This is a genomic window from Streptomyces sp. NPDC049687, from assembly GCF_044465285.1.
Taxonomy (GTDB): domain Bacteria; phylum Actinomycetota; class Actinomycetes; order Streptomycetales; family Streptomycetaceae; genus Streptomyces.
The window spans coordinates 390,492-504,679 of sequence record NZ_JBITLN010000005.1 but is presented as its reverse complement, the minus strand read 5'-3'; the positions used below and the strand labels follow the sequence as shown (position 1 = coordinate 504,679).

Here is a 114,188-nt window from a genome sequence, read left to right as displayed (position 1 = left end):
GACCGTCCCGTTCCACTCCGGTGTGCAACCGCTGCCGTCGGAGATGACGAACGCCAGGTTGTACGCCGCCGGCGAGCCCGCGGAGTCGTTGTCGGAGGCTTCCGTCGCGCTGACGTACGGCGCGTAGGCCGTGGTGGAGGAAGCGGCGGCCTCCGCGGCCGTCGCCGAGGGGGACGACGAGCTCCGTCGGGACGGCCCGGGTGCTGCGTCCGCACTGCCGTCGGACCCCGCGGAGCACCCCGCCGTGGCCAGGGCAAACAAGCAACTGAGCCCCGCCAGCGGCTTCAGGAAACTCCTCATCGCGCATGCACCCGCTCTCGTGATTTCTGTCTCAGGGGAAAATAGGAGTACGTATTCCAGGTGAAAATTTCTCACATGAAGCCGCACAAATTTTGAACAGTGAACGTACAGGGAGGTCATGGACAGGCCACTGTAAAAACGGACAATCACCCCCTCAAGAGGGGCATTCAACCCTGCATCACGAGGGGTGCTTCCCGCAGGCTTTCTGGGAAACTCTCAGGAAGGAGACAGATTAAGGAGTTTCTCATGGGTCTCTCACATGAGTTTCCGGGTTTCTGACACATAAAGACTCCCTAATGTCCGGGGAATGCATTCCGAGTCTTCCGAGCCTGCCGTCGATAGTCGTGACGCCGTTCGCGGTCGCCGTCGCAAACGCGGCGGCAACGCCGCCGATGGGCCCGTGTTCGTGGACAACTCAGGACGCAGGTCCAAGCTGCTGCGCCGGGTCGGCATCCTCCTCGGCGTCGGCTGCCTCGCCTACGCCGCCGTCCTGGGCGCCGCCTTCATGGGCTGGGGCAGCTCCCTCACACCCTCCTCGCTCCTGCCCTTCGGCGGCCAGGGCTACCAGAACCGTCAGGGGCCCGGGGGCGGCATCCGCCCCGACGGGGGCCTCGGCAACCAGGTGGGCGCGCCGGGCGGCACCGGCCCCTCCGGGCTGCGCACGGGCACCGCCTCGCCGTCCGCCACCGCCTCCGCCAACTGACGGGACCGCACCACCACCATGACCACGACGACTCCCTCGCGCGGGCGCCGCCGCGCCCCCACCCGGATGAAGCGGGCGGCGGGAAAGGCCGCGGCGCTGCAGAAACCGCGCGTCATCCTCGCCCTGCTGCTCCTGCTCGCGCTGACCAGCGTGATGCTGCTCGACGGCTATCTGCGCGCCGAGGTCGGCGGCGACCAGCGCGTGCGCACCGGCGCCGGCTCCAGCAAGGTCCCCGACGACGTCCTCGACGGCGGGCCGATCCTCACCTTCCGGGGCGGCCGGGCCACCACGGTCTCCGTGCCGGACAAGACGATCGCGCTCACCTTCGACGACGGTCCGAACCCGACCTGGACGCCGAAGGTCCTCGAGATCCTCCAGGAGTACGACGTGCCCGGCACGTTCTTCCTGGTGGGCTCGATGGTCTCGCGCTACCCGGCCATCGTGCAGGACATGGTCGAGCAGGGGAACGAGGTGGGCATCCACACGTTCACCCACGTCGACCTCTCCTACCAGAGCGATTCCCGCGTCGCCCGCGAGATGCAGCAGACCCAGCTCGCGCTCGCGGGCGCGGCCGGCATCACGACCACGCTCTTCCGGGCCCCGTACTCCTCCAAGACGGACGCCATCGACAACTACAGCTGGCCCGTCTACCAGGAGCTCGGCTCGGACGGCTACACCAGCGTCTTCGTCGACACCGACAGCGACGACTGGAAGAAGCCGGGCGTCTCGAAGATCATCAAGTGGGCCACGCCGGAGGACGGCAAGGGCGCGTCGGTGCTCTTCCACGACGCGGGAGGCGAGAGGTCGCAGACCATCAAGGCGCTGCCGCGGTACATCGAGAAGATGAAGGCGGCGGGGTACAGCTTCACCACCGTCAGCGGTGTGCTGCGGGAGCAGAACGCCGGCCAGAACGCGGGCGGGCAGCAGCGGGCGGCCGGTGCGGCCGGTTACGGGGAGGCCGGCTCCGGTGTCACCGGCGAGCAGCCGGAAGGCGTACGGAACGGTGAGGCAGGCACCACCGGCACGGGAGCGGCTGCCGCGCGCAACCCCCTCCAGGCCGCCCATCGCGAGGCCACCGGGGTGACCCTCTACGAGGGCAAGGCCCTCATCGCGGCGGTCGCGCTCGCCGAGTGGACGGTTCCCACGCTGTCGGTGGGGCTGATGGTCGTGGGCGTGGCGGTCATGGGCCGCTTCGGGATGATGCTCGTCCTCGCCCGCCGCCACCACAGACTGCGCAACAAGCGCCGTTTCGGCTGGGGGCCGACCGTCACCCGCCCGGTGAGCGTGATCGTCCCGGCGTACAACGAGAAGGAGTGCATCGCCAACACGCTGCGGTCGCTGGCGCGGAGCACCCATCCCATCGAGATCATCGTGGTCGACGACGGGTCGACGGACGGCACGTCCGAGATCTCGCGCGAGGCGGCGATGTCCCTCGGCATGACGAACGTCCGGGTCATCCGGCAGGAGAACGCGGGCAAGCCGGCCGCCCTCAACAACGGCGTCCGCAACGCCAGTTACGACATCGTCATCATGATGGACGGTGACACCGTCTTCGAGCCCGACGCCGTGCACCAGTTGGTGCAGCCCTTCGCCGATCCGGAGGTCGGCGCGGTCGCGGGCAACGCCAAGGTCGGCAACCGCAACACCGTCATCGGCGCCTGGCAGCACATCGAGTACGTGATGGGCTTCAACCTCGACCGCCGGATGTACGACCTGCTGCGCTGCATGCCGACGATCCCGGGTGCGATCGGCGCGTTCCGCCGGGACGCCGTGCTGGAGGTCGGCGGCATGAGCGAGGACACCCTCGCCGAGGACACCGACATCACGATCGCCATGCACCGCGCGGGCCGGCGGGTCGTCTACCAGGAGCACGCCAAGGCCTGGACGGAGGCGCCGGGCTCCCTGAAGCAGCTGTGGTCCCAGCGGTACCGCTGGTCCTACGGCACCATGCAGGCGCTCTGGAAACACCGCAAGTCATTGACGGACAAGGGCCCTTCGGGCCGCTTCGGCCGCGTCGGCATGCCGCTGGTCGTCCTCTTCCAGATCATCACGCCGGTCTTCGCCCCGCTCATCGACGTCTTCACCCTCTACTCGATGATCTTCATCGACTTCCAGGCGGCCCTGCTGGCCTGGCTCGCGGTGCTGGGCGTGCAACTGGGCTGCGCGGCGTACGCGTTCCGCCTGGACGGCGAGCGGTACCGCTACCTGTGGATGATGCCGCTGCAGCAACTGGCCTACCGCCAGATGATGTACCTCGTCCTCATCCACTCCTGCGTCACCGCCCTGACCGGCGGCCGCCTGAGGTGGCAGAAGCTGAAGCGAACGGGCGAGGTCGGGACACCGGCGGGGGTGAGCTGATGGGGTCGCACCGAAGGGGCGGGCAGGCACGGGGGGCCGCGGCGGACTCCGCCGACGGGGCGGTGTTGACCGCGGCCACCGCTGTGGGAAGTCGTGCCGCGGGGCGACGGGGGTCCCTCCGCTCGGGCGAAGCCGAGCGCGGGGGAGAGTGGGCACAGCCGGCGGCACCGGGCACCGAGGTGACAGGGGTCCGGGAGTCCGGCCCACCCGCACCCGCGAGGGACCGCTACTTCGACACCCTCCGCGCCCTCGCCCTCGTCCGCGTCGTCACCTACCACACCTTCGGCTGGGCCTGGGCAGGCATGGTCTTCCCCTCCATGGGCATCATGTTCGGCCTCGCCGGCACCCTCATGGCCAAGTCCCTGGAGCGCCCGGCACCGAAGGTGGTCAAGAGCCGCCTCCGCCGCCTCCTGCCCCCCTTCTGGTTCTGGGGCGTCTTCGTGGTCCTGGCGATGCTGATCCACGGCTGGATGCCGAACTGGGAGATCGTCTACTGGGTCGTCCCGCTGGGCGACCCCCCGGGCAACGCCTGGGGCGAGCAGGCCTGGGAGATCCTCTGGTACCTGCGCACGTACCTCTGGTTCGTCCTGCTCTCCCCCGTCCTGCTCCGTGTGTTCCGCCTGGCCCCCCTCCCGGTCCTCGCCCTCTCCCTCACGCCGATCCTGGTCCTGAACTTCGTCTGGTCGGGCCCGGACAACCGGCTGGGCACCGTGCTGTGGGACCTGTCGACGTACCTCTTCTGCTGGATGCTGGGTTTCGCCCACCGCGACGGCGTTCTGGAGCGGATGAAGCCGGCCGCGGTCGCCGTGGCCTCCCTCGCGGCGATCGGCTGCGGCGGCTGGTACGCCTTCTCCCACCAGGCCGACTTCGGCACCTACGACCTGGACGAGAACCCCGTCGCGCAGGCCTTCTGGTCGGCCGGCTTCGTGCTGCCGCTGATGTGGGCGAAGGCGTACTTCCGGATCGACTTCGCCCGGCTGACCCGTCTGCGCCGTACGAACCGGCTCGTCACCGTCTTCAACGCGCGCGCGGTCACGATCTACCTCTGGCACCAGATCGCCCTGATTCTCGCGGTCCCCCTCATCGACCAGTTCTGGAACGTGCCCGCGTTCGAGACGTACCTGCCGCTGGAGAGCCAGTGGTTCATGTTCGGGGTGGCCTGGGTGCTGATCGCGGTCTTCGTCCTGCTGTGCGGGTGGGTGGAGGACGTGGCGGCGAAGAAGAAGCCGGCACTTCTGCCCTGAGGGCGTGCTGTAAGAATGTCGAGGTGACCCGCGCTTCCCTGAACAAGCAGCCCCACGAAGTCGCCTCGATGTTCGACCGCGTGGCGGAACGGTACGACCTCACGAACGACGTGCTGTCGCTCGGCCAGGACCGGAGGTGGCGCAAGGAGGTCGCGAAGGCGGTCGACGCCCGCCCGGCGCAGAAGGTCCTGGACCTCGCCGCGGGCACGGCCACCTCCTCCCTGCCCTTCGCGCGGACCGGCGCGTACGTCGTCCCCTGCGACTTCTCCCTCGGCATGCTCCAGGTCGGCAAGAAGAAGCACACCTGGCTGCCGTTCACGGCCGGGGACGCGACGCGGCTGCCGTTCAAGGACGACACCTTCGACGCCGTCACCATCTCCTTCGGCCTGCGCAATGTGCAGGACTTCGACGCCGCGCTGCGCGAGATGCACCGGGTGACCAAGCCCGGCGGGAGGGTCGTGATCTGCGAGTTCTCCCACCCGACGTGGGCGCCCTTCCGCACCGTCTACACCGAGTACCTGATGCGCGCCCTGCCCCCGGTCGCCCGCGCGGTCTCCTCGAACCCGGACGCCTACGTCTACCTCGCCGAGTCCATCCGCGCCTGGCCCGACCAGCCCGCGCTGGCCGAGCGGCTGCGCAAGGCCGGCTGGTCCAGGGTCGCCTGGCGCAACCTGACGGGCGGCGTGGTGACCCTGCACCGGGGCTTCAAGGAGAGCTGAGGCTCTCAGGGGCCGCCGGGCGCCTCAGGGGCATTGGGTGCCCGAGCCGTCGGCACGGGACTCATCTGCTGATCGCCTCGAAGGGATCCCGGGCCTGGTCAAGCTCGCGCTGCAGCCCGCCTCCCCCCGGTCTCGGCACGCGTGGCTCCCGTACGCCCGCACCGCCACCGCCCTCGCCCTCGGCGAAGTCGAACCACACGGTCACGACGGCCCCGCGTGGCACCTCGGCTCCGGGCGGTGGGTACTGCCGTACGACGTAGTCGACGACGGCGCGATGGAAGTCGGGCCGGTCCGGTGCGGCCAGCAGCACACCTCGCGCCATGGCCGCCTCGCGCGCGTCCACGGCCATCAGGCCGACGAACCGAGGTACGCGCACTTCGGGTGTTTTGGGTGGTATGAGCACAGATGTCACCCCCAGCGGTACTGGAAGGGTAACCGCACGCGGGTGCCGTTCGGAAGCGCTGAGTATCTTTCCGTGGCTTTTGACTACTCCGCGTTAGCGATGTCGTGGCGCCGGGATGTCACCGGGGCTGGAGGTCGAGCCGGTAGCAGTGCCCCTTCCGCTTCGACTCCGGAGTGGTGAAGACCTCCGCGAGCCGCATCCCCAGGCGCCGTGTGACGGCGATGGAGCGCGCGTTGCCCGCGTCGACCATGGCCACCACCCCCGGCACCCCGGCCGCCCGCACCCGCTCCAGGGTCATCTGCGCGGCCGCCGTCACATACCCCTGCCCCCAGTGCTCCCGCCCCAGCCGCCACCCGATCTCGATCTCGCCCTTGGGCCCCCAGTCCCGCGGCCACGGCTGGGCGCCGGTGAACCCGATGACCCGGTCGTCGCGGTCGAGCATGGTCCACAGGCAGAAGCCGTGCTCGGCGTCGTGCCGGCGCTGGCGTGCGGTGAGCTCCTCGTAGAAGGAGAGCTCGGCGGACCGGCCGCCGTGGAACTCCATGACGTCCGGGTGGTCGAAGACCCGGTGCCAGGCGACCGCGTCCTCGTCCGAGGGGACACGCAGCCGTACTACGGGGAGAGCTCGGTTCACGGGGCAGCCCTTCAGCCGGGTGATCAATTCTGCTGAATAGACTGCCCGTGTCCAGTGCCGGTCGGCACGTAGATTCCGAACTTGGGGAGATCCCGCCGTGACCGTCGAGACCGAGCCCCACTCCGAGCCCTCCTCCGAGTCGTTCTCCCAGAACAGCGCCGATGTCATCGTCGTCGGCGCGGGGCCGGCCGGCTCCACGACCGCCTACTACCTCGCCAAGGCGGGACTCGACGTACTCCTGCTGGAGAAGACCGAGTTCCCGCGCGAGAAGGTCTGCGGCGACGGCCTCACCCCCCGCGCCACCAAGCAGCTCGTGGCCATGGGCATCGACATCTCCGAAGAGGCCGGCTGGCTGAGGAACAAGGGGCTCAGGATCATCGGCGGCGGAGTGCGGCTGCAGCTGGACTGGCCGGATCTCGCCTCCTTCCCCGACTACGGCCTGGTCCGCAAGCGCGACGACTTCGACGAGCAACTGGCCCGCCAGGCCCAGAAGGCGGGCGCCCGCCTCTACGAGCGCTGCAACGTCGGCGCCCCGATCGTCGACGACCGCACCGGCCGTATCACCGGTGTGCACGCCAAGCTGGGCGAGGAGAAGCGGGAAGTCACCTTCCACGCCCCGCTGGTGGTGGCCGCCGACGGCAACTCCACCCGGCTCTCCCTGGCGATGGGCCTGCACCGCCGTGAGGACCGCCCGATGGGTGTGGCGGTCCGCACGTACTTCACCTCCCCGCGCCACGAAGACGACTACCTGGAGTCCTGGCTGGAGCTGTGGGACCGCCGGGGGCCCGAGGACCGGCTGCTGCCGGGCTACGGCTGGATCTTCGGCATGGGCGACGGGACGTCGAACGTCGGCCTGGGCGTGCTGAACACCTCCGACTCCTTCAAGGAGCTCGACTGGCGCGAGGTCCTCAAGGCCTGGTGCGCGTCCATGCCGGAGGACTGGGGCTACACCCCCGAAAACATGACCGGCCCGATCCGCGGCGCCGCCCTGCCCATGGCCTTCAACCGCAAGCCCCACTACACCAAGGGCCTGTTGCTGGTCGGCGACGCGGGCGGCCTGGTCAACCCCTTCAACGGCGAGGGCATCGCCTACGCCATGGAGTCCGGGCAGATCGCCGCCGACGTCATCGTGCAGGCCCACGCCCGCGCCACCCCCGCCCAGCGCGAACTCGCCCTGCGGCGCTACCCGCAGATTCTCGCCGACACCTACGGCGGCTACTACACGCTCGGCCGCGCCTTCGTGAAGCTCATCGGCAACCCGAAGGTCATGAAGATCGCCGCCCAGCGCGGTCTGACGCACCCGCTGCTGATGAAGTTCACGCTCAAGATGCTCGCGAACCTGACCGACCCCACCGGCGGCGACGCGATGGACCGCATCATCAACGGCCTGAGCAAGGTGGCACCGAAGGCCTGAGGCAGCGCGAAGGGCCGCTGCCCCCGAGCGGCTGCGGCCCTTGCGCGTGAGAGGTGCGGGGTGCTGTCAGAGCACCCGCACCGCGCCGCTCGGCGGGTCGTACGAAAGAGGCTTCTCGGCCACACCGGTGGACGGGTTCTGCGCGCCGACGAACATGCCGTCACCGACGTAGACCGCCACGTGGTAGGCGCTGCCCGCCCCGCCCCAGTAGAGGATGTCGCCCGGCCGCAGGTTGCTCAGCGAGACCTGGGTGCCCTGGGTCGACTGGTCCTGGGAGACGCGCGGCAGGTCGACGCCGACCTGCTTGAAGGCGGCCTGCACGAGGCCGGAGCAGTCCCAGGAGCTGGGTCCGGTGCCGCCGGAGACATAGGCGTCGCCGATCTGCGCCTTCACGAAGGCGATGACGGCAGCGGCCGAACCGGTCGCGGTCGACGTGCTGGTGGAGCTGCTGCCCGCCGACGTGGCGAGCGTGGTCCGCTCGGCGCTGCGCGAGGCGGCCTCCGCGGCGGCCTTACGGGCCTCCTCGGCCTTCTTCTTCGCCTCGGCCTTCTTGGCGGCGGCGAGGTCCTTCTTGGCCTCCTTGGCCGCGGCGGCGGCGGCCGCGTCGCGCTCGGCCTCGAGCTGGTAGTTGGCGGCGGCCTGCTGCGTGGCCTCCGCGGACTGCGCCACCTGGGCGGCCAGGTCACCCGTGAACACGGGCAGTTCGAGCGTCTGGGTCACCGGCTCGGCGGCGTTGGCCGAACCGGCCGCCGTGGCGACGGCCAGCGTGCCGAGTACACCACTGGCGACTCCGGCCCGCATCGCGATCGTCGACGCGCTGCGGCGGGGTTTCCGGTGGCTGCGTATGTGAGCGGTGTGGGACATGAGTCCAACCGGTATCAGGGGCTCCTCCATACCTTCAAGAAACGTGTGCTGCGCCACATTTGTTCAACGGAACCCTCGAACGCCCTTCACTCCATTCTTTATTGACGCCGTAACGGACATTGTGGACAAGGGTGATCGGGCCTGTGATCATGGGCTTTCGCTGTTACGCCCGAATTGCCCTCCGCCTACCATCGGTGGGGATCGTTGGCCAAGCCCGGTTCTCAGAGGTCTCTCATTGATGTGGCGGAGGTCACGGAACGGTCACCGATACGGCCGCGTCACGCGCGTAGATCGACTTCACTCCGGCCCCGCGCGCCGCTCGAGAACGCGTGCACGCGTCCACACCCGACTTCCGACCCCTCTCCGGGGTGTGAACGCGGCCCCTCTATCAAGGCGCGGCGTCCATCGCCAATTTGCATGCACGGGAAGCCTCTTGATATAGAGACGCCCGCTGCGGCCTGCGGCGACGACCGCAAATGTCACTTCTGGTGATCACTCTGACGCTTCCAGTGTGAAGATCACCGCCGATATGACTTCATGATCGTTCATCAGGTGGTGGAGATCACAAAGCTTGTGTAATACCCCGTGTCGCAGATCACAGAGCGGCAGGCATAAGATGCGAGGCAGTTGGGCTTGTGACCTGCTTCACATGTTCGCGATCTTCGCCGGAACAGGCGGGGTTCGTGGGGCCGGTGGGGCTGATGTGAGTCCGATGCCATCGCCAGCAGTCAGTGCCGACTGAGAGGAGCGAGGAGCGGTGAACGCGTATGCGCCCATCCTCGTACTGGGAGCCCTCGGGGCAGGCTTTGCGATCTTCTCCGTGGTCATGGCCACGTTGATCGGGCCAAAGCGGTACAACCGCGCGAAGCTCGAGGCCTACGAGTGCGGTATCGAGCCGACCCCCACGCCGGCCGGCGGCGGGCGCTTCCCCATCAAGTACTACCTGACGGCGATGCTCTTCATCGTCTTCGACATCGAGATCGTCTTCCTCTACCCCTGGGCCGTCACCTTCGACGCCCTGGGTGTCTTCGGGCTCGTGGAGATGCTGCTCTTCGTGCTCACCGTCTTCGTCGCGTACGCGTACGTATGGCGGCGCGGCGGCCTGGAATGGGACTGAGGGGCCTTTAAGTCATGGGACTCGAAGAAAAGCTGCCGAGCGGTTTCCTGCTGACCACCGTCGAGCAGGCCGCGGGCTGGGTGCGCAAGGCGTCCGTCTTCCCCGCCACGTTCGGCCTCGCCTGCTGTGCCATCGAGATGATGACCACCGGCGCCGGCCGCTACGACCTGGCCCGCTTCGGCATGGAGGTCTTCCGCGGTTCCCCGCGCCAGGCCGACCTCATGATCGTCGCCGGCCGGGTGAGCCAGAAGATGGCGCCGGTGCTCAGGCAGGTCTACGACCAGATGCCGAACCCGAAGTGGGTCATCTCCATGGGCGTGTGCGCGTCCTCGGGCGGCATGTTCAACAACTACGCGATCGTCCAGGGTGTCGATCACATCGTCCCCGTCGACATCTATCTGCCCGGCTGTCCGCCGCGTCCCGAGATGCTGATGGACGCGATCCTCAAGCTCCATCACAAGATCCAGAACTCCAAGCTGGGCGTGAACGCCGAGGAGGCGGCCCGCGAGGCGGAGGAAGCGGCGCTCAAGGCCCTGCCCACGATCGAGATGAAGGGGCTGCTGCGGTGAGCGACGCGAACGGCACCAACGGCGCGGGCGGCGCCAAGGGCGTGAACGGTTCCGCGAACGGCGTGAACGGTTCCGCGAACGGGGCGAACCCCGAGAAGGACCTCTCCGCCTCCAACCTCCCCGGCCGGCGCGGGGAGGGTGGTGAGGAGGTCCGCGTCCAGCGCGGCATGTTCGGCGCCAACAACGGCGGCGACACCTCCGGCTACGGCGGCCTGGTCCGCTCCGTCCGCCTGCCGGGCCCGGCGGCCCGGCCCTACGGCGGCTGGTTCGACGAGGTCGCCGACGAACTGGAAGGCGCGCTGGAGGAGCAGGGTCTCCTCCCGGAGAACGCGATCGAGAAGACGGTCGTCGACCGCGGCGAACTCACCTTCCACATCGAGCGCGCCCACCTGCCCCGCGTCGCCCGCACCCTGCGCGACGACCCGGCCCTGCGCTTCGAGCTCTGCATGGGCGTGAGCGGAGTCCACTTCCCGAACGACAAGGGCCGCGAACTGCACGCCGTCTACCACCTGCGCTCGATCACCCACAACCGGCAGATCCGCCTCGAGGTCAGCGCCCCGGACGCCGAGCCGCACATCCCGTCCCTGGTCGCGGTGTATCCGACCAACGACTGGCACGAGCGCGAGACCTACGACTTCTTCGGGATCGTCTTCGACGGTCACCCGGCCCTGACGCGGATCATGATGCCGGACGACTGGCAGGGCCATCCGCAGCGCAAGGACTATCCCCTCGGCGGCATCCCCGTCGAGTACAAGGGCGCCCAGATCCCGGCTCCGGACCAGCGGAGGTCGTACTCGTGAGCAACACGCAGTCAGCAGCCGCAGCCGCTTCGGCGCGCGAGACCACCGAGGGCACCGTATACACGGTCACCGGTGGCGACTGGGACGAGGTCGTCCAGTCCGCGGCCCGCGCCGACGACGAGCGCATCGTCGTCAACATGGGCCCTCAGCACCCCTCCACCCACGGAGTGCTGCGCCTCATCCTGGAGATCGAGGGCGAGACGGTCACCGAGGCCCGCTGCGGCATCGGCTACCTCCACACCGGCATCGAGAAGAACCTCGAGTTCCGCACGTGGACCCAGGGCACCACGTTCGTGACGCGCATGGATTACCTGACGTCCTTCTTCAACGAGACCGCCTACTGTCTCGCCGTCGAGAAGCTCCTCGGCATCGAGGACCAGATCCCCGAGCGAGCCAAGATCATCCGGGTGCTCCTGATGGAGCTGAACCGGATGTCCTCCCACCTGGTGTGCATCGCCACCGGCGGCATGGAGCTCGGCGCCACCACGATCATGATCTACGGTTTCCGCGACCGGGAGATGATCCTCGACATCTACGAGCTCATCACGGGCCTCAGGATGAACCACGCGTACATCCGTCCCGGCGGACTCGCCCAGGACCTGCCGCCCGGCGCGGTGGACCAGATCCGCGAGTTCGTCAAGAAGATGAAGAAGAACCTCCCCGAGTACGACAAGCTCGCCACCGGGAACCCCATCTTCAAGGCCCGTATGCAGGACATCGGCTACCTCGACCTGGCCGGCTGCATGGCCCTCGGCGCCACCGGCCCGATCCTGCGCTCCACCGGCCTCCCGCACGACCTGCGCAAGGCCCAGCCGTACTGCGACTACGAGACGTACGACTTCGACGTCCCGACCGCCGACTCCTGCGACGCCTACGGCCGCTTCCTCGTCCGCCTGGAGGAGATGCGCCAGTCGCTGAGGATCGTCGAGCAGTGCCTGGACCGGCTGCAGCCCGGGCCGGTGATGGTCGGCGACAAGAAGATCGCCTGGCCGGCCCAGCTCGCCCTGGGCCCGGACGGCCTCGGCAACTCCCTCGACCACATCAAGAAGATCATGGGCACCTCCATGGAGGCCCTGATCCACCACTTCAAGCTGGTCACCGAGGGCTTCCGCGTCCCGCCGGGACAGGCGTACGCGGCGGTCGAGTCACCCAAGGGCGAACTCGGGGTGCACGCCGTTTCCGACGGAGGCACCCGACCCTACCGGGTCCACTTCCGGGACCCGTCCTTCACCAACCTGCAGGCCATGGCGGCGATGTGCGAGGGCGGCCAGGTCGCCGACGTCATCGTCGCCGTCGCGTCCATCGACCCCGTGATGGGAGGCGTCGACCGGTGACCACCTCATCTTCCGAGCGGGGCGTCAGCCTGGGCATGCCCGAACTGCCCGCGCCCGCCTACCCGGACGACGTCCGGACCCGGCTGGAGGCGGACGCGCGCGAGATCATCGCCCGCTACCCCGACTCCCGGTCCGCGCTCCTGCCGTTGCTGCATCTCGTGCAGTCGGAGGAGGGACACGTCACGCGCACCGGGATGCGGTTCTGCGCGGACGTACTGGGCCTGACCACGGCCGAGGTCACCGCGGTCGCCACCTTCTACACCATGTACCGCCGCCGGCCGAGCGGTGACTACCAGGTGGGCGTCTGCACCAACACCCTCTGCGCGGTGATGGGCGGTGACGCGATCTTCGAGTCGCTGCAGGAGTACCTCGGCGTCGGCAACGGCGAGACCACCGACGACGGAAAGATCACCCTGGAGCACATCGAGTGCAACGCGGCCTGCGACTTCGCGCCGGTCGTGATGGTCAACTGGGAGTTCTTCGACAACCAGACCGTGCGCAGCGCGAAGCGCCTGGTGGACGACCTGAGGACCGGACGCCCGGTGTCGCCCACGCGCGGGGCGCCGCTGTGCACCTTCAAGGAGACCGCCCGGATCCTGGCGGGCTTCCCCGACGGGCGGGACGGCGCCGTCGAGGCGAGCGGCAGCGCGGGACCGGCGTCCCTCGTCGGCCTCCGCCTGGCCAGGGGAGAGACCGCACCCGCTCGCGTGGTCCACCCGCGCGACGGCAGGCCGCACGACGAACCGCAGGACAGGGCGCCGAGCGACGCGACACCGCACGAGCCGTCGCCGGCCGAGCACCTCAGTTCCCATGACGCGCCGCAGGACACATCGGCCTCCGACCCGGCCCACCCGGCCGGGCCCGCCGCCGAGGAGGGGGAGTGATGACCTTGGCACCCGAGCTGAAAGGCAACAGCCCCGAGAAGCTGCTCGCACCCGTGCTGTCGGCCTTCTGGGACGAGGAGAGGTCCTGGTCGCTGGACGTCTACCGAAGGCACGAGGGGTACGAGGGACTCCGCAAGGCGCTCGCCATGTCCCCGGACGAAGTGATCGCGTACGTCAAGGACTCCGGTCTGCGCGGGCGCGGCGGCGCGGGATTCCCGACGGGAATGAAATGGCAGTTCATTCCCCAAGGTGATGGAAAGCCGCACTATCTAGTTGTCAACGCCGACGAATCGGAGCCGGGTACCTGCAAGGACATCCCGCTCCTCTTCGCGAACCCGCACAGCCTCATCGAGGGCATTGTGATCGCGTGTTATGCCATCAGGTCGTCGCATGCCTTCATCTATCTGCGTGGTGAAGTGGTCCCCGTTCTGCGGCGGTTGCACGAGGCCGTGCGCGAGGCCTACGCGGCGGGCTACCTCGGCGAGAACGTCCTGGGCAGCGGACTGGACCTCGAACTCACCGTGCACGCCGGCGCCGGCGCGTACATCTGCGGTGAGGAGACCGCGCTGCTGGACTCGCTCGAAGGCCGCCGTGGTCAACCGCGGCTGCGTCCCCCTTTCCCTGCTGTCGCAGGCCTCTACGCCTGCCCGACTGTGGTGAATAACGTCGAGTCGATCGCGTCAGTTCCCGCGATCCTGAAAAACGGGAAAGAATGGTTCAGGTCGATGGGCAGCGAGAAGTCCCCGGGCTTCACGCTCTACTCGCTCAGCGGCCATGTCGCCGGCCCCGGCCAGTACGAGGCCCCGCTCGGCATCACCCTCCGTCAGCTCCTCGAGATGAGCGGCGGCATGCGACCGGGCCACCGCCTCAAGTTCTGGACGCCGGGCGGCTCCTCGACCCCGATGTTCACCGACGAGCACCTCGACGTCCCTCTTGACTACGAAGGAGTGGGCGCCGCGGGTTCCATGCTCGGCACGAAAGCTCTCCAGTGCTTCGACGAGACGACCTGTGTCGTACGCGCCGTCACCCGCTGGACCGAGTTCTACGCCCACGAGTCCTGCGGCAAGTGCACACCCTGCCGCGAAGGGACGTACTGGCTCGTACAGCTGCTGCGCGACATCGAGGCCGGCAAGGGGGCCATGTCCGACCTCGACAAGCTGAACGACATCGCCGACAACATCAACGGCAAGTCGTTCTGCGCCCTCGGCGACGGCGCCGCCTCGCCGATCTTCTCCTCGCTCAAGTACTTCCGCGAGGAGTACGAGGAGCACATCACCGGCCGGGGCTGCCCCTTCGACCCGGCGAAGTCGACGGCCTGGGCCGACCGCCCGGAGGTGAACGCATGACCGTGACCACCAGCGCTCCCGCGGGAGGGGGAGAGGCGGCGGTCCCGCCGGAGGATCTCGTGACGCTGACCATCGACGGCGCGGAGATCAGCGTGCCCAAGGGCACGCTGGTCATCCGGGCCGCCGAGCAGCTCGGCATCGAGATCCCCCGCTTCTGCGACCACCCCCTCCTCGACCCGGCCGGCGCCTGCCGCCAGTGCATCGTCGAGGTCGAGGGCCAGCGCAAGCCGATGGCGTCCTGCACGATCACGTGCACGGACGGGATGGTGGTGAAGACGCACCTCACCTCGCCGGCCGCCGAGAAGGCCCAGCACGGTGTGATGGAGCTGCTCCTCATCAACCACCCACTGGACTGCCCGGTCTGCGACAAGGGCGGCGAGTGCCCCCTGCAGAACCAGGCGATGTCGCACGGCAACGCGGAGTCCCGCTTCGAGGGCCGCAAACGGACGTACGAGAAGCCCGTCCCGATCTCCACACAGGTGCTGCTGGACCGTGAGCGGTGCGTGCTGTGCGCCCGCTGCACCCGGTTCTCCAACCAGGTCGCGGGCGACCCGATGATCGAGCTGATCGAGCGGGGCGCGCTGCAGCAGGTCGGCACCGGTGAGGGCGATCCGTTCGAGTCGTACTTCTCCGGCAACACCATCCAGATCTGCCCGGTCGGCGCGCTGACCTCGGCGGCGTACCGATTCCGCTCCCGCCCCTTCGACCTGGTCTCCTCCCCTTCGGTGTGCGAGCACTGCTCCGGCGGCTGCGCCACCCGCACCGACCACCGGCGCGGCAAGGTCATGCGACGCCTGGCGGCCAACGACCCCGAGGTCAACGAGGAGTGGATCTGCGACAAGGGGCGGTTCGCGTTCCGGTACGCGCAGCAGCGCGACCGGCTCGAGACGCCCCTGGTGCGCAACGCGGAGGGCGACCTGGAACCCGCGTCCTGGCCGGAGGCGTTGCAGATCGCCGCACAGGGCCTGCTGGCCTCGCGCGGCCGGACCGGCGTCCTGACCGGCGGCAGGCTCACCATCGAGGACGCGTACGCCTACAGCAAGTTCGCGCGCGTGGCGCTCGACACCAACGACATCGACTTCCGCGCGCGCCCGCACAGCGGCGAGGAGGCCGACTTCCTGGCGGCCCGGGTGGCCGGCCGCGGCCGTGACCTCGACGGTACGGGCGTCACGTACACCTCTCTGGAGAAGGCGCCCGCCGTCCTGCTGGTCGGCTTCGAGTCCGAGGAGGAGGCGCCGGGCGTCTTCCTGAGGCTGCGCAAGGCCTGGCGCAAGCGCGGACAGAAGGTGTTCTCGCTGGCCACGCACGCCACCCGCGGTCTGGAGAAGGCGGGCGGCACGCTGTTGCCCGCCGCTCCCGGCACCGAGACCGAGTGGCTGGACGCGCTCGCCGGCGGAGTCGGCCTGGACGAGGCGGGCGGCAGGGCCGCCGAGGCGCTGCGCACCGAGGGCGCGGTGATCGTCGTAGGAGAGCGGCTGGCGGGTGTGGCCGGAGGCCTCACCGCGGCCGCACGGGCCGCCAACGCCACCGGGGCCTCGCTGGTGTGGATTCCGCGCCGGGCGGGGGAGCGGGGCGCGATCGAGGTGGGCGCGCTGCCGTCGCTGCTGCCGGGCGGGCGCCCGGCCACCGACCCGCGCGCGCGGGAGGAGGTCGCCGCCGCCTGGGGGGTCGCCGAACTCCCACACCGCTACGGCCGGGACGCCGGACAGATCGTCGAGGCCGCCGCGGCCGGCGAACTGCAGGCGCTGCTCGTCGCGGGCGTGGAGGTCGCCGACCTGCCCGACCCGGCACGCGCGCGTGAGGCGCTGGCCGAGGCCGGCTTCGTGGTCTCTCTGGAGCTGCGGCCCAGCGAGGTCACGCGGCTCGCGGACGTCGTCCTGCCCGTCGCTGCGGTCGCCGAGAAAGCGGGAGCCTTCCTGAACTGGGAAGGCCGGGTCCGCTTCTTCGAGGCCGCGCTCAAGCCCGACCAGATGACCCGAGGCCTCGCGCCGTCCGACGCGCGCGTGCTGCAGATGGTCGCCGACGCCATGGACATCCATCTGGGCCTGCCGGACCTGCGCACCGTCCGCGCGGAGCTGGACCGGCTTGGTGCCTGGGACGGCCCGCGGGGCACCGAACCCCGGGAGACGCCGGGCGTGCTGCCGAGGCCTGCCGCAGGGGAGGCCGTGCTCGCCGGGCACCGGCTCTTGCTCGACCAGGGCGTCCTGCAGGAGGGCGACGAGGCGCTCGCCGGGACACGGCACGCGGCACGCGCGCGCCTGTCGGCGGCCACCGCCGCCGAAGCGGGCGTCGAGGACGGCGAGGTCCTCGCCGTGACCGGCGCCCGGGGAGTGGTCGAACTGCCGCTCCAGATCACCGAGATGCCCGACCGGGTGGTCTGGCTCCCGCTGAACTCCACCGGCGGGGGCGTCGCCTCCGACTCCGGGGCCACGCCCGGCTCCCTCGTCCGCATCGGCCCGCCGACGGCCGCCGCCGAAGCCCCCAAGGAGGTGGAGGCATGAGCCCGTACCTCGCCGCTGAAGACCTCTCGATGTTCGGCCGCGACCCCTGGTGGCTGGTCCTCGTCAAGGCGATCTTCTGCTTCGCCTTCCTGATGGTGACCGTGCTGTTCTCCATCGTCTGGGAGCGCAAGGTCGTCGCCTGGATGCAGTTGCGCATCGGCCCCAACCGGCACGGCCCCTGGGGCATGCTCCAGTCGCTCGCCGACGGCATCAAGCTGATGCTGAAGGAAGACGTCATCGTCAAACGCGCCGACAAGGTGGTGTACGTTCTCGCGCCGATCGTCGCGGCCGTCCCCGCCTTCATGGCGATCGCGGTGATCCCCTTCGGCCCGGCCGACAACGAGATCTCCATCTTCGGCACCCGCACCACGATGCAGCTCACCGACCTGCCGATCGCGATGCTCTACATCCTCGCGGTCGCCTCGGTCGGCATCTACGGCATCGTCCTCGCGGGCTGGAGTTCCGGATCCACGTATCCGCTGCTGGGCGGCCTGCGCTCGTGCGCGCAGATGATCTCCTACGAGATCGCCATGGGCGCCGCGTTCGCCTCGGTGTTCCTCTACTCGGGATCGATGTCGACGTCGACGATCGTCGAGCAGCAGCAGGACCGCTGGTACATCCTCCTGCTGCCGGTCTCCTTCATCCTCTACATCGTCACGATGGTCGGCGAGACCAACCGCGCCCCCTTCGACATGCCGGAGTCCGAGGGCGACCTGGTCGGCGGCTTCAACACCGAGTACTCGTCGATCAAGTTCGCGATGTTCATGCTCGCCGAGTACGTCAACATGGTGACCGTCTCGGCCGTGTCGACCACGCTCTTCCTGGGCGGCTGGCGGGCACCCTGGCCGATCAGCGCCTTCTGGGAGGGCGCGAACCACGGCTGGTGGCCGCTGCTCTGGTTCGTCGTCAAGGTCCAGCTGCTGTTGTTCTTCTTCATCTGGCTGCGCGGCACGCTCCCCCGCGTCCGCTACGACCAGCTGATGAAGCTCGGCTGGAAGGTCCTGATCCCGGTGTCGGTGACCTGGCTGATGCTCGTCGCGACCGTACGGACCCTGCGCAACGAGAACTACGACTTCGCAGACATCGCCCTCTACGTCGGCGGCGGTGTCCTGGTCCTGCTGCTGCTCTCCTTCGTCGCGGACATGTTCCGCAGCGGCGCGAAGGAGGCGCAGGCCCCCGCCGAGCCCGCCGGGTTCGACCCGATGGCGGGTGGATTCCCCGTACCACCGCTGCCGGGACAGGAGCTTCCGCCGGTCCCCAGGCGCCGTGTGCACCGGGAGCGGGAGCTGATTGTCAGTGGCGGGTCGGGCACTGTCAGTGACGGATCGCAGGATGGAAAGGAGGCGTCCGATGGATGAGGAGCCCAAGGAGACCAAGCCCGGTTTCCAGAACCCCGTGGCCGGCTTCGGCGTGACCTTCAAGGCCATGTTCAAGAAGCGGCTGACCGAGCAGTACCCGGAACAGAAGAAGACCACGGCCCCGCGGTTCCACGGACGGCACCAGCTCAACCGCCATCCGGACGGCCTGGAGAAGTGCGTCGGCTGCGAGCTGTGCGCCTGGGCCTGCCCCGCCGACGCCATCTACGTCGAGGGCGCGGACAACACCGACGAGGAGCGCTACTCACCGGGCGAGCGGTACGGCCGCGTGTACCAGATCAACTACGCCCGCTGCATTCTGTGCGGCCTGTGCATCGAGGCGTGCCCCACGCGCGCGCTCACGATGACGAACGAGTTCGAGCTCGCCGACTCCAGCCGCGCCAACCTGATCTACACCAAGGAGCAGCTGCTGGCCGGCCTCGAGGACGGCATGGTCGACACCCCGCACGCGATCTACCCGGGGACGGACGAGCAGGACTACTACCGGGGCCTGGTCACCGAGGCCGCGCCCGGTACGGAGCGCCAGGTGGCCCTCTCCAAGGGTGAGGTCCCTCAGGAGGCCGCCTCCACCTTCGGTCCGGACGAGCCCGCCGCCGAGGAGGTGATCCGCCGATGACCGCCCAGCTCGCCGCCTACTCCACCTCCACCGGCGAGGCCTTCCAGTTCTGGGTGCTCGGCACGGTCGCCGTGATCGGCGCCCTGTGCACCGTCTTCATGAAGAGGGCCGTGCACAGTGCCCTGTGCCTCGCCGGCACCATGATCGTCCTGGCGGTGTTCTACCTCGCCAACGGCGCCTACTTCCTGGGCATCGTCCAGATCGTCGTCTACACCGGCGCGATCATGATGCTGTTCCTGTTCGTGGTGATGCTGGTCGGCGTCACCGCGGCGGACTCCCTGAAGGAGACCATCAAGGGCCAGCGCTGGCTGGCCCTGGTGTGCGGCCTCGGCTTCGGCATCCTGCTGATCGCCGGCATCGGCAACGCCTCCCTGACGGAGTTCGACGGTCTCTCCCAGGCGAACGCGAACGGCAACGTGGAGGGCCTCGCCGCCCTCATCTTCACCAAGTACGTCTTCGCCTTCGAAATCACCGGCGCCCTGCTGATCACGGCCGCCGTCGGCGCCATGGTGCTCACCCATCGCGAGCGCACCGAGCGCGCGAAGACCCAGCGCGAGCTGTCCGAACAGCGCGTCCGGGAAGGCAGGCACCTACCGCCCCTGCCCGCGCCCGGCGTGTACGCGCGGCACAACGCCGTGGACATCGCGGGCCTGCTGCCCGACGGCACCCCGTCGGAGCTCACCGTCAGCAGCACGCTGCGCGAGCGCGGTCAGATCCGCGACGTGTCCACCGAGGCGCTGAACGACCTCAAGGCGCTGGAACAGCGGGCCGAGGACCGCCTGGAGCGGGGCGCGACCGAGCCGCCGCACCTCAAGCCGAACTCTCGGCGGACCGAGGAGGCGTCGAAGTGAATCCCGTCAACTACCTCTACCTCGCCGCCCTGTTGTTCACGATCGGCGCGACGGGCGTGCTGATCAGGCGCAACGCGATCGTCGTGTTCATGTGCATCGAGCTGATGCTCAACGCCTGCAACCTCGCGTTCGTCGCCTTCTCCCGGATGCACGGCAATCTCGACGGCCAGATCATCGCCTTCTTCACGATGGTCGTCGCCGCCGCGGAGGTCGTGGTGGGACTCGCGATCATCGTGTCGCTGTTCCGTTCCCGCCACTCGGCCTCGGTCGACGACGCCAGCCTGATGAAGCTGTAAGGGGTCGGAAGAATCGTGGAGAACCTGATTGCGCTGCTGATCGCGGCGCCCCTGCTCGGAGCGGCCGTCCTTCTGGTCGGCGGCCGCCGGCTCGACGCCGTCGGCCACTGGATCGGCACGCTCCTCGCGGCCGTCTCCTTCGTGTTCGGCCTCGTCCTCTTCGGCGACCTGCTCAGCAGGAGCGCCGACGACCGGACGCTGACGCAGCATCTGTTCAGCTGGATCCCGGTCGAGGGCTTCCAGGCGGACGTCGCCTTCCGCCTCGACCAGCTGTCGATGACGTTCGTGCTGCTGATCACGGGCGTCGGCTCGCTGATCCACCTGTACTCGGTCGGGTACATGGAGCACGACGAGCGGCGCCGCCGCTTCTTCGGCTACCTCAACCTGTTCCTCGCGGCGATGCTGCTGCTCGTCCTCGCCGACAACTACCTGCTGTTGTACGTCGGCTGGGAGGGCGTCGGTCTCGCCTCCTACCTGCTGATCGGCTTCTGGCAGCACAAGCCCAGCGCGGCCACCGCGGCGAAGAAGGCCTTCCTGGTCAACCGCGTCGGCGACATGGGCCTGTCGATCGCCATCATGCTGATGTTCACCACCTTCGGGACCTTCGCCTTCGGCCCACTGCTCGGCACGCACGAGGAGGCGGGGCTCGCGGGTGACGCGACCGAGGGCAAGCTCACCGCGATCGCCCTGATGCTGCTGCTCGCCGCCTGCGGCAAGTCCGCCCAGGTGCCCCTGCAGTCCTGGCTCGGGGACGCCATGGAGGGCCCGACCCCGGTCTCCGCCCTCATCCACGCGGCGACCATGGTGACCGCCGGCGTCTACCTGATCGTCCGCTCCGCGGCGATCTTCAACGGCGCGCCCGACGCACAGCTCGTCGTCACGGTCGTCGGAGCCGTCACGCTCCTCTTCGGTGCGATCGTCGGTTGTGCCAAGGACGACATCAAGAAGGCACTGGCCGGCTCGACGATGTCGCAGATCGGCTACATGGTGCTGGCCGCGGGCCTCGGCCCCATCGGCTATGTCTTCGCGATCATGCACCTGGTGACACACGGCTTCTTCAAGGCCGGACTGTTCCTCGGTGCCGGCTCGGTCATGCACGGCATGAACGACGAGGTCGACATGCGCAAGTACGGCGGTCTGCGCAAGTACATGCCGATCACCTTCATCACCTTCGGCCTCGGCTACCTCGCCATCATCGGCTTCCCCGGTCTGTCCGGCTTCTTCTCCAAGGACAAGATCATCGAGGCGGCGTTCGCCAAGGGCGGCACCGAGGGCTGGATCCTCGGCGGGTGCGCCCTGCTGGGCGCGGCCATCACCGCCTACTACATGACGCGCGTGATGCTGATGACGTTCTTCGGGGAGGAGCGCTGGAAGAACCAACCCACCCGCTCCCCGGAGGCGCCGAGCGCGGAGCCCGCCGCCGAACACCACGGCGAGCACGCCGAACCGCACCCGCACGAGTCGCCCAAGGTCATGACGATCCCCATGATCGTGCTGGCTTTCGGGTCGGTCTTCGCGGGTGGGTTCTTCAGCATCGGCGACCGCTTCCTGCACTGGCTGGAGCCGGTCACCGGCCACAGTGAGGGCGACTCCCCGCTCAGCGTGGCGGCGGTCACCGGGGCGACCATGGTCTGCCTGGTCATCGGCGTCGGCATCGCCTACGCCCAGTACGGTCGCCGCCCGGTCCCGGTCGTCGCCCCGCGCGGGTCGCTGCTCACCCGGGCCGCCCGCCGCGACCTGCTCCAGGACGACTTCAACCACGTCGTCCTGGTACGCGGCGGCGAGCACCTCACACGCTCACTGGTGTACGTCGACCACACCCTGGTCGACGGTGTCGTCAACGGCACGGCGGCCTCGGTCGGCGGCCTCTCCGGACGGCTGCGCCGACTGCAGAACGGCTTCGCGCGGTCGTACGCGGTCTCGATGTTCGGCGGTGCGGCGCTTCTCATCGCCGCGACCCTGCTGATGAGGGCGGTCTGATACCGATGTCCTTTCCTCTGCTGACAGCGACGGCCGCGCTTCCGGCGATCGGGGCGGTGGCCACGGCCGCCGTCCCGGCCGCCCGGCGCAACGCCGCCAAGTCGCTGGCCCTGCTCGTCTCGCTCGGCACTCTCGCCCTCGCGATCACCATCCTGGTCCGCTTCGACCCGGACGGCAGCCGCTACCAGCTCACCGAGTCCCACGCCTGGATCAAGGACTTCGGGGTCCGCTACGAACTCGGCGTGGACGGCATCGCGGTCGCGCTCATCGCGCTGACCGCCCTGCTGATCCCGTTCATCATCCTGGCGGGCTGGCACGACGCCGACCCGCTGGAGACCGGCAGCCGCCGCTGGCGGCCGACCCAGGGCTTCTTCGCCCTGATCCTGGCCGTCGAGGCGATGGTGATCATCTCCTTCGAGGCCACCGACGTCTTCCTCTTCTACATCTTCTTCGAAGCCATGCTGATCCCGATGTACTTCCTCATCGGCGGCTTCGGGGACCGTGCCCACGAGCACGGCGAGGAGGCGGCGTCCACCCAGCGGTCGTACGCGGCCGTGAAGTTCCTGCTCTACAACCTGGTCGGCGGGCTGATCATGCTGGCCGCGGTGATCGGGCTGTACGTGGTCGCCGGGAGCTTCTCGCTCACGGAGATCGCCGAGGCCCGGGCCAACGGCTCGCTGGAGATGGCGACGAACACCGAACGCTGGCTGTTCCTCGGCTTCTTCTTCGCCTTCGCGGTGAAGGCGCCGCTGTGGCCGCTGCACACCTGGCTGCCCAACGCCATGGGGGAGGCAACCGCCCCGGTCGCCGTCCTCATCACGGCGGTCGTCGACAAGGTGGGCACCTTCGCGATGCTCCGCTTCTGCCTCCAGTTGTTCCCCGAGGCCAGCAAGTGGGCGACGCCCGCCATCCTCGTACTGGCGCTGATCAGCATCGTCTACGGGGCGCTGCTCGCCGTCGGCCAGCGCGACATCAAGCGACTGGTGGCGTACGCGTCGATCTCGCACTTCGGCTTCATCATCATGGGCATCTTCGCGATGACCAGCCAGGGCCAGTCCGGCGCGACGCTCTACATGGTCAACCACGGCATCTCGACGGCCGCCCTGATGCTGGTCGCCGGCTTCCTGATCTCCCGGCGCGGTTCGCGGCTCATCGCCGACTACGGCGGGGTGCAGAAGGTGGCCCCGGTGCTCGCCGGCACCTTCCTGATCGGCGGACTGGCGACGCTGTCGCTGCCCGGACTCGCGCCGTTCGTGAGCGAGTTCCTGGTCCTGGTCGGCACGTTCGCCCGCTACCCGGCGATCGGTGTCATCGCCACCTTCGGCATCGTGCTCGCCGCGCTCTACACCCTCGTCCTCTACCAGCGGACGATGACCGGCCCGGTGAAGCCCGAGGTCATCGCGATGCCCGATCTCCGCGCGCGTGAACTCGTGGTCGTCGCCCCGCTGATCGTGCTGCTGATCTTCCTGGGCGTCTACCCGAAGCCCGTCACGGACATCGTCAACCCGGCGGTCAAACAGACCCTGTCGGACGTACACAAGAAGGACCCCCGGCCCGAGGTGGAGGCGGCCAAGTGAGCGCATCAGCCGTCCACAGCCTGTGGACAACCGCGGCCGAACCGATCGCTGAGATCGACGCGCCGAAGATCGAATACGGGCAGTTGTCGCCCACCCTGATCGTCGTGGGCGCGGCGATCGTCGGAGTGCTCGTCGAGGCGTTCGTGCCACGCAAGCACCGCTACTACGCACAACTGTTCGTGTCCGTCGTAGCCCTGACCGCCGCCTTCGCCGCGGTCGTCGCCCTCGCGGCGGACGGGTACGGCACCACGAAGGCCCGCATCGCGGCGATGGGCGCGATCGCGGTCGACGGACCGGCCCTCTTCCTGCAGGGCACGATCCTGCTGGCCGCCCTCGTCGGCCTGTTCACCTTCGCCGAACGGCGTCTCGACCCCGAGGCACACGGCAACCGGGTCGACTCCTTCGCCGCCCAGGCGGCCTCGGTACCCGGCAGCGACAGCGAGAAAGCCGCGGTCAAGGCCGGTTTCGCCACCACCGAGGTCTTCCCGCTGCTGCTGTTCGCGGTCGCAGGCATGCTGGTCTTCCCCTCGGCCAACGACCTGCTGACCCTGTTCATCGCCCTGGAAGTCTTCTCGCTTCCGCTGTACCTGCTGTGCGCCCTGGCCCGCCGCAAGCGGCTCATGTCGCAGGAGGCCGCGGTCAAGTACTTCCTGCTCGGCGCGTTCGCCTCGGCCTTCACCCTCTTCGGTATCGCCCTGCTGTACGGGTACGCCGGCTCGGTGTCGTACGCGACGGTCTCGCAGGTCGTCGACGGCACCGTCAAGAACGTCGACCCGGCGCTCGCCGACACCATGGGCAACGACGCGCTGCTGCTCATCGGCGCCGCGATGATCGTCATGGGCCTGCTGTTCAAGGTCGGCGCGATCCCCTTCCACATGTGGACGCCGGACGTCTACCAGGGCGCGCCCACCCCGGTCACCGGCTTCATGGCCGCGGCGACCAAGGTGGCCGCCTTCGGCGCGCTGCTGCGCATCCTCTACGTCGTCCTGCCCGGCCTGCGCTGGGACTGGCGGCCGGTCATGTGGGGCGTCGCGATCGTCACCATGCTGGGCGGAGCGATCGTCGCGATCACCCAGACCGACATCAAGCGACTGCTGGCGTACTCGTCCATCGCGCACGCCGGATTCATCCTCGCGGGTGTCATCGCCACCACCCCCGACGGCGTCTCCTCCGTGCTCTTCTACCTGGCCGCGTACTCGTTCGTGACGATCGGCGCGTTCGCCGTGGTCACCCTCGTCCGGGACGCCGGCGGCGAGGCCACGCACCTGTCCAAGTGGGCGGGGCTCGGCCGGCGGTCGCCGCTGGTGGCGGCCGTGTTCGCGGTGTTCCTGCTGGCCTTCGCCGGCATCCCGCTGACCTCCGGGTTCGCCGGGAAGTTCGCCGTGTTCAAGGCGGCAGCCGAAGGCGGGGCCGCGCCGCTGGTCGTGGTCGGCGTGATCTCGTCGGCGATCGCCGCGTTCTTCTACATCCGGGTGATCGTGCTGATGTTCTTCAGCGAGCCGAGGCCCGAGGGCCCGACCGTCGCCGTCCCGTCACCGCTGACGATGGCGGCGATCGGCGTGGGCGTCGCGGTCACGCTGGTGCTCGGTGTGGCGCCGCAGTACTTCCTGGACCTGGCGAACCAGGCCGGGGTGTTCGTGCGCTGACCCGCGCTGCGGCGCCTGTGCGGTGGGCCCGGCTCCTGGGAGGGGGCCGGGCCCACTCGCACACTCATGGTCATGCGTTCGAGCCGACCGCGCCGTGACGCAAGGTCATCGGATCCAGCCTGTGGATAACTCCGGCGCTGTCAGTCCGGGCCCCTATCGTGGAGGCAGTGGTCGAGGGACGACGTACGGGGGACGAGGCGATGGGTGGGACGGGTGGGATCGGCGAGATGACAGGGATCACCGGGGTACCGGAGCGGATGGAGAGCGAGGCCCTGGCCGCGCTGCACCGGGTCTTCGGGTACGAGGCCTTCCGCGGCGAGCAGGAAGCGGTCATCGAGCATGTGGTGGCCGGCGGGGACGCGGTCGTCCTCATGCCGACCGGCGGCGGCAAGTCGCTCTGTTACCAGATCCCGGCGCTGGTCAGACCCGGTACGGGAGTGGTCGTCTCCCCGCTGATCGCGCTGATGCAGGACCAGGTGGACGCACTGCGGGCGCTCGGCGTGCGCGCCGGGTTCATGAACTCCACGCAGGACTTCGACGAGCGGCGGGTGGTCGAGGCCGAGTTCCTGGCGGGGGAGCTGGACCTGCTGTACCTGGCGCCGGAGCGGCTGCGCCTGGACTCCACACTGGACCTGCTCTCCCGCGGCAAGATCTCGGTCTTCGCGATCGACGAGGCGCACTGCGTGTCCCAGTGGGGCCACGACTTCCGCCCCGACTACCTGGCCCTCTCCCTGCTCGGCGAGCGCTGGCCGGACGTCCCGCGGATCGCCCTCACGGCGACGGCCACCCGCGCCACGCACCAGGAGATCACCCAGCGGCTGAACATGCCGGCCGCCCGGCACTTCGTGGCCAGCTTCGACCGGCCCAACATCCAGTACCGGATCGTGCCCAAGGCCGACCCCAAGAAGCAACTGCTGGGCTTCCTGCGCGAGGAGCACGCGGGCGACGCGGGCATCGTCTACTGCCTGTCGCGCAACTCCGTGGAGAAGACCGCCGAGTTCCTGTCGAAGAACGGCGTCGAGGCGGTCCCGTACCACGCGGGTCTGGACGCGGGCACCCGCGCGGCACACCAGTCCCGCTTCCTGCGGGAGGAGGGCCTGGTCGTCTGCGCGACCATCGCCTTCGGTATGGGCATCGACAAACCCGACGTCCGCTTCGTCGCCCACCTCGACCTGCCCAAGTCGATCGAGGGCTACTACCAGGAGACGGGCCGCGCGGGCCGTGACGGGCTCCCGTCCACGGCCTGGATGGCCTACGGCCTCAACGACGTCATACAGCAGCGCAAGCTCATCCAGTCCGGCGAGGGCGACGAGGCGTTCCGGCGGCGGGCCGGCGCCCACCTGGACTCGATGCTGGCGCTGTGCGAGACCGCCCAGTGCCGCCGCGGTCAGCTCCTCGCCTACTTCGGGCAGGAGCCGGACCCGGCGGGCTGCGGCAACTGCGACACCTGCCTCGCGCCGCCGGAGACCTGGGACGGCACGATCGCCGCCCAGAAGGTGCTGTCCACGGTGGTGCGGCTGCAGCGGGAGCGCGGGCAGAAGTTCGGCGCCGTGCAGATCGTCGACATCCTGCTGGGCAAGCGCACGGGCAAGGTCATCCAGTTCGACCACGACCAGCTGTCCGTGTTCGGCATCGGCGAGGAGCTCTCCGAGGGCGAATGGCGGGGAGTCGTACGGCAGTTGCTGGCACAGGGGCTCCTCGCGGTCGAGGGCGAGTACGGCACGCTGGTGCTGACCGAGGCCAGCGGGACGGTATTGCGCAGCGAGCGGGAGGTGCCGCTGCGCAAGGAGCCGAAGAAACCGGCGGCGGCGAAGGCGTCGGGCTCGGCCTCCTCTTCCTCCTCGGGCAGGGGCAAACCCAAGGCGGCCGCGGCCGAGCTGCCCGAGCAGCTGCTCCCCGCCTTCGAGGCCCTGCGCGCCTGGCGCGCCGAACAGGCCCGCGAGCAGGGCGTCCCGGCGTACGTCATCTTCCACGACGCCACCCTCAGGGAGATCGTCACCGCCTGGCCGACATCGGTCACACAGCTGGGCGGCATCAGCGGCGTCGGCGAGAAGAAGCTCGCGACCTACGGCGACGGTGTGATCGCGGTGCTGGCCGGACTGGGCGGGGCGTCCGATCCGGCTGCGGCGGCCGACGGAGAGCCGGGCGCCGGGAGAGCCGAGCCGGGCGACGACGACCACTGGCCCGAGATGGAGTCGGAGCCGGAGCCGGACGACTGGATATGAGCGGCTTTCATACGGGCAGCGTCACGACGCCCGTGCCGCGTACGCCCTGACGTCCGCGTCCGAGTCGGGCAACCACAATCTGGACCCGCGGCGGGGTCGGCGACCGGATAGAGCTGCGGCTCGGCCCGGCCGCCGAGACGTTGCGCGCCCTGCCCGCCGAACCACAGGACGGGCTCGGCGAGCGCGGCGATGAGCGCGTCACGCAGCGCCGGCTCGGGCGGGAGTGTCTCCACTCTCGTCGACGTGCGTGTAGGCGTTGCCGGTGTCGATGGCGGGGGAGTCCAGCGGACCCCATGTCCACGCAGAGCGTGCAGCCGTCGCTGCGCTTCGACTCGTCGACGGTCACGGGCACATAGGCCCGCTGTCACGCCAGTGCGTTGAGGCCCGGCGCGAACGCGATCAGCACAGGGAGCAGGGGCACCAGGCCGGCCACGGCCGTGGTCAGTGCCCGGTGCCTGCGGCCCAGCCGGGGCGGCGGCTCGAGGAGACGGTCGACGCGCTCGCCCAGGAGGCGGTGGCTGGAGGCACAGGACAGGACACCCCGGTGCTGGTTCAGCTCGATCAGCGCCAGGGCGGTGGTCAGGTGGCCGCAGCGGCGGGACGCGGTGTCGTCGGCGGCGAGTTCGACCAGGCGGTGGGTCTCGTCGCAGAAATGGGAGAAGAGCGGAATGCGGGGGAATCCGGTGGCAAGGGCGGTCGAGAGGTGCAGCAGCCAGTCGTGGTGGGCGTGGGCGTGGCCACGCTCATGGGTGAGGACGGCGTCCAGCTGGTGGGAGGTCAGGCGGTGCAGGGCGCCGGTGGTGACGATCAGCTGCGGCGGGTTGCCCGGCATCCACCAGGCGTCGGGATATTCGTCCTCCAGCACGAGCAGCGGGCCCCGTGCGGACGGCAGGCCGGCGGGCAGGTCGGGGGCGCGTTCGCGCAGCTGGGCGCGGGCCTGGCCGCGGCGTCGGCGGGCATCGACGAGTTCGCGGACCAACATCGCGCTGGTCCAGGCGGCGCCGCAGGCCAGCAGCAGGGTGAGGGCGGTCGCCCCGGGCGGGGCGGCGGAGAGGTCGTACGCCTCGGTCACCGCGGGCGGCGCGGGTGCGAAGACCTGGGCACGGACCGTGTGGAAGACGGCGGCGGCGCCGAGCACCAGTGCCGTCAGGCAGCACAGCAGGACCGTCGCGACCAGGCACTGCCACACCCACAGGGCGACCACCGGCTCCCGCTCGGGCCACTCGGCCCGGGTCAGCGCACGCGGGGCCGGCACGGCGGCCGTCAGGGCGACGACGCTCAGCAGCAGCAGGCAGACGGTCATGCCACGGGTTCCCGGATCCTGGTCGCAGGGGGCGCATCGGCGGCCGGAGGGGTCAGGGACGCGAACCGTCCGCCGCCGTCAGTATGACGGCGGCGGACGGGGAAGTCAGGGCTCTTGTCGGTCAGCTTCCCGGAACCACCCGTCCCCGCACTTCCCCGAGCCCCACCCGCAGACCGCCCGGACCGGGCGCCCACGCCGACAGGGTCACCTCGTCGCCGTCCTCCAGGTATGTGCGCTTGCCGTCGGGGAGTTCCAGGGGATCGCGGCCGTTCCAGCTCAGCTCGAGGAGGGAGCCGCGCTGGTGCTCGGCCGGGCCGCTGACCGTTCCCGAGCCGTAGAGGTCGCCGGTGCGCAGGGAGGCGCCGTTCACGGTCATGTGGGCGAGTTGCTGGGCGGCGGTCCAGTACATCGTGGAGAAGGGGGGCTCGGACACCACATGGCCGTTGATCGCGATCGAGATGCGCAGGTCGTAGCCGCCGGGTTCGCGGTCCACGTCGTCCAGATAGGGCAGCAGGGGATGGGTGCGCTGCGGCGGGGCAACGCGCGCCTCCTCCAGTGCCTCCAGCGGGGTGATCCAGGCCGACACCGAGGTGGCGAAGGACTTGCCGAGGAACGGGCCGAGGGGGACGTACTCCCAGGCCTGGATGTCCCGGGCGGACCAGTCGTTGAGCAGGCAGAGGCCGAACACATGGTCCCGGAAGGCATCCGCGTCCACCGGCTCTCCCATCGCCGACGGCACACCCACCACGAAGCCGACCTCGGCCTCGATGTCGAGGCGGACGGACGGACCGAACACCGGTGCGGGATCGGCGGGAGCCTTGCGCTGGCCCGAGGGGCGTGCGACGTCCGTGCCGGAGACGATCACCGTGCCCGACCGGCCGTGGTAACCGATCGGGAGGTGCTTCCAGTTCGGGGTGAGGGAGTCGGCCGCGTCGGGGCGGAAGATCTGTCCGACGTTCCGGGCGTGGTTCTCGGAGGCGTAGAAGTCGACGTAGTCCGCGACCTCGAAGGGAAGGTGCAGCGTCACGGACGACAGGGGGTGGAACAGCGGTTCGAGGGTGGCGCGGTGAGCGGCAGAGGTGACCCCTTCCGTCAAGGTGCGCCGGACCTCCGACCAGGTGGTGCGGCCCGCCGCCAGCAGCGGGTTGAGGGTCGGCCGGGCGAGCAGGGGGGCGTGCGGCGAGCCGAGCGCGCGGGCTGCCGCGCCCGCGTCCAGGACGTGCTCGCCGAGCCGGACGCCGACGGTCCGCTCCGCCGAGCCGGGGACGGAGAACACGCCGTACGGAAGGTTGTGCGGGCCGAAGGGATCGTCCTCGGGGATGTCGAAGGGGGGCATCGGGTACTGCCTCTCTTTCGTGCTCGCCATGTCGTGCTCGCAGGGGCTCCGCGGGTACGGGGAGCCGGGCCACACGTTACGGCCGACCTCGTGCGACAGGCATGGGGCGAGACTTCCCGAGCCGCCGCGTGGCAGCGCTCCGCATTCGCTTGCTCACCGGAAGTCGTCGCCCGGGTGGTCCGCAATCTTGACGGAGCGGTGCGAAAGGGGACACTCTGAGCGGGTGCCGGAAGGCCTCGGGGAGGGGGCGTTCCCATGGCACACCTGGGGGGCAGATGGCCATTGGGGAGGCCGGCCTCGGGTCGGCGCGGCGTGGTTCACGGCCGAAGCGGCTGGAAGAGACCATGCGCGGCAGACTCGGCCGGGAATGCTTGTACGTGCCGTCGTGCAGATTCGGGCTGTTCGTGGCCTTGCGCCACTGGTGTCCGCCCGGCGGCCGGGTGTTGATGTCGCCGGTCAACGACGACGTGATCTTCTTCGTGGTGCTCGCGGCCGGTCTCCGGCCGGTGCAGGCGCCGTTGAACCCGCTGGACGCGTCGATCGACGTCGACGCTGTGCCCGACGAGGTGTGGGGCTCGCTGTCCGCCGTGCTCACCACGAATCTGTACGGCAACCCGGACGACGCGCCGAGGCTGCGGGAGAAGTGCGACGCGCTGGGCATTCCGTTGTTCGAGGACGGGGCCCATGCGATCGGCAGCGAGGTCGGCGGGAGACCGGTCGGCGCCTGGGGGGACGCCTCCGTTTTCAGCCTTTCCAAGCATGTCGGTGCCAAGGCCGGGGGTTTCCTGTCCTTCGCCGACCCGGGGCTGCGCGACGCCCTGGAGAAGACCTGCGAGGACCTGCTGCTGCCGGGCCGGCCCACGGCGGAACTCGCCTACACGCTCCGGCCGTACGCGGAGGCGACCGTGCGCGGGCTGCGGCTGCGGCGGGCCGCCTGGGCCACCATGCGGCTGCTCGGGCTGATGGAGCGCGAGGAGATCCGGATGCCGCTGCGCCCGGAGGAACTGGCCGGGGCCGTGGACGCGGCGCCGGACCTCACCGCACACGACTCCTGGGTGCGGGTCGACATGCACGACTACCGGCTGCGGTCCGGTCCGCTGCGGCTGCGGCGCATCGGGCACAGGCTCGACCGCCTGGACGGGGTGCTGGCCGCCTGCCGGGCCGGTACCGAACTGCTGCTGTCGACGCCGTGGGCGAGACCGCACGGCAAGGCGGGACCGGTGCCTGTCCAGCCCCTCTTCCGGGTGCCCCTGTTCGTGGTCGACCGGGACGCCGCGCGGGCGGCGCTGGCGCGGCGGGGCATCGTCGTGGGGTACCTCTATGACCCGCCCCTGGACGACTACGCGGGGGACCGGTTCACCGACCCCTCGCCCGATCCGGCCGGGGCCCGCTGGTTCGCACGGCACGCGCTGCCCGTGGATCCGCTGCGGGCCCGGCAGGTCGTCGAGGCGCTCGACGACTTCAAGGTGCGGCCGGCCGAGGTACCGGGAGGGCTGGGACCGACCCGTGGCTGAGACGCAGGCCGAGACCCAGGTGCCCCAGCGCCAGGCGCCGCCCGCAGGGAAGGAGGCGGACTGTCCGGCGCCGGCCGACGGAAGCCGCGGCTCCGACTCCCTGTTCAAGAACGCCTACTTCCTGATGCTCAGCACCGGCGTCTCCGCGGTGCTGGGCCTGGGATTCTGGCTGGTGGCCGCCCGCTACTACTCGGAGGAGGCCGTCGGCCAGGGGTCCGCCGCGATCGCCGCGATGCGACTGCTCGCCAGCATCACGGCGACGACGATGATCGGCGCCGTCGTCCGCTTCGTGCCGCGCGCGGGACGGGCGACCGGGGCACTGGTGTGGCGGGCGTACGCGGCGAGTTCGGTGGTCGTCCTCATCGCCGCCTTCGTCTTCCTGCTCACGCTCGACCTGTGGGGGGCGTCGTACGCGCCGCTGGGCACGCCCGCCGCGGGGGCGGCGTTCGTCGTGGCGTGTGTGGCGTGGGCGCTGCTCACCCTGCAGGACGGGGTACTCACCGGCCTGCGCAGGTCCGGGTGGGTGCCGATCGGCAACGCGGTGTTCTCCATCGGCAAACTGATCCTGCTGGCCGTCTTCGCGACCGCGCTGCCGGTGCTCGGCATCTTCGTGTCCTGGGCCGTGGCGATCGCGTTCTCGACGCTGCCACTGGGCTGGCTGATCTTCCGCAGGCTGATCCCGCGTCAGGCCGCCGCCGACCGGGACCTGGAGCCGCCCCGGCTGCGCGAGATGGGCCGCTTCCTGGCGGGGGACTCGCTGGGCGCGCTGTTCAGCCTGGCGATGATCAACCTGTTGCCGGTGATGGTCGCGGTCCGCTTCAGCGCGGCGGAGAACGGCTACTTCTACGTGGCGTACACCGTCGGCGGCACGATGGAGTTCATGGCCATCAACATGGCCTCCTCCCTCACCGCCCACGCCTCGCACGACCCTCGTCAACTCGCCGACGGCGTACGCGGGGCGCTGCGCCGCATGATCCTGCTGCTGGTGCCGGTGGTGCTGGTGCTGGTGCTGTTCGCGCCGCAGATCCTCTTGCCGTTCAACGAGGACTACGCCGAGCACGGCACCACCGTGCTGCGGCTGCTGGCCGCCGGGGCGCTGCCCCGGGTCGTGGTCGAGCTGTACATCGGGGTGCTGCGGGTGCAGGGCCGCACCGGGGTGCTCGCCGCCCTCCAGGGCGCCATGTGCACGCTGGTGCTGGGCAGCGCGGCCATGCTGTTCGCGCCGGCCGGAATCGCGGGCGCGGGCTGGGCGGTGCTGCTCAGCATGACGCTGATCGCCGTGGTCTCGGTGGTCGGGCTGCGGGCCGCGCTGCGGGAGACCGAGGGGGCGCCCGCCGCTCCCGCCGACCTCGTGGCCGACTCGGCCGGCCGCGCCGTCCCGCCCGCCTACGGCACCCGCTGGGCCCGCCTCAACGCCACCGCCGGATACGGCACGAGCTGGGCGGCGCGCCGGGCCGCGTACGAACTCGGCACGTCCGACGAGGACACCGTCACGCTGTTCATAGGGCGTCCCGGCTACGAGCGCGAGGCACTGGAGGCCGACACCCTCGCGGTGATCGTCCGGCCCCACCGGCCGGGCACCCCCACGGGGGAGGCGGTCCGGGCGGCCGAACCCGCTCCGGCGTACGAGGGGGACGGGTTCTGGTCCGAGCGGTGGCAGCGGCGGCTGCGGGCGGCGGTGTGGAGCCTGCTCGGTGCGGCGGCGGTGGGTTTCGGGGCGGCGCTGCGGGAGTTGCCGTGGCCGGGCGGCGACACCACGGGTGCGCTCGCCGGGCCGCTCCGCGGGAAGGAGATGCTCCGTCTGCTGCCCGGGCCGGCGCTCGCCGCCGGAGGGGCGCTGCTCGTGCTGTTCGTCGCCGCGGTGACGCTGTGCGTACGGCGTGAGGCGTGGCTGCCCGGGACCGCGCTCGGCGCCGTCGCCCTCGCGTTGTCTTCCGTGCCGGTGGCGTTCGGGCGGGAACCGACGGCACTGGGCGGGACGTTCTATACGGAAACGGCCGGTTTCTTCGCGGAGACGCTGGGTCTGTCAGGGCCCGAGCCGCTGCTGCGCTGGGTGCCGCCCGTCTGCCAGTTGCTGTGTCTCGTACCGCTGTGGAAGCTGCTCGCCCGCCTGGGCGGCAGGCTTCCTTGGGCGGCACGCTGGGGGATCGTCTTCCTCGCCGCCGTGGGGGGCTGGGTGGGGCGCGAGGCGCTCGCTCCGATCGTGCCGCCCTTGCTGTTGCTGCTGTTCCTGCTCGTCCTGCTTCTGTCGCTCCACCGTGAAGAGCCGTCGGCGGAGCCCGGCCACGATCCGCACCACCCACCCGTGTCACACGAGCCGCCCGCGTCGACCCGGTCGCCCGGCCAGTCCGGTCCCTACCGGTCGCCGGGCCGGTCGGGTCCGTCCCGGTCGCCCGGCCGGTCCGGCCCGCTCGGCTCGTCCGTGACATCCGTGAGCGGCAGATCCGGGGCCCGAACCAGCGACTGATCACGCTCCAGAGCCGAACCGCCAGGGGGGAACCTGTCGTGCGTCCGCCAACCACTCCACGGGAGAGATCCGAACCGGAGCCCGTACCGGGCCGCCCGGGAGCCGACGTGACCACCGCGCCGGGCACGACCCCTGCGCCGGGTACGGCGCCCGCCTCCGACACGACGCTCGCGCTCGGCACGGGGTCGGCGTCCGGGCCGAGCCGCGGCACCACGATCACCCAGGAGTCGCACGGCTCGGCGGGGGACGAGTCCGTGACCGACCTCTCGGACCTGCCGCCCGCACGCCCCTGGCACAGCTCAACTGTGTGGCCGGCCGCCGCCCTGCTCACCGCGCTCGCCCTGTGGGGCTACGCGGTGACCCACACCGACGTCTCCGACCTCGACGACTTCGGCCTGGTCACCGCGGTGCACCCGGCCTTCTGGGCCGGTCTCGCGCTGCTCACCGCCGGCTTCTGGTTCATCCTGCGCGGTCCGCGCCGGCATCCCGTCTGGGCGCCGGCGTACGTGCTGGGGCTGCTGGTGATGGAGCGGGCCACGCAGGCCGTGATCTATCCGACCCCGCTGTACGCGTGGGCGTGGAAACACGACGCGGTCATCGACCACCTGCTGACGGCGGGCCGCCTGCAGAACGCGGACGTGCTCGGCGACATGGCCGTCTACGACCAGTGGCCCGGCTTCTTCGCCGCGCAGGCCACGCTGGTGAAGCTGTTCGGGGTGGACTCGGCCGCGCAGTTCATGGCCTGGTGGCCACTGGTCTCCAGCCTGATGCTGCTGCTCCCGCTGCTGCTGATCTACCGCACGTTCACCGAGGACCGGCGCCTGGTCTGGCTGGCGGTCTGGCTCTTCTACGTGGCCAACTGGGTGGGCCAGGACTACTTCTCGCCCCAGTCCGTCGCCTTCGCCCTGCACCTCGGAGTGCTCGCCGTCGTCCTGCGCCGATACGCCGGCGGCGGGCCGGCCGGCACCGAGCGGCAGGCGGTGTGGACCGTGCTGCTCACCGTGCTGGTGGGGGCCGTCGTCGTGACGCACCAGCTCACCCCGGGCATGCTGGTCGTGTCCCTGGCCGCGCTGTTCCTCACCCGCCGCTACCGCGACAAGGTGCCGCTGATCACCACCCTGGTGATCTTCCTGGCCTGGTGCCTCACCGCCGCACTGCCCTTCCTGTCCGCCACCATGCCCGACATGCTCCGCTCCATCGGCGACGTCGGGGGCAACGTCGCCACCGGGTACGGCGCCACCCCGACCGGTACCGGCGCGGTGACGACGTCCTGGGTGGCCCGGCTGCTGTCGGGCGGGGTGCTGCTGCTCGCGGCGGCCGGGGCGCTGCGCCAGCCGGTGCTGCGCCATCGCGCCCTGCCGCTGGGGCTGCTCGCCCTGGCCCCGCTGCCGATGTTCGCGGCGAGCAGCTACGGCAGCGAGATGATCTTCCGGGTGCTGATGTTCATGCTGCCCGGCGCCGCCTTCTTCGCCGCGGCGGCCCTGCTGCCCCAGGTGCGCACCCTGGCGGCCGTCGAGGCACACGGAGTGCGGCCCGTGCCCCGGCGGTACGTGTGGCTGCCGCTGCTCGCGCTCCTCGCCGGGACGCTCGCGTTCGTGCCGAGCTACTCCGGCAAGGACCGCATCAGCTACTTCCCGCCGGCCGAGGTGGACCTCGTCCGGCAGGTCTTCGACCAGGCGCCCGACGGCTCTCTCGTGGTCGCCGCCGACCGCAACTACCCGTTGGCGTACGCCGACTACTGGCGGGTGGACCACTACTGGTTCCTCGACGACGCGCGCCATCACGTCGATCTGATCGTGAGGAGCCCGGCGGCCACCCTCGCCCGGGACATGGCGTCGGTGGAGTCCCCGGGGCGGGCGTACCTGCTGTTCACACAGGGCCAGTTCGCCGACTCGGAGATGAACGGGCTGCTCACCGGGGCCCAGGTGGACGGCATAGAGAAGTCCGTCGCCGCCTCCCCGCTGTTCGAACGGGTGGCGGTCAACAGCGCGGGTTCCGCCTACGTGCTGAAGGAACCGAAGGAGGGGGGCCGATGACCCCGCGGGAGCTCATGGCGCGGATGCTGCCCCCGTTCGGCGGCTGGCTGGCCCTGACCACGCTCGCGTTGCCCGAGGGTTCCCTGCTGCGGGGCGCGGCGATGGCCGTCTTCCTCGCGGCCGGGCCGGGCGCGGCCCTGGTCAGAATCTGCGGGCCTGTGCTCGCCGCGCGTCCCGCCGAGGGACCCGTCGAGTGCCGGGACCCGGCCTTCGAGCGCCACTCCGACCGGCTGGAGCGGCTGATGCTGATCGTCTTTCTGAGCGTGGCCGCCGTCCTGCTCGCCGCGACGGTGTTCATCGCCACCCACGCCTTCAGCGCGCAGCGCGTCCTGCTGACTCTGACGCTGCTGACCACGATCGCCGCGTTCTGCCCGCGGCTGCGCGCCTCCCCGCCGAGGACTGGGAAGGGTACTGCTCTGTGAGGCTGCTCCACCCCTTGCGCAGGAAAACCCACCGACACGACGAAGCCGGCCGGCCCAACGACCACCGCCGCCCGGGCCGCCCCCACCTGACGCGCCGCCCCTACGCCCCACGGCATCTCCGTGCCACCGGCAGCCCGCACTCGCCCCGCCGATTCCGGCTGCCCCACCGGCTGCTGTTGACGGTCGCCACGGCGCTGTGCGCCGTCCTGACCGCCGTCCTCCTCGTCCGAGACGAGGACCCCGGCGGGTCCGGGCCCGGGCCCATCGGGTCGCGGCCCTCCTCGATGGGCGGCGAGTGCGCCCCGACGGCGCTGCTGGAACCGCCCTGCGGGGCCTGGTTCGGCGCGTTCGTGCCGCACAGCAAGGGCAACCTGGCGCAGAAGGTCCTCGACTACGAGCAGAAGGTGGGCCGCAAACTCGACATCGTGTACACGTACCACGACATGTCCCAGGTCAAGGGGGCCCGGCTGGAAGGGCAGTTGCTCACCGACGAGGAGAAACGGGTCGCCGCCGACGACCATCTGCTGCTGCTGTCCTGGGAGAGCAAGTGGTGGGGCGGAACCGAGGCACAGCAGCCCACCTGGAAGCAGATAGCCGACGGCGAACTGGACGCGTCCGTCATCGATGTGCAGGCCCGGCGCGTGAAGGCGTACGGGAAGAAGATCTTCCTCTCCTTCGACCTGGAGATGGACACCCGTACGCCGGCCAGCGGCACCCCGGAGGACTACGTCAGGGCGTACCGGCACATTCACGACCGGTTCCGCGAGCTGGGTGTCACCGATGTGGTGTGGACCTGGATCACCACTGGTTATCTGGCGCACGCCGACCTGATCAAGCGGATGTACCCGGGCGACGACTACGTCGACTGGGTCGCCTACAACCAGTACAACTACTACCGGTGCCACAAGACGGACTGGCTGTCCTTCGCCCAGACCCAGCGGGCCACCCACGACTGGATACGCAGGAACATCTCCGCCGGCAAACCGCTGATGCTCTCCGAGTTCGGCACCGCCGACGACCCCTCGCGGCCGGACCGGCAGGCCGAGTGGTACGCGCAGGTGCCGTCGGTGCTGAAGGGACTGGCGGGGGTCAAGGCCGCGCTTCAGTGGAACTACCGTGACCCCGGCCCGCACTGCGATCTCGCGGTGGCGAACGACGAGGCCTGGGACAGCCTGCGCAAGGCGGTCTCCGACCCCTACCTCAACCAGCCGTTGGAGTAGCCAGAGGAGAGCGGCCAATGAGTGGTGTGTCGTGAAGTTGCCGGTCACGGGTCTGGTGTGAGGGTCGGGAGAGCTACTCCCGTGTCGGCGGGTGTCCGTTGGCAGATCGTCTGACGTGTCGTTCGGGGCCGTCTTCGGGTTCTGCCCGCGCCCACCGCTGTGCCGCTCTTCGATCCGTGGCCGGGCCGGTACGCCGGGAGAGCGTGGGAGGGGTGTGGGGATGCGGGAGCTGGAGCGGATCACGGCTTGCCGGAGTGAACCGGCTGGCCGAGCAGGACCGGGCCGCGGCGGAGGCCGCCGCGGCCGTCGACCGGACGCCCGCCGGGGAGGAGGCTGACCGGGAAGATGCCTTCCCGCGGCTGGGCGAAGAAGCCGAGTCCCACCGGCCGGGCTGGCCTACGAGGAAGACTCGGGGCCCTCGTCGCCGAACTGCCGGTGTCGGGTCATCGAGCGGTGAGGACGTGCGCCCACGGCTCGTCGATGTCGGCCAGACCCAGCACGGTGACCACGTTGTCGAGCATTCCGGCGCCGAACCAGCGCCGCACGGCGTCGTCGTCGCCCAGCAGTTGCCGCACGGTGTCGACCTGCTTGGCGTAGCACCGGCGCACGGCGTCTGCTATTTGCGGCTCGCCCGCGGCACAGTTCGCGTGCATGAGGAAACGCAGGATGTTGCGGTCCGCGATGAGCGCGGCGTAGGCGCCGCGCGCCGCATCCAGCGCCGCCTCGGGCTCCGGCCCGGCCCCGCCCGACGTCGGCGAGTGCGCGACCAGCGTGTCGGTCATGACGACGGACACGTGGTCGACCGCCGCCGAGAACAGCGCTTCCTTGTTCGGATACAGGCGATAAAGGTACGGCTGGGAGATGCCGACCCAGGCTGCGATCTCGTGCGTCGTCGTACCGTAGAAACCCTTTTGCGCGAAGCAGTCGACCGCGGCGGCCATGATGGCCCGACGGCGTTCGTCGCTCTTCGTGCTGGTACCGGCGGCAGGCATGGCGATCAGTTAAACAGCTCTCCCCTCAGCGTCCAAAGGTCACGCTGAGGTCAGGGTCGGACGGCACCTCGTGGGGTGTGAGCGCCTCGATCGCCACCAGCGGGTTCCAGTAGTCCAGGTAGTGGGTGATGAGCCCGTCGTCGGTCCGCACGACGGAGATGCACGTCTGCTCGTACGGCTTGCCGGTCGGCAGCGCCGTGCCCTTCGAGCGGAATTCGGCGATCACCAGACTCGGATCGACCGTGTCGTGGAACACCAGGTCGACGAACTCCACGTCGAAGGTCTCGGGAAAGTTGCTCATGTGCGCGCGCAGTGCGTCTCGCCCCGTCACCCGCTGGGGCACGCCGGCAGGCGCGTACGGGAACTCGAGCACCGCGTCCGGCGCGAACAGCTTCACCCATTCGTCGGTGCGTCCTGCGGCGGTGAGGCGCAGGTGCTCGGCCACGGCGTGCTGGGCGGTGGCCCGGCGGGCGGCGTCGTCTTCCGTGACTGCCATTTTCACTCCTACGTTAGTGGTCGACCTATAACTTACCACGGCGGCAGCCGTCGCGGGCAGTCGAGCGGAGGTGACGCCGGGGATCCCGGTCCGTAGGGATGGCATTGAGGAAACGCCTCCTCTGTGGCGGGCGGCGGCCCGGTGCCATCGGCGCCCGTCACGCTTCGGCGAAGATCGTCGGTCAGCGGGAGACTTCGCGGTTCGTCAGGACGGGCAGAGCCCCCACCAGAGCGGTCGCCCGGCGCTCATGCCACGGCAAGGGCCTTGTTGGACAGCTTGTGTCCTCGTGTCAGCGGCGTCGCAACCGCCGATACCTGCGGCGTCGGCGGATCAAGCACACCATCCCCGAGCGCCGTGACCAGCGGGCCCCCGCCTACGCCGTGGCAGCGGCGGCGGCAGGCCCGCCGGCTTCGATGCGGCACGCTATGTCCGCAGAAACGAAGCCGAGCGGCTGATCAACCGGTTGAGGGCGAGCCGGGCAGTGGCCACGCGTTTCGACAAGAGGGCGTACGTCTTTCACGGCACCGTGGTCGTCGCAGCCCTGCGGCTCTGGCTATGCGCATGATCCGCCGACAACCTAGCGCGAGCCGAGGAACTCGATCGTCCGCTGGGTCAGCAGCTTGGCGGCGTCCGGGTCGTAGGACGGCAGCGAATGGTCCGCGAACAGGTGCTGGTCTCCGGGATACAGAAACATCTCCGCGTCAGCGGAGTCGGAGACGAGCGCGCGAGCAGCATCGATGTCCTCGGCGAAGAACGGGTCGGCTTCCTTCGCATGCACCTGCACCGGCACACCATCAGGCCAAGCCGCGCCGAACTCCGACACGGGGATGCAGGCGTGGAACAGGAGCGTGCCCCGCGCGCCCGCCCGTGTCTGAGCCAGCTTCTGGGCAGGCAGCACACCGAGCGAGAAGCCGACGTAAACGACGTCCTGTGGCAGGTGCTCGGCCGCGCGGACGCCACGCTCGGTGATCTCACGGAAGCCGATCTGTTCGACGTAGCCCGAACCCTCCTCAAGGGAGCCGAAGGTACGCCCCTCGAAGAGATCGGGCGTGTGGACGGTGTGGCCGACGGCGCGGAGTTCGTCGGCGAAAGCGGCGACTCCGGGGGTCAGCCCCTGCGCGTGATGGAACAGTACGACCTCTGTCATGCCCGAACCCCTTGCTTGCGAGTAGCGAATGATCCGGAACTTTAGAATAATCGAGGGGTGTCGAACAATGCTCGCCTCCCCGACTACGACCTCGCCGATGTCACAGATGTGACAGCCCCGGCCCAGCTCCGTGCGCTGGCCAGCCCTCTGCGCGATGCCATCCTTGAACTGCTCCTCGAACGCGCCGCAACGGTGAGCGAACTGGCCACCGCCCTCGACCGCCCGAAGAGCACGGTCGCGCATCATGTGAGCGTCCTGGTCGACGCCCAGTTGCTGAAGGTCGTGCGGACCCGCCGGGTGCGGGCCATCGAGGAACGTTTCTACGGCCGCACCGCCCGCATCTTTCGCGTCGGCACCGTCAGCCCGGCCGACGGGGGCGGCGCCACCCCGTACTGCACCAATAATCTCGTCACGGCCGCAGCAGAGTCGGCCCCGGCACACCAGGCAGATCAACTGTCCTCGATCGTGCGGCATGTGCGGATCCCGCAGGAGCAGGCCCGCGAGTTCTGGGCACGGGTCCTGGAACTCGCCAACGACTACGCGCAACTGCCGCGCGGAGGCGATGTGGTGTACGGCTTCGCAGCCGGGCTCTACCCGACCGACTATCCGGCGCTGCCAGAGGCTGAGTCTGCGGCGGACTGACCTGTCGTGTCGACCACGGCCACGGCCTGCAGAACCCGAACCTTCACCGCCCTGGCCCCATCTCAGGCAGCAAGCCACCGAGTCACCTGACCTGTCGGACAGGCCCTAGATGTGCTGTCCGGACAGGGTGGTGACGCGGCCGACTGGGGTGTTGCCGCTGATTCCGGTGTGGGGTCGGTGGTAGTTGTACCAGTCGAGCCAGGAAAACGCGCAATCGAGCGTGCGGTGAACTTCCCGTCGGGGCGTTTGTGCAGCCGGCCGGGGTCGGCGAGCTTGGTCACACAGGCCCGTGACCAGCAACTTCACGATGCACACGATTCAATGGAGCAGCCCGAGGAGAAGCGGCCGCTGGAGTGGCCGTAGGGGAGCGGCCGTTGCGGAGGAAGCCTCAACGGCCGCTGGTCCAGGGCCCGGAGCCGACGCCCGAAGGCTCAGCCCGCGAACACCGGCCCGCGCACCATCGCGCGGGCCCGGCGGTACCAGCGCCACCCCACGGTTCTCGCGCTGTCGCGGTACGGCGCGATCCGCGCCCCGCGCCCCGCCAGCCAGTCCTCGACATCGCCGACGGTGTGGCCGCGGCGCACGATCAGCCGGGCGATGCGGTAGTGCTCGTCGCGGTCCGAACTGAGCGCGTGCCGCACGGCGGTGGCCGTCTCGTAGCCGGCGGCGGCCGCCATCCGCCGCACCCGGCCGCTGTTGTAGCCGTGCGGGTAGGCGAGATGGCGGACAGGACGGCCGAGGGCGTCCTCCAGCACCGAGCGGGAGGACCGCAGTTCGTGCGCGAGTGCTCGCGGGGCGAGGGTGTCCAACTGGGCGTGGGTGACGGTGTGGCTGCCGACCTCCATGCCGTACTGCTCCAGCCGCGCCGCCTGCTCCAGCGCCATCATCGGCGCGGGCGGCAGCAGACTGCGCCCGCCCGCCGTGAGGGCGCCGGTGGTGAGGTAGGCGGTGGCGGGCAGCCCGCGCCCGGCCAGCGCCTCGGCGGTCGGGCCGGGCAGGTCGGCGAACCCGTCGTCGAAGGTGAGCAGCACCGGCCGGGGCGGCAGCGGCGCCCGCCCCGCGAGGTGGTCGGCGAGCGCGCTGATGGTGACGGGCGTCCGTCCGCTGTCGACGACCGCGTCCAGGTGCTCGCCGAACTGCTTCGGGCTGACGGTGAACTCGGCGATCCAGTCCGGCGGGTCCTCCATCACGGCGTGGTACAGGAACACCGGAATACCGCTGACACCGCTCACACCGCCGTCCCCGCGGCCGCTGTCCGCGGACGCCGTCATCGCGCCGCCCCCCGCAGCGCGCGCCGGGCCCGCAGATAGCCCACCGGCCCGTACAGCATGCCGCGCCGCTGGAGCCGGGAGAGCCGGCCGGGCCAGGCATGCGTACGGTCGTCGTGCCGGCCGGGCGCACTGCCCGCCGCATCCCCGGCCGCACGCTCCGAAGCGCCCCGGGATTCGCTCCCCGACCCGCCCGCGGCCGCGCCTCCCGCCTCCCGGCTGGCCGTCAGTGTCCGCGCGTAGGCCAGCCCTCGGGGCAGCCGGGCCAGGAATGACGGGAGCAGGCCGGGGCGGTTGACGAGGATCGCGGTGAGGTAGGCGGTGAGGCCGGCGCCGTAGCCGTACGCCTGGGTCTCCAGGTCGCGCCAGGTCTCCCGGTGGTGGTGCCAGACGAGGGCGTACGGCGTGTAGTGCAGTCGGTGGCCCTCGGCGAGGACGCGGACGAACCCGTAGAGGTCGTCGCCGCCCCGCGCGAGGGTGCCCGCTCCGGTCGCCGGGTCGAAGCCGCCGACCGCGCGCAGGACGTCCGTGCGGAAGGCCATGTTGGCGCCGGAGCCGAAGCGGCCCGCGGTGAACGGGAACAGCGGCTCGTCGGCTGGCGGGTCGGCGGGATCGTAGGTACGCGGGGCGAAGCCCTTCGCGAAGCCGCCGTGGCTCTCCAGGAGGACCTGGGCCGGGGTGCGCAGCCGGGCCGGCAGGATCAGGCCGGTGGCGCAGCCGAGGCGCGGGTCGGCGGCGAAGGGCGCGGTGAGCTCGGTGAGCCAGCGCGGGTCGGCCACGACGTCGTCGTCGGTGAAGGCGATCACCTCGCCGTGCGCGGCCTCGATGCCCCTGTTGTGGGCGACGGCGAGACCGGGCACCGGCTCGGTCACGTACCGCACGCGCTCGGCGTACTTGCGCATCACCAGGTCACGGGTGGCGTCCGTCACGGGCGCGTTGTCGACGACGAGGATCTCGAAGTCGGGGTGGTCCTGGGCGAGCAGCGAGTCGAGGGCGTGGGCGAGCTGTTCGGAGCGTTCTCGGGTGGCGATGACGACGGTGGCCGGCACCACGGACGGGACGGTCGGGGCCGGGGGCGGTTCACCGGCCGTGCGTACCGCCAGGTCCGTGAGGACCGCTCTCGGATCGGCGCCCTCGGGTACCTGCCCGAGAAGTGTCCCCACCGGCCGCCCACCCCTCTTCACCAGCACGAACACCTCGCCGTACGTGATGGGCGGGCTGCCCGGGCCGGGCTTCGGACCACCGCTGCCCGCCAGCTCCAGCTCGGCGACCTGGACGGGTCTGATGGCGAGGAACTCCTGGATCTCCCGCTGTGCACGTGTCGTGCGCGACATGAACCCCCCTCGTGTCATGACCGTCGACGCCGTCAGGCACCGCGCAGCCGGCCCGCGCCCTTCAAGGTCCGTGCGGCCAGCGCCGCGAGCCTCGGCCGGCTGCGCACGAAGTGGTGCGCCCGGCGGGACGGCTCACGGCTGAGCCAGTAGAGCGCGGCGCCCACCCCCGGACGCGTCCACGCTCCCTCGTACACGGGGATCTCCCCGGTCTTCAGCGAGTCCTTGTACTCGGCCGCGCCCCGCCCCAGGTCGAGCAGGCCGATCCCCTCGGCGGCGGCCGCCTCGGCCATCCGCAGATGCAGCACCAGGCCCGGCGAGTACTTCGAGAGCTCGGTGTCGTACGACGGGAACCAGCACGCCAGGACGGTCGCCGACCGCAGCCCGAAGTGCGCGGCGATCGGCTTGTCGCCGGCGTAGAGGACGGACAGCGTGCCGGAGCACTCCGGCGCGCGCGTCTCGCGGAGCGTGTGCACGAGCCGGGTGATCCAGTCCTGGGCGAACCGGTCCCGGCGGCCGGTCCTGCGGTACTGCGCCGACTTCCACGCCATGAGCGTGCGCAGCGCGGCCGGGTCGCGTTCGTCGAAGACGAACCGCAGCTCGCCGACCTGGCGGCCGAGCCTGCGCTCCTTGGCCAGGGTCGTCTTCAGGAACTTCGGCGACTGGGCGCGCAGGACGGACTCGTACGTCTCGTAGCCCTTCTCCACGTCGATGACGTAGGCGGTGTACTCCGCCGCAGCGTGCCGCACGAACAGCCCCTGTTCCGCCTCCAGGTTGTCGAAGGCGAAGCTGGACAGGGAAGCGGCCCGCATCAGTTCCTCGGCGTTCAGTCCGAGGCCCGGGGCCAGTACGGCACCCTGCGCGTCCGAGACGCCGTACGCGAGGGCCTGGCCCTGGCCGAGCGGCCCACGCTCATGGGGCAGGAAGCCGACCGGCTCGCGCCCCTGGTACACCACCGCAACCCGTGCGCGCGACCGTACGCGGCCCACGGCGTCGGTGAACTCCGGTTCCATGAACGGGTTGCGCGGCGCGGTCGACGCGGCACGCAGCGCGCGCCACCGCTCCCGTTCCCCCTCGCCGAGATCCTCCGGCCTCAGCACACGGATACGCCCACTGCTCAACCTGACCCCCCGATCAAGTCCCCCCTGGACACAGGGACGGTACCGCCCCAGACCGGGCGTGCGGTAGGTAGCGGAGCATGTTGTTGCCAATCGGTGCAGAGGCCTTTAACCGGTCTTAACCCGGCGATGCGGGAGAAAGCCGTTTCGCCGGTCGGATCGCTCAGTCGTCGGCGGTTCAGATCTCGCAGGCGATCTCGATGTCGAACCCCGCCTCACCGTCGCAGTCGTCCGTGCCGCTGCTGCCGTTGAGGAAGTCGGGGGCGGGTCCGCCCCGGAGGACGTCGTCACCGGCGCCCGCGTGGAGGGAGTCGGAGCCGCCGGCGCCGGGGACGCTCTGGCCGTTCTGGTCGACGTTGTCGCCGAACAGCTGGTCGTCGCCGCCGCGCCCCTGGATGACGTCACGTCCGGCGGTCGCCCCGGTGGAGTCGCCCAGGGAGCTGTCGCCGACCAGGAGGAACTCGCCCGACTCGCCCCCGGTGATCCGGTCGTCGCCGGAGCCGGTGGCGGTGCCCCAGGCGGCGGAGTGGTCGCCGGTCGCGATCGTGCCGCCGTCCGCGCCGAGGTCCAGGACGTCGTCGCCGCCGGCGCCGCTCGCGTCGCCCAGGATCGAGATGCTGTCGCCGGTCGCGTCGCCGAAGGGCCCGGGACCCTCCAGGAGGATGTCGTCGCCGGCCCCCGAGACGTCGTAGAAGCCCACGGAGTCCCCGATGAGGCCGTCGTCGCCGTCGTCGCCCTGGAGCAGGTCGTTCGCGCCGCCGGAGGCGATGTCGCCCCTGCCGTCACCGATCAGGGTGTCGTCGTCGGGGCCGCCGGAGAGGAAGTCGGCCGAGGCGCCGGTGGCGGTGCCCTGCTGCGCGTGGTTGTCGCCGACCAGGCTGTCGCTCCCGGCGCCGCCGAACAGCCGGTCCTCGCCGGTGAGACCGAGGGCGGGCCCGGTCGTGCGGTAGGTGTCGCCGTCCAGGGCGTCGTCGCCGTCGCCGCCGTCGAGGGAGTCGTTGCCCGGACCGCCGACGAGACGGTCGTCCCCGCCGAGACCGCAGATCAGGTCGTTGCCGCCGAGGCCGTCGAGGACGTCTGCGCCCGGGGTGCCGATGATCACGTCAGGGCCGGGCGTCCCGGTGGTGCCCGTGGTCGTCGCCGGCCGCCCGAAACAGGTCGGCGCCTGCGCGACGGCCCGCGACGTCCCCGTCCCGGTCAGGACGCTCGCCCCGAGAACGGTGATACCGCAGGTCAGAGCAGTCAGGCGGGTTCTGTGACGATTCTCCGGCATGGCTGCTCCAAGGGCGGCGTCGTGGGGTGACGCGTTATCCCTTCCAGGGCCGACCCCCGAGCCGGCATGACGAAAGGATTTTCATCCTTTCGGTGGCCGCCCTGTCTCAGAGGATGCCGGGGCGTGCTCCGGGACGCGGTGGCCGACCGCTTCGACCCCTGGGAACTCCCGCGATAACTCCCGCTATCGGTCAACAAAGGAAGGGGAGTTGACACAAGAGGACCGGACTCCGACCTGGTCCGGTGCGCGTCGAGTCCGGCGGGTGCGGGATCCGTATTCTCTGATCATGGCCGCACCCACCGCATATGCCGAGCGCACCGCGTACTCCCTCATCGCCACCGACCTGGACGGAACGCTGCTGCGCGGCGACGACACGTTCTCCGACCGGTCGCTCGACGCGCTCGCGCGGGTGGCGGCCGCCGGCGCACGCCACCTGGTCGTGACGGGCCGGCCGGCGCCCCGCGTACGCCCCTTGCTCGACCGCCTGCACAGCAGGGGGCTCGCGGTGTGCGGGCAGGGCGCGCAGTTGTACGACGTCGGCGCGGACCGTCTGCTGTGGTCGGTCACCCTGGACCGGGAACTCGCGGAGACCGCTCTCGAGAAGATCGAGGCCGAGGTCGGCCTGGTCTACGCGGCCGTCGACCAGGACGGCGTCGACGGGCTGACGCTCATCGAGCCGGGCTACCGCATGCCGCACCCCACCCTGCCGGCCCTGCGCGTGGAGCGGCGCGACGACCTGTGGTGCGAGCCGATCAGCAAGGTGCTGCTGCGCCATCCCACCCTGTCGGACGACGAGTTGGCGGTGACGGCCCGAGCGGTGGTCGGTTCGCTCGCCACGGTCACCATGTCGGGGCCGGGCACGGTGGAGCTCCAGCCGTGCGGGATCACCAAGGCGACGGGGCTGGCGCTGGCCGCCGAGCATCTGGGCCTCAGGCCCGAGGACACCCTCGCCTTCGGGGACATGCCCAACGACATCCCCATGTTCGACTGGGCCGCCCGCGGGGTCGCGATGGCCAACGCCCATCCGGAGCTCAAGGCGGTGGCCGACGAGGTGACGACGTCGAACGAGGACGACGGCGTGGCCATCGTCCTCGAACGTCTCTATCCGTGACAACCCCGGCAGGGGACGGGGATCAGTACGCGCCGAACACGTTGTCGATCGAGCCGTACCGGGCGGCCGCGTAGTTGCAGGAGGCGGTGAGGTTCGCGACCGGGTCGAACGGGTCCCACGACGTGCCGGACACGTGGTACGCGTTGAAGGTCGGGTCGATGATCTGCAGCAGGCCCTTGGACGGGGTGCCGGCGGCCGCGTTGGAGTCCCAGAGGTTGATCGCGGCCGGGTTGCCCGAGGACTCCCTGATGACGTTGCGGTAGATGCCGTTGTAGGTGCCCGGGATCCCGTGCTGCGCCATGACCTGGAGGGACGCCCGGATCCAGCCGTCGAGGTTGTTGGCGTAGCCGAGGCTGGTGGCGGTGGCGACGGCCGGGGTCGCGGCGGAGGCGGTGGTCGCCCCGATGAGCGGGAGGGCGAGCACGGTGACGCCGGTGGCGGCGACGGCGAGCTTGCGGGCAAGGCGGGCACGGTGGGTGCGGCGGGGCTGAGCGGCAGCAGGCATGGCGAAGTTCCTCTCCGTCGCCTGCGAGGTGAGCTGTCGGGTTCGGGCGGGAGCTGCCCGGCCGCGCCCTCCTGGACGCGACTTCACCCCGAGCCGTCCCGGTATGTCCTGGGCATGTCCAGAAACATGTCCAGGGTCGTCCGGTGCGGCGACTTACCTGGTTCCCCCGCTCCTGCCGTGGTGTTCTCGGTGGGTGTGCGGGCGGTGGCAGGATTCGGCGTCCGCCCGACAGGCCGGGAACGTATGCGAGAGCACATGTCCGGAACAAGTGGCGGATGCACGGTTAAGCCCTATTGACCTTGATCTATGGCCTATGAGGCGCTTGATCCTTTGTTGTTGCAAAGCCTCAACTCGCTTGCATGGCGCGAGGAATCGGAGCGCGGTGAAGGGGAACCCGCCTTTCGGGGGAGTGAGCCAATTCACCGGCATTCACAAGAGGTGCTAATCGGGCAATAACCTCAACGGGTTATTAAGGGGGTGTCAGTGAGAAGGCACCCGGTTACAGGCCCGGCTGTAACCGTGGGGGCTGGCGGTGATCGAAACATGACCGGATACGCTGACTTGAGTGAGCGCAGAGACCTATCGACAAACCGCGTAGTCGGCAGTAGACACCAGCAGACAGGAGACACCTCGTGACCGTCGTCGAGCCGTTCGGGCTGAGCGTGCGGGACCAGGCTCTGGAAGCCGATGTCCAGGCCGGATTGGCGGCTGTCGAGGAAGGCTTGCTCGAGGCCACCAAGAGTGAGGTGCCGTTCATCACCGAGGCGGCCCAGCACCTGCTGCGGGCCGGCGGGAAGCGGTTCCGCCCGCTGCTGGTGATGCTCGCGGCGCGGTTCGGTGACCCGTACGCGCCCGGGGTCGTCCCGTCGGCCGTCGTGGTGGAGCTCACCCATCTGGCGACCCTGTACCACGACGACGTGATGGACGAGGCGGCCGTGCGGCGCGGGGTGCCCAGCGCGAACGCCCGCTGGGGAAACTCGCTCGCCGTCCTCACCGGCGACTTCCTCTTCGCGCGCGCCTCGCACATCCTGGCCGACCTCGGCCCGGAGGCGGTGCGGGTGCAGGCGGAGGCGTTCGAGCGGCTGGTCACCGGTCAGATCCTGGAGACGGCGGGCCCGGTCGACGGCCGCGACCCGGTCGAGCACTACCTCGACGTCCTCGGCGGCAAGACCGGCTCCCTGGTGGCGGTGTCGTGCCGCTTCGGCGCGATGATGTCGGGCGCCGACGAGACGGTGGTGGACGTGCTGACCCAGTACGGGGAGCGGCTGGGCGTCGCCTTCCAGCTGGCCGACGACGTCCTCGACATCGCCTCCGACTCCCACGAGTCGGGCAAGACGCCCGGCACGGACCTGCGCGAGGGCGTCCCCACCCTGCCGGTGCTGCGGCTGCGGGAGCGCGCGGCCCAGCAGTCGCTGCCCGAGGACGTCGCCCTGTGCGAGCTTCTCGACTCCGACCTCAGCGACGACGCGAGGCTCGCCGAAGCGGTGGCCGCGCTGCGCACCCACCCGGCGCTGGAACAGGCCCGCCGGGACACCGTCCGCTACGCCGAGGAGGCGCGGGCCGCGCTGGCGCCCCTCGCGGAGTGCGACGCGAAGGCCGCGCTGATGGGGCTCTGCGACGCGGTGGTCCACCGCGCCGGCTGAGCCCGGGGGGACGGACCCTGGGCTACCCCTACGGGTCGCAGGGGGCTGTCGGAACTCCATGTCATACCGCAGGCGTACGCGGAGTTGAGTCCGTGGGGTGACGCTTCGTCGTGTGTCATTTGGTCAGATGGGAACCACGGAAAACACCACTCCTCACCGATTCGGGTGAGAATGGCGGCACCGGGTGGGGACGTTCAACGCGAGCTGACCAGCCGCCGCCGACGACGGAGGTAAGGCACACATGGCACCGAACGCATCCGACGACAGCCTGAGCGCCGGGGAGACGGACGACCTGCGCGTCGGGCGGCGCAAGGCCGTGCGGTACGTCGTCCCGGTCACCGTGATCGGAGTCGCCGCGGCGACGATAGGCCTGGTCCCGGCGCTCGCCGACGCGGGCGACCCCGACCTGCCGAAGATCACCGCACCACAGCTCCTCGACAAGATCGCCGCTTCGGACGTGCAGCAGCTGTCCGGCACCGTGAAGATCAGCACCGACCTCGGCCTGCCCGACCTGGGCGGGCTGACGAGCGGGCTGCTCTCCGGCGCCACCGGCGACGACGGATCGTCCGCCGACCCGTCCGCGCGGCTCACCGAACTCGCCTCCGGCACCCACACCCTGCGCGTCGCCGCCGACGGCCCCGACCGGCAGAAGCTCTCGCTGCTGGAGAACGCCGCCGAGTACAGCGTCATCCACAACGGCAAGGACGTCTGGGGCTACGACAGCTCCGCCAACGAGGTCTACCACTCCACCGCCGGGGAGGGCGCGAAGGAGGGCGCGGAGACCCCCGTGCCCGCCACGCCCAAGGACCTCACCGAGGACGCCCTCAAGGCGGTCGACGACACCACCTCCGTCACCGTCGACGGCACCGTGCACGTCGCGGGCCGCGACGCCTACAAGCTGCTGATCAAGCCCAGGCAGTCGGGTTCCACGGTCGGCGCGATCAGCGTGGCCGTGGACGCGAAGACCGGGATGCCGCTGAAGTTCACCCTGGCCCCGGCGAGCGGCGGTGCCGCCGTGGTGGACGCGGGCTTCACCGAGGTCACCTTCGCCAAGCCCGCCGCCTCCACCTTCGACTTCACCCCGCCCAAGGGCGCGAAGGTCACCGAGGGGGACGACACCGAGGCGGCACCGGAGCACTCCGGCACGTCCGGCGAGGACCTCCCCAAGGACCTCGAAGGCCTTGGCGGTCTCCACGGGATCACCGGCTCCGACGGATCGGAGGGCTTCGACGTCCTCGGCAAGGGCTGGACCTCCGTCGCCGTCCTCGAGACGGGCGGTGAGGGCGTCCCCTCGGACTCGGAGCTCAACTCCGAACTCGGCTCGGACGCCGGCGGCGCCCTCAGCGGCTTCCTCGGCTCCTTCGGCGACAAGGTGAGCGGCAAGTTCGGCTCCGGCACCGTCTTCTCCACCCGCCTGGTCAACGCGCTGGTCACGGACGACGGCAAGGTCTACGTCGGGGCGGTCACCAAGGACGCCCTGGTGAAGGCGGCCGACTCGGCGAAGTGAGCCCCCCGTACGCTGGAAGTCGTACGGGTACCGGGTGGCGAGTACCGGTGCAGGTTGCCGGAGATCGGGGGACGGATGGGGCAGGCGAAGGAGGGCCCCGTGGCCGGCGAACCCGTCATCCACACCCACGCCCTCACCAAGCGCTACCGCGGCGGCCAGCTCGCGGTGGACCGCCTCGACCTCACCGTCCCGGAGGGCAGCGTCTTCGGCTTTCTCGGTCCGAACGGCTCCGGCAAGACCACCACGATCCGCATGCTGATGGGGCTCATCGAGCCCACGTCCGGTGGGGCGCGCGTCCTGGGGCAGCCCATGCCCCGGGCCGCGCGCAGCGTGCTTCCGCAGGTCGGCGCGCTGATCGAGGGGCCGGCCCTGTACGGCTTCCTCTCCGGCCGCGACAACCTCCTGCGCTACGACGCCGCCGACCCGACCGCCGACCCACGCACCCGGCGCACCCGCGTCACCGCGGCGCTGGAGCGGGTCGGGCTGACGGCCGCGGCCGGCAAGAAGGCGAAGGCGTACTCGCTCGGCATGAAACAGCGCCTGGGCCTCGCCGCCGCCCTCCTCCAGCCCCGCCGTCTCCTCGTCCTCGACGAGCCCACCAACGGCCTCGACCCGCAGGGCATGCGGGAGATCCGCACCCTCGTGCGGGAGTTGGCCTCGGACGGCACCACCGTCTTCCTCTCCTCCCACCTCCTCGACGAGATCGAGCAGGTGTGCACCCACGCCGCCGTGATGGCACAGGGCCGGCTGATCACGCAGGGCGCGGTGGCCGAGCTGGCGGCGGGCGCGCGCGGCCGGCTCGTGGTGACCACGCCCGACCCCGGTGACGCGGCACGGGTGCTGAAGGAGCAGGGCGCGGCGGACGTGACCATCGGCGAGGACCGGGTCACCGCCGAGCCCCCGGACCGCGATCTCGCCGAGGTGAACGCCGCGCTGGTCACGGCCGGCGTCCGTGTCCGGGGCTTCGCCGTCGAACGTGCCTCCCTGGAGGACGCGTTCGTGGCCCTCACCGGGGAGGGGTTCGATGTCGCGGGCTGAAGCCGTACGAGAGCTGCGGGCGCCCAGGCCTTCGTGGTCCCTGGGTCTCCTGCGCAGCGAACTCCTCGTCACCTTCCGCCGCTGGCGGACCCTCGCGTTGCTGGCCGTCCTCGCGGCGGTGCCGATCCTGGTCGGCATCGCCGTGAAGATCGAGACGAGTGACGGCTCGACCGTCGGCCGTGGCGGTGGCGGTGCCGGAGGGGGAGGAGGCGAGGGTGGCCCGGCCTTCATCGCGCAGGTCAGCAACAACGGCCTGTTCCTGGTCTTCACCGCGCTGGCCGCGACGCTGCCGTTCTTCCTGCCGATGGCGATCGGCGTCATCGCGGGGGACGCGATCGCCGGCGAGGCGAACGCCGGCACCCTGCGCTACCTCCTCGTCGCCCCCGCCGGCCGCACCCGCCTCCTCCTCGCCAAGTACGCGACCGTGCTGGCGTTCTGCCTGGTGGCCACCCTCGTCGTCGCGGTCTCGGCGCTGACGGTCGGGGTACTGCTCTTCCCGCTGGGCGACGTCACCACCATCTCCGGTACGACGATCAGCTTCACCGACGGCCTGGGCCGGGCCCTGCTGATCGCCCTGGTCGTCGCCGCGTCACTGACCGGCGTCGCGGCACTGGGCCTGTTCGTCTCCACCCTGACCAGCAGCGGCATCGCGGCGATGGCCACCACCGTGGGCCTGCTGATCACGGTCCAGATCGTCGACCAGATCCCCCAGCTCCACGCGATCCAGCCGTACCTCTTCCCCCACTACTGGCTGTCCTTCGCCGACCTGGTCCGCGACCCGGTCTACTGGGACGACCTGGTGAAGAACCTCGGCCTCCAGGCCCTGTACGTGGCGGTGTTCGGCTCGGCGGCCTGGGCGCGGTTCACGGTGAAGGACATCACGGCGTGAGCCGCGCCCAGGCGACCTGGTAGGGAAGCAGCTCAGGCAACCGGGTGGGCAAGCACGCTCAGGCGGCCTGGTGAGGGAAGCGGGCGAACGGCGCCTCCCGGGTGAGGAACGACTTCGCACGTGCCAGCGCCTCGGTGTCGTCGAGCACGTCACCGGGCTTGCTGCCGTTGCCGAGCAGCACCCCGCCGAAGCGCATCCCCAGATAGGCGGCCGAGTTGTTGAGCGTGCCGACCAGCGGTTCGGCGACCGAGGCCTCCGGGTCGGCGAGCACGGTCACGCCCCAGAGCGTGCGCCCGGCCATGGCGGCCCTGAAGTCGAGTCCGGGCGTGCGCAGCCAGCCCGACCAGTGGTCCAGATAGCGCTTGACCTGGGTGGAGACCGAGTACCAGTAGAGCGGCGAGGCGATGACGACGTCCGTCGCGGAGAGGGTCGCGTCGAGGAGCAGCGCGGGGTTCCCCTCCGTGGGCCGGACGTGATCGCTGTCGTGCCGCAGGTCCTCGAAGTCGGGCAGCGGATGCTCGGCCAGGCTGATCCAGGTCTGCTCGACATCGGGACCGAGCTGCTCGGCGGCCCTGCGCGCCAGCGCCTCGGTGTTGCCGTCGGCGCGGCTGCTGCCCAGGACGAAGAGAAAACGGCGGTCCATGAATCCCCCAGGTAATCGGCGTGCGACGATAAAGCGCATCTGCATTATATGCGCACGCAAGCATTCTGCCAAAGGGCGCTCCCGAGCGCGCTCTCGGCCGCCCGCGCCACCCCCAGGAGCAACTCCTCCCGCCCGTGCGCCGCGACGACCTGCACCCCCACCGGGCAACCGTCCGCGCCGATCCCCGCCGGAAGGCTGATCGCCGGATGCCCGCTCAGATTGAACGCCCAGGTCAGCGCCGTCGAGTACCGGTCAGCGGGGCCTTCGTGGCCATGTGCCGCGTTCGGTGTGGTCGGCGTCAGCAGCAGGTCGGCCCGGGCGAACAGACCGGCCAGCCGTACACCGTTCACCTCCCTGATCCGCGCGGCCCCACCGGGGTCGTCACGCGCCGGCCCGCGCAGAGCGAGCCAGGCGGGTGCGGGATCCTCCAGCCGCAACGGACCGTCGTCCGGCAGCAGTCGTACGACACCGGCGTCGGCGAGGCGCCCCACGGCGGCCCGGGCGAGCTCCAGAGGCTCGGGGTCGCCGGAGGCGAAACCGAGATCGGGGGAGAAGACGGCGACGACCGGGAGAGGAACCGTTCCCGCACCCGCACCCGCACCCTCACCGGCACCCGCACCCGGAGGGAACGCCTCCGGGACGGACACCCCCTTCGCCCCCGCGGCCATCACTCGCCAGTACGCCTCCGCGTCCGCCGCGTGCCGCACGAGCACCCCGGCTGCCGCGAGGCCCGTACGGTCCGGCGACGGCAGCCGTCCGTTGGTGGTCTTCAGACCGGTCACCCCGCACCAGGCCGCCGGGATCCGCACCGAGCCCGCGCCGTCGCTGCCGGTGGCCAGCGGCACCAGCCCGGCCGCCACCGCCGCCGCGGAGCCGGCCGAGGACCCGCCCGGAGTGCGGTCCGCCCGCCAGGGGTTGACGGTGCGGCCGTGCGCGCCGAGGCCCCAGGTCTGCCAGGGCGTACCGGGCCCGGGCACCGCCGTCGCCCCCACGGGTACGCACCCCGCCGCGAGCAACGGCCCCGCCGCCCGCAGCCCGTACCGCCCCTTGACCCCGATCGGCACCCCGGCCAGCGGCAGCCGCTCACCCGCTCCGACCCGCACATCCACCGCACGGGCCCGCTCGGCCGCCTCGTCCTCCCAGACCTCGGCGAAGGCGGACAGGGAGGGCTCGACCCGCGCGATCCGCTCCAGCGTCTCCTCGACCACGTCCGCGGCCCGCAGCCGCCCCTCCCGCACGGCAGAGGCGATCCCGACCGCCGAGGGCGCCCCTCGCCGCGCTCCGCTCAGCGCCGCGCTCCCGTGAGCCGGGCCAGCGCCTCCGTCTCGCGGGGCGGTCCCCCGGCCAGCTCACCGAGCCGCCACTCGGTCACCCACGGGACGCGGTACACATCGATGACCGACTCGATGACCCGGATCCGCTGCGCCAGCGGCCGCGGCAGCCGCCCCGGCGCGTCCGCGACCAGCACCACCGCGTCCAGGTCGAGCCCCCGCGGTGCCTCCCCGCGCCGGAAGACCTCCAGGGCCCGAAGGGCGGACTCCAGCCCCGCCGCGTGCGTACGCGCCACGAGCAGGACCGACGGGGGATCGGCGGGGCCGGGCCAGTCCCGTCCGCAGTCGTGGCCGCCGTAGACCGCCGCGAGCGTGGAGGCCCCGGCGCCGCCGTGCGTGGCCAGCCAGGAGAAGCGGCGGGGGGTGGCGGTGGTCGCGTACGCTCCCGGTACGGGTACCGGCTCCGGTACGGGAACCGGCCCGCGGATCCAGATCTCCGGTCCCCGCTGCCCCTCCGTCGTCGGCATGACCCGTACCCCTCCTCCTGGTCCTCCAGGACATGTCGGCAGTCCCTCCGGGACGCCCCCGGCAGCCGGGCGTGGCTTCCTGGTGCGAGGCTGTGACGTCGTGGTGACGCGCAGGCCGGGAGCGAGCGGAGAAACTCAACAGTACGTGTACGCGTACGCGCACCTGGACGACCGGAGCGTGACGACGCATCCGAGTGAGGAACCGATGTCTCGACTCAGCCGCGAGAAGAAGCGGGAACAGAACCGCGCCGGACACCCGGCCGCCGTGGTCGCACCGCTCGACGTCCATGTCCGTGCGGGCGGACCTGCGACGATAGGCGGCGTACCGGTCACCGCGGCCGACGGCGAGGAGATCCAGCACGCCGTCCTGAGCCACCTCCAGCGCATCGCCCTCGCCACCGGACACCCCGTCCTCGCCACCGTCCACGACGAACGCATCGGCTACGTCGTCCCCCTCCGCGTCGAACCGGACGGCTCCAGCCACTTCACGGCCGAACCCCTGCGCACCCCGCTCCCGCCGGTTCCTCCGAACGAGCGACACCAGGAAACGGCACCCGCGCCCCAGGCACTCGCGCCCCAGGCACCCGCGCCCCAAGCGGCCACGCCCCAGGCACCCGTGCCCCACACGCCCACGGCCTCGGCGCCAGAAGCCGCTGCCGCCGCCGCGGAACCCCGTCGGGACAAGCCCACCCACGTCCTACGACAGGTGCAGACCCCCGAGCCGCAGGACGCCGTCCCGCCCGCGCCCCCGGCTCCGGCCCCCGGCACGGTCGTAGCCCCCACGGGAGTCTTCGGCCCGCCTCCGGCGATGGACCGACGCCCGGAACCCGAGCCGACCGCCGCCCCGGACCGCACCCCGCACCTCGCCCCGGCCTTCGGGCCGACCCCCGAGCCGGAGCCCAAGCCGCTCCTCACCCCCGAACCCGAACCGGTGGTCGACGCCGATCCCGACCCCAAGCCCACCCCCGCCCGAGGGTTCGACGCCGTGGCGGAGGCGGTCCTCGGGGACGACCCCCGTACCCTCCCCGGCGACGGCGGTGCGCCCGCCCTCCTGGGGGAACCGATGGCGCAGATCAACGAGGCGGTACGGGCCGGCCGGATAGACGTGGCCGCCGGGCTCGCCGAGCGGACGGTTCTGGAGGCCTCGGGCACGCTGGGGCCGGAGCACCCCGAGGTGCTCCGGCTCCGTGAACTGAGCGCCTACATCGCCTACTTGGCGGGCGACCCGCTCCACGCCTTCCATGTCTCCCTCGACCTGGCCCGGATCCGCCGCCGCACCCGCGACGGCGAGGCCGCGTACGGCAACGTCCAGAGCGCGGCGGCGGCCTGGCGGGCCGTACGCGACCCCTTGCAGGGCCTGAACCTGGGGACCGAACTCCTCGGCCTGTGGACGGAGCTGACCACGGAGGACGGACCGGCCGCCGACGACGTCGAACAGCTGGAGTCGGCCCGCGCCCGCATGGTCCGGCTGGCCGAACGGGCCCGTAAGGCAGGCCGGTAGGCCCGGCCGGGAAGAATTCGGTCAGAAGAGCCGGTTCAGCGGGGCCTGCTCAGGGGGTCGACAAGGTCCACACCGCGTACGCCAGGGCGTCCGCGTTGCGGTCCAGGGCGGTGTCGTTGATGTTGGCGGTGGTGTCGCAGGAGGAGTGGTAGCAGCGGTCGAAGGCCTGTCCGGCCGTACCGCCCCACTTGGCCGCCTGCGCCGCCGTCTTGACGTAGTCGGCGCCGCTGAACAGGCCGCCCACCGGCACGCCCGCGTTCTTGAAGGGCGCGTGGTCGGAGCGGCCGTCGCCCTCGGTCTCGATCTCCGTCGGGACACCGAGCCCGGCGAAGTAGTCCTTGAAGGTCTTCTCGATGGTCGGGTCGTCGTCGTAGACGAAGTAGCCGGGGTTCGGCGAGCCGATCATGTCGAAGTTGAGGTAGCCGCTGATGCGGGAGCGGTTCGCCGAGGAGAGGTTGTTGACGTAGTACCGCGATCCGACCAGGCCCAGCTCCTCCGCCCCCCACCAGGCGAACCGCAGATGCTTGGTGGGCTGGTAGCCGGACCGGGCCACGGCGAGGGCGGTCTCCAGGAGGGCCGCCGAACCGGAGCCGTTGTCGTTGATGCCCGCCCCGGACGTGACGCTGTCGAGGTGGGACCCGGCCATGAGGACCTGGTTGGTGTCGCCGCCGGGCCGGTCGGCGATCAGGTTGTAGCCGGTGCGGCCGGAGGAGGTGAACTGCTGGACGGTGGTGGTGTAACCGGCGGCGTCCAGCTTGGCCTTCACATAGTCCAGCGAGGCCTTGTAACCGGCCCGGCCGTGGGCGCGGTTGCCGCCGTTGGCGGTGGCGATGGACTGCAGCTGGGTCAGGTGCGCCTTGACGTTGGCCACCGGGATGTCGGGAGCGGCGGCGAGGGCGGCGGACCCGGGCGCGGGCGCCGCGCCCGCTATCGATCCACCGGTCAGGAGCATGACAACCGAGGCGGCGCCGGCGACCGCCGTACGTCGTGAAACGGGGAGCTTCATGTGGGGGGCTCCGAATTCCTCGGCAATCACCGGATCACAGTGATTGCACAGCGAATGGGGTCCCAGGATGGTGAACTCGCCGCTGACGACGCGTCAAGAGCGATAACTGGACAGCGGATTCACATACCGGACACCGGGATCCCTTTCGGCGCCCCCTACTGCACGCAGAACTCGTTCCCTTCGGGGTCCGCCATCACCACCCACTCCCCGGAGGGCTCCTTCACCTCCCGCAGGACGCTCGCACCCAGCGCCGTCAGCCGCTCGACCTCCGCGACCCGCTGCCCCGCCCCGGTGTGCAGATCCAGATGGAGCCGGTTCTTGACGGTCTTCGCCTCCGGTACCCGCTGGAACAGCAGCCGCCGCCCGCGCCCGGTTCCGCTGTCGGTGTCGTACGGGTCCTGCGGATGCCGTACGGCGATGAGGTCCCGGAAGGCGAGCCGGCCGTGGAACTCCACGGTCGCCGCCCCCGGCAGCGCGCCGGCCGCCAGCAACTGCTCGATGAGCGCGCTGTTGTCCTCCACCGCGTAGTGCAGCGCACCGGCCCAGAAGTCGGCCTGCGCATGCGGATCGGCGGCGTCGATGACGAGCTTCCAGTGAAGGGGGGTCGGTGTCTCGGTCATGAGACCCACTTAACCAGCCGCCACCGACATTCAGGCCGAGCCCGGACCGGAACCAGCCCGTCCGGCGGGCGAGGACGAGGCCCCATGAGGGCCGAACGGGGGTCTGGGGGGGGGCGGAGCCCCCAGGTCACACGTCCACTGCGGCGGGCGGCGCCGAGGAAACCCGCGGTACCTCGATCGCCCTCGGCCTCCGCGCGGAGCGCCACGCGTCCGCGGTCAGCAGCACCAGCGCCAGCCACACCAGCCCGAACCCGGCCCACCGTTCGGCCGGCATCTCCTCACCGAAGTACAGAACGCCCAGCAGGAACTGGAAAACCGGCGCCAGATACTGCAGCAGCCCCAGCGTGGACAGCGGCACCCGGATCGCCGCCGCGCCGAAGCACACCAGGGGCAGCGCGGTCACGATCCCCGTGGAGGCGAGCAGGGCCGAGTGGCCGGCGCCCTCGCCGGTGAACGTGGAGTCGCCCTGCGCCGACAGCCAGAGCAGAAAGCCCAGCGCGGGCAGGAACTGAACGGCGGTCTCCGCGGCCAGCGACTCGACCCCGCCGAGGTTGACCTTCTTCTTCACCAGGCCGTAGGTGGCGAAGGAGAACGCGAGACAGAGGGAGATCCACGGCGGACGGCCGTATCCGATGGTCAGCACGAGCACCGCCGCGAACCCGACACCGACCGCCGCCCACTGCGCGGGCCGCAGCCGTTCCTTGAGGATCAGCACGCCGATCGCGATGGTGACGAGGGGGTTGATGAAGTACCCGAGCGAGGCCTCCACCACGTGCCCGGAGTTCACGGCCCAGATGTAGACGCCCCAGTTCACGGTGATGACGGACGCGGCGATCACCACCAGACCGAGCCGGCGCGGCTGCCGCAGCAGCTCCCCGGCCCACGCCCAGCGCCGTACGACGGCCAGGGCGGCGGCGACGAAGGCGAGGGACCACACCATGCGGTGGGCGAGGATCTCCACCGAGCCGGCGGGCTTGAGCAGGGGCCAGAACAGCGGGACGAGCCCCCACATCCCGTACGCCGCGAAGCCGTTCAGCAGGCCTATCCGGCCCTCACCCTTCGACGACCCGGCCACGGGCTCCTCCTTCTCGCGTCCTCACGCGCCTTCACGCACGCGTGCTCGAAGGTAACGCCGAGCGCCCCCGGCTGTCATGCCCGTATCGCAATACGGTCATGACAGCCGGGGGTGGGAAGGATCAGTGCTGGTCAGGAGACCCGAAGGCGCCCGGTGTCAGCCCTTGAGCGCGGCCGTGATCGCCTCCGCGAGCGGCGTGGTCGGGCGGCCGGCCAGCCGGGACAGGTCGCCGCTGGAGACGACCAGCTCGCCCTTCTCGATCGACGCGTCGACACCGGCGAGGATCGCGGCGAACGGCTCGGGCAGCCCCGCGCCGGTCAGGATGCCGACGAGCACCTCGGCGGGCACGGCGTTGTAGGCGATCTCCTTGCCGGTCTGCTTGCTCAGCTCGGCCGCGTACTCGGCGAAGCCCCACGCCTCGTCGCCGCCCAGCTCGTACGTCTTGTTCTCGTGGCCCTCGCCGGTCAGCACGGCCACGGCGGCGGCCGCGTAGTCGGCGCGGGAGGCGGAGGACACCCGGCCCTCACCGGCGGCCGCGACGACGGCGTTGTGCTCCAGGACCGGGGCGAGCTGCTCGGTGTAGTTCTCGTGGTACCAGCCGTTGCGCAGCAGCACGTACGGCACGCCGGAGGTGGTCAGCGCCTGCTCGGTGGCGCGGTGGTCGTCGGCCAGCGCGGCGGTCAGCGTGCCGGGGGCGCTGGTGTACGCGAGCAGTGCCACACCGGCGGCCTTTGCGGCGTCGATGACGACCTGGTGCTGGGCCGGGCGGCCCTTGTCGAACTCGTTGCCCGAGATCAGCAGGACCTTGTCGCCGGCCGCGAACAGGCCGTCGAAGGTCTCGGGGGTGTTGTAGTCGGCGATCGCGAGCTTGACTCCGCGGGCGGCGAAGTCGGCGGCCTTGGCCTCGTCGCGTACGACGGCCGTTATCTGCTCCGCGGGAACCTTTTCCAGCAGCTGCTCCACGACGTGGCGGCCGAGGTGTCCGGTGGCTCCGGTGACGACGATGCTCATGGCTGGGAAACTCCTTGGGGGGTTGCGGGTCTGCACTAACCCTAGGAGCAGCGCTAACTCAGCGAAAGTACCCACTTTGAAGTAAGGTACTGGTGTAGGGGTAAGTGAAGACGGCGAAGCCCGGAACCTCGCGGGTCCCGGGCTTCGTAGGTACCTTCGGGCCGGTGCCGCAGGCTCAGCCGACGACCGTCCAGGTGTCGCCGCCCGCCAGCAGCGCGGCCAGGTCGCCCTTGCCCTGCTGCTCGACGGCCGTGTCCAGCTGTTCGGCCATCTGGGTGTCGTAGACCGGCCGCTCGACGGAGCGCAGGACGCCGATCGGGGTGTTGTGCAGGGTGTCCGGGTCGGCGAGCCGGGAGAGCGCGAAGGCGGTCGTCGGGGACGCCGAGTGCGCGTCGTGGACCAGGATCTGCCCCTCGTTCTGCGGCGTGACGGCGACGACCGTCAGGTCGCCGGTCGCCGGATCCCGTACGACGCCCTTCTCCAGCCCGGCCCCGAAGCGGATCGGCCGCCCGTGCTCGAGGCGGATCACCGCCTCCTCGGCCCGCTGCTTGTCCTTGAGGGCGTCGAAGGCGCCGTCGTTGAAGATGTTGCAGTTCTGGTAGATCTCGATCAGCGCGGTGCCCTGGTGGGCGGCGGCCTGCCGCAGCACCTCCGTCAGGTGCTTGCGGTCGGAGTCGATGGTCCGCGCCACGAAGGACGCCTCCGCGCCGATCGCCAGCGACACCGGGTTGAAGGGCGCGTCCAGCGAGCCCATCGGCGTCGACTTGGTGATCTTGCCGACCTCGGAGGTGGGGGAGTACTGGCCCTTGGTGAGGCCGTAGATCCGGTTGTTGAACAGCAGGATCTTGAGGTTGACGTTCCGGCGCAGGGCGTGGATCAGATGGTTGCCGCCGATGGAGAGGGCGTCCCCGTCGCCCGTGACGACCCACACACTCAGATCCCGTCTGCTGGACGCCAGCCCGGTCGCGATGGCGGGGGCACGCCCGTGGATCGAGTGCATGCCGTACGTGTTCATGTAGTACGGGAACCGCGAGGAGCAGCCGATACCGGAGACGAAGACGATGTTCTCCCTGGCCAGCCCCAGCTCCGGCATGAAGCCCTGCACGGCCGCCAGGATCGCGTAGTCGCCGCAGCCCGGGCACCAGCGCACTTCCTGGTCGGACTTGAAGTCCTTCATGGACTGCCGGGCCTCGGCCTTGGGCACGAGGGAGAGCGCCTCGACCGCACCGCCCTGGCGTTCCGTTGACGTGTCAGTCATCGATGGCCTCCTTGAGCGCCGCGGCGAGCTGCTCCGCCTTGAACGGCATGCCGTTGACCTGGTTGTACGAGTGGGCGTCGACCAGGTACCTCGCCCGTACGAGGGTGGCGAGCTGGCCGAGGTTCATCTCCGGGATGACGACCTTGTCGTACGCCTTCAGCACCGCGCCGAGGTTGCGCGGGAACGGGTTCAGGTGCCGCAGATGCGCCTGCGCGATCGCCTCCCCGGCCGTCCGCAGCCGCCGTACGGCCGCGGTGATCGGCCCGTAGGTGGACCCCCAGCCCAGCACCAGGGTTCTCGCCCCGTGCGGGTCGTCGACGTCCAGGTCCGGGACGTCGATGCCGTCGATCTTGGCCTGCCGGGTGCGGACCATGAAGTCGTGGTTGGCCGGGGCGTAGGAGATGTTCCCCGTCCCGTCCTCCTTCTCGATGCCGCCGATCCGGTGTTCGAGCCCCGGTGTGCCCGGGATCGCCCACGGCCGGGCGAGCGTCTGCGGGTCCCGCTTGTACGGCCAGAAGACCTCGGTGCCGTCCTCCAGCGTGTGGTTCGGCCCCTGCGCGAACTGCACCCGCAGATCCGGCAGCTCGTCCAGCTCGGGGATCCGCCACGGCTCCGAACCGTTGGCCAGATAGCCGTCCGAGAGCAGCATCACCGGAGTGCGGTAGGCGAGGGCGATCCGCGCCGCCTCCAGGGCCGCGTCGAAGCAGTCGGCGGGGGTGCGGGGCGCGACGATCGGCACCGGCGCCTCGCCGTTGCGCCCGTACATCGCCTGGAGCAGATCCGCCTGCTCGGTCTTGGTGGGCAGCCCGGTCGACGGCCCGCCCCGCTGGATGTCGACCACCAGCAGCGGCAGCTCCAGCGAGACGGCGAGCCCGATGGTCTCCGACTTCAGCGCCACACCGGGGCCACTCGTCGTCGTGACGGCGAGGGACCCCCCGAAAGCGGCCCCCAGCGCGGCGCCGATGCCGGCGATCTCGTCCTCGGCCTGGAAGGTGCGCACACCGAAGTTCTTGTGCCGGCTCAGCTCATGCAGGATGTCGGAGGCCGGGGTGATCGGGTACGACCCCAGGAACAGCGGCAGATCGGCCTGCCGCGAGGCGGTGATCAGCCCGTACGCCAGAGCCAGGTTCCCGGAGATGTTCCGGTAGGTGCCGACGGGGAAGGCCGTGGCAGCCGGAGCCACCTCGTAGCTGACGGCGAAGTCCTCGGTCGTCTCCCCGAAGTTCCACCCGGCGCGGAAGGCCGCGATGTTGGCCGCCGCGATGTCGGGCTTCTTGGCGAACTTCGACCTCAGGAACCTCTCCGTGCCCTCGGTGGGCCGGTGGTACATCCATGACAGAAGGCCGAGCGCGAACATGTTCTTGCTGCGCTCGGCCTCCTTGCGGGTGAGGTCGAATTCCTTGAGAGCCTCGACGGTCAGCGTGGTCAGCGGGACCGGGTGGAGCTGGTAACCGTCGAGGGAACCGTCCTCCAGCGGCGAGGCCGCGTACCCCACCTTCTGCATCGCCCGCTTGGTGAACTCGTCCGTGTTCACGATGATCTCCGCACCGCGCGGCACATCCCCGATGTTGGCCTTCAGGGCCGCCGGATTCATCGCGACCAGCACATTGGGCGCATCACCCGGGGTGAGGATGTCGTGGTCGGCGAAGTGCAGCTGGAACGAGGAGACGCCGGGGAGGGTGCCGGCGGGCGCGCGGATCTCGGCGGGGAAGTTCGGCAAGGTGGAAAGGTCGTTGCCGAACGACGCCGTCTCCGAGGTGAAGCGGTCGCCGGTGAGCTGCATACCGTCACCCGAGTCCCCCGCGAACCTGATGATCACCCGGTCGAGACGGCGTACGTCCTTCGCCGTCGCGCCCGGTTTGCGCTGCTCTCCCACGACGGTGCCGTCGGCCTGCTCGGCCTGCCCGGTCTGTCCCGTTGCGCTGCTGACCCGACTGGTCACTGAACTGGACCTCCCTCGAGGTGGCTGTCCCGGAGGGGCCTTCCCGAAGGCCCCCCTGGATCAACCCTACGTCTGTAAGGGTGCCCTTCCCTCGGCCATTGCTATAACCGTCACGGCGATCACGGTCATGATCCCCACGACGGTCACGGCCCGGAGACGATCCGGCACCCGGACTTGCCATGATTTCCCGCCCCCCGGCGTCACTCCGGCAGACGCACCGGCCGATCGCCCTGGTTCACGACAAGAACAGCACCCGACGACTGGCACAGGCACAGTGCCACTCCGTCACGAATTGAGGTAGGTGAGCACCGCGAGAACCCGACGGTGATCCCCGTCACTCGGCGACAGCCCGAGCTTCAGGAAGATATTGCTGACGTGCTTCTCGACGGCCCCGTCGCTGACGACCAGCTGCTTGGCGACGGCGGAGTTCGTCCGCCCCTCGGCCATCAGTCCCAGCACCTCCCGCTCACGCGGAGTGAGCCCCGCGAGGACGTCCTGCTTACGACTCCGCCCGAGCAGCTGGGCGACGACCTCGGGATCCAGCGCGGTACCCCCCTGGGCCACCCGCACCACCGCGTCCACGAACTCCCGCACCTCGGCCACCCGGTCCTTGAGCAGATACCCCACCCCGTGACTGGATCCGGCCAGCAGTTCGGTGGCGTACCTTTCCTCCACGTACTGCGACAGCACCAGCACCCCGAGTCCCGGATGCGCCTTGCGCAGCAGTACGGCGGCCCGCACGCCCTCGTCGGTATGGGTGGGCGGCATCCGCACATCGGCGACGACGACATCGGGCAACGCCCCCTCGTCGTCGAGCTCGGTGATGGTCTTGACGAGCGCGTCGGCGTCCCCGACCCCCGCGACGACCTCGTGCCCCCGGTCGGTGAGCAACCGGGTCAGCCCCTCTCTCAACAGCACCGAATCCTCGGCGATGACCACCCGCACCCTGTCCTCCACGCTCCCGGCCCCCCAGCCGTCCACCCGTTGTGCCGAACACCCCCAGCATTCCAGCAACGGGCCGGTCCGCGCCCGGCAATGGGCCCGCACCTAAGGAGGACGACGAGAAGGCGGTGCTGCTTGGCCGAGGGGCGGTGTTCCCAGCCCGTCGGACGGTGCTGTCCGGCGTTCGAGGACGAGGTCCGTTCAGGGCGGGACCCACCCGCGCCCACCCTCACCTCAGCCCCGCCACGGCAACTCCGCGGTAACCCTCGTGGGCCCGCCCACCGGCGAATCCACCACCAGAATCCCGTCCACCGCGTCCAACCGCTCCGCGAGCCCCGCCAACCCCGACCCGCCGGAGCCCCCCGCACCGCCCACCCCGTCATCCACCACCTGCAACATCAACCGGTCCGCCACCCGCCACACATCCACCGACGCCGACCGGGCCCCACTGTGCTTACTGATGTTCTGCAGCAACTCCGACACCGTGAAGTAAGCGATCCCCTCGATCGCCGCCACCGGCCGGGACTCCAGATCCACCTCCACCCGCACCGGAACGGCACACCGCGACGCCACCGCCGACAACGCCGCGTCCAGCCCCCGGTCCGTCAGCACCGCGGGATGGATCCCCCGCGCCAGATCCCGCAGCTCCTGCAGCGCCGTCTTCACCTCGCCGTGCGCCTCGTCCACCATCCGCGCCGCCGCCCGCGGATCCTCCCGCACCTTCTCCTTCGCCAGCCCCAGATCCATCGCCAGCGCCACCAGCCGAGCCTGCGCGCCATCGTGCAGATCCCGCTCGATCCGCCGCAGATCCGCCGCCGCCGTATCCACCACGACCCCCCGGTCCGACTCCAGCTCCACCACCCGCGACGCCAGCCGCGAGGGCCCCAGCAGCCCGTGCACCAGCAGCCGGTCCACCGTCGTCAGCGCCCGCACGATCCACGGCGTGGCCAGCGTGACCAGCAGCCCCACCAACGCCGTGACGGTGATCTCGAACGGGTTGTCCAGATACACCTGGTGCTGCTCGTCGCCGTACAGCTGAAGCCCGCCCTGCCCGCCGTACATCGGGAAGGACCAGAACCACAGCGGATACGTCAGCATCGTCCACCCGAACGCCCAGACGGTGACCGTGACGCAGAACGAGAACACCGCCCACGGGAACTGCACCAGCACGAACAGCACATGCCGCCACGACGCCCCGCTCCTCAGGACGGCACCCATCCACGCCATCGCCCCACCCCGGCCGTTCTTGCCCCGCACCCGCAACGGCTCGGGATCCCGCACCTCCAGCCCCAGCAGCCCCCGCGCCCGCGCCCGCTCCAGCACCCCGAACCCCCGGCACGCGGCCAGCCCCGCCGCCAGCACCGGGATGCCGAGGAACGTCACCAGCAGCCCCGCCCCGGCCGACAGCATGGTCACCGTGAAGACGAACAGCACCACACTGACCGGAAACCCGAGCAGCACATAGGCCAGCTCACGCCAGTGCCGCGCGCTGAGCGGCTCACGCAGGGCGGTCGGCAGCCGATGCCGCCGGGCGCCGTACTCCCCGTACGGCCCCTCGTACTCCCCGTACGGCATCCGGTCCTCCCCGTCGTAACGCCCGTACTGTCCGTACTGAGTGGCCATCGGCGTCGTCCGTCCTACTCGTCTCCAGCGCCCGCCCGTCGCGCAGCCGCCCTGCCCACCTTCACCCTCCTCGGCGCCGCCCCGACGGACCATGGAGTCCGTCGGCGTCTTGAAAGGGGGGTTTTCCCCACCCCGCCGTCACCGCTGCTCCTCCCGCTCCCGCCAGGGCAACTCCGCCGTCACCGTCGTAGGACCCCCCACCGGCGACTCCACCACGAACACCCCGTCGACGGCGTCCAGCCGCTCCGCGAGCCCCCGCATCCCCGTCCCCCCGTCGAGACTCGCCCCGCCCCGGCCGTCGTCCCCCACCTGGATGAGCAGCCGGTCGTCCGTCCGCCACACGTCCACCGACGCCGACCGCGCCCCACTGTGCTTGCTGACGTTCTGCAGCAGCTCGGAGACGGTGAAGTAGGCGATGCCCTCGATGGCCGGCGCCGGTCTGAACTCCAGATCGACGGTCACCTTCACCGGCACCGTGCACCGCGACGCCACCGACGACAGCGCCGCGTCCAGCCCCCGGTCCGTGAGCACCGCGGGATGAATCCCGCGCGCCAGATCCCGCAACTCCTGCAGCGCGAGCTTCACCTCGCCGTGCGCCTCCTCCACCATCGCCGCGACGGCGTCGTCGGCCCGGCCCTCCAGCAGCTTCTCCTTCGCCAGCCCCAGCCCCATCGCCAGATTGACCAGCCGCGCCTGCGCCCCGTCGTGCAGATCCCGCTCGATGCGCCGCAGATCCGCGGCCGCCGTGTCCACCACCACACCCCGGTCCGACTCCAGCTCCGCGATCCGCCGCTCCAGCTCGTCCGACGGCGACAGCAGCGCCCGCGCCATCGCCCGGTCCGCGTTGGTCAGGCCCCGCGCCAGATAGGGAAGAAGGGGCCACAGCACGAACAGGGCGGGAAGGACGAGGGAGAAGGTGAGAATGCCCCAGGGCAGCCGGATGAAGTCGTAGAGCACCGTGCGCCAGGCCACCGGGTCCTTCAGCATCAGCCACATTCGCGCGACGGGCCCGCCCGCCCGGCGCAGCGGCAGCGGGCTCGGCTCGTCGATCCGCGTCCCCAGCAGCAGCCGCGCCCGCCCCCGCTCGAACCGGCCCACCAGCCGGGCGCCCGCCAGCCCCAGCGCGAGCAGCGGCAGCCCGACCACCGTGAGGGTCAGCGATGCGCCGATGAACAACACCGTCATCACATAGGTGAAGCCGAACAGCGACATCGGCAGGTTCGCCAGGAGATGCGCGATCTCCTTCCACGTCTGCGCGTCGAGAGCGGGACGAAGCGGCGGCAGACCGCCGTCCTGCTGGTGCCGCCGGCGATCGCCGGGCTGGTGGGAAGTGGTCATATGGGTTAGCGTGCCGCGCCGCGCGGCCCCGCGCCATGAGGTTCGCCGCCCCCGTCCACGGGGGAAAACCCCCGCCCCGCCGTCCGAGGCGTGACGGGCTGCTTACCGTCCCTTTATCAGGGCCTAGACTCCGTGCGTACAGATCGTCGAAGCGGCCAGAGTGGCCGAAGAAGCCGAAGAGGCTGAGGTCAGGGAGCGAGGGACGGACGTGCGGGAACCGACCGTCGAGATCGCGGCGGACTACTTCCGGTCGTATTCGGTCGTCGGACTGCTCGCCGTCGTCGGCGTGCTGTTCGTCGCGGTCGCCTTCGGCGCCGGACGCCTGCTGCGCCCGGTGGTGCCGACCCCCGAGAAACTCCTGACGTACGAGTGCGGCGTCGACCCCGTCGGCGAGGGCTGGGCCCACACCCAGGTCCGCTACTACGTCTACGCCTTCCTCTATGTCATCTTCGCCGTCGACTCGATCTTCCTGTTCCCCTGGGCGACGGTGTTCGCCGCCCCCGGCTACGGCGCGACGACCCTCGTGGAGATGTTCATCTTCCTCGGCTTCCTCGCCGTAGGCCTGCTGTACGCATACAAGAAGGGCGTCCTGACATGGACGTGAACCCCTCTCCCGCCACCGAGCCGGTGCTGCTTCCCGAGCCGAAGCGTCTGGGCGCCCTCGCCCGCCTCGCGCCCGAGCCGATGAAGGTCGTCCTCAACTGGGGCCGCCGCTACTCGCTCTGGGTCTTCAACTTCGGCCTCGCCTGCTGCGCGATCGAGTTCATCGCCGCGTCGATGGCCCGCCACGACTTCATCCGGCTCGGCGTCATCCCCTTCGCGCCCGGCCCCCGCCAGGCCGACCTGATGGTCGTCTCCGGCACGGTCACCGACAAGATGGCCCCGGCCGTGAAACGTCTGTACGAGCAGATGCCCGAGCCGAAGTACGTCATCTCCTTCGGCGCGTGCAGCAACTGCGGCGGCCCGTACTGGGACTCGTACTCCGTGACGAAGGGCGTCGACCAGATCATCCCCGTCGATGTCTACGTCCCCGGCTGCCCGCCCCGCCCCGAGGCGCTTCTCCAGGGGATCCTCAAACTCCAGGAGAAGATCGCCCGCGAGTCCCTGGGCGAGCGCTACGGCACCTCCCGCCCGTCGCCGGCCGCCCTGCAGAGCGCCCTGGTGAAGCCGCCCACCGTAGAGGGGAACGCGGGATGACCGCGACCGGCTGGCTGCCTGCCCCCGTCGAGGACCTCTTCGGCACGGACGCCACGGCCGAGGAGTCCTACGCCGTCCTGACCGTCGACGTCCCGCCGGCGTCCTGGATCACTGCCCTGCGGACCGCACGCGACGAACTCTCCTGCACCTACTTCGACTGGTTGAGCGCCGTAGACGAACCGGGCACCGGCTTCCGCGTCTCGGCGCACGTCGTCGCCCTCGCCCCGGTCCGCCGTCTGCTCCTGCGCACCACGGTCCCGCACGAGGCACCGACCCTCGCCTCCGCCGTCGGCGTCTACGCAGGTGCCGCCTGGCACGAACGCGAGACCCACGAAATGTTCGGCGTCAGCTTCGAGGGCCACCCCTCCCTGGACCACCTCCTCCTCCCCGAGAACTTCGAAGGTCACCCCCTGCGCAAGGACTTCGTCCTCGCGGCCCGGGTCGCCAAGGCCTGGCCCGGCGCCAAGGAACCGGGGGAGCCCGCGGCGGGTGCGGCACACGGCGCCCCCAAGCGCCGCCAGATGCTGCCCCCCGGCGTCCCCGACCCGAACGAATGGGGCCCCCTCAAGGGCCAGCTCCCACCCGCCCCCGCCCGCCCGGCCCGCGGAGCGGCGACGGGCCGCGCCGCGGCGGACCGCCCCGCCCGAGCAGCGACCGGCGAACGCCCGGTCCGCCGCGCCCGTACGGCGGCACAGGGCTCGGCCAGCCAGACAGCACCGACGACCCCCCGGACGCCGGCGGCGGAACCCGCCACACCCGAAGCGGAAACCGGTGCCCCCTCGGACACCGCACCGACTCCCGCGGCTCCCGGGGTCCCCGCCGGCCCGCGCCGGTCGAGAAGCGCAACCGGAGGCTCGACCTCCCAACGCGAGACCACGGCAGCCACGCAGAGCCCGGCAGACACGCAGAGCCCGGCAGGCCCGCAGAGCCCGGCAGCCACGCAGAGCCCGGCAGGCACGCAGAGCCCGGCGGGTCCGGAAGGCAGCGGGGGCTCGGCCCGCCCGGCAGGCCCAGAAGGGAGCGAGGGCAGCGGGAGTTCGGCCGGCCCGGCAGGCACCGCAGGCACGGCAGGCTCCGCAGGCACCGAAAGCACGGAGCCCCCGGCCGTACCAGGCGCTGCCGAGACGGCCCCGGCGCCCGGCGACGCCCCGTCCGGCCCGCGCCGCTCCCGCAGCGCATCCCAGGGCTCGGCCTCGCAGCGCACCCAGCCGCCGAGCCAGACCCCCGGCACCCCGACCCGCCCCGCCACGGGTCCCCGCAGCTCCGACGCCCCCTGGCACCACGCCCGCCCGGCCTTCGAGGAACCGGAGCCGGGGCCGACCCGGAAACAGCCGGCGCCACAGCCGCAGCCGAAGCCTGAGGCGAAGGAGCCGACACCGGAGCGGAGGCCCCAGCAGCCGGAACTCAAGGCCGAGCCCGAGCAGAGCGCCGAGGAGCCGGAGCCCGGGCCGGAGACCAAGCAGACCCCCGAAACCCCGTCAGGAGGCCCGCAGTGAACGACGCCCTGCGACTCCTGCTCGTCTTCGTCGTCTTCCTCACCTTCCCTCTGATCGTCGGTCAGACCGAGCACAAGGTCATGGCCCATATGCAGGGCCGCCTCGGCCCGATGTACGCCGGCGGCTTCCACGGCTGGGCCCAGCTCATCGCGGACGGCGTGAAGTTCGCGCAGAAGGAGGACGTGGTCCCCGCGGGCGCGGACCGCCGTATCTTCCAGCTCGCCCCGGCCGTCGCCCTGCTCCCGTACCTCCTCGTCCTCCTCGCCATCCCGATCGGCCCCGGCGAGGGCGCCGTCGGCCAGGTCCTGGACGCGGGTGTCTTCTTCGTCCTCGCGGTGATGGGCGTCGGCGTCCTCGGCTCCCTCATGGCCGGCTGGGCCAGCGCCAACAAGTTCTCCCTCCTCGGCGGCCTGCGCACCGCCGCCCAGCTCCTCGCCTACGAACTCCCGATGCTCCTCACCGCCGCCTCGGTGGCGATGGCGGCCGGCACGGTCTCCCTGCCCGGCATCGTCGACGCCTTCGAGTGGTGGTGGCTGCCCTGGCAGATCACCGGTGCGATCGTCTTCTTCGTCGCCGGCCTCGCCGAACTCCAGCGCCCGCCCTTCGACATGCCGGTCGCCGACTCTGAGATCATCTTCGGCGCGTACACCGAGTACACCGGCCTGCGTTTCGCTCTCTTCCTCCTCGCCGAGTACGCGGGGATCGTGGTCCTGTGCGGCCTGACCACCGTCCTCTTCCTGGGCGGCTGGCACGGCCCCTGGGGCGCCGACGGCCTCGGCTGGGTCTGGACCCTGCTGAAGACCGCCGTCCTCGCCTTCCTCGTCATCTGGCTGCGCGTCACCTACCCGCGCCTGCGCGAGGACCAGCTCCAGAAGCTCTCCTGGACCCTCCTCGTCCCCCTCTCCCTCGCCCAGATCGCCCTCACCGGCGTCGTGAAGGTGGTGATCCAGTAACCATGGCTCCGATCCCCGGCAGCGGCCTGGCCAAGGGCCTGGCCGTCACCCTCCGCACGATGACGAGGAAGTCCGTCACCGAGCAGTACCCGGACGCCCAGCCGGAGCTCCCGCCCCGCACCCGAGGCGTCATCGGCCTGTTCGAGGAGAACTGCACGGTGTGCATGCTCTGCGCCCGTGAGTGCCCCGACTGGTGCATCTACATCGACTCCCACAAGGAGACGGTCCCGCCCGCCGCGCCCGGCGGCCGCGAGCGCAGCCGCAACGTCCTCGACCGCTTCGCCATCGACTTCTCCCTGTGCATGTACTGCGGTATCTGCATCGAGGTCTGTCCTTTCGACGCCCTGTTCTGGTCTCCGGAGTTCGAGTACGCCGAGACCGACATCCATGACCTCACCCACGAGCGGGACAAGCTCCGCGAGTGGATGTGGACGGTCCCGGCCCCGCCCGCTCTCGACCCCGCCGCCGAGGAGCCCAAGGAGATCGCCGCCGCCCGCAAGACGGCGGAGAAGCTCGCCGCGGCCCAAGCCGAACCCGCCGACCCTGCGGAATCAGCCGCAGGTCCCTCGGAACCAACCACCGGCCCGGCGAAGCCCACCGGCCCAGCCGGCTCCGCCAGCCCCGCCGACCCGCAGGGAGGAGAGTCGTGATCCTCGCCGAAGCGCCCCAAGGCTTCCTCTCCCCGACCGGTGTCGAGATCGCCTTCCTCCTTGTCGGCCTGGCCACCTTCGGCGCCGCCCTGATCACCGTGACCACCCGGCAACTGGTGCACGCCGCCCTGTGGCTGGTGGTCGCCCTCGGCGGGATCGCCGTGGAGTACCTGCTGCTCACCGCCGAGTTCATCGCCTGGGTGCAGGTCCTCATCTACGTCGGTTCCGTAGTCGTCCTCCTTCTCTTCGGTCTGATGCTCACCAAGGCCCCCATCGGCCGCTCCCCGGACGCCGACTCCGGCAACCGCTGGGCCGCCCTCACGGTCGCCGTCGCCGCGGCCGCCGCACTGGTCTGGGTGGTCGTCGACGCCTTCCGCACCACCTGGATCGACCTGGACGGCCCCGCCGCCGGCTCCACCGAGGTCACCGGAGCCAGCCTCTTCCAGAACTGGGTCCTTCCCTTCGAAGCCCTCTCCGTCCTCCTCCTCGCGGCCCTGGTCGGCGCGATCGTCCTGTCCCGCAAGGCGAAGGGGGAGTCGAGCTCTCCCCCCGTGAACGCACGGACCGCCACGGAGAGTTCCCCACCGGACACGGAGAGTGCAAGGAAAACCGGGAATTCCCCATCCGTTCCTGACGCCCGGGCAAACCCGGCCGAGCAGGAAGGCGCCCGCTGATGCACCTCGCCTACCCGGCCGTCCTGGCCGCCCTCCTCTTCTGCACCGGCCTGTACGGCGTCCTCGCCCGCCGCAACGCGATCCTGGTCCTGATGTCGGTCGAGCTGATGCTCAACGCCGTCAACCTCAACCTGGTCGCCTTCGACGTCTGGCTCAGCAGGGCGGCCGAGGAGACCCTGCACTCCGGCCAGGCACTGACCCTGTTCACCATCGCCATCGCCGCCGCCGAGATCGGCATCGGTCTGGCGATCGTCCTCGCCGTGTACCGCAGCCGCGGCACCTCGGACATCGACAAACTCCGCGACACCGCCGAGGGCCACGAGACCGACACCGCCACGACCGAGCCGGGCGCCGAGAAGGCTGAGGCCACCGCGTGACCACGACCACCCTCGCCGTACTCGTCCCCCTCCTTCCGTTCCTCGGCGCGGCCGCCGGCCTGCTCCTGGGCCGTACGGCCCCCGGCTTCGTCCGGCCCCTGGCCGTCCTGCCGACCCTCACCTCCCTCGTCCTGGCCGTGGTCGTCGCCCTGCGCCAGGGCGGGGACGCCGCCATCAACGCGGCCACCGAACTCACACCCACGGGCTCGATCCCCATCGAGCTCGCCCTGAACATCGACGGCTTCGCCGCCCTGGTCGCCGTCCTGGTCGGCACCGTCGCCACCTGTGTGCAGATCTACTCGACCGGCTATCTCCGCGAGGACCCGCGCTACCCGTCCTACGCCGCGCTCGTCTCCCTGTTCACCTCCGCGATGTTCCTGGTCGTCTACTCCGGCGACCTGATCGTGCTGCTGGTCGGCTGGGAGGTCATGGGCATCTGCTCCTACTTCCTCGTCGGCCACTACTGGGAGACCCCCGAGGCCCGCGCCGCCTCCATCAAGGCCTTCCTCGTCACCAAGCTCGGTGACGTCCCCTTCCTCATCGGCCTGTTCGCCCTCGCCACCGACGCCGGCTCCTTCGAGATCACCAAGGTCCTCGGCGCCGTCGCCCACGGCGAGCTGGACCACCCGACCGTCGTCGCCCTGCTGCTCCTGGCGGGCGTGGCCGGCAAGTCGGCGCAGTTCCCGCTGCACACCTGGCTCCCCGACGCCATGGCGGGTCCGACGCCCGTCTCGGCGCTGATCCACGCCGCGACGATGGTCGCCGCCGGTGTCTATTTCATCGCCCGTCTCCTCCCGGTCTTCGAGGCCTCCGCGGCCGCGATGGTCGTCCTCGCCGCGATGGCCGCCGTCACGATGGTCGGCTCCGGTCTCGCGGCGCTCGCGCAGGACGACATCAAGCGCGTCCTCGCCTACTCGACGATCGGCCAGCTCGGCTACATGACCGGCGCCCTCGCCGTCGGCGACCGCTCGGCCGCCGTCTTCCACCTCCTCTCGCACGGCGCCTTCAAGGCCCTGCTCTTCCTCGCGGCCGGCGTGATCATCCACGCCGCCGGCACCAACTCCCTCGCCGCCATGTCCCGCATGAGCCATCTGCGCGACCGCATCCCCGACGCCTACTGGACGATGACCGTGGCGCTCCTCGCGCTCGCCGCGATCCCGCCGTTCAGCGGCTTCTTCTCCAAGGAGTCCGTCCTCCGCGCCGCCGAACACGTCACCACCGGCCACACCGAGCACGCCCCCGGCGCCGCCGGCTGGCTGGTCCTCGTCGCCGGACTGCTCACCGCCCTCCTCACCGCCGCCTACGCGACCCGGCTGTGGCTGCTGGCCTTCCACGGCCGCGGCGCCGAAGCCCCAGACCACGGCCGCCAGCCCCTGACCATGACCGTCGTGCTGTGGATCCTGGCCGTCCCCTCCCTCGCCTTCGGAGCGTTCACCTACCGCAGGCTTCCCGACTGGTTCGACGGCGACGACCTCACCCCGACCCTCACCACCTCCGTGCTCGGCACGGGGCTCGCCCTGGCAGGTGTACTCGTCACCTACGCCGCCCGGCGCCACCTCACGGCGCTCGCCGCCCGCGTCCCGATCGGCGCGGTCGCCGCCCACCCCGAGGGCGACGCCGCCCAGGTGGAGGCGGAGGCGATCGCCACGCACACGCCCGCCTACGGAGACGTCGCCTCCGCGCCCGACCCGGCGGACCCCGGGCGGCTCCTGCTCGGCCCGCTGCACCGTCACGCGGCCGTCGGCTTCCACCTCGACGCCGTCTACCGGGCCTTGTTCGTCCGCCCTGTCCAGGCCGGTGCGAGCCTCGTCAGGTTCCTCGACCGCGAGGTCGTCGACACCTACGTACGCGGCGCGGGCACCCTGCCCCGCTGGCTCGGCACCGCCGTACGCCGCGCCCAGACCGGCAACGTCCAGACCTATGTGAGCGCGCTGCTCGCCGGCACCGTCGTCCTCGCGGTCGCCGCCCTTCTCGTCGCCACAGGAGCGTGAGCAGGCGTGATCGATATCAACGAGTCCGTGATGCAGTTCCTTCTGGCATTCGTCGTCGTCGGCCCGCTCCTCGGCGCCGCCGCGGCCCTCCTGCCCGCCCCGCCCGGACTGAAGGGGAAGTCACCCGAGCAGGCCGTGCTCCGGCACGGCGTCACGGTGACCGGCGTGATCCTCATCGCCGCGATCGTCCTCGCGCTCGGCTTCGACCACGACCACCCGTCGACGATGCAGGCCAGTACGGACATCAGCTGGATCCCCGCACTCGACGTGCGCATCCACCTCGGCATCGACGGCATCTCCCTCCCCCTCCTGGTCCTGACCGCGCTGCTGACCTTCCTCTGCGCGCTGTACTCCTACTTCAAGATGCCCGCGGGCCCGACCCCGAAGGCCTTCGTCGCACTGCTCCTGGTCCTCGAGTCCGGCACCCTCGCGACCTTCGCCGTCCTCGACCTGCTGCTGTTCTTCCTCGCCTTCGAGATGGTCCTCATCCCGATGTACTTCCTCATCGCCCGCTGGGGCGGCGAGGGCCGGACCCAGGCGGCCTGGAAGTTCATCCTCTTCACACTGCTCGGATCCGTGGTCATGCTGCTCGGCCTGCTCCTGATCGGAATCAAGGCGGGCACATTCGACATGGTGGCACTCGCCACTGACAACGGCCGGTCGCTGACCACATCCGTGCAGGTCATCGCCGTTCTGGCGATCGGGATCGGGCTCGCGGTGAAGACCCCGATGTGGCCCCTGCACAGCTGGCTCCCCGACGCCCACACCGCCGCTCCGACGGTCGGCTCGGTCCTGCTGGCCGGCGTCCTGCTGAAGATGGGTACGTACGGTTTCGTCCGGATCCTCCTCCCGGTCGCGCCCGACGGCTTCCACACCTTCGCCCCCTACCTCGCCGCCTTCGCCGTCGTCGGGATCATCTACGGATCCCTCGCCTGCCTGGCCCTCGCCAAGCAGGGCGCCAAGGGCGACCTCAAACGCCTGATCGCCTACTCCTCCGTCGGCCACATGGGCTTCGTCCTGCTCGGCATCGCGACGATGACCCCGACCGGTGTGAACGGCGCCCTGTTCGCCAACATCGCCCACGGCCTCATCACCGGCCTCCTCTTCTTCCTGGTCGGCGCGCTGAAGGACCGCACCGGCACCACCGACCTGGACGCCCTCGCCGAACAGACGGGCGCCGCGCTCTACGGCAAGGCCCCCCGCCTCGGCGGACTGCTCGCCTTCGCCGCCGTCGCCTCGCTCGGGCTGCCCGGCCTGGCCGGGTTCTGGGGCGAGATGCTCGCGATGTTCGGCGCGTTCGACCCCGCCGACGACCTCAGCCGCCCCGCCTTCCTCACCTTCACGGCGATCGCCGCGTTCGGCACCCTGCTCACGGCCGCGTACCTGCTCGTCGTCGTCCGCCGCGTCTGCATGGGCGCCCTGCCCCAGGACGCGCCGAAGCTCGCCGACGTCCAGACGTACGAGTTCGCGGCCTGGACCCCCCTCGTCGCCCTCACCCTCGTCGCCGGCCTGTGGCCCAAGACCCTCCTCGGCCTGACCGACCCGGCCGTGCAGCAGCTCTTCGCAGGAGGCACCCGATGAGCTCCCCGGCCCAGCCCCTGGCCGAGTCGCTGGTCCAGTCAGTCGACTGGCTCGCGATCGCCCCGCCCACCGTCGCGGCGGTCGTCGCCCTCGCCGTCCTGGTCGCCGACCTGTTCGCCGCCGACACCCGCAAGCCCCTGCTCGGATGGCTGTCCGTGGCCGGCCTCGCCGCCTCCACGGCCCTGCTGCTGCCTCTCCTCGACGGCGACCGTTCCACGTTCTGCCTGACCGGCGACCCGAGCGCGTGCAGCTACACGGCCGACCCCTTCACCCTCGTCATCCAGTTCCTGGTCCTCGGCGGAGCCCTGCTCGTGGCGCTCCTGTCGGTGACCGTCCTGAAGGACGCGCGCGGAAGACTCCCCGAAGGGGAGTTCTGGTTCCTGCTGCTGTCCTCCGCCGCCGGCGCCGCCCTGCTCCCCGCCTCCCGCGACCTCGCCACCCTCGTCGTCGCCCTGGAGGTCGCCTCCCTGCCCGCCTTCGCCCTCGTCGGCATCCGGCACGGCGACCGCAAATCCTCCGAGGCGGCACTGAAGTTCTTCCTGTCGTCCGTCACCGCGACCGCCGTCAGCCTGATGGGCATCAGCTTCGTCTACGCCACGACCGGCACCCTCTACCTCACCCAGGTCGCCGACCGCATCCAGCACGTCGACGGCCAACTGCACACCCTCGCCCAGACCGGCGTGGTCCTCACCCTGGTCGGCTTCGCCTTCAAGACGGCCGCCGTCCCCTTCCACTTCTGGGTTCCCGACACCTACGTGGGCGCCCCGCTGCCGATCGCCGCCTACCTGTCGGTCGTCGGCAAGGCGGTCGGCTTCTCCGGCCTCATCCTCGTCACGGTCATCGGCTTCCCCTCCTACGCCGACGTCTGGGGCCCCGCCCTCGCCGCGCTGGCCGCCCTCACCATGACCGTCGGCAACGTCGGCGCCCTCCGCCAGCAGGCCACACGCGCGTACAGCGCCGTACGGCTGCTCGCCTGGTCCTCCGTCGGCCAGGCCGGCTATCTCCTCGTCCCGATCGCCGCCGCCGCGTACACCGACGAGGCCGAGCACGCCATCGGCTCCACGGTCGCCTACGCCCTCATGTACGCCGCCGTGAACCTCGGCGCCTTCGCGGTGGCCGCCATGGTGGGCCGTACGAGCGCCCGGAACCGCCTCACGGACTACCGGGGCCTCTACGCCAGGAACCCGCTCTGCGCGCTCCTCCTGGCCTTCTTCCTGCTCTGTCTGGCCGGCCTGCCGCCGGGCATCATCGGCCTCTTCGCCAAGGTCACCGTCTTCTCGGCGGCCGTCGACGCGGGCCTGGGCTGGCTCGCGGTCGTCATGGCCGTCAACGTGGTGATCGCCCTCTACTACTACCTCCAGTGGACGGCCCTGCTGTTCCGCGCCCCCGAGGGCGAACCCGTCAAGCACCGCGTCCCCGCCCCCCTCACAGCCGCGATCACCCTCACCGCGGCCGCCGGTGTCGTCCTCTCCGGAGCCCCCCAACTGGTCCTGCGCTTCGCCGACACCGGCCTCTTCTGAGCCCCCACGCGCGCGTACCCCCCGCCGTCACCCGGACGGCTCACGCCCGCGCCCGTACGCACGAGGGAACTAGTGCCTCCCGCCTGGCGTTGACCAGTACGGGAGGGTCCACTGGACGTGACACCACGGCACCAGTGGGCACCGGAGAGAAGGACCATCCGCAAGCAAAGGGTTCCCCCCGCTGCACGACTTGGAGGGCGTACCGTGCACCGCCGGCACAACGGGCTCAGGACCGCAGTACTCCTCGGGGGACTGTCCGCACTCATCATCGTCATCGGCAGTTTCTTCGGCCGTACGGGGCTCGTCGTGGCGGTCCTGATCGCGCTCGGTACGAACGCGTACGCCTACTGGAACAGCGACAAGCTGGCGCTCCGCGCGATGCGCGCCCGCCCGGTCAGCGAATTCGAGGCACCCGCCCTGTACCGGATGGTCCGCGAACTCTCCACCCAGGCCCGCCAGCCCATGCCCCGGCTGTACATCTCCCCGACCGAGGCACCCAACGCCTTCGCCACCGGCCGCAACCCGCGCAACGCGGCCGTGTGCTGCACCGACGGCATCCTGCGCATCCTCGACGAGCGCGAACTGCGTGGTGTCATCGGCCACGAACTCAGCCACGTCTACAACCGCGACATCCTCATCTCCTCGGTCGCCGGCGCCCTCGCCTCCGTGATCATGTTCCTGGTCAACTTCGCCTGGCTGATCCCGATCGGCCGCTCCGACGACGACGACGGCCCGGGCCTCCTGGGCATGCTCCTGATCATGATCCTCGGCCCGCTCGCCGCCAGCCTCATCCAGCTCGCCATCAGCCGCTCCCGGGAGTACGAGGCGGACGCCTCCGGAGCCCAGCTCACCGGCGACCCGCTCGCGCTCGCCGGCGCACTGCGCAAACTGGAGATGGGCACCAAACAGCTCCCGCTGCCCCCCGAGCCCCGGATCGAGACCGCGAGCCACATGATGATCGCGAATCCCTTCCGTCCGGGACAGGGACTCTCCAAGATGTTCTCGACCCACCCGCCGATGGCGGAACGCATCGCCCGGCTCGAGAAACTGGCAGGTCGACACCAGTGAAGACCATCCTCAACGTCATCTGGCTCGTGCTGAGCGGCTTCTGGCTGTTCCTCGCCTACCTCCTCGCGGGCCTGCTGCTCTGCATCACCATCGTCGGCATCCCGTTCGGCGTTGCCGCGTTTCGTATCGGCGTCTACGCCCTCTGGCCCTTCGGCTACACCACCGTCGAACGCCGGGACGCGGGCGCTCCCTCCTGCCTGGGCAACGTGCTCTGGCTGGTCCTCGCCGGCTGGTGGCTGGCCCTCGGCCACATCGTCACCGGCCTGGCCCTCTGCGTGACCCTCATCGGCATTCCGTTCGGCATCGCGAACTTCAAGCTGATCCCGGTCTCGCTGTTCCCGCTGGGCCGCGAAATCGTGCCGACGGACCAGCCGTTCGCCATGCGCTGACGGGGTGGGTCCGGGTGGCGAGCGCCCGAATGGGTGGGCTCGTCATCCACAACGGGCTGGTTGTCCACAGGCCGGCCCGACTGTCAGTGGCGGCCCGCACCATGGACGCATGACCGAGAACGAGCGAGCGCCGGTGCTGTTCCTCGCACCCGCGTGAACGTCACCGAGCCCTGCCGGCCGGGGCGGTCACCGCGCGCCCCACCACCGCCGTACCCCGTATGCGGCCACGCCCACCGCAAGGACGCCCGCCCCCGCCACCACCGACGTCCCCGGCAGGGCGAACGCCAGGGTCACGCAGCCCAGGAGACCCACCGCCGGTACCGCCCTCGCAGCCGGGGAGGTGTCGAGGGTCCAGGCCGAGGCGTTGGCCACCGCGTAGTACGCCAGCACACCGAAGGAGGAGAAGCCGATCGCGCCACGGACGTCCACGGTGGCGGCCAGGACCGCCACCACCGCGCCGACGGCCAGTTCGGCCCGGTGGGGTACCTGGAAGCGCGGGTGAACGGCCGCCAGGGCGCCGGGCAGATGGTGGTCGCGTGCCATGGCCAGCGTGGTGCGTGAGACGCCCAGGATGAGGGCGAGCAGGGAACCCAGCGCGGCGACGGCCGCCCCGACCCGTACCACCGGAACCAGCCCCGGCACCCCCGCCGCCCGGACCGCGTCGGCCAGCGGCGCGACCGCCCGCCCGAGATCCCCGGCCCCCAGCACGGAAAGGACGGCCACCGCCACACACGCGTACACGGCCAGCGTGATGCCCAGCGCCAGCGGGATCGCGCGCGGGATGGTGTGCGCCGGGTCCCGTACCTCCTCGCCGAGGGTCGCGATGCGCGCGTACCCGGCGAACGCGAAGAACAGCAGACCGGCTGCCTGCAGTACACCGCCCACGCCCTCCGAGGCGCCGATGTCCAGCCGCCCGGCGTCGGACGCTCCGGAGCCCAGACACACCACGATCACGGAGGCGAGGACCGCCAGGACCACCGCCACGATCGCCCGCGTCAGCCAGGCCGACTTCTGGATGCCGCCGTAGTTCACCGCGGTCAGCGCCACCACGGCCGCGACCGCCACCGCGTGCGCCTGTCCCGGCCAGACGTACGCCCCGACCGTCAGCGCCATCGCCGCACAGGAGGCCGTCTTCCCGACCACGAACGACCAGCCGGCCAGGTAGCCCCAGAACACCCCGAGACGCTCACGCCCGTACACGTATGTGCCGCCGGAGGCCGGATACCGGGCGGCCAGGCGCGCCGAGGACATGGCGTTGCAGTAGGCGACCAGCGCGGCCAGGGCGAGTCCGGGCAGCAGTCCGGAGCCCGCGGCGTGCGCGGCGGGAGCGAGGGCGGCGAACACGCCGGCCCCGATCATCGAGCCGAGCCCGATGACCACGGCGTCGCCGACGCCCAGGGTTCGTCGGAGTTCCGCGGGAGTGCTGGGCGCTGTCATGGACCGCACCCTACTGATCGACGGAACCGCCGGGTGCCGTGGTGACGTCGTCCTCGGCAACACGACACGAACCCGCGTGCGACGAAGGACGCGGGGCGGGCGTGAGAGCGAGCACAGCCCGTCCGGAGCGAGCGAGATCACAGTGCTCGGACAGCGCGGGCACAGCACGGAAGGGCAGGTTCAGGTCATGGGCATCATCAGCTGGATCATCCTGGGACTGTTGGCCGGAGTCATCGCCAAGGTCCTGCTGCCGGGCCGCGACCCGGGCGGCTTCATTGGTACGACCCTCATCGGCATCGCGGGCGCGTTCGTCGGCGGCTGGATATCGGCCCGTTGGCTGGACCACCCCATCACCAAGGACTTCTACGACGGCGCCACTTGGGCGGCGGCGATCGGCGGCTCGCTCGTGCTCCTGATCATCTACCGCCTGCTGTTCGGCAACTCGCGCGACTGAGCGCGGCCCGGACGGCGGGCGGCAGGGGAGAGGGTGGGCACCGCGGGTGCCCACCCTTTCGTCTACCGGTAGTTCACGAACTGCAGCGCGAAGTCGAAGTCCTGGTTCTTCAGCAGGGCGATGACGGCCTGCAGGTCATCACGGCTCTTTGAGCTGACGCGCAGTTCGTCGCCCTGCACCTGGGCCTTCACGCCCTTGGGCCCCTCGTCGCGGATGAGCTTCGCGACCTTCTTCGCGTTCTCCTGGGAGATGCCCTCCTTGATCTCCGCGAAGAGCTTGTACTCCTTGCCCGAGAGTTGGGGCTCGCCCGCGTCCAGCGCCTTCAGCGAGATCCCGCGCTTGATCAGCTTCGACTGGAAGACGTCGAGGACAGCCTTCACCCGGTCCTCGGAGTTCGCCTCCATGAGGATCTTCTCACCGGACCACGAGATGGAGGCGCCCACGCCCTTGAAGTCGTAGCGCTGCGAGATCTCCTTGGCGGCCTGGTTGAGGGCGTTGTCGACCTCCTGCCGCTCGACCTTCGAGACGATGTCGAAACTGGAGTCGGCCATGTCCTGTGGCTCCTTGTATCGGGGTGCGTATGAGGTGCGTATCGGCGTACGTGGAGGCGGCCGCCGAGCCCGGTGTGAACCCGGGTCGCATCCGGACAAGCCTAGCCACCCGTGGTCCCCCCGGCGCAGATCAATCGGGTGGCGAAGCACCCCTCGGCATCGGGTATTGTTTACGTCGTTGCCAGGGAGCACCGCCGAAAAGCGGTTCGAAACGGCAGCGACCCCGGCGGTGTGCCCGAGCGGCCAAAGGGAGCAGACTGTAAATCTGCCGGCTCAGCCTTCCCAGGTTCGAATCCTGGCGCCGCCACACGGGAAACAAAGGGCCCGTGACCTGCTAATTCTGCAGGTCGCGGGTCCTTTGTCGTGTCTTGAGGGGCTTGAGGTGAGTCCTCGGTCACGCATCGGGTGACTTCGCCGCCCGCTTCACCTCTGCCTCCACCTCGTTGCGGGGTCTGCCCTCGTCCTTGGCGTGTTCCGTCACCGCGGCCTGGACGTCGCGGGCGAGGTCGCGCCAGGCGCGCCAGGCGGTCTCGTAGGTGTCGGTCTGGGTTTCCGACCAGGGGGTGGCCGTAGGAGGGCCGTAGGCGTCCCGTAGCCCCTCGACCCGTGTGTGGGCCTCGTCGGCCAGACGCTGCATCGCCACGAGTTCCTCGAAGGTATGTGCCATATGTACGGATGCTAGGGAGGTGGCGGCGGTTCCGCGCGGCGAGCGCGGCGTGCGTCGCGGCCGGGTACCCGGCCGGCCCACTGGGGCAGACTGATCCCATGTCCAGCGTGTCGAGCCGCCGCAGAGCCTGCCCCGAGTGCCGTCGCGAGATCGCCGTCGTCGCCGGACGGTACGCCCGGCACGACCCGCCGGGGGCACGGGCGAGCGGGGAGCTCGTCTCCTGCCCCGGTTCGCGGAGGACGGCTCAACTGGGGGCGGCGCAGCCGTCGTTGGACGGATACGTCGTCGCCGAGTTCCCGGGGCAGCTGCCCTTGTTCTAGACCCGCTGCCCGGTGGCTCGCTGAGCCGCCCTCAGCTGAGCCTCCCTCAGTTGCCCGCCACCGACTTCACCGCCACCGACACCGGTGTCGAGCCGCCGATCAGCTCCAGGGTGAGGCCGGAGGTCGCCGGGGTGTCCAGGAGCTCCGCGAGGACGGTGGCCACGTCGTCGCGGGGGACGGAACCGCGGCCGGTGTGGGCCTCCAGGCGGACCAGGCCGGTGCCCGCGTCGTCCGTGAGCGCCCCGGGACGCAGGATCGTCCAGTCGAGGGAGTCCAGACCCCGCACGTACGCGTCCGCCTCGCCCTTGGCGCGCTGGTAGACGTCGAAGACGTCGTTGCCCTCGTGCCGGGGGTCCGCGCCCATCGACGACACGACCAGGAAGCGCCGTACGCCCGCCCGGACGGCGGCGTCAGCGAACAGCACCGCCGCGCCCCTGTCCACGGTGTCCTTGCGGGCCGCCCCGCTGCCCGGGCCCGCGCCCGCCGCGAACACCGCCGCGTCCGCGCCCCGCAGCCGCTCGGCGGTCGCATCGACCGACGCCGACTCCAGATCGAGGACGACCGGTTCGGCGCCGACCGCCCGCAGGTCCTCGGCGTGCCCGGCGTTGCGGATGATCCCCGCGACCTCGTCCCCGCGCGCGGCGAGCAGCCGCTCCAGCCGCAGCGCGATCCGACCATGACCACCAGCGATGACAATGCGCATGCTTCCGACCGTACGCCCGGCCGTCCCCGGATGCCTTGTCGCCCGCTGTACGGCTACGACAACTGCCCGCGCCCCTGCCGGGGCAGCCCCGGTTCCGCCGACGCCACCGAGTCGCAGTACTCGCGTACCGCGCTCGTGCGGGCCACCACCCGGCCGCGGTGGATGACGACGCGGGTGTATGCCAGGGAGAGCACGGCCGACAGGCGGTCGCCGCGGACTGCCAGGAGGTCGGCGGGGAAGCCCGCTTCTACGCGGATCTCGGGCAGGCCGAGGGCCGCCCGCGCGGAGGTGCTCACGGCGTCGTAGGCGTCCTCGGGGCGCAGGCCGTGGCAGGAGGCGAGGAGGAAGGCCGCCTCCAGGGGGTCGCCGCGGCCGACCGGGTTGGACGTGTCGCGCAGTGCCCCGCTGCCGGCCGCCACGCGCACCCCGGCGGCGCGCAACAGCCGTACGGGCGCCGTGCCGCGGTGTTCCACGGCGCCGCAGCCGCCCTGGGGGAGGCAGACCACCGTCACGCCGGCGGCGGCGAGTTGGTCGGCGGTGCGGCCGGCCGTTTCGGCGGGGAGGCCGGCGAGGCCGCCGCAGGGGCTGAGGGTGACGCCGGGCCGCAGGCCGCCGGCCATCGCGGCGAGGCGGGTCAGCCGGGCCGGGTCGGCGGCGTCGGTGTGCAGGTCCACCGGGCAGCCGTGCTCGGAGGCCACGTCGAGTACGGCCTCCACGTAGCCCGTGGGATCGGGGTCCAGGTCCGGGCAGCCGCCCACCACCGAGGCGCCCATCCTCATCGCGTCCCGCAGGATCGCGAGCCCGTCCGCCCCGGCGGCGCCGGTCAGCACCCGGGGCATCGCCACCGTCGTCAGCTCGGCGAGCCCGCGCAGCGAACGCCGGGCACGCAGGACGGCGGTCAGTGCGCCGAGGCCCTGGACGTCACCCACGCGCACGTGTGCCCGCAGGGCGGTCGCGCCGTGTCCGAGCTGGAGCAGGGCGGCCTCGGTGGCGCGGCGCCGGACGTCCTGGGGGTCGTACGGGGCGGGGCCGTCGGTGTCGGCGGTCAGGGCGGTGTCGGCGTGCGTGTGGGGTTCGGCGGGGGCCGGGAGGAGGAGGTAGCCGCCGAGATCGACCCGGGCCGGGCCGCCGCGGGCCGCCGGACCGGGCGCCAGGCTGCCGGCCGTACCGACCGCCTCGATGCGTCCGCGACCCAGGCGTACGTCCACGGTCCGGCCGTCCGTGAGACGTGCCCCGCACAGCAGGAGGGCGGCCGGGCCGGGCGCGGCGGACGGCGGGGGGAGTGGCTGGGGCCGGCTGTCGGGCATCGCGCTCCAGGGGCTCGGACTGCGCGGGGGAGCCCGGGGCCGCGCAGGGGAAGCAAGATCACGCAGAGTGAGTAGAGCCTAGGGCGGCGGCCGGGTGCCGGCGGGGAGGAGCGCAATAGTCGTACCGGCGGGGTCGGGGGCGCCCGAGGGGCTCGTGGGGGAGGCGGGAACTGGGGGAAACGGCGGCGGCGGCCTCGGTGGCGGGACGGTCCGAGCCCGCTGCCCGGGGCCCGCGAAACGGATTTGGGTGAACGGCTGCGGACCGTGTAATGTCTTCATCGCTCGCCCCAATAGCTCAGTCGGCAGAGCGTCTCCATGGTAAGGAGAAGGTCTACGGTTCGATTCCGTATTGGGGCTCTGGTGGGTGAGGTTCCCGTCGCGAGGCGGGACCCGATCCCATCAAAGCGGTGTAGCTCAGTCGGTAGAGCAAGCGGCTCATAATCGCTGTGTCACCGGTTCAAGTCCGGTCACCGCTACTGACAGTAGCCGATTGTGGGGTCGGTCCTTCGATCGGCTACTCTTCTTTGCGTTAAACCAGTCCTATCCGTTCGTCAAGGAGCACTCACGTGGCTGCCACCGACGTCCGCCCGAAGATCACGCTGGCCTGCGTGGAGTGCAAGGAGCGGAACTACATCACCAAGAAGAACCGGCGCAACAACCCGGACCGTCTTGAGATGAAGAAGCACTGCCCGCGTTGCAACGCGCACACCGCGCACCGCGAAACGCGATAAATCAGGCTCGTATGCGAGGCCGTCCCCGTGATCGGGGGCGGCCTCGCGTCGTTGAACGGCCCGTACCGGTCAGTAGAGCAACGCAGAGCAAGAGCAGGAGGTGCCGAGCCGATGGCGCTCGACCAGTCCTTCGTGGGGCGGACCTACCCGCCCACCGAACCCTATGAGGTCGGCCGGGAGAAGATCCGGGAGTTCGCTGAGGCCGTGGGGGACGGCAACCCGGTGTACACCGACCCGGAGGCCGCCAAGGCGCTCGGGTACGCCGATGTGATCGCCCCGCCGACCTTCGTGTTCTCGATCAGCTTCAAGGCGGCGGGACAGGTCGTCCAGGACCCCCAGCTGGGCCTCGACTACAGCCGGGTCGTGCACGGCGACCAGAAGTTCGCCTACAAGCGCCCGGTGCGCGCCGGTGACCGGCTCACGGTCACCTCCACCATCGAGGCGATCAGGTCCATGGCGGGCAACGACATCCTGGACATCCGCGGCGAGGTCCACGACGAGGCCGGCGAGCACGTCGTGACCGCGTGGACCAAGCTCGTGGCCCGCGCGGCCGGGGAGGCGTGAGACGGATGACCGCGAAGATCGCTTATTCCGACGTCGAGGTCGGCACCGAGCTGCCCGCGCAGTCGTTCCCCGTGAACAGGGCGACGCTCGTCCAGTACGCGGGGGCCTCCGGGGACTTCAACCCCATCCACTGGAACGAGAGGTTCGCCAAGGAGGTGGGTCTGCCGGACGTCATCGCGCACGGCATGTTCACCATGGCCGAGGCGATCCGGGTGGTCACCGACTGGACCGGCGATCCCGGCGCGGTCGTCGACTACGGCGTCCGCTTCACCAAGCCCGTCGTCGTCCCGAACGACGATCAGGGCGCCGTGATCGAGGTCACCGGGAAGGTGGGGGCCAAGCTCGAGGACAACACCGTGCGGGTCGACCTGGTGGTGACCAGCGGTGGGCAGAAGGTGCTGGGGATGTCGCGGGCGGTTGTGCGGCTGGCCTGAGTCTTCGGGGCGCTCGGGTGTGCGGCCATGTCGTGACGGGGGCGTACACCTGGGCGGCGGCCGACCGCTCGCAGCCAGGTGCGGTAGGCGGCGCGGGGTCTCGTAGGCTTGGCGCGTGCTGGAGAACTTCGATGCCCCGCTCGCGCCGCTGACCACCTTTCGGCTGGGGGGTCCCGCTGCTCGGCTGGTGACCGCGGCCACGGACGCCGAGGTGGTCGACACCGTGCGTGCCGCCGACGCCGAGGGTACGCCGCTGCTGGTGATCGGGGGCGGGTCGAACCTCGTCATCGGCGACAAGGGCTTCGAGGGCACCGCCCTGCGCATCGCCACCCGCGGCTTCGAGCTCGTCGGCACGAGGCTGGAGCTGGCCGCCGGCGAGGTGTGGACCGACGCCGTCGCCCGGACGGTGGAGGCCGGGCTGGCCGGGGTCGAGTGTCTGGCCGGCATTCCCGGGTCGGCGGGTGCCACGCCGATCCAGAACGTGGGGGCGTACGGGCAGGAGGTCTCCTCCACCATCACCGAGGTGATCGCCTACGACCGCCGGGCCGGCGAGACGGTCGCCCTCGCCAACGAGGAGTGCGCCTTCTCCTACCGGCACAGCCGCTTCAAGGCCGACCCCGAGCGGTACGTCGTCCTGCGGGTCCGTTTCGAGCTGGAGGACGCCGGCGGGCTGTCGGCGCCGATCCGGTACGCCGAGACCGCGCGCGCTCTGGGGGTGGCGCCGGGGGACCGGGTGCCGCTCGCCGAGGCCCGGGAGACCGTGCTGAAACTGCGGGCCGGGAAGGGCATGGTGCTCGACCCCGAGGACCACGACACCTGGTCGGCCGGGTCGTTCTTCACCAACCCGATCCTCACCGACGCCGACTTCGCGGCGTTCCACGCGCGCGTGCGGGAGCGGCTGGGGGAGGGGGTGGAGCCGCCCGCGTACCCCGCGGGCGACGGGCGCACCAAGACCTCCGCTGCCTGGCTGATCGACAAGGCGGGCTTCACCAAGGGGTACGGCAGCGGGCCCGCCCGTATCTCCACCAAGCACACCCTCGCCCTCACCAACCGCGGCGCGGCCACCACCGAGGATCTCCTGGCGCTGGCCCGTGAGGTCGTGGCCGGGGTGCGCGAGGCGTTCGGGATCACCCTGGTCAACGAACCGGTGACGGTCGGCGTACAGCTGTAGTTCGCGCCCCGTCGGGGGCGAGGCGGGAGGCCCGTGGACCGGGGGCCACCCCCCCACCCGGACTCGGGGAAGCCCATGGCCCGCGTGGGGAGCCGTTCCACCGCGCGGCCGCGCCCACCCGCGAGCGGGCTTTTCACGGACCGGGCCCGAGGGCCCGGTGAGCCACCTCACCCGGCTGTCCCGGGCGCACGGCCGCGAAGCCTCAGGCCGCGAGCCAGTCGTCCACCCCCGCCAGCAGCTTCGCCTTCACCTCGGGCGCCGCCGCCGACGCCCGCACCGACTGCCGGGCCAGCTCCGCCAGTTCCTCGTCGGTGAAGTCGTGGTGCTGCCGCGCGATCTCGTACTGCGCGGCCAGCCGGGAGCCGAACAGGAGCGGGTCGTCGGCGCCGAGCGCCATCGGCACCCCCGCCTCGAACAGCGTCCGCAGGGGCACGTCCTCCGGCTTCTCGTACACCCCCAGCGCCACGTTCGACGCCGGGCACACCTCGCAGGTGATCCCCCGCTCGGCGAGCCTCTTCAGCAGCCTCGGGTCCTCCGCCGCCCGGACACCGTGGCCGAGCCGGGTCGCGTGCAGATCGTCCAGACAGTCCCGTACGGACGACGGACCGCTCAGTTCCCCGCCGTGCGGCGCGGACAGCAGCCCGCCGTCCCGCGCGATGGCGAAGGCCCGGTCGAAGTCCCGCGCCATGCCCCGCCGCTCGTCGTTCGACAGGCCGAAACCGACCACACCCCGGTCCGCGTACCGCACCGCCAGCCGGGCCAGCGTCCGGGCGTCCAGCGGATGCTTCATCCGGTTCGCCGCCACCAGCACCCGCATCCCGAGCCCGGTCTCCCGCGAGGTCGTCTCCACCGCGTCGAGGATGACCTCCAGCGCCGGGATCAGCCCGCCCAGCCGGGGCGCGTACGACGTCGGGTCGACCTGGATCTCCAGCCATCCGGAGCCGTCCCTGACGTCCTCCTCCGCCGCCTCCCGCACCAGCCGCTGTATGTCCTCCGGCTGCCGCAGGCAGGACCGCGCCGCGTCGTACAGCCGCTGGAAGCGGAACCAGCCCCGCTCGTCCGTGGCCCGCAGTCTCGGCGGCTCCCCGCTGGTCAGCGCGTCGGTCAGCGCCTCGGGCAGGCGCACCCCGTACTTGTCGGCCAGCTCCAGCACGGTCCCGGGCCGCATCGACCCCGTGAAGTGCAGATGCAGATGGGCCTTCGGCAGCTCAGAGACATCACGTACACGCTCCATTCAGCGATCCTGCCGTACGGCGATGTCCTCCCGGTAGCCGATTCCCTGAACGTGGTCTTGCTCGCACGAAGAAACGGGCCGCCTCCCCGGAGGGAAACGGCCCGCTACGCGCGCGTGGAGGTTCAGTCCGTGGCCTCCGCCAGCAGCTTCTGGATCCGGCTCACGCCCTCGACGAGGTCCTCGTCGCCCAGCGCGTACGACAGCCGCAGATAGCCCGGCGTACCGAAGGCCTCACCCGGGACGACCGCGACCTCGGCCTCCTCCAGGATCAGCTCGGCCAGTTCCACGCTGCTCTGCGGGCGCTTGCCGCGGATCTCCCTGCCGAGCAGCCCCTTCACCGACGGGTACGCGTAGAACGCGCCCTCGGGCTCGGGGCAGACCACGCCGTCGATCTCGTTGAGCATCCGCACGATGGTCTTGCGGCGCCGGTCGAAGGCCTCGCGCATCTTCTCCACGGCCGACAGATCACCGGAGACGGCGGCGATCGCGGCGACCTGGGCCACGTTCGAGACGTTCGAGGTGGCGTGCGACTGGAGGTTCGTGGCGGCCTTGACGACATCCTTCGGGCCGATGATCCACCCGACCCGCCAGCCGGTCATGGCGTAGGTCTTGGCGACACCGTTGACCACGACGCACTTCTCGCGCAGCTCGGGCAGGATCGCCGGGAGCGAGGTGAACTTCGCGTCGCCGTAGACGAGGTGCTCGTAGATCTCGTCCGTCAGCACCCACAGGCCGTGCTCGACGGCCCAGCGGCCGATCGCCTCGGCCTCCTCGGCGCTGTAGACCGCGCCGGTCGGGTTGGACGGGGAGACGAAGAGCACGACCTTCGTGTTCTCCGTGCGCGCCGCCTCCAGCTGCTCGACCGACACCCGGTAGCCGGTGGTCTCGTCGGCCACGACCTCCACCGGCACACCGCCGGCGAGACGGATCGACTCGGGGTAGGTCGTCCAGTACGGCGCCGGGACGATGACCTCGTCGCCCGGGTCGAGGATCGCGGCGAAGGCGTTGTAGATCGCCTGCTTGCCGCCGTTGGTGACCAGGATCTGCGAGGCGTCGACCTCGTAGCCGGAGTCCCGCAGCGTCTTCGCGGCGATCGCGGCCTTCAGCTCGGGCAGACCGCCGGCCGGGGTGTAGCGGTGGTACTTCGGGTTCTTGCAGGCCTCTACGGCCGCGTCGACGATGTAGTCCGGGGTCGGGAAGTCGGGCTCGCCGGCGCCGAAGCCGATCACCGGACGTCCGGCGGCCTTCAGGGCCTTGGCCTTGGCGTCCACGGCGAGGGTGGCGGATTCGGAGATCGCGCCGACTCGGGCGGAGACCCGGCGCTCGGTGGGTGGGGTTGCAGCGCTCATACGGCCCATGTTTTCAGACCCGAAACCGGCCGGGCACACGGGTTTCACGGACTGGGCACCGGACGGGGCGGCCGACTGAACATCAGACTGAATCCGGTGCGGACCGCATTCGGTTCGACGGGGCGCTCAAGACCACGTACACTCACACGTCGTTGGCCCTCAACAGCCGTGCCACCACGGTGCACACCGAGCACCCGGTCGGATGCGGTACGTTGGGGACACACAAAGGGTCGTAGCTCAATTGGTAGAGCACTGGTCTCCAAAACCAGCGGTTGGGGGTTCAAGTCCCTCCGGCCCTGCTACACACACCTTCGCCAGGATGTGTGCGCATGTACGTACAGTAATGCACCGCCGTGCGGCTCAGACCGGGCGCGGCACGGCCACGACCCGGGAACAGGTGAGGACGAATGGCGGATGCCGTGGGCTCCATCGACACGCCTGATGCCCAGGATGAGCTGCCTGAGGCCAAGAAGAAGGCACGCAAGGGCGGCAAGCGCGCCAAGAAGGGCCCGCTGAAGCGCCTCGCGCTTTTCTACCGCCAGATCGTCGCGGAGCTCCGCAAGGTCGTCTGGCCCACGCGGGGCCAGCTGACGACGTACACGACCGTGGTGATCGTCTTCGTCGTCATCATGATCGGCCTGGTGACCGTGATTGACTATGGACTCAGCCACGCCGCCAAGTACGTCTTCGGCTGATCCGAGAGCGAAGGGCGCCGAGGTATCCGGCGCCCCTTTCGCATGTTCCACCCCTATGTATCCAGGAAGAAGCAGCCACCGTGTCTGACCAGAACCTGAACGACGCCATCGAGCCCGACGAGGTCGACGACGAGCTCGACATCGTCGAGGGCGCGGACGAGGTGGACGAGTTCGAGGCTGCCGATGCCGAGGCGGGCGAAGCCGCGGAGGACGCCGCGCTCCACGTCGAGGACGAGGACGAGGCCGACTCCGAGGATGGCGAGGACGCCGAGGACGAGTTCGAGGCCGAGGAAGAAGAGCCGGCCGAGCCCGTCGACCCCGTCGCCGCCCTCCGCGAGGAACTGCGCACCCTCCCCGGCGAGTGGTACGTGATCCACACCTACGCCGGTTACGAGAACCGCGTGAAGACCAACCTGGAGCAGCGCGCCGTCTCGCTGAACGTCGAGGACTACATCTTCCAGGCCGAGGTGCCGCAGGAAGAGGTCGTCCAGATCAAGAACGGCGACCGCAAGACGATCCGCCAGAACAAGCTCCCCGGGTACGTCCTCGTCCGTATGGACCTGACGAACGAGTCCTGGGGCGTCGTCCGCAACACCCCCGGCGTCACCGGCTTCGTGGGCAACGCCTACGACCCGTATCCGCTGACCCTGGACGAGATCGTCAAGATGCTCGCCCCGGAGGCCGAGGAGAAGGCCGCCCGTGAGGCCGCCGAGGCCGAGGGCAAGCCCGCTCCGCAGCGCAAGGTCGAGGTCCAGGTGCTGGACTTCGAGGTCGGCGACTCGGTCACCGTCACCGACGGTCCGTTCGCCACGCTGCAGGCCACGATCAACGAGATCAACGCCGACTCGAAGAAGGTCAAGGGCCTCGTCGAGATCTTCGGCCGCGAGACTCCGGTCGAGCTGAGCTTCGACCAGATCCAGAAGAACTAGACCTCACTGCTTCCGAACAGGTCAGGCGGGCTCCCACAGCCGTCTGACCTGCTCGGTTTTTGGCCGCGCGGTCCTACCCGTTAGGGTTGTGCGGTTGCCTTCGGGCACTCGGAAATCGACAAGAAACGGGAGAGGACCCGAAATGCCTCCCAAGAAGAAGAAGGTCACGGGGCTCATCAAGCTCCAGATCCAGGCCGGCGCCGCCAACCCGGCTCCGCCGGTCGGCCCGGCGCTGGGTCAGCACGGCGTCAACATCATGGAGTTCTGCAAGGCCTACAACGCCGCGACCGAGTCGCAGCGTGGCTGGGTCATCCCGGTGGAGATCACGGTCTACGAGGACCGCTCCTTCACCTTCATCACCAAGACGCCGCCGGCCGCGAAGATGATCCTCAAGGCCGCGGGCATCGAGAAGGGCTCCGGCGAGCCGCACAAGACCAAGGTCGCCAAGATCACCGAGGCGCAGGTCCGCGAGATCGCCACGACCAAGCTGCCCGACCTCAACGCCAACGACCTGGACGCCGCCGCGAAGATCATCGCGGGCACCGCCCGGTCCATGGGCGTCACCGTCGAGGGCTGATCCCCACCCCCCGTACAGCAGAAGTGTGGAAGGGCCTGCTCGGCCCGTACCACGACTCCTAAGACACAACAGGAGCAGTAGTGAGCAAGCGCAGCAAGTCTCTCCGCGCTGCGGACGCCAAGGTCGACCGGGAGAAGCTCTACGCCCCGCTCGAGGCCGTCCGTCTCGCCAAGGAGACCTCCACGAGCAAGTTCGACGGCACCGTCGAGGTCGCCTTCCGTCTGGGTGTCGACCCGCGCAAGGCCGACCAGATGGTCCGTGGCACCGTGAACCTGCCGCACGGCACCGGCAAGACCGCCCGGGTCCTGGTCTTCGCGACCGGTGACCGTGCTGCGGCCGCGGAGGCCGCGGGCGCCGACATCGTCGGCTCCGACGAACTGATCGACGAGGTCGCGAAGGGCCGTCTGGACTTCGACGCCGTCGTCGCCACCCCGGACCTCATGGGCAAGGTCGGCCGCCTCGGCCGCGTGCTCGGTCCCCGTGGCCTGATGCCGAACCCGAAGACCGGCACCGTCACCCCCGACGTGGCCAAGGCCGTCACCGAGATCAAGGGCGGCAAGATCGAGTTCCGTGTCGACAAGCACGCGAACCTGCACTTCATCATCGGCAAGACGTCCTTCGAGGACGACAAGCTGGTGGAGAACTACGGCGCGGCCCTGGAGGAGATCCTCCGTCTGAAGCCGTCCGCCGCCAAGGGCCGCTACATCAAGAAGGCCGCGATCAGCAGCACGATCGGCCCCGGTATCCAGGTCGACCCGAACCGCACCCGCAACCTCCTCGTCGAGGAGGACCCGGCCGCGGTCTGAACCTGACGGTTCGCCTCGAGTCGGCGACGAGCCCCGCAACCTTTCGAGGTGCGGGGCTCGTCCCCTTTGGTCGTACGTCGTTATTTTCGTACGGCTGTCAGCGCCGTGCGTTAGCGTGCACTCACAGCATTCTCATGGGGGTGGGGCGGATGAAGCGCATCGTGCGGACGGCAGGCCTGTCCATCGCGGCGGTGAGCCTGATGGCGGGGGCGACTGCCTGTGGCTCCGGCGGCTCGGGGGGTTCCGGTGGCTCCGATGACTCCGGCACCGGCGGGGGCGCCGGGTTCGATCCCATCGCCGCCCTGCGGACCGCGGAGAAGTCCACCGACGGCGCCGACTCCGCGAAGGTCGAGTCCACCACGACCATGGGCTCGGTGATGTCGATGACCGCCGACGGCGTCCTCGCCTGGGGCGACGGCCTCACCGGCAACCTCATCATCACGTACACCGGCGGCACCATGGCCGACACCATGCGCCAGATGGGCAGCACCTCCATGGAGGCCCGCTATCTGCCCGACGCCTACTACGCGAAGATGGGCGACACCTTCGCCGAGCAGTCCGGCGGCAAGCACTGGATCAAGTACGCGTACGACGACCTGGAGACCCTCGGCGGCGGCAGTGGCGCGTATCTGAAGGACCAGATGCAGAACACCACCCCCAACCAGTCGGTGAAGCTCCTGCTGGCCTCCGGGGACGTGCGCAAGGTCGGTGAGGAGACGGTGCGGGGCCAGGAGACCACGCACTACTCGGGCAGGGTGGACGTGGCCGACCTCGCCGAGAAGAACTCCAGCCTCAGCCGCAGCCAGCTCGACGACCTGAAGAAGACGCTGGATCAGGCCGGCGTCACCACCGAGACCGTCGACATCTGGGTCGACGACCAGGACCTGCTGGTCAAGAAGGTGGAGAAGGGCGAGACCACGGCGGGCGCGTACAGCCAGACCGCGTACTACAGCGACTACGGCACCGACGTCTCGGTCGAGGAGCCCCCGGCGGCCGACACCGCGGACTTCACGGAGCTGGTGAAGCAGTAGGCGGGACGAGGAACCCAGAGGGACACAGGGGCAAGGGGGACGTATGAACAGACGACTGAACAAACGGCACAGGACCGCCGCGGCCACGGCAACCGCTCTGCTGCTCACCGGCGCGGCGGGCTGCGCGGGCCACGGGAAGGGCGCGGCGGGCGGTGATGCGCAGCGGTCCGCCACGCAGGTGCTCACCGCGGCGTACGAGAAGACCGCCGAGGCCAGGTCCGCCCGGATCACCATGACGATGTCCGCGCCCGCCGCGATGGCGGACGGCGGAGACATGAAGATGAGCGGGATCATGGGCTGGGACCCGACCGTCATGGATGTCACGATGACGGGCTCCGCGCTCGCGGCGGACCCCGACGCCCCCGAGCGGGTCAGGATGATCGTCCGGGACAACGTGATGTACATGGACATGGGGGCGAAGGCGCCGGCCGAGATGGACGGCAAGCGCTGGATGAAGTTCGACATGGCCGCCATGGCGGAGGCCGCCGGCGACGAGGACGTCCGGCGGCAGATGACCTCCGGCCTGGAGAACATGAACCAGGACCCGGCCGAACAGCTGGCCATGCTGCTCGACTCGCCCAACCTGAAGCACCTGGGCAGCGAGAAGATCGACGGCGTGGAGGCCGAGCACTACAAGGGCACGCTCACGGTGAAGGAGATGCTGGAGTCCGGCGACTCCCTGGACGTGCTCGAGCCGGACGAGCGGAACAAGGTGCTCAAGGAGGTCGAGAAGGCCGGCATCAAGGGCTACGACACCGAGGTCTGGGTCAACGACGAGGATCTGCCGGTGCGCATGGACGTCGGCATCGACACCCCCGAGGGCGACATCGGGATCCGCATGAGCTTCTCCGACTACGGCACGAAGGCCGAGGTCGCGGCGCCGCCGGCCGACGAGACCTTCGACCTGGCCGAGATGTTCAAGGGGCTCCAGGACAGCGGCTTCGCCGAGGACGGCACCGGCGACCCGGCGCTGGACGAGGAGATGTCCGGGCTGGAGAAGGGCCTCGACCTCGAAGGTCTCGGGGCCGCCGACGGCTGACCCCCTACGGGCGGATTTGCTTGACGGCGTCCGGGTCCCGTACTCTCCTATCGAAGCCAAAGACCGCTGGTCGTTGCCGTGCGCTCGGGAGAGGGTGCGGTGGCCGAAGGATCCGCTGATACGCGGACGACCCGCGCAGGTGACTGTGGAAGTGCTCCCGGGCCGGAACCCGTCCGTCGACGGATCTCGTTCGGTTGAGCTACGCCCCGTGCGCCTGCGCCGGGGCGTTTCGTTTGTCCAAGCTCCTTCCGAGCGGTCCTCATCACCCGGAAGGAGGCCGACGCTCTATGGCAAGGCCCGACAAGGCTGCCGCGGTGGCCGAGCTGACGGAGCAGTTCCGCAGCTCGAACGCCGCCGTGCTGACCGAGTACCGGGGTCTCACCGTGGCGCAGCTCAAGACGCTGCGCCGATCGCTCGGTGAGAACGCCCAGTACGCCGTGGTGAAGAACACGCTGACCAAGATTGCGGCCAACGAGGCCGGGATCACGACGCTCGACGACCTGTTCAACGGTCCGACGGCGGTCGCCTTCGTCACCGGTGACCCGGTGGAGTCGGCGAAGGGTCTTCGTGACTTCGCCAAGGACAACCCGAACCTCGTCATCAAGGGCGGTGTCCTTGACGGCAAGGCGCTGTCCGCCGACGAGATCAAGAAGCTTGCGGACCTCGAGTCCCGCGAGGTTCTGCTCGCCAAGCTGGCGGGCGCTATGAAGGGCAAGCAGACGCAGGCTGCTCAGGTCTTCCAGGCGCTCCCGTCGAAGCTCGTCCGCACCGTGGACGCGCTTCGTGCCAAGCAGGACGAGCAGGGCGGTGCCGAGTAACTCGGCTCGCGAAATGACCGCCGTCTGAGGCAGTCCGCCCCAGGCAGAGGTCGTAGCGGGCCGAACGTACGCCCGCCAGACATGTACATCCGGCACCAGCCGAATTAGTGGAAGGATTGCCCGCCGTGGCTCTCACCCAGGAAGAACTGCTCGCCGAGTTCGAGTCGATGACCCTCATCCAGCTTTCCGAGTTCGTGAAGGCGTTCGAGGAGAAGTTCGACGTCACCGCCGCCGCCGCTGTCGCCGTCGCGGGCCCCGCCGTTCCCGGCGCCCCGGTCGAGGCCGCTGAGGAGCAGGACGAGTTCGACGTCATCCTCACCGGTGCCGGCGACAAGAAGATCCAGGTCATCAAGGTCGTGCGTGAGCTGACCTCGCTGGGCCTGAAGGAGGCCAAGGACCTCGTGGACGGCGCCCCGAAGCCCGTTCTCGAGAAGGTCGCCAAGGAGGCCGCGGACAAGGCCGCCGAGGCCCTCAAGGGCGCCGGCGCCTCGGTCGAGGTCAAGTAACACCCTGCGGCCGAGTGAAGGCCGCCGCGTTGGCTGAAACTGTCCCCTCGGGGCTGTAACGCCCACGCACCGAAGAGCGATCATCCATCCGGGTGGTCGCTCTTCGTCGTTCCCGGGGTGCGGCCACGGTTACCTTGCACCCGCGGAAGCGAGGGGTATGGTGATCTTCGTCGTATCTCCGAGCTCGGGGTTCGGGCATGGGGGGCCTTGACGAACCGCACGCAGCGCGCAATTCTCAGGACGCGTCGTCACAACGATCCGAGTTCCGAGGCATGGATCGACGACGAAGAGGGCAGTATCACCGTGCGTTGAGGGCTAGAAGACCGAGGGCGTTGAGAACAACGAGGGCTTCGAACAACCCGCACTGGACATCAGTGTGCCAAGTGGCTACACTGACCCTTTGCGCTGCCTGTTAGCTGTCCCCTGCCCGTCACCAGGGGCATGCCCTCTCTTGAGTCCGGACGATCAGACCTCCCTCACCTGGGATTTCTGTCTCCGCGCGCGAGCGAGGGGCCGGTACGCGCGTAGTGAGTCCGAGCCCTCGGAAGGACCCCCTCTTGGCCGCCTCGCGCAACGCCTCGACCGCGAATACGAACAACGGCGCCAGCACCGCCCCGCTGCGCATCTCTTTTGCAAAGATCAAGGAGCCTCTCGAGGTTCCCAACCTGCTCGCGCTGCAGACCGAGAGCTTCGACTGGCTGCTCGGAAACACCGCCTGGCAGAGTCGGGTCGAGGAGGCTCTGGAGAACGGTCAGGACGTCCCCACCAAGTCCGGCCTCGAGGAGATCTTCGAGGAGATCTCCCCGATCGAGGACTTCTCCGGGTCGATGTCGCTGACCTTCCGCGACCACCGTTTCGAGCCGCCGAAGAACAGCATCGACGAGTGCAAGGAGCGCGACTTCACGTACGCGGCTCCGCTCTTCGTGACGGCCGAGTTCACCAACAACGAGACCGGTGAGATCAAGTCCCAGACGGTCTTCATGGGCGACTTCCCGCTCATGACGAACAAGGGCACGTTCGTCATCAACGGCACCGAGCGTGTCGTGGTGTCGCAGCTGGTCCGTTCGCCCGGTGTCTACTTCGACTCCTCGATCGACAAGACGTCCGACAAGGACATCTTCTCCGCCAAGATCATCCCCTCCCGGGGTGCCTGGCTGGAGATGGAGATCGACAAGCGCGACATGGTCGGTGTGCGTATCGACCGCAAGCGCAAGCAGTCGGTGACCGTCCTCCTGAAGGCGCTCGGCTGGACCACCGAGCAGATCCTCGAGGAGTTCGGCGAGTACGAGTCCATGCGCGCCACCCTGGAGAAGGACCACACCCAGGGCCAGGACGACGCGCTGCTCGACATCTACCGCAAGCTCCGTCCGGGCGAGCCCCCGACGCGTGAGGCCGCGCAGACGCTGCTCGAGAACCTCTACTTCAACCCCAAGCGCTACGACCTGGCCAAGGTCGGCCGCTACAAGGTCAACAAGAAGCTGGGTGCGGACGCTCCGCTGGACGCGGGCATCCTGACCGTCGAGGACATCATCTCGACGATCAAGTACCTGGTGAAGCTGCACGCCGGCGAGACCGAGACGGTCGGCGACAACGGCGGCTCGATCGTCGTCGAGACCGACGACATCGACCACTTCGGCAACCGTCGTCTGCGCAGCGTCGGCGAGCTCATCCAGAACCAGGTCCGTACGGGTCTGGCGCGTATGGAGCGCGTCGTCCGCGAGCGTATGACGACCCAGGACGTCGAGGCGATCACGCCGCAGACCCTGATCAACATCCGGCCGGTCGTCGCCTCCATCAAGGAGTTCTTCGGCACCAGCCAGCTGTCGCAGTTCATGGACCAGAACAACCCGCTGTCGGGTCTCACCCACAAGCGCCGTCTGTCGGCTCTTGGTCCGGGTGGTCTCTCCCGTGAGCGGGCCGGCTTCGAGGTCCGTGACGTGCACCCGTCTCACTACGGCCGTATGTGCCCGATCGAGACGCCCGAAGGCCCGAACATCGGTCTGATCGGTTCGCTCGCCTCCTACGGCCGCGTCAACGCGTTCGGTTTCGTGGAGACGCCGTACCGCAAGGTCGTCGACGGCCAGGTCACCGACGAGGTCGACTACCTGACGGCCGACGAAGAAGACCGATTCGTCATCGCGCAGGCCAACGCCACGCTCAACGACGACCTGCGCTTCACCGAGAACCGGGTGCTGGTCCGCCGCCGTGGCGGCGAGGTCGACTACGTCGCCGGTGACGACGTGGACTACATGGACGTCTCGCCGCGCCAGATGGTGTCGGTCGCGACCGCCATGATCCCGTTCCTCGAGCACGACGACGCCAACCGTGCCCTCATGGGCGCGAACATGATGCGCCAGGCCGTGCCGCTCATCAAGTCCGAGTCCCCGCTCGTCGGCACCGGCATGGAGTACCGCTCCGCCGTCGACGCCGGCGACGTGGTCAAGGCCGAGAAGGCGGGTGTGGTCCAGGAGGTCTCCGCGGACTACATCACCACCGCCAACGACGACGGCACGTACATCACCTACCGGCTGGCCAAGTTCGCCCGCTCCAACCAGGGCACCTCGGTCAACCAGAAGGTCATCGTCAACGAGGGCGACCGGATCATCGAGGGCCAGGTCCTCGCCGACGGTCCGGCCACCCAGAACGGCGAGATGGCGCTCGGCAAGAACCTGCTCGTGGCGTTCATGCCGTGGGAGGGTCACAACTACGAGGACGCGATCATCCTGTCGCAGCGCCTCGTGCAGGACGACGTCCTCTCCTCGATCCACATCGAGGAGCACGAGGTCGACGCCCGTGACACCAAGCTCGGCCCCGAGGAGATCACCCGGGACATCCCGAACGTCTCCGAGGAGGTCCTCGCCGACCTCGACGAGCGCGGCATCATCCGCATCGGTGCCGAGGTCATCGCCGGTGACATCCTCGTCGGCAAGGTCACGCCCAAGGGTGAGACCGAGCTGACCCCGGAGGAGCGCCTGCTGCGCGCGATCTTCGGTGAGAAGGCCCGTGAGGTCCGTGACACCTCGCTGAAGGTGCCGCACGGCGAGACCGGCAAGGTCATCGGCGTGCGCGTCTTCGACCGCGAGGAGGGCGACGAGCTGCCGCCCGGCGTCAACCAGCTGGTCCGTGTGTATGTTGCGCAGAAGCGCAAGATCACCGACGGTGACAAGCTGGCCGGCCGGCACGGCAACAAGGGTGTCATCTCCAAGATCCTGCCCATCGAGGACATGCCGTTCCTCGAGGACGGGACCCCGGTCGACATCATCCTCAACCCGCTCGGTGTGCCGTCCCGGATGAACCCGGGACAGGTCCTGGAGATCCACCTCGGCTGGCTCGCCAGCCGCGGCTGGGACGTCTCCGGTCTCGCCGAAGAGTGGGCGCAGCGCCTGCAGGCCATCGGCGCCGACGCGGTCGACCCGGGCACCAACGTCGCCACCCCGGTCTTCGACGGTGCGCGTGAGGACGAGCTCGCGGGTCTGCTGCAGCACACCATCCCGAACCGCGACGGCGAGCGCATGGTGCTCCCGTCCGGCAAGGCGCGGCTGTTCGACGGCCGTAGCGGTGAGCCGTTCCCGGACCCGATCTCGGTCGGCTACATGTACATCCTGAAGCTGCACCACCTGGTCGACGACAAGCTGCACGCCCGTTCGACCGGCCCGTACTCGATGATCACCCAGCAGCCGCTGGGTGGTAAGGCCCAGTTCGGTGGCCAGCGGTTCGGCGAGATGGAGGTGTGGGCACTGGAGGCGTACGGCGCCGCCTACGCCCTCCAGGAGCTGCTGACCATCAAGTCCGACGACGTCACCGGCCGCGTGAAGGTCTACGAGGCCATCGTCAAGGGCGAGAACATCCCCGAGCCCGGCATCCCCGAGTCCTTCAAGGTGCTCATCAAGGAGATGCAGTCGCTCTGCCTGAATGTGGAGGTGCTGTCCAGCGACGGTATGTCCATCGAGATGCGAGACACCGACGAGGACGTCTTCCGCGCTGCGGAGGAGCTCGGCATCGACCTGTCCCGGCGCGAGCCGAGCAGCGTCGAAGAGGTCTGACGGGAGTTCGGCGGACCTTGAACCATCAGGGTCCGCCGGCCCCGGGACCCCCGTTTCAGACCCCAAGACTTACAACCCTGAGAGGGATTGACGCATAGTGCTCGACGTCAACTTCTTCGACGAGCTCCGGATCGGTCTGGCTACCGCTGACGACATCCGTCAGTGGAGCCACGGCGAGGTCAAGAAGCCCGAGACCATCAACTACCGCACGCTCAAGCCCGAAAAGGACGGACTCTTCTGCGAGAAGATCTTCGGTCCGACCCGGGACTGGGAGTGCTACTGCGGCAAGTACAAGCGCGTCCGCTTCAAGGGCATCATCTGTGAGCGCTGTGGCGTCGAGGTCACGCGCGCCAAGGTGCGCCGTGAGCGGATGGGCCACATCGAGCTGGCCGCGCCCGTCACGCACATCTGGTACTTCAAGGGTGTCCCGAGCCGGCTGGGCTACCTGCTGGACCTGGCTCCCAAGGACCTCGAGAAGGTCATCTACTTCGCGGCGTACATGATCACGTACGTCGACGAGGAGCGCCGGACCCGTGACCTGCCCTCCCTGGAGGCGCATGTCTCCGTCGAGCGGCAGCAGATCGAGAACCGTCGCGACGCCGACCTCGAAGGCCGCGCCAAGAAGCTCGAGACCGACCTGGCCGAGCTCGAGGCCGAGGGTGCCAAGGCCGATGTGCGCCGCAAGGTGCGCGAAGGCGCCGAGCGCGAGATGAAGCAGCTGCGCGACCGCGCCCAGCGCGAGATCGACCGTCTCGACGAGGTGTGGACCCGCTTCAAGAACCTCAAGGTCCAGGACCTCGAGGGCGACGAGCTGCTCTACCGCGAGCTGCGTGACCGCTTCGGCACCTACTTCGACGGTTCGATGGGTGCCGCGGCGCTGCAGAAGCGGCTGGAGTCCTTCGACCTCGACGAGGAGGCCGAGCGTCTCCGCGAGATCATCCGTACCGGCAAGGGCCAGAAGAAGACCCGTGCGCTCAAGCGCCTGAAGGTCGTCTCCGCGTTCCTGCAGACCAGCAACAGCCCCAAGGGCATGGTGCTCGACTGCGTGCCGGTCATCCCGCCGGACCTGCGTCCGATGGTGCAGCTGGACGGTGGCCGCTTCGCGACCTCCGACCTGAACGACCTGTACCGCCGTGTGATCAACCGCAACAACCGTCTGAAGAGGCTCCTCGACCTCGGCGCGCCCGAGATCATCGTCAACAACGAGAAGCGCATGCTTCAGGAGGCTGTTGACGCCCTCTTCGACAACGGCCGTCGTGGCCGTCCGGTGACCGGTCCCGGTAACCGCCCGCTGAAGTCCCTCAGCGACATGCTGAAGGGTAAGCAGGGTCGATTCCGTCAGAACCTGCTCGGCAAGCGTGTCGACTACTCGGCCCGTTCCGTGATCGTCGTCGGTCCGCAGCTGAAGCTGCACCAGTGCGGTCTGCCGAAGGCGATGGCGCTGGAGCTCTTCAAGCCGTTCGTCATGAAGCGGCTCGTGGACCTCAACCACGCGCAGAACATCAAGAGCGCCAAGCGCATGGTGGAGCGCGGCCGCACCGTCGTGTACGACGTCCTCGAAGAGGTCATCGCCGAGCACCCGGTGCTGCTGAACCGTGCGCCCACCCTGCACCGTCTCGGCATCCAGGCCTTCGAGCCGCAGCTGGTCGAGGGCAAGGCCATCCAGATCCACCCGCTCGTCTGCACCGCGTTCAACGCGGACTTCGACGGTGACCAGATGGCCGTGCACCTGCCGCTGTCCGCGGAGGCGCAGGCCGAGGCCCGCATCCTGATGCTGTCCTCGAACAACATCCTCAAGCCCGCCGACGGCCGTCCGGTGACGATGCCGACCCAGGACATGGTCCTCGGTCTGTTCTTCCTCACCACCGACGGCGAGCTGCGCGACACCAAGGGCGAGGGCCGGTCCTTCGGCTCCACGGCCGAGGCGATCATGGCGTTCGACGCCGGCGAGCTCGCGCTGCAGTCGGCGATCGACATCCGCTTCCCGGTGGGCACCATCCCGCCGCGCGGCTGGACCCCGCCGGTGCGCGAGGAGGGCGAGCCCGAGTGGCAGCAGGGTGACAGCTTCCGGCTGCGCACCACGCTGGGCCGTGCGCTCTTCAACGAGCTGCTGCCCGAGGACTACCCGTTCGTCGACTACTCGGTGGGCAAGAAGCAGCTCTCCGAGATCGTCAACGACCTCGCCGAGCGCTACCCCAAGGTCATCGTGGCGGCGACGCTCGACAACCTGAAGGCGTCCGGCTTCTACTGGGCGACCCGTTCCGGTGTCACCGTCGCCATCTCCGACGTCGTCGTTCCCGAGGCGAAGAAGGAGATCGTCCGCGGCTACGAGGCCTTGGACGAGAAGGTCCAGAAGCAGTACGAGCGCGGTCTGATCACCAAGGAAGAGCGCACTCAGGAGCTCATCGCGATCTGGACCAAGGCGACCAACGAGGTCGCCGAGGCGATGAACGAGAACTTCCCCAAGACGAACCCCATCTTCATGATGGTTGACTCGGGTGCCCGAGGAAACATGATGCAGATGCGGCAGATCGCCGGTATGCGTGGTCTGGTGTCGAACGCGAAGAACGAGACCATCCCGCGTCCGATCAAGGCGTCCTTCCGTGAGGGCCTGTCCGTGCTGGAGTACTTCATCTCCACGCACGGTGCCCGTAAGGGTCTGGCGGACACCGCCCTGCGTACCGCCGACTCGGGTTACCTGACCCGTCGTCTGGTGGACGTCTCGCAGGACGTCATCATCCGCGAGGAGGACTGCGGCACCGAGCGCGGCCTCAAGCTGGCCATCGCCGAGCGCGACGAGGCCGGTGTGCTGCGCAAGGCGGGCAACGCCGAGACGTCCGTGTACGCGCGCTGCCTCGCCGAGGACATCGTCGTGGACGGCAAGGTGCTCGCCCCGGCGGGCGTCGACCTCGGTGACGTCCTCATCGACCAGCTGGTCAAGGCCGGCGTCGAGGAGGTCAAGACCCGCTCGATCCTGACCTGCGAGTCCACCGTCGGCACCTGCGCCATGTGCTACGGCCGCTCGCTGGCCACCGGCAAGCTGGTCGACATCGGTGAGGCGGTCGGCATCATCGCCGCCCAGTCCATCGGTGAGCCCGGTACCCAGCTGACGATGCGTACCTTCCACACCGGTGGTGTGGCCGGTGACGACATCACCCAGGGTCTGCCGCGTGTCGTCGAGCTCTTCGAGGCCCGTACCCCGAAGGGTGTCGCCCCGATCTCCGAGGCCTCCGGCCGCGTGCGGATCGAGGAGACCGAGAAGACCAAGAAGATCGTCATCACGCCGGACGACGGCAGCGACGAGACGGCGTACCCGATCTCGAAGCGCGCCCGTCTGAAGGTCAGCGAGGGCGAGCACGTCGAGGTGGGCCAGCAGCTCACCGTGGGTACCCAGAACCCGCACGACGTGCTGCGCATCCTGGGTCAGCGTGCCGTCCAGGTCCACCTGGTCGGCGAGGTCCAGAAGGTGTACAACTCGCAGGGTGTGTCGATCCACGACAAGCACATCGAGATCATCATCCGGCAGATGCTGCGCCGCGTGACGATCATCGAGTCCGGCGACGCCGAGCTGCTGCCCGGCGAGCTGGTCGAGCGCTCGAAGTTCGAGACCGAGAACCGTCGTGTGGTCCAGGAGGGCGGTCACCCGGCCTCCGGTCGTCCGCAGCTGATGGGTATCACCAAGGCCTCGCTGGCGACGGAATCCTGGCTGTCGGCCGCCTCCTTCCAGGAGACGACCCGAGTCCTGACGGACGCGGCGATCAACGCCAAGTCCGACAGCCTCATCGGCCTCAAGGAGAACGTCATCATCGGTAAGCTCATCCCGGCCGGTACGGGTCTGTCCCGTTACCGCAACATCCGGGTCGAGCCGACCGAGGAGGCGAAGGCCGCAATGTACTCGGCCGTCGGCTACGACGACATCGACTACTCGCCGTTCGGCACGGGCTCCGGCCAGGCCGTTCCGCTGGAGGACTACGACTACGGTCCGTACAACCAGTAAATGACCGAAAGGGCGGTCACCCCGTTGCGTACGGGGTGACCGCCCTTCGGCGTTTCAGTGCGCGGTGAGTTCCCAGGCCGTGACCACGACCGTGGCCACGGCGGCCAGTGCGCCGATGCTGGCCAGCGGCCAGCGGGAGCGCTCCAGGGCGTCCAGGCGCTGCTCGTGGTCGGCGAGCTGTTTGTCGGTCTGGTCGCTGCGCTGGACCAGCAGCGCCAGCTGGCCGTCGGCGCGGGCGAACCCGGCCTCCACGGTTCCGCGCAGCCGTTCCAGCTCTACGGCGACGGCGGTCGGATCGGGCAGGAAGTGTGGCGCATCGGTCATGCGTCCCTCCGTTCCGTGGGGGCGTCCGCCAGGGACAGCAGGGCGGCGTCGTCGTTCGGCCGCGTGTCCGTGCGCAGCCAGGCGGGCAGCATGTTCTGTACGGCGGGCAGGGCCATGACCCTGGTGACGCCGGCGGCGACGGCGAGGGCGCCGGCGATCCAGGGCAGGGTGTCCGGGATGCCGGCGGCGTCGACGGCCGTCGGCAGCAGGACGCACAGGCCGGCAGCGGTCTGGAGAACGGTGCGGAGGGTCCGCTTGGCGGCCTCTGACATCGTGAGCCTCGTTTCTCAGGAGCTGTACGGGACCTTCAGGGCCGCCCAGGACTTGGCGCCCGGCCAGCCGTCGGCGGAGGAGCCGGTGTAGCCGAGCTTGCGCTGCCACTTGGCGTAGGAGAGCCGGTCGGCCTCGGTCCACTGCGGGCCGGGGCCGCTCGTGTACGCGGAGCAGCCGACGGCGACCAGGCGCTTGCCCATCGCGGTGACGATCGCCGACCTCGGCTGCTTCCTGAACCAGTCGGCGCCCGGGAAGGGCTGGTACGTGGGCTTGGCGGAGCCGGAGTCCGTGGCGGGCTTCCTGCCCAGCCGGGTCGCGACCCGGGACCGGAAGTCCGCCATCGTGAAGCCGCGCGGGTCGATCTTGGTGTTCGTCCACTCCTTGTGGCCGATCACGGAGTGCGCGGACCAGCCGTGGGCCCGGCACAGCGCGGCGGACGCCCGGACCATGGCCTCCAGCTGGACCTCGGGCCACGGGTCCTTGCCGTCGCCGAGGTTGACGCACTCGAAGCCGTAGAAGTGGACGTTGCCGTCGGTGTCGTTCTCGTTCGGCGGGGGCAAGGTGGCACTCTCGGCGGCGACGGCTCGCAGGACGTCGCCGTCGCCGCTGCCGGCGTGGTTGGCGCGGCCGTTGCCGACGAGGTGGACCGTGCCGTCCTTGGCGATCACGCCGTGGCAGAGGGGGCCGGGCAGGGCGGAGTGGCCGTTGAAGCAGAGGCTGACGCTGTTGCTGGTGCCGGAGGTGACGGTGTGGTGGATGATCACGCCGTTCACCGGGCCCCAGCTTCCCTTGTGGTTGCGGTTGTGGGTGCGCCAGCCGGAGTGCTCGACGACGGTGACGCCCTCGGCCTTGAGGGCGGCGACGAGGGCGTCGGCGGAGAGGGGGTTGGCCATGGGCGGTGCCTCCCTGGATGGTTCCGACATGGGAAAGCCCCGGCCGGCGGGGTGGCTCGGGGCGTGGGATGCGGCGCCGGGGCGCCGGGCGGGGGCCGGGCGGAGACCTCAGACGGCGGCTTCCGGATCGGAACCGTCCGCACTTCCGCCGTCCGCGGTGGGTTCGTCGTCCGTGGCGGTGTCGTCCGCGGGGGTGTCGGTGGCCGGGTCTCCTTCGGTCGTCGGCCACTGGGCGCACAGTGCCGCGTACGCTGCCGTGGTGGCCCGGAAGTCGGCGAGCGCCTTGGCGACGGCCCGCTGGACGGCCGTCCGGTCCGGGACGACGGGGTCCGTGCCGGCGGGGTCGATGGTGATCCGGCCGTAGCCGCGCAGCACGGTGGCGTTCTCGCCGGTCTCGGTGAACTGGGCGGTGACGGTGACGGAGGGATACCGGCCGGTGATCGAGTCCGGCTGGATGACGGTGTTGAGGCTGCTGTCGGTGACGTTGACGTGGATCGTGTGGCCGTCCTCGACGACGGTGGCGCGGCCCGCGTAGTCGATCGCGACGCCCCAGGGCTGGGTGGGGTCGATGTCCATGGGTGCCTTCCTCAGGTCTGGCGGCCGTGCATGAGGACCGGGTTCGCGTAGACGGTGCCGCTGGTGGCGATGGCCTGGATCTCGAACTTGACCGTGGTGGCGTAGATCGAGGAGAAGTCGCTGCTGAGCAGGCCGGTGTAGTCGAAGTCGTTGCCGGCGGTGACGGTGTCGCCCCACTGGGAGCCGTTGACGAGCACCTGGACCTGGCCCGCGCCGCCGGAGCTGACCCGGGTGTTCATCAGCAGCCGCATCTTGGGCTGCCAGACCGGGTTGTACGACAGGGCGATCGTCGTCCAGGAGGTCGAGGCGGTCTGCGGCCAGCGTGCCTGCGCGATGTCCTGCGGGGGCAGCATGGGCAGCCAAGGACGGGCCAGACCGCCGGTGTTGACGTCGTCGGAGAGGATCTCCCGGCTGCTGTTGTCGTAGATCCGCACCGGCTGGAGCGAGGTGGCGCTGCCGTCGCCGTTGAAGAGGCTCATGGCGAGGCTGCCGGTCTGGCGGTGGATCTCCATGCCGTACTCGTTGCCGCTCCAGCCACCGACCCGGAACATCGGGGTACCGGCGGGCGTGCGCACCAGCAGGGAGCCGCCGTCGGTGATCTCCACCGTGCCGCCGGAGATCCGGTTGAGCGCCGGGCGGCTGTTGACCGCGGTGGACAACTGCTGGATCCGGCGTTCCATCTGGGTCAGCCGGTCGATGATGTCTTCGGGGAGCTGGGGCATCAGGCCTCCTCCAGGTAGAGCTCGGCGGTGTCGGGGCGACCGCGCTGCGCCGGACTGACCTTGACGCCGATGATCCGGTAGCGGGCGTCCAGGCCCTCGGTCCACCACTCGTCCGCGATGCGCAGCCGCACGGTGCGGCCGAGCAGCGCGGGCGGCACCAGGTCGTCGAGGCGGATGCTGATCTCCGGGATCACCACCGCGCCGGTGGCCTGGGCGAGTTCGGCCGTGGCCAAGGACTTCAGGACGGTCGTGCTGGTGGTCTCGTTGTGGTCCGAGGACAGGTCGATTCGGGGGTAGCCGGCCTGGATCTGCGCGGTCGCCTCGTCGGCGTCGGCGTAGACCGGGCGGGACTCCTCGGCCTGGTTGGTGTTGTCCGTGCCGCCCCGGGCCCGCGCGGTGGTGCCGCCACGGGTGGCGTCGCGCGGGAAGGAGTACGACAGGACGGAGCCCGGCCGGTCCATCACCAGGTCGGTGGTGCCGATCTCGATCGTCGGGCTGCCCAGGCGCAGCCGGCGCACCCGTGCGCCGGTGACCGGGTCGCGGTAGACGGTGATGTGGTGCTCGAAGCCGTTCTCCAGCGCGGCGAGGGCGTCCAGCGCCTCCAGGTAGACGGTCTCGTCGCCGTTGCGGTACGACACCGAGCGGGCCTGGGGATGCTCGGGGCTCTCGTCGCCGTAGGTGACGCCGATGTCGCCGCCGTCCACCGGGGGTTCGGCGCCCTCGGGCAGCGGGTCGACCGTCCCGGTCTGCAGGTGGCGCCACAGCTTGCGTGCCAGCTCCAGCTGCTCCACGCCCGAGAAGGTGAGGTCCTGGCGGATGCGCCGACGGCCGGCGTACGACTCGAAGGTGGCCGCCTGGATGCCGAGGGTCAGGACGCCCCGGTCGTCGCTCTGCAGGGTGGACGTCCACACGATGCCGCCCCACCACAGGTCGGTGCCGCGCTGGAGGTAGACCGCGGTGCGGCCCTCCTCGATACGGCGCACCCGGGCGGCCATGGCCGCGTCGGGCACCGGAACGGTGCCCGACAGCGAGCCGGCCTTGCCGAGGTAGTCGTCGACGGTGACGTCGCGCAGCGGCAGGATGTCGATGGTGCGGTCGCTGAGCAGGTCGCAGAAGATCGCGCGGTACGGCGTGCCGGTGGTCGCCGTCATGACGCGGCCTCGTAGGTCGCGGTACCCACGATGCTGTTGCCGCTCGCCCAGGTCCAGGGCGTGAGGGAGTCCACACCGCCGCTGGTGGTGAAGGCGGTGGCATTGGGCCGGCCCGAGGCGGTGATCAGCTCGAACTGCGTGGTGGTGGCGAGGTGGACACGGGCCGTGGCGCGGTTGGGGGCGTCCACGGCGAGTTCGGCGGACCCGATGTACGGGCGGGTCGTGGCCGCGGTGACCGGCAGCGAGAAACGCCAGTTGTCGTTCGTGGTGGGGCTGGTGCCGAAGGAGGTGGTGCTGCCGAACGTGATCGAGAAGTTCAGGTGCACGGTCGTGCCGAACTTGACATACCGGCAGCTGACCGAGGCGTTGCCGAAGGACGGGGTCGCCGATCCGGTGCTGGTGACCCAGGTCGGCGTCCAGTTCTGCCAGGTGGGCAGGACCGGGTAGTCGGTCCAGGCGGTGCCGGACCAGCGCTGGAGCTGCCCGTTCACGTCCCGGTACTGGCCCGGGTAGGCGCCGTTCGTGGAGTCGGTGGTCACCGGGAGGATGCCGCCGACGCCGACTGTGGCGGTGCGGCGGCCGGTGAGCCCCGTGCTCCAGTTGATGGCGGTGGTGCCGGTGCTCGCGCCCTTGGGCACGACGACCTCGTACAGCGGCAGGGCCGTGGCGGGCACCGCCGGTACGGCCGGGGTCGCGGCCGGGACGCCCTTGATGATCTCCACGACGGCCTCGGCGCGGCCGGAGGCGTCGTAGGCGTCGTCGTAGACGCGCAGGACGACGAGGTCGATACGGCCGTACTGGGCGTCGCCGTCGGCGAAGGTCAGGGGCAGGTACTCGGTCAGCGCGACCGGGTAGGCGCCCCGGGCGTCGGTGCCCTGGATCACGGCCCGGCCGGGGCTGATCGTGGCCGACATCGTGCCGGTGGTGCCGGTGAGGGTGAAGCCGGAGATGCGGGAGACGCCGTCGGAGGAGCCCGGCAGGACGCCGGAGCGGGTGGCGACGGGCGAGGTGGGGGTGAGGGCGCCGAGCGAGACGAGCCTGGTGTCCTCGCGGGACTGGCCGTCCGGGGAGAGCCATCCGGAACGTACGGGCATGGTCGGCTCCTTTCGGAAGAGGCGGGGGTGGTTCAGGCGATCGGATCGACGCGGAGGAAGATGGTGTCGAACCAGCTGTTGACGCTGGCGCTGGACGACCTGTGCATCGAGGTGACCGTGTAGACGGAGCCGGCGGTGAGGGAACCCAGGCGCAGCTGCGTGATCGCGGACTTGCTCACGGCACCCGAGCCGGACGCGGCCCGCTCGTCGTCCGCCGCCCAGATCACCGTGGAACCCAGCGTGACCTGAGGGGACATGTGCGCCTGCGCGGTCTCGCTGCCCGCGGTGGAGATTCGTGCGCCGACGCTGATGAGCACGGCGCCGGACGGCGGGGCGGTGAAGTTGAGGGTGAGCGCGGAGACGGACGTGTCGAGCAGCGTCGCGGTGTACGTCGTCGAGGCGGTGTACCCGGCGTCCAGCGACGACGCGAACGCCGGCCCGGGCACGGCGGGCTGCCAGGCGCTGCCGGTCCAGCGCTGGAGCTGGCCGAGGGAGGAGTCCCGGTACTGGCCGGTGTAGCCGCCGGTGGTGACCGTGCCCGCCGGGGCGATGCCGCCGATCTCCCTCGGGTAGGCGGTCCACGCGGTGCCGTTCCAGCGCTGGAGGTAGCCGGCGTTGGCGTTGTCCTGGTACTGGCCCGGGTAGGCGCCGGCCACGGCCGCGTTGTTGTACACCGGCAGGATGCCGCCCACCGAGACCAGGGTGGTGCGCAGGTCGGTGAGGCGGGTGGACCAGTCGATGCCGCCGGTGGCGGTGCCGGCTCCGGCCGGTACGGCGACCTGGAACAGCGCCAGCGCCAGGTTGGGCGTGGCGGGCGCGGCCGGGGTGGTGGCGGGGGTGCCCTTGATGATCTCGACGGCGGCCTCGTGGCGGCCCGAGGCGTCGTACTCGTCGTCGTAGACGCGCAGGACGACGAGGTCGATGCGGCCGTGCTGGGCGTCGCCGTCGGCGAACGTCAGGGTGATGTCCTCGTCCAGGGCGACCGGATAGGCGCCCTGGGCGACGGTGCCCTGGATCACGGCCCGGCCGTGGTAGAGGGTGGCTTTCATGGTGCCGGCGATGCCGCCCAGCCAGAAGCCGCCCACCCGGAACTGGCCGCCGTAGGTGCCCGGCAGGATGCCGGAGCGGGACTGGATGGGGTTCTCGGGGGTGGTGGGGCCCAGGGAGGTGAGCCGGGTGACCCGGCGTGTCTGGCTGTCCGGGGACAGCCATCCGGCGTTCAGTGACATGGCGGATCCTTCGTCTCGGTGGCGGATCAGGCGGCGGACTCGTAGGAACCCCAGATCGACAGGACGTCCGCGGCCTGCCAGGTGTAGGGCACCGCCTTGGTCCAGCTCGTCGCGGCGGTGCCCGAGGTGGAGGTGAAGCGGTGGGCCACGCCGCCGTTGTTCGTCGACAGCTGGGCGGCGCCCTGGAAGAAGCGGAAGCCGTTGCTGCTGAAGCCGACGACGTTCAGCAGGATGTCGGTCATCCAGCCCGACGCCGGGAGCACCGGCATCGATATCGACCAGGCGCCGGCGCTGTCCAGCGCGGACAGGTTGGTCGTGGAACCGATGGCCAGCCGTACCCGGACGTGGACGAGGTTGCCGAGCTTGACGTAGCTGCCGTTGAGGCTGCCGTTGCCGACGACCGGCGCGGCGCCCGTGGACGAGTACCAGACGGGTGTGTAGCTGGTCCAGGAAGGGACCCGCTGGTACGACACCCACTGCGAGCCGTCCCAGCGCTGCAGGGTCCCGTCGGAGCTGTCGCGGTACTGGCCGGTGTAGCTGGCCGTGCTCACCGCGCCGGCCGGGGCGATGCCGCCGAGGGCGCTCGGGTAGCCGACCCAGGCGGAGCCGTCCCAGCGCTGCAGGGAGCCGCCGGAGTCACGGTACTGGCCCGGGTAGGCGCCGTTGCCGGTCTCGCCGACCACGGGCAGGATCCCGCCGACCGCGACGGTGGGCGTCCGCAGGTCGGTGACGTCGCCGTTCCAGTTGACGCCGCCCTTGCCGGCGCTGGCGCCGGCCCGGACCCGGACCTGGTAGATCGGCAGCGTGATGCCGGGGAGCGGAGGAACCGCCGGGGTGGCGGCCGGGATGCCCCGGACGATCTCCACGGCGGCCTTGGTGAAGCCGGAGGCGTCGTACTGGTTGTCGTAGATCCGCAAAACGACGACGTCGATCCGGGGGTTGGAGGCGTCGCCGTCGGCGAAGGTGAGCGTCATCTGCTCGGGGAGCGTGACCGGGTAGGCGCCCTGGCTGCCGTCGGCCTGGATGACGGCCCGGCCCTCGTGGACGGTGGCGGTCATGGTGCCGGCGCCGCCCTCCATCCAGAAGCCCGACAGCCGGTACTGCCCGTCATAGGAGCCGGGCAGGATGCCGGAGCGGACCTCCAGCGGGTTGACCGGGGTGGTGGCGCCCATCTGGGTCAGCCGGGTGTCCTCGCGGGTCTGGCCGGTATCGGCCAGCCATGAGCTGCGCAGGTTCATCTGCTGGTCTCCTGTGATCTCCGGAGGTACGGGTGGAATGACGGGGCGTCAGGTGTCAGGACCTGAGCCACTCGGCGGTGAGGTTGGAGGCGTAGCCGGAGCCGCCGAGGGCGGTGACGGCGGTGCCCGAGTTCTGCAGCCCGAAGAGCGCGAGCTTGTCGCCGACCGCCAGCTTCAGCAGGGCCGTGCCGCCGACGCTGGTCGCCAGCGGGCCGGCGCCGATCAGCCAGGTCGCCCGAGGGACGCCGACGCCGTTGAGGTGCAGACGGGCGCCGCGCGACCCGCTGGTGGACTCCGAGAACCAGCTGACCGAGAGGGACACCCGCCACCAGCCGGCCCGCGGCACCGTGTACGAGGTGGACCCGGTCCAGCCGGCCGCGTCGTCGACGTCGGTGGAGTTCAGGGTGATCTGCGTCCAGTTGCCGCTGGGCACGGACTGCGGGGTGGTCTGCGAGACGCTGAGCAGGACGGTGGTCCGGCCCTCCGCGTACTGCCAGGCGCTGCCGTTCCAGCGCTGGAGCAGCCCGCCCGCGTCCTCCCGGTACTGGCCGACGTAACTGCCGTTGACCAGCAGGGGAGTGGACGGCGCGATCCCGCCGACGGACTTCGGATACGGCACCCAGGCGGTGCCGTCCCAGCGCTGGAGGACCCCGGACTCCTCCCGGTACTGGCCGGCGTACGCGCCGCTGAAGCCGCCGGCCGGGACGATCCCGCCGAGGGCCACCGTCGGGTAGCGCAGGTTGGTGACCGCGGAGTCCCAGGCCAGCCCGCCGGTGCCGGCGGACGCCCCGGCGGGCACCTTGATCTGGTAGAGCGGCAGGGCACTGCCGTCGGGCGTGCTGGGCGCGACGGGCGTGGCCGCGGGGGTGCCCTTCACGAGGCGCACCTTGGCAGCCGTCTGGGCGGTGCCGTCGTAGACGCCGTCCTGTACGACGAGTTCGACCAGGTCGATCCGTCCGTACTGGGCGTCGCCGTCGGGCACCGTCAGGGTCTCCGGCTCGGTGACCGCGACCGGGTAGGCGCCCTGGTTGATCCGGCCGCCCTGCACGAAGGCGCGGCCGGTGCCGATGGTGAAGGTCATGCCCCCGGTGGCGCCGGTGAGCCCGAAGCCGCCGGGGACGATGCCGCCGCGCGCCTTGAGCGGGACGTTCTCGGCGGCGTTGGCGTTCACGGTCACCAGACCGGACAGGGTCAGGCGGGTGTCCTCACGGGTCTGGCCGGTCTCGGTCAGCCAGGCGGCTCGTGTCGTCATGTGATCACCACTCCGCTGCTCGCCAGCGCACCGTCATCCGGGCTCCGGTGTCGTAGGTGTCGGGTCGGAACGCCAGCTGGGCGCGACCGGGGGCGAAGGCGAACAGTTCCTCGGGGCTGCTGTCGGCGGCCGCCGTGTGCCGGCGGGAGGCGGTGCCGTTGAGGGTGACCGTGCCGGCGGCGGTGTCGACGACCAGCTCGTCACCGGCGGCGAGCCCGATCTCGTAGCGCAGCCGCAGCGACGAAGTCCGGTCGGTCACCGTCGGGTTGGTGCACGGGCCGTTGAAGGTGATCACGGGGTGGGTCGGCGCGGAGCCGTCGTTGTCGGCGTTGACGTCGCCGGTGGAGGCCGCCTGCCCCCAGTACAGGGGCCAGGCCAGCGGCCAGGTCAGACCGCTCTCCGGCT

General features: G+C 70.4%; 104 protein-coding genes, 4 tRNA genes, 2 pseudogenes and 1 riboswitch (2 of these 111 cut by a window edge). Of the genes and pseudogenes, 65 read left to right on the top strand and 45 right to left on the bottom strand.

Annotated elements, in window-relative coordinates; genetic code table 11:
- Nucleotides 1-300 carry the beginning of a chitinase gene (locus ACIBVL_RS19380; protein WP_399098387.1) on the bottom strand. 741 nt of this gene lie to the left of the window's left edge, so the window shows 300 of its 1,041 coding nt (coding positions 1-300); its start codon is at nt 298-300; the stop codon falls past the left edge of the window.
- A gap of 406 nt (nt 301-706) precedes the next feature.
- On the opposite strand from ACIBVL_RS19380, the gene ACIBVL_RS19375 reads away from it, so the two are divergent.
- The 4 genes from ACIBVL_RS19375 to ACIBVL_RS19360 are packed head-to-tail and all read left to right on the top strand — an operon-like array spanning nt 707 to nt 5,324.
- Entirely contained in the window at nt 707-1,003 is a 297-nt protein-coding gene (locus ACIBVL_RS19375; protein ID WP_399098386.1) for a hypothetical protein, read from the top strand.
- 18 nt (nt 1,004-1,021) lie between these two features.
- Complete coding sequence (locus ACIBVL_RS19370) at nt 1,022-3,361, top strand: bifunctional polysaccharide deacetylase/glycosyltransferase family 2 protein (RefSeq protein ID WP_399098385.1); 2,340 nt, start codon at nt 1,022-1,024, stop codon at nt 3,359-3,361.
- Nucleotides 3,307-4,605 (top strand): acyltransferase, encoded by a 1,299-nt coding sequence (locus ACIBVL_RS19365; protein WP_399098384.1) that lies wholly within the window; start codon nt 3,307-3,309, stop codon nt 4,603-4,605. Before ACIBVL_RS19370 ends, ACIBVL_RS19365 begins: the two co-directional genes overlap by 55 nt.
- A 23-nt stretch (nt 4,606-4,628) precedes the next feature.
- Complete coding sequence (locus tag ACIBVL_RS19360; protein WP_399098383.1) at nt 4,629-5,324, top strand: demethylmenaquinone methyltransferase; 696 nt, start codon at nt 4,629-4,631, stop codon at nt 5,322-5,324.
- Between the two features lie 61 nt (nt 5,325-5,385).
- On the opposite strand, the gene ACIBVL_RS19355 is transcribed toward ACIBVL_RS19360, so the two are convergent.
- Together ACIBVL_RS19355 and ACIBVL_RS19350 are read right to left on the bottom strand one after the other, a co-directional pair.
- A complete protein-coding gene (locus tag ACIBVL_RS19355; protein ID WP_399098382.1) occupies nt 5,386-5,700 on the bottom strand; it encodes a PASTA domain-containing protein in 315 nt (104 codons plus the stop codon).
- A 145-nt stretch (nt 5,701-5,845) separates the two neighbouring features.
- A complete protein-coding gene (locus tag ACIBVL_RS19350; RefSeq protein WP_399098381.1) occupies nt 5,846-6,388 on the bottom strand; it encodes a GNAT family N-acetyltransferase in 543 nt (180 codons plus the stop codon).
- Between the two features lie 70 nt (nt 6,389-6,458).
- Between ACIBVL_RS19350 and ACIBVL_RS19345 the strand changes: the two genes are divergently transcribed.
- Entirely contained in the window at nt 6,459-7,775 is a 1,317-nt protein-coding gene (locus ACIBVL_RS19345) for a geranylgeranyl reductase family protein (RefSeq protein WP_399098380.1), read from the top strand.
- Between the two features lie 66 nt (nt 7,776-7,841).
- Here the strand turns inward: ACIBVL_RS19345 and ACIBVL_RS19340 are convergent, their stop codons facing one another.
- Entirely contained in the window at nt 7,842-8,639 is a 798-nt protein-coding gene (locus ACIBVL_RS19340; protein WP_399098379.1) for a C40 family peptidase, read from the bottom strand.
- 757 nt (nt 8,640-9,396) lie between these two features.
- Here ACIBVL_RS19340 and ACIBVL_RS19335 point away from each other — a divergent pair.
- The 15 genes from ACIBVL_RS19335 to recQ all read left to right on the top strand — a co-directional run bounded on the left by ACIBVL_RS19335 (nt 9,397) and on the right by recQ (nt 27,757).
- Nucleotides 9,397-9,756, top strand: a complete 360-nt coding sequence (locus tag ACIBVL_RS19335) for an NADH-quinone oxidoreductase subunit A (protein WP_007383963.1) — start codon at nt 9,397-9,399, stop codon at nt 9,754-9,756.
- A gap of 14 nt (nt 9,757-9,770) precedes the next feature.
- Nucleotides 9,771-10,325: an NADH-quinone oxidoreductase subunit B family protein gene (locus ACIBVL_RS19330; protein WP_055635348.1), complete on the top strand. Its 555-nt coding sequence runs from the start codon at nt 9,771-9,773 to the stop codon at nt 10,323-10,325.
- A 41-nt stretch (nt 10,326-10,366) separates the two neighbouring features.
- Complete coding sequence (locus tag ACIBVL_RS19325; protein ID WP_399098450.1) at nt 10,367-11,125, top strand: NADH-quinone oxidoreductase subunit C; 759 nt, start codon at nt 10,367-10,369, stop codon at nt 11,123-11,125.
- Nucleotides 11,122-12,459 (top strand): NADH-quinone oxidoreductase subunit D, encoded by a 1,338-nt coding sequence (locus tag ACIBVL_RS19320; RefSeq protein WP_399098378.1) that lies wholly within the window; start codon nt 11,122-11,124, stop codon nt 12,457-12,459. Before ACIBVL_RS19325 ends, ACIBVL_RS19320 begins: the two co-directional genes overlap by 4 nt.
- The gene (gene nuoE / locus ACIBVL_RS19315; RefSeq protein ID WP_399098377.1) at nt 12,456-13,343 is read left to right on the top strand and encodes an NADH-quinone oxidoreductase subunit NuoE; all 888 of its coding nucleotides are present in this window, start codon (nt 12,456-12,458) and stop codon (nt 13,341-13,343) included. Before ACIBVL_RS19320 ends, nuoE begins: the two co-directional genes overlap by 4 nt.
- Nucleotides 13,340-14,689 carry an NADH-quinone oxidoreductase subunit NuoF gene (gene nuoF, locus ACIBVL_RS19310; RefSeq protein ID WP_399098376.1) on the top strand — a complete coding sequence of 450 codons (1,350 nt, stop codon included), beginning with the start codon at nt 13,340-13,342 and terminating at the stop codon, nt 14,687-14,689. The genes nuoE and nuoF overlap by 4 nt, the downstream gene beginning before the upstream one ends.
- Nucleotides 14,686-17,190, top strand: coding sequence for an NADH-quinone oxidoreductase subunit G (locus ACIBVL_RS19305; protein WP_399098375.1), 2,505 nt, complete (start codon nt 14,686-14,688; stop codon nt 17,188-17,190). The genes nuoF and ACIBVL_RS19305 overlap by 4 nt, the downstream gene beginning before the upstream one ends.
- Nucleotides 17,187-18,548: an NADH-quinone oxidoreductase subunit NuoH gene (gene nuoH / locus ACIBVL_RS19300; protein WP_399098374.1), complete on the top strand. Its 1,362-nt coding sequence runs from the start codon at nt 17,187-17,189 to the stop codon at nt 18,546-18,548. The genes ACIBVL_RS19305 and nuoH overlap by 4 nt, the downstream gene beginning before the upstream one ends.
- Nucleotides 18,541-19,182 carry an NADH-quinone oxidoreductase subunit NuoI gene (nuoI, locus tag ACIBVL_RS19295; RefSeq protein ID WP_399098373.1) on the top strand — a complete coding sequence of 214 codons (642 nt, stop codon included), beginning with the start codon at nt 18,541-18,543 and terminating at the stop codon, nt 19,180-19,182. The genes nuoH and nuoI overlap by 8 nt, the downstream gene beginning before the upstream one ends.
- Nucleotides 19,179-20,033: an NADH-quinone oxidoreductase subunit J gene (locus ACIBVL_RS19290; RefSeq protein WP_399098372.1), complete on the top strand. Its 855-nt coding sequence runs from the start codon at nt 19,179-19,181 to the stop codon at nt 20,031-20,033. Before nuoI ends, ACIBVL_RS19290 begins: the two co-directional genes overlap by 4 nt.
- Entirely contained in the window at nt 20,030-20,329 is a 300-nt protein-coding gene (gene nuoK / locus ACIBVL_RS19285) for an NADH-quinone oxidoreductase subunit NuoK (RefSeq protein WP_003974374.1), read from the top strand. Before ACIBVL_RS19290 ends, nuoK (ACIBVL_RS19285) begins: the two co-directional genes overlap by 4 nt.
- A 15-nt stretch (nt 20,330-20,344) precedes the next feature.
- Nucleotides 20,345-22,309, top strand: coding sequence for an NADH-quinone oxidoreductase subunit L (gene nuoL, locus ACIBVL_RS19280; protein ID WP_399098370.1), 1,965 nt, complete (start codon nt 20,345-20,347; stop codon nt 22,307-22,309).
- Nucleotides 22,310-22,314: 5 nt separating this feature from the next.
- Nucleotides 22,315-23,886 carry an NADH-quinone oxidoreductase subunit M gene (locus tag ACIBVL_RS19275; protein WP_399098369.1) on the top strand — a complete coding sequence of 524 codons (1,572 nt, stop codon included), beginning with the start codon at nt 22,315-22,317 and terminating at the stop codon, nt 23,884-23,886.
- Nucleotides 23,883-25,532: an NADH-quinone oxidoreductase subunit NuoN gene (gene nuoN / locus ACIBVL_RS19270; RefSeq protein ID WP_399098368.1), complete on the top strand. Its 1,650-nt coding sequence runs from the start codon at nt 23,883-23,885 to the stop codon at nt 25,530-25,532. The genes ACIBVL_RS19275 and nuoN overlap by 4 nt, the downstream gene beginning before the upstream one ends.
- 200 nt (nt 25,533-25,732) lie before the next feature.
- Nucleotides 25,733-27,757 (top strand): DNA helicase RecQ, encoded by a 2,025-nt coding sequence (gene recQ, locus ACIBVL_RS19265; RefSeq protein WP_399098449.1) that lies wholly within the window; start codon nt 25,733-25,735, stop codon nt 27,755-27,757.
- A 234-nt stretch (nt 27,758-27,991) separates the two neighbouring features.
- Here recQ and ACIBVL_RS19260 read toward each other — a convergent pair.
- From ACIBVL_RS19260 to fahA, 3 genes and pseudogenes are all read right to left on the bottom strand, one after another.
- Nucleotides 27,992-28,109 (bottom strand): annotated as a pseudogene (locus ACIBVL_RS19260) (4Fe-4S ferredoxin); the annotation flags it as partial.
- 12 nt (nt 28,110-28,121) lie between these two features.
- Complete coding sequence (locus ACIBVL_RS19255; RefSeq protein ID WP_399098367.1) at nt 28,122-29,060, bottom strand: M56 family metallopeptidase; 939 nt, start codon at nt 29,058-29,060, stop codon at nt 28,122-28,124.
- Between the two features lie 121 nt (nt 29,061-29,181).
- Nucleotides 29,182-30,396, bottom strand: coding sequence for a fumarylacetoacetase (gene fahA / locus ACIBVL_RS19250; RefSeq protein ID WP_399098448.1), 1,215 nt, complete (start codon nt 30,394-30,396; stop codon nt 29,182-29,184).
- Between the two features lie 275 nt (nt 30,397-30,671).
- Here fahA and ACIBVL_RS19245 point away from each other — a divergent pair, with 275 nt between their 5' ends.
- From ACIBVL_RS19245 to ACIBVL_RS19225, 5 genes are all read left to right on the top strand, one after another.
- The gene (locus tag ACIBVL_RS19245) at nt 30,672-31,910 is read left to right on the top strand and encodes a DegT/DnrJ/EryC1/StrS family aminotransferase (RefSeq protein ID WP_399098366.1); all 1,239 of its coding nucleotides are present in this window, start codon (nt 30,672-30,674) and stop codon (nt 31,908-31,910) included.
- Nucleotides 31,903-34,377: a lipopolysaccharide biosynthesis protein gene (locus tag ACIBVL_RS19240; protein ID WP_399098365.1), complete on the top strand. Its 2,475-nt coding sequence runs from the start codon at nt 31,903-31,905 to the stop codon at nt 34,375-34,377. Before ACIBVL_RS19245 ends, ACIBVL_RS19240 begins: the two co-directional genes overlap by 8 nt.
- 254 nt (nt 34,378-34,631) lie before the next feature.
- On the top strand, nt 34,632-36,413 hold the full coding sequence (locus tag ACIBVL_RS19235; protein WP_399098447.1) for a glycosyltransferase: 1,782 nt from the start codon (nt 34,632-34,634) through the stop codon (nt 36,411-36,413).
- Complete coding sequence (locus ACIBVL_RS19230) at nt 36,410-36,835, top strand: hypothetical protein (RefSeq protein ID WP_399098364.1); 426 nt, start codon at nt 36,410-36,412, stop codon at nt 36,833-36,835. The genes ACIBVL_RS19235 and ACIBVL_RS19230 overlap by 4 nt, the downstream gene beginning before the upstream one ends.
- A gap of 14 nt (nt 36,836-36,849) precedes the next feature.
- On the top strand, nt 36,850-38,055 hold the full coding sequence (locus ACIBVL_RS19225) for a glycosyl hydrolase (RefSeq protein WP_399098363.1): 1,206 nt from the start codon (nt 36,850-36,852) through the stop codon (nt 38,053-38,055).
- A gap of 443 nt (nt 38,056-38,498) precedes the next feature.
- Here ACIBVL_RS19225 and ACIBVL_RS19220 read toward each other — a convergent pair whose 3' ends face one another.
- On the bottom strand, nt 38,499-39,047 hold the full coding sequence (locus ACIBVL_RS19220) for a TetR/AcrR family transcriptional regulator (protein ID WP_399098362.1): 549 nt from the start codon (nt 39,045-39,047) through the stop codon (nt 38,499-38,501).
- 25 nt (nt 39,048-39,072) lie between these two features.
- Entirely contained in the window at nt 39,073-39,543 is a 471-nt protein-coding gene (locus tag ACIBVL_RS19215) for a nuclear transport factor 2 family protein (protein ID WP_399098361.1), read from the bottom strand.
- Nucleotides 39,544-39,839: 296 nt separating this feature from the next.
- On the opposite strand from ACIBVL_RS19215, the pseudogene ACIBVL_RS19210 reads away from it, so the two are divergent.
- Nucleotides 39,840-40,108 (top strand): annotated as a pseudogene (locus ACIBVL_RS19210) (IS5/IS1182 family transposase); the annotation flags it as partial.
- 12 nt (nt 40,109-40,120) lie between these two features.
- On the opposite strand, the gene ACIBVL_RS19205 reads toward ACIBVL_RS19210, so the two are convergent.
- Nucleotides 40,121-40,690: a dienelactone hydrolase family protein gene (locus ACIBVL_RS19205; protein WP_399098360.1), complete on the bottom strand. Its 570-nt coding sequence runs from the start codon at nt 40,688-40,690 to the stop codon at nt 40,121-40,123.
- A 57-nt stretch (nt 40,691-40,747) separates the two neighbouring features.
- Between ACIBVL_RS19205 and ACIBVL_RS19200 the strand changes: the two genes are divergently transcribed.
- Nucleotides 40,748-41,332, top strand: a complete 585-nt coding sequence (locus tag ACIBVL_RS19200; protein WP_399098359.1) for an ArsR/SmtB family transcription factor — start codon at nt 40,748-40,750, stop codon at nt 41,330-41,332.
- A gap of 431 nt (nt 41,333-41,763) precedes the next feature.
- Here ACIBVL_RS19200 and ACIBVL_RS19195 read toward each other — a convergent pair whose 3' ends face one another.
- The 4 genes from ACIBVL_RS19195 to ACIBVL_RS19180 all read right to left on the bottom strand — a co-directional run bounded on the left by ACIBVL_RS19195 (nt 41,764) and on the right by ACIBVL_RS19180 (nt 46,322).
- Nucleotides 41,764-42,519, bottom strand: a complete 756-nt coding sequence (locus tag ACIBVL_RS19195) for a polysaccharide deacetylase family protein (protein WP_399098446.1) — start codon at nt 42,517-42,519, stop codon at nt 41,764-41,766.
- An 80-nt stretch (nt 42,520-42,599) separates the two neighbouring features.
- On the bottom strand, nt 42,600-43,934 hold the full coding sequence (locus tag ACIBVL_RS19190; RefSeq protein WP_399098358.1) for a glycosyltransferase: 1,335 nt from the start codon (nt 43,932-43,934) through the stop codon (nt 42,600-42,602).
- Nucleotides 43,935-43,966: 32 nt separating this feature from the next.
- Complete coding sequence (locus tag ACIBVL_RS19185; RefSeq protein WP_399098357.1) at nt 43,967-45,052, bottom strand: GNAT family N-acetyltransferase; 1,086 nt, start codon at nt 45,050-45,052, stop codon at nt 43,967-43,969.
- A gap of 175 nt (nt 45,053-45,227) precedes the next feature.
- Nucleotides 45,228-46,322, bottom strand: coding sequence for a calcium-binding protein (locus ACIBVL_RS19180; protein WP_399098355.1), 1,095 nt, complete (start codon nt 46,320-46,322; stop codon nt 45,228-45,230).
- Between the two features lie 286 nt (nt 46,323-46,608).
- Between ACIBVL_RS19180 and ACIBVL_RS19175 the strand changes: the two genes are divergently transcribed.
- The gene (locus tag ACIBVL_RS19175; RefSeq protein ID WP_399098354.1) at nt 46,609-47,433 is read left to right on the top strand and encodes an HAD family hydrolase; all 825 of its coding nucleotides are present in this window, start codon (nt 46,609-46,611) and stop codon (nt 47,431-47,433) included.
- Nucleotides 47,434-47,455: 22 nt separating this feature from the next.
- On the opposite strand, the gene ACIBVL_RS19170 is transcribed toward ACIBVL_RS19175, so the two are convergent.
- Nucleotides 47,456-47,938, bottom strand: a complete 483-nt coding sequence (locus tag ACIBVL_RS19170; RefSeq protein ID WP_399098353.1) for a transglycosylase SLT domain-containing protein — start codon at nt 47,936-47,938, stop codon at nt 47,456-47,458.
- Between the two features lie 3 nt (nt 47,939-47,941).
- Nucleotides 47,942-48,168: riboswitch (cyclic di-AMP (ydaO/yuaA leader) on the bottom strand.
- A 402-nt stretch (nt 48,169-48,570) separates the two neighbouring features.
- Between ACIBVL_RS19170 and ACIBVL_RS19165 the strand changes: the two genes are divergently transcribed.
- The 4 genes from ACIBVL_RS19165 to ACIBVL_RS19150 all read left to right on the top strand — a co-directional run bounded on the left by ACIBVL_RS19165 (nt 48,571) and on the right by ACIBVL_RS19150 (nt 53,015).
- On the top strand, nt 48,571-49,581 hold the full coding sequence (locus tag ACIBVL_RS19165; protein WP_399098351.1) for a polyprenyl synthetase family protein: 1,011 nt from the start codon (nt 48,571-48,573) through the stop codon (nt 49,579-49,581).
- A gap of 241 nt (nt 49,582-49,822) precedes the next feature.
- Nucleotides 49,823-51,088 (top strand): outer membrane lipoprotein carrier protein LolA, encoded by a 1,266-nt coding sequence (locus tag ACIBVL_RS19160; RefSeq protein ID WP_399098350.1) that lies wholly within the window; start codon nt 49,823-49,825, stop codon nt 51,086-51,088.
- Between the two features lie 75 nt (nt 51,089-51,163).
- Nucleotides 51,164-52,126, top strand: a complete 963-nt coding sequence (locus ACIBVL_RS19155; RefSeq protein ID WP_399098349.1) for an ABC transporter ATP-binding protein — start codon at nt 51,164-51,166, stop codon at nt 52,124-52,126.
- Nucleotides 52,113-53,015, top strand: a complete 903-nt coding sequence (locus ACIBVL_RS19150; RefSeq protein WP_399098348.1) for an ABC transporter permease — start codon at nt 52,113-52,115, stop codon at nt 53,013-53,015. The genes ACIBVL_RS19155 and ACIBVL_RS19150 overlap by 14 nt, the downstream gene beginning before the upstream one ends.
- A gap of 58 nt (nt 53,016-53,073) precedes the next feature.
- On the opposite strand, the gene ACIBVL_RS19145 is transcribed toward ACIBVL_RS19150, so the two are convergent.
- From ACIBVL_RS19145 to ACIBVL_RS19135, 3 genes are read right to left on the bottom strand one after another with little or no spacing between them, the layout of a single operon-like run.
- A complete protein-coding gene (locus ACIBVL_RS19145) occupies nt 53,074-53,658 on the bottom strand; it encodes a flavodoxin family protein (RefSeq protein WP_399098346.1) in 585 nt (194 codons plus the stop codon).
- Nucleotides 53,659-53,702: 44 nt separating this feature from the next.
- Nucleotides 53,703-54,896 (bottom strand): amidase, encoded by a 1,194-nt coding sequence (locus ACIBVL_RS19140; RefSeq protein WP_399098345.1) that lies wholly within the window; start codon nt 54,894-54,896, stop codon nt 53,703-53,705.
- Between the two features lie 47 nt (nt 54,897-54,943).
- On the bottom strand, nt 54,944-55,456 hold the full coding sequence (locus tag ACIBVL_RS19135) for a DUF6668 family protein (protein ID WP_399098343.1): 513 nt from the start codon (nt 55,454-55,456) through the stop codon (nt 54,944-54,946).
- A 205-nt stretch (nt 55,457-55,661) separates the two neighbouring features.
- Between ACIBVL_RS19135 and ACIBVL_RS19130 the strand changes: the two genes are divergently transcribed.
- A complete protein-coding gene (locus tag ACIBVL_RS19130) occupies nt 55,662-56,957 on the top strand; it encodes a tetratricopeptide repeat protein (protein WP_399098342.1) in 1,296 nt (431 codons plus the stop codon).
- Between the two features lie 49 nt (nt 56,958-57,006).
- On the opposite strand, the gene ACIBVL_RS19125 is transcribed toward ACIBVL_RS19130, so the two are convergent.
- The 9 genes from ACIBVL_RS19125 to ACIBVL_RS19085 all read right to left on the bottom strand — a co-directional run bounded on the left by ACIBVL_RS19125 (nt 57,007) and on the right by ACIBVL_RS19085 (nt 67,772).
- Nucleotides 57,007-57,963, bottom strand: coding sequence for a M28 family metallopeptidase (locus tag ACIBVL_RS19125; RefSeq protein ID WP_399098341.1), 957 nt, complete (start codon nt 57,961-57,963; stop codon nt 57,007-57,009).
- A gap of 155 nt (nt 57,964-58,118) precedes the next feature.
- On the bottom strand, nt 58,119-58,583 hold the full coding sequence (locus ACIBVL_RS19120) for a VOC family protein (RefSeq protein WP_399098340.1): 465 nt from the start codon (nt 58,581-58,583) through the stop codon (nt 58,119-58,121).
- A gap of 127 nt (nt 58,584-58,710) precedes the next feature.
- The gene (rarD, locus tag ACIBVL_RS19115; RefSeq protein WP_399098339.1) at nt 58,711-59,658 is read right to left on the bottom strand and encodes an EamA family transporter RarD; all 948 of its coding nucleotides are present in this window, start codon (nt 59,656-59,658) and stop codon (nt 58,711-58,713) included.
- 156 nt (nt 59,659-59,814) lie between these two features.
- Complete coding sequence (locus ACIBVL_RS19110; RefSeq protein ID WP_399098338.1) at nt 59,815-60,669, bottom strand: SDR family oxidoreductase; 855 nt, start codon at nt 60,667-60,669, stop codon at nt 59,815-59,817.
- Between the two features lie 175 nt (nt 60,670-60,844).
- Nucleotides 60,845-61,927 (bottom strand): 2-oxoacid:ferredoxin oxidoreductase subunit beta, encoded by a 1,083-nt coding sequence (locus ACIBVL_RS19105; protein WP_399098337.1) that lies wholly within the window; start codon nt 61,925-61,927, stop codon nt 60,845-60,847.
- Entirely contained in the window at nt 61,920-63,869 is a 1,950-nt protein-coding gene (locus tag ACIBVL_RS19100) for a 2-oxoacid:acceptor oxidoreductase subunit alpha (protein WP_399098336.1), read from the bottom strand. Before ACIBVL_RS19100 ends, ACIBVL_RS19105 begins: the two co-directional genes overlap by 8 nt.
- Before the next feature lie 285 nt (nt 63,870-64,154).
- Nucleotides 64,155-64,826: a LuxR C-terminal-related transcriptional regulator gene (locus ACIBVL_RS19095; RefSeq protein WP_399098335.1), complete on the bottom strand. Its 672-nt coding sequence runs from the start codon at nt 64,824-64,826 to the stop codon at nt 64,155-64,157.
- 219 nt (nt 64,827-65,045) lie between these two features.
- Nucleotides 65,046-66,434, bottom strand: coding sequence for a sensor histidine kinase (locus ACIBVL_RS19090; RefSeq protein ID WP_399098334.1), 1,389 nt, complete (start codon nt 66,432-66,434; stop codon nt 65,046-65,048).
- Nucleotides 66,435-66,572: 138 nt separating this feature from the next.
- A complete protein-coding gene (locus tag ACIBVL_RS19085) occupies nt 66,573-67,772 on the bottom strand; it encodes a sensor histidine kinase (RefSeq protein WP_399098333.1) in 1,200 nt (399 codons plus the stop codon).
- 208 nt (nt 67,773-67,980) lie between these two features.
- Between ACIBVL_RS19085 and ACIBVL_RS19080 the strand changes: the two genes are divergently transcribed.
- From ACIBVL_RS19080 to ACIBVL_RS19025, 12 genes are all read left to right on the top strand, one after another.
- Complete coding sequence (locus ACIBVL_RS19080) at nt 67,981-68,376, top strand: NADH-quinone oxidoreductase subunit A (RefSeq protein WP_055637671.1); 396 nt, start codon at nt 67,981-67,983, stop codon at nt 68,374-68,376.
- Nucleotides 68,367-68,969, top strand: coding sequence for an NADH-quinone oxidoreductase subunit B (locus ACIBVL_RS19075; RefSeq protein WP_399098332.1), 603 nt, complete (start codon nt 68,367-68,369; stop codon nt 68,967-68,969). The genes ACIBVL_RS19080 and ACIBVL_RS19075 overlap by 10 nt, the downstream gene beginning before the upstream one ends.
- Nucleotides 68,966-70,465, top strand: coding sequence for an NADH-quinone oxidoreductase subunit C (locus ACIBVL_RS19070; RefSeq protein WP_399098331.1), 1,500 nt, complete (start codon nt 68,966-68,968; stop codon nt 70,463-70,465). Before ACIBVL_RS19075 ends, ACIBVL_RS19070 begins: the two co-directional genes overlap by 4 nt.
- The gene (locus ACIBVL_RS19065; protein ID WP_399098330.1) at nt 70,462-71,418 is read left to right on the top strand and encodes an NADH-quinone oxidoreductase subunit H; all 957 of its coding nucleotides are present in this window, start codon (nt 70,462-70,464) and stop codon (nt 71,416-71,418) included. Before ACIBVL_RS19070 ends, ACIBVL_RS19065 begins: the two co-directional genes overlap by 4 nt.
- A gap of 2 nt (nt 71,419-71,420) precedes the next feature.
- Nucleotides 71,421-72,068, top strand: a complete 648-nt coding sequence (locus ACIBVL_RS19060; protein ID WP_399098329.1) for a 4Fe-4S binding protein — start codon at nt 71,421-71,423, stop codon at nt 72,066-72,068.
- The gene (locus ACIBVL_RS19055) at nt 72,065-72,742 is read left to right on the top strand and encodes an NADH-quinone oxidoreductase subunit J (protein ID WP_399098328.1); all 678 of its coding nucleotides are present in this window, start codon (nt 72,065-72,067) and stop codon (nt 72,740-72,742) included. Before ACIBVL_RS19060 ends, ACIBVL_RS19055 begins: the two co-directional genes overlap by 4 nt.
- Nucleotides 72,742-73,119, top strand: coding sequence for an NADH-quinone oxidoreductase subunit NuoK (nuoK, locus tag ACIBVL_RS19050; RefSeq protein WP_399098327.1), 378 nt, complete (start codon nt 72,742-72,744; stop codon nt 73,117-73,119). Before ACIBVL_RS19055 ends, nuoK (ACIBVL_RS19050) begins: the two co-directional genes overlap by 1 nt.
- On the top strand, nt 73,116-75,110 hold the full coding sequence (locus ACIBVL_RS19045) for an NADH-quinone oxidoreductase subunit L (RefSeq protein ID WP_399098326.1): 1,995 nt from the start codon (nt 73,116-73,118) through the stop codon (nt 75,108-75,110). Before nuoK (ACIBVL_RS19050) ends, ACIBVL_RS19045 begins: the two co-directional genes overlap by 4 nt.
- A 6-nt stretch (nt 75,111-75,116) precedes the next feature.
- Nucleotides 75,117-76,691, top strand: a complete 1,575-nt coding sequence (locus tag ACIBVL_RS19040) for a NuoM family protein (RefSeq protein ID WP_399098325.1) — start codon at nt 75,117-75,119, stop codon at nt 76,689-76,691.
- A complete protein-coding gene (locus tag ACIBVL_RS19035; protein ID WP_399098324.1) occupies nt 76,688-78,211 on the top strand; it encodes an NADH-quinone oxidoreductase subunit N in 1,524 nt (507 codons plus the stop codon). Before ACIBVL_RS19040 ends, ACIBVL_RS19035 begins: the two co-directional genes overlap by 4 nt.
- A gap of 204 nt (nt 78,212-78,415) precedes the next feature.
- Nucleotides 78,416-79,279: a zinc metalloprotease HtpX gene (htpX, locus tag ACIBVL_RS19030; protein ID WP_399098323.1), complete on the top strand. Its 864-nt coding sequence runs from the start codon at nt 78,416-78,418 to the stop codon at nt 79,277-79,279.
- Nucleotides 79,276-79,668 carry a YccF domain-containing protein gene (locus tag ACIBVL_RS19025; RefSeq protein ID WP_399098322.1) on the top strand — a complete coding sequence of 131 codons (393 nt, stop codon included), beginning with the start codon at nt 79,276-79,278 and terminating at the stop codon, nt 79,666-79,668. Before htpX ends, ACIBVL_RS19025 begins: the two co-directional genes overlap by 4 nt.
- Before the next feature lie 186 nt (nt 79,669-79,854).
- On the opposite strand, the gene ACIBVL_RS19020 is transcribed toward ACIBVL_RS19025, so the two are convergent.
- Entirely contained in the window at nt 79,855-81,105 is a 1,251-nt protein-coding gene (locus tag ACIBVL_RS19020; RefSeq protein ID WP_399098321.1) for an APC family permease, read from the bottom strand.
- A gap of 187 nt (nt 81,106-81,292) precedes the next feature.
- On the opposite strand from ACIBVL_RS19020, the gene ACIBVL_RS19015 reads away from it, so the two are divergent.
- Nucleotides 81,293-81,559, top strand: a complete 267-nt coding sequence (locus ACIBVL_RS19015) for a GlsB/YeaQ/YmgE family stress response membrane protein (protein ID WP_399098320.1) — start codon at nt 81,293-81,295, stop codon at nt 81,557-81,559.
- A 62-nt stretch (nt 81,560-81,621) separates the two neighbouring features.
- Here ACIBVL_RS19015 and ACIBVL_RS19010 read toward each other — a convergent pair whose 3' ends face one another.
- Nucleotides 81,622-82,110: a YajQ family cyclic di-GMP-binding protein gene (locus ACIBVL_RS19010; RefSeq protein ID WP_399098319.1), complete on the bottom strand. Its 489-nt coding sequence runs from the start codon at nt 82,108-82,110 to the stop codon at nt 81,622-81,624.
- 225 nt (nt 82,111-82,335) lie between these two features.
- Between ACIBVL_RS19010 and ACIBVL_RS19005 the strand changes: the two genes are divergently transcribed.
- Nucleotides 82,336-82,417 (top strand) — tRNA-Tyr (locus ACIBVL_RS19005).
- Between the two features lie 87 nt (nt 82,418-82,504).
- Here ACIBVL_RS19005 and ACIBVL_RS19000 read toward each other — a convergent pair.
- Complete coding sequence (locus ACIBVL_RS19000; protein WP_399098318.1) at nt 82,505-82,777, bottom strand: hypothetical protein; 273 nt, start codon at nt 82,775-82,777, stop codon at nt 82,505-82,507.
- Between the two features lie 107 nt (nt 82,778-82,884).
- Between ACIBVL_RS19000 and ACIBVL_RS18995 the strand changes: the two genes are divergently transcribed.
- Nucleotides 82,885-83,097 (top strand): hypothetical protein, encoded by a 213-nt coding sequence (locus tag ACIBVL_RS18995; RefSeq protein ID WP_399098445.1) that lies wholly within the window; start codon nt 82,885-82,887, stop codon nt 83,095-83,097.
- Between the two features lie 46 nt (nt 83,098-83,143).
- Here the strand turns inward: ACIBVL_RS18995 and ACIBVL_RS18990 are convergent, their stop codons facing one another.
- Nucleotides 83,144-83,800, bottom strand: coding sequence for an SDR family oxidoreductase (locus tag ACIBVL_RS18990; protein WP_399098317.1), 657 nt, complete (start codon nt 83,798-83,800; stop codon nt 83,144-83,146).
- A 53-nt stretch (nt 83,801-83,853) separates the two neighbouring features.
- A complete protein-coding gene (locus ACIBVL_RS18985; RefSeq protein ID WP_399098316.1) occupies nt 83,854-85,107 on the bottom strand; it encodes an amidohydrolase family protein in 1,254 nt (417 codons plus the stop codon).
- A gap of 284 nt (nt 85,108-85,391) precedes the next feature.
- Here ACIBVL_RS18985 and ACIBVL_RS18980 point away from each other — a divergent pair.
- From ACIBVL_RS18980 to ACIBVL_RS18955, 6 genes are all read left to right on the top strand, one after another.
- Nucleotides 85,392-85,464: transfer RNA gene (locus ACIBVL_RS18980), tRNA-Thr, on the top strand.
- A gap of 46 nt (nt 85,465-85,510) precedes the next feature.
- Nucleotides 85,511-85,583 (top strand) — tRNA-Met (locus ACIBVL_RS18975).
- A 90-nt stretch (nt 85,584-85,673) separates the two neighbouring features.
- Complete coding sequence (rpmG, locus tag ACIBVL_RS18970; protein WP_003948671.1) at nt 85,674-85,838, top strand: 50S ribosomal protein L33; 165 nt, start codon at nt 85,674-85,676, stop codon at nt 85,836-85,838.
- Nucleotides 85,839-85,949: 111 nt separating this feature from the next.
- Nucleotides 85,950-86,402, top strand: a complete 453-nt coding sequence (locus tag ACIBVL_RS18965) for a MaoC family dehydratase N-terminal domain-containing protein (RefSeq protein WP_399098315.1) — start codon at nt 85,950-85,952, stop codon at nt 86,400-86,402.
- Nucleotides 86,403-86,407: 5 nt separating this feature from the next.
- Nucleotides 86,408-86,836 carry a MaoC family dehydratase gene (locus ACIBVL_RS18960; RefSeq protein ID WP_399098314.1) on the top strand — a complete coding sequence of 143 codons (429 nt, stop codon included), beginning with the start codon at nt 86,408-86,410 and terminating at the stop codon, nt 86,834-86,836.
- 115 nt (nt 86,837-86,951) lie between these two features.
- Nucleotides 86,952-88,007, top strand: coding sequence for a UDP-N-acetylmuramate dehydrogenase (locus tag ACIBVL_RS18955; RefSeq protein ID WP_399098313.1), 1,056 nt, complete (start codon nt 86,952-86,954; stop codon nt 88,005-88,007).
- A 202-nt stretch (nt 88,008-88,209) separates the two neighbouring features.
- Here ACIBVL_RS18955 and ACIBVL_RS18950 read toward each other — a convergent pair whose 3' ends face one another.
- Together ACIBVL_RS18950 and ACIBVL_RS18945 are read right to left on the bottom strand one after the other, a co-directional pair.
- Nucleotides 88,210-89,241, bottom strand: a complete 1,032-nt coding sequence (locus ACIBVL_RS18950) for an adenosine deaminase (protein ID WP_399098312.1) — start codon at nt 89,239-89,241, stop codon at nt 88,210-88,212.
- Nucleotides 89,242-89,363: 122 nt separating this feature from the next.
- A complete protein-coding gene (locus ACIBVL_RS18945; RefSeq protein ID WP_399098310.1) occupies nt 89,364-90,590 on the bottom strand; it encodes a pyridoxal phosphate-dependent aminotransferase in 1,227 nt (408 codons plus the stop codon).
- 226 nt (nt 90,591-90,816) lie between these two features.
- Here ACIBVL_RS18945 and ACIBVL_RS18940 point away from each other — a divergent pair.
- The 11 genes from ACIBVL_RS18940 to ACIBVL_RS18890 all read left to right on the top strand — a co-directional run bounded on the left by ACIBVL_RS18940 (nt 90,817) and on the right by ACIBVL_RS18890 (nt 105,031).
- Nucleotides 90,817-90,889, top strand: a tRNA-Trp gene (locus ACIBVL_RS18940).
- 108 nt (nt 90,890-90,997) lie between these two features.
- On the top strand, nt 90,998-91,285 hold the full coding sequence (gene secE / locus ACIBVL_RS18935) for a preprotein translocase subunit SecE (protein ID WP_399098309.1): 288 nt from the start codon (nt 90,998-91,000) through the stop codon (nt 91,283-91,285).
- An 80-nt stretch (nt 91,286-91,365) separates the two neighbouring features.
- A complete protein-coding gene (gene nusG, locus ACIBVL_RS18930; protein WP_399098308.1) occupies nt 91,366-92,214 on the top strand; it encodes a transcription termination/antitermination protein NusG in 849 nt (282 codons plus the stop codon).
- Nucleotides 92,215-92,356: 142 nt separating this feature from the next.
- A complete protein-coding gene (rplK, locus tag ACIBVL_RS18925; RefSeq protein ID WP_030317334.1) occupies nt 92,357-92,791 on the top strand; it encodes a 50S ribosomal protein L11 in 435 nt (144 codons plus the stop codon).
- An 80-nt stretch (nt 92,792-92,871) separates the two neighbouring features.
- Nucleotides 92,872-93,597, top strand: coding sequence for a 50S ribosomal protein L1 (gene rplA, locus ACIBVL_RS18920; protein ID WP_399098307.1), 726 nt, complete (start codon nt 92,872-92,874; stop codon nt 93,595-93,597).
- Between the two features lie 149 nt (nt 93,598-93,746).
- A complete protein-coding gene (locus tag ACIBVL_RS18915) occupies nt 93,747-94,628 on the top strand; it encodes a hypothetical protein (protein ID WP_399098306.1) in 882 nt (293 codons plus the stop codon).
- Between the two features lie 43 nt (nt 94,629-94,671).
- Complete coding sequence (locus tag ACIBVL_RS18910; RefSeq protein ID WP_399098305.1) at nt 94,672-95,667, top strand: hypothetical protein; 996 nt, start codon at nt 94,672-94,674, stop codon at nt 95,665-95,667.
- A 287-nt stretch (nt 95,668-95,954) separates the two neighbouring features.
- Nucleotides 95,955-96,485 (top strand): 50S ribosomal protein L10, encoded by a 531-nt coding sequence (gene rplJ, locus ACIBVL_RS18905; RefSeq protein ID WP_399098304.1) that lies wholly within the window; start codon nt 95,955-95,957, stop codon nt 96,483-96,485.
- A 116-nt stretch (nt 96,486-96,601) separates the two neighbouring features.
- Nucleotides 96,602-96,991 carry a 50S ribosomal protein L7/L12 gene (gene rplL, locus ACIBVL_RS18900; protein WP_399098303.1) on the top strand — a complete coding sequence of 130 codons (390 nt, stop codon included), beginning with the start codon at nt 96,602-96,604 and terminating at the stop codon, nt 96,989-96,991.
- Between the two features lie 557 nt (nt 96,992-97,548).
- Nucleotides 97,549-101,034 (top strand): DNA-directed RNA polymerase subunit beta, encoded by a 3,486-nt coding sequence (gene rpoB / locus ACIBVL_RS18895; protein WP_399098302.1) that lies wholly within the window; start codon nt 97,549-97,551, stop codon nt 101,032-101,034.
- Nucleotides 101,035-101,131: 97 nt separating this feature from the next.
- Nucleotides 101,132-105,031, top strand: coding sequence for a DNA-directed RNA polymerase subunit beta' (locus ACIBVL_RS18890; RefSeq protein ID WP_399098301.1), 3,900 nt, complete (start codon nt 101,132-101,134; stop codon nt 105,029-105,031).
- 54 nt (nt 105,032-105,085) lie between these two features.
- Here ACIBVL_RS18890 and ACIBVL_RS18885 read toward each other — a convergent pair whose 3' ends face one another.
- The 11 genes from ACIBVL_RS18885 to ACIBVL_RS18835 all read right to left on the bottom strand — a co-directional run.
- Nucleotides 105,086-105,355 carry a hypothetical protein gene (locus tag ACIBVL_RS18885; RefSeq protein WP_399098300.1) on the bottom strand — a complete coding sequence of 90 codons (270 nt, stop codon included), beginning with the start codon at nt 105,353-105,355 and terminating at the stop codon, nt 105,086-105,088.
- Nucleotides 105,352-105,627 carry a hypothetical protein gene (locus ACIBVL_RS18880; RefSeq protein ID WP_399098299.1) on the bottom strand — a complete coding sequence of 92 codons (276 nt, stop codon included), beginning with the start codon at nt 105,625-105,627 and terminating at the stop codon, nt 105,352-105,354. The genes ACIBVL_RS18885 and ACIBVL_RS18880 overlap by 4 nt, the downstream gene beginning before the upstream one ends.
- Before the next feature lie 15 nt (nt 105,628-105,642).
- Nucleotides 105,643-106,521, bottom strand: coding sequence for a peptidoglycan-binding protein (locus ACIBVL_RS18875; protein WP_399098298.1), 879 nt, complete (start codon nt 106,519-106,521; stop codon nt 105,643-105,645).
- A gap of 108 nt (nt 106,522-106,629) precedes the next feature.
- A complete protein-coding gene (locus ACIBVL_RS18870; protein WP_399098297.1) occupies nt 106,630-107,097 on the bottom strand; it encodes an ATP-binding protein in 468 nt (155 codons plus the stop codon).
- 11 nt (nt 107,098-107,108) lie between these two features.
- Nucleotides 107,109-107,819: a hypothetical protein gene (locus ACIBVL_RS18865; protein ID WP_399098296.1), complete on the bottom strand. Its 711-nt coding sequence runs from the start codon at nt 107,817-107,819 to the stop codon at nt 107,109-107,111.
- Nucleotides 107,819-108,970 carry a hypothetical protein gene (locus ACIBVL_RS18860; protein ID WP_399098295.1) on the bottom strand — a complete coding sequence of 384 codons (1,152 nt, stop codon included), beginning with the start codon at nt 108,968-108,970 and terminating at the stop codon, nt 107,819-107,821. Before ACIBVL_RS18860 ends, ACIBVL_RS18865 begins: the two co-directional genes overlap by 1 nt.
- The gene (locus tag ACIBVL_RS18855; RefSeq protein ID WP_399098294.1) at nt 108,967-110,064 is read right to left on the bottom strand and encodes a hypothetical protein; all 1,098 of its coding nucleotides are present in this window, start codon (nt 110,062-110,064) and stop codon (nt 108,967-108,969) included. Before ACIBVL_RS18855 ends, ACIBVL_RS18860 begins: the two co-directional genes overlap by 4 nt.
- 32 nt (nt 110,065-110,096) lie before the next feature.
- Nucleotides 110,097-111,293 (bottom strand): hypothetical protein, encoded by a 1,197-nt coding sequence (locus ACIBVL_RS18850; RefSeq protein ID WP_399098293.1) that lies wholly within the window; start codon nt 111,291-111,293, stop codon nt 110,097-110,099.
- A 26-nt stretch (nt 111,294-111,319) separates the two neighbouring features.
- On the bottom strand, nt 111,320-112,531 hold the full coding sequence (locus ACIBVL_RS18845; RefSeq protein WP_399098292.1) for a hypothetical protein: 1,212 nt from the start codon (nt 112,529-112,531) through the stop codon (nt 111,320-111,322).
- 55 nt (nt 112,532-112,586) lie between these two features.
- Entirely contained in the window at nt 112,587-113,783 is a 1,197-nt protein-coding gene (locus ACIBVL_RS18840; protein ID WP_399098291.1) for a hypothetical protein, read from the bottom strand.
- A gap of 4 nt (nt 113,784-113,787) precedes the next feature.
- A protein-coding gene (locus ACIBVL_RS18835) for a phage distal tail protein (protein WP_399098290.1) crosses the window boundary here: on the bottom strand, nt 113,788-114,188 show its final stretch. Its footprint extends 520 nt past the window's final position; only the last 401 of its 921 coding nucleotides appear in the window; the start codon falls outside the window, past its right edge; its stop codon occupies nt 113,788-113,790.

Bases quoted from the DNA above. Each gene is read 5' to 3' on its own strand.
- ACIBVL_RS19370 (WP_399098385.1), top strand. From the start codon at position 1,022: ATGACCACGACGACTCCCTCGCGCGGGCGCCGCCGCGCCCCCACCCGG.
- ACIBVL_RS19340 (WP_399098379.1), bottom strand. From the start codon at position 8,639: ATGTCCCACACCGCTCACATACGCAGCCACCGGAAACCCCGCCGCAGC.
- ACIBVL_RS19330 (WP_055635348.1), top strand. From the start codon at position 9,771: ATGGGACTCGAAGAAAAGCTGCCGAGCGGTTTCCTGCTGACCACCGTC.
- ACIBVL_RS19305 (WP_399098375.1), top strand. From the start codon at position 14,686: ATGACCGTGACCACCAGCGCTCCCGCGGGAGGGGGAGAGGCGGCGGTC.
- nuoH (WP_399098374.1), top strand. From the start codon at position 17,187: ATGAGCCCGTACCTCGCCGCTGAAGACCTCTCGATGTTCGGCCGCGAC.
- nuoI (WP_399098373.1), top strand. From the start codon at position 18,541: ATGGATGAGGAGCCCAAGGAGACCAAGCCCGGTTTCCAGAACCCCGTG.
- ACIBVL_RS19290 (WP_399098372.1), top strand. From the start codon at position 19,179: ATGACCGCCCAGCTCGCCGCCTACTCCACCTCCACCGGCGAGGCCTTC.
- ACIBVL_RS19275 (WP_399098369.1), top strand. From the start codon at position 22,315: ATGTCCTTTCCTCTGCTGACAGCGACGGCCGCGCTTCCGGCGATCGGG.
- recQ (WP_399098449.1), top strand. From the start codon at position 25,733: ATGGGTGGGACGGGTGGGATCGGCGAGATGACAGGGATCACCGGGGTA.
- ACIBVL_RS19255 (WP_399098367.1), bottom strand. From the start codon at position 29,060: ATGACCGTCTGCCTGCTGCTGCTGAGCGTCGTCGCCCTGACGGCCGCC.
- fahA (WP_399098448.1), bottom strand. From the start codon at position 30,396: ATGCCCCCCTTCGACATCCCCGAGGACGATCCCTTCGGCCCGCACAAC.
- ACIBVL_RS19245 (WP_399098366.1), top strand. From the start codon at position 30,672: ATGGCCATTGGGGAGGCCGGCCTCGGGTCGGCGCGGCGTGGTTCACGG.
- ACIBVL_RS19230 (WP_399098364.1), top strand. From the start codon at position 36,410: ATGACCCCGCGGGAGCTCATGGCGCGGATGCTGCCCCCGTTCGGCGGC.
- ACIBVL_RS19220 (WP_399098362.1), bottom strand. From the start codon at position 39,047: ATGCCTGCCGCCGGTACCAGCACGAAGAGCGACGAACGCCGTCGGGCC.
- ACIBVL_RS19215 (WP_399098361.1), bottom strand. From the start codon at position 39,543: ATGGCAGTCACGGAAGACGACGCCGCCCGCCGGGCCACCGCCCAGCAC.
- ACIBVL_RS19205 (WP_399098360.1), bottom strand. From the start codon at position 40,690: ATGACAGAGGTCGTACTGTTCCATCACGCGCAGGGGCTGACCCCCGGA.
- ACIBVL_RS19195 (WP_399098446.1), bottom strand. From the start codon at position 42,519: ATGGAGGACCCGCCGGACTGGATCGCCGAGTTCACCGTCAGCCCGAAG.
- ACIBVL_RS19190 (WP_399098358.1), bottom strand. From the start codon at position 43,934: ATGTCGCGCACGACACGTGCACAGCGGGAGATCCAGGAGTTCCTCGCC.
- ACIBVL_RS19180 (WP_399098355.1), bottom strand. From the start codon at position 46,322: ATGCCGGAGAATCGTCACAGAACCCGCCTGACTGCTCTGACCTGCGGT.
- ACIBVL_RS19175 (WP_399098354.1), top strand. From the start codon at position 46,609: ATGGCCGCACCCACCGCATATGCCGAGCGCACCGCGTACTCCCTCATC.
- ACIBVL_RS19170 (WP_399098353.1), bottom strand. From the start codon at position 47,938: ATGCCTGCTGCCGCTCAGCCCCGCCGCACCCACCGTGCCCGCCTTGCC.
- ACIBVL_RS19160 (WP_399098350.1), top strand. From the start codon at position 49,823: ATGGCACCGAACGCATCCGACGACAGCCTGAGCGCCGGGGAGACGGAC.
- ACIBVL_RS19155 (WP_399098349.1), top strand. From the start codon at position 51,164: ATGGGGCAGGCGAAGGAGGGCCCCGTGGCCGGCGAACCCGTCATCCAC.
- ACIBVL_RS19150 (WP_399098348.1), top strand. From the start codon at position 52,113: ATGTCGCGGGCTGAAGCCGTACGAGAGCTGCGGGCGCCCAGGCCTTCG.
- ACIBVL_RS19145 (WP_399098346.1), bottom strand. From the start codon at position 53,658: ATGGACCGCCGTTTTCTCTTCGTCCTGGGCAGCAGCCGCGCCGACGGC.
- ACIBVL_RS19135 (WP_399098343.1), bottom strand. From the start codon at position 55,456: ATGCCGACGACGGAGGGGCAGCGGGGACCGGAGATCTGGATCCGCGGG.
- ACIBVL_RS19130 (WP_399098342.1), top strand. From the start codon at position 55,662: ATGTCTCGACTCAGCCGCGAGAAGAAGCGGGAACAGAACCGCGCCGGA.
- ACIBVL_RS19125 (WP_399098341.1), bottom strand. From the start codon at position 57,963: ATGAAGCTCCCCGTTTCACGACGTACGGCGGTCGCCGGCGCCGCCTCG.
- ACIBVL_RS19120 (WP_399098340.1), bottom strand. From the start codon at position 58,583: ATGACCGAGACACCGACCCCCCTTCACTGGAAGCTCGTCATCGACGCC.
- ACIBVL_RS19110 (WP_399098338.1), bottom strand. From the start codon at position 60,669: ATGAGCATCGTCGTCACCGGAGCCACCGGACACCTCGGCCGCCACGTC.
- ACIBVL_RS19105 (WP_399098337.1), bottom strand. From the start codon at position 61,927: ATGACTGACACGTCAACGGAACGCCAGGGCGGTGCGGTCGAGGCGCTC.
- ACIBVL_RS19090 (WP_399098334.1), bottom strand. From the start codon at position 66,434: ATGGCCACTCAGTACGGACAGTACGGGCGTTACGACGGGGAGGACCGG.
- ACIBVL_RS19085 (WP_399098333.1), bottom strand. From the start codon at position 67,772: ATGACCACTTCCCACCAGCCCGGCGATCGCCGGCGGCACCAGCAGGAC.
- ACIBVL_RS19075 (WP_399098332.1), top strand. From the start codon at position 68,367: ATGGACGTGAACCCCTCTCCCGCCACCGAGCCGGTGCTGCTTCCCGAG.
- ACIBVL_RS19070 (WP_399098331.1), top strand. From the start codon at position 68,966: ATGACCGCGACCGGCTGGCTGCCTGCCCCCGTCGAGGACCTCTTCGGC.
- ACIBVL_RS19060 (WP_399098329.1), top strand. From the start codon at position 71,421: ATGGCTCCGATCCCCGGCAGCGGCCTGGCCAAGGGCCTGGCCGTCACC.
- nuoK (WP_399098327.1), top strand. From the start codon at position 72,742: ATGCACCTCGCCTACCCGGCCGTCCTGGCCGCCCTCCTCTTCTGCACC.
- ACIBVL_RS19035 (WP_399098324.1), top strand. From the start codon at position 76,688: ATGAGCTCCCCGGCCCAGCCCCTGGCCGAGTCGCTGGTCCAGTCAGTC.
- ACIBVL_RS19020 (WP_399098321.1), bottom strand. From the start codon at position 81,105: ATGACAGCGCCCAGCACTCCCGCGGAACTCCGACGAACCCTGGGCGTC.
- ACIBVL_RS19015 (WP_399098320.1), top strand. From the start codon at position 81,293: ATGGGCATCATCAGCTGGATCATCCTGGGACTGTTGGCCGGAGTCATC.
- ACIBVL_RS19010 (WP_399098319.1), bottom strand. From the start codon at position 82,110: ATGGCCGACTCCAGTTTCGACATCGTCTCGAAGGTCGAGCGGCAGGAG.
- ACIBVL_RS19000 (WP_399098318.1), bottom strand. From the start codon at position 82,777: ATGGCACATACCTTCGAGGAACTCGTGGCGATGCAGCGTCTGGCCGAC.
- ACIBVL_RS18990 (WP_399098317.1), bottom strand. From the start codon at position 83,800: ATGCGCATTGTCATCGCTGGTGGTCATGGTCGGATCGCGCTGCGGCTG.
- ACIBVL_RS18985 (WP_399098316.1), bottom strand. From the start codon at position 85,107: ATGCCCGACAGCCGGCCCCAGCCACTCCCCCCGCCGTCCGCCGCGCCC.
- ACIBVL_RS18965 (WP_399098315.1), top strand. From the start codon at position 85,950: ATGGCGCTCGACCAGTCCTTCGTGGGGCGGACCTACCCGCCCACCGAA.
- ACIBVL_RS18960 (WP_399098314.1), top strand. From the start codon at position 86,408: ATGACCGCGAAGATCGCTTATTCCGACGTCGAGGTCGGCACCGAGCTG.
- ACIBVL_RS18950 (WP_399098312.1), bottom strand. From the start codon at position 89,241: ATGGAGCGTGTACGTGATGTCTCTGAGCTGCCGAAGGCCCATCTGCAT.
- ACIBVL_RS18945 (WP_399098310.1), bottom strand. From the start codon at position 90,590: ATGAGCGCTGCAACCCCACCCACCGAGCGCCGGGTCTCCGCCCGAGTC.
- secE (WP_399098309.1), top strand. From the start codon at position 90,998: ATGGCGGATGCCGTGGGCTCCATCGACACGCCTGATGCCCAGGATGAG.
- rplK (WP_030317334.1), top strand. From the start codon at position 92,357: ATGCCTCCCAAGAAGAAGAAGGTCACGGGGCTCATCAAGCTCCAGATC.
- ACIBVL_RS18915 (WP_399098306.1), top strand. From the start codon at position 93,747: ATGAAGCGCATCGTGCGGACGGCAGGCCTGTCCATCGCGGCGGTGAGC.
- ACIBVL_RS18910 (WP_399098305.1), top strand. From the start codon at position 94,672: ATGAACAGACGACTGAACAAACGGCACAGGACCGCCGCGGCCACGGCA.
- rplJ (WP_399098304.1), top strand. From the start codon at position 95,955: ATGGCAAGGCCCGACAAGGCTGCCGCGGTGGCCGAGCTGACGGAGCAG.
- ACIBVL_RS18885 (WP_399098300.1), bottom strand. From the start codon at position 105,355: ATGACCGATGCGCCACACTTCCTGCCCGATCCGACCGCCGTCGCCGTA.
- ACIBVL_RS18880 (WP_399098299.1), bottom strand. From the start codon at position 105,627: ATGTCAGAGGCCGCCAAGCGGACCCTCCGCACCGTTCTCCAGACCGCT.
- ACIBVL_RS18875 (WP_399098298.1), bottom strand. From the start codon at position 106,521: ATGGCCAACCCCCTCTCCGCCGACGCCCTCGTCGCCGCCCTCAAGGCC.
- ACIBVL_RS18870 (WP_399098297.1), bottom strand. From the start codon at position 107,097: ATGGACATCGACCCCACCCAGCCCTGGGGCGTCGCGATCGACTACGCG.
- ACIBVL_RS18865 (WP_399098296.1), bottom strand. From the start codon at position 107,819: ATGCCCCAGCTCCCCGAAGACATCATCGACCGGCTGACCCAGATGGAA.
- ACIBVL_RS18860 (WP_399098295.1), bottom strand. From the start codon at position 108,970: ATGACGGCGACCACCGGCACGCCGTACCGCGCGATCTTCTGCGACCTG.
- ACIBVL_RS18855 (WP_399098294.1), bottom strand. From the start codon at position 110,064: ATGCCCGTACGTTCCGGATGGCTCTCCCCGGACGGCCAGTCCCGCGAG.
- ACIBVL_RS18850 (WP_399098293.1), bottom strand. From the start codon at position 111,293: ATGTCACTGAACGCCGGATGGCTGTCCCCGGACAGCCAGACACGCCGG.
- ACIBVL_RS18845 (WP_399098292.1), bottom strand. From the start codon at position 112,531: ATGAACCTGCGCAGCTCATGGCTGGCCGATACCGGCCAGACCCGCGAG.
- ACIBVL_RS18840 (WP_399098291.1), bottom strand. From the start codon at position 113,783: ATGACGACACGAGCCGCCTGGCTGACCGAGACCGGCCAGACCCGTGAG.